Source organism: Parafrankia sp. EUN1f (genome assembly GCF_000177675.1).
Taxonomy (GTDB): Bacteria; Actinomycetota; Actinomycetes; order Frankiales; family Frankiaceae; genus Parafrankia.
In genome coordinates, this window is the sequence record NZ_ADGX01000008.1 from 1 (window position 1) to 100,707 (window position 100,707).

General features: G+C 69.7%; 80 protein-coding genes, 2 tRNA genes and 3 pseudogenes. 40 read left to right on the forward strand and 45 right to left on the reverse strand.

The window, feature by feature from the left end:
* On the forward strand, window positions 1-798 hold a 798-nt coding region (locus FREUN1FDRAFT_RS03405), incomplete at its 5' end, for a PASTA domain-containing protein (protein WP_006538542.1).
* Window positions 799-858: 60 nt separating this feature from the next.
* Here the strand turns inward: FREUN1FDRAFT_RS03405 and FREUN1FDRAFT_RS03410 are convergent.
* Both FREUN1FDRAFT_RS03410 and FREUN1FDRAFT_RS03415 read right to left on the reverse strand, forming a co-directional pair.
* A complete protein-coding gene (locus FREUN1FDRAFT_RS03410; RefSeq protein WP_006538543.1) occupies window positions 859-1,527 on the reverse strand; it encodes an aminodeoxychorismate/anthranilate synthase component II in 669 nt (222 codons plus the stop codon).
* Window positions 1,528-1,635: 108 nt separating this feature from the next.
* The gene (locus tag FREUN1FDRAFT_RS03415; protein WP_006538544.1) at window positions 1,636-2,559 is read right to left on the reverse strand and encodes a DUF881 domain-containing protein; all 924 of its coding nucleotides are present in this window, start codon (window positions 2,557-2,559) and stop codon (window positions 1,636-1,638) included.
* 333 nt (window positions 2,560-2,892) lie between these two features.
* Here FREUN1FDRAFT_RS03415 and FREUN1FDRAFT_RS03420 point away from each other — a divergent pair, with 333 nt between their 5' ends.
* Window positions 2,893-3,159: a cell division protein CrgA gene (locus FREUN1FDRAFT_RS03420; RefSeq protein WP_006538545.1), complete on the forward strand. Its 267-nt coding sequence runs from the start codon at window positions 2,893-2,895 to the stop codon at window positions 3,157-3,159.
* A 161-nt stretch (window positions 3,160-3,320) separates the two neighbouring features.
* Here the strand turns inward: FREUN1FDRAFT_RS03420 and FREUN1FDRAFT_RS03425 are convergent, their stop codons facing one another.
* Entirely contained in the window at window positions 3,321-5,243 is a 1,923-nt protein-coding gene (locus tag FREUN1FDRAFT_RS03425) for a glycoside hydrolase family 15 protein (RefSeq protein ID WP_006538546.1), read from the reverse strand.
* 201 nt (window positions 5,244-5,444) lie between these two features.
* Here FREUN1FDRAFT_RS03425 and FREUN1FDRAFT_RS03430 point away from each other — a divergent pair, with 201 nt between their 5' ends.
* Entirely contained in the window at window positions 5,445-5,891 is a 447-nt protein-coding gene (locus FREUN1FDRAFT_RS03430) for a PH domain-containing protein (RefSeq protein ID WP_006538547.1), read from the forward strand.
* Between the two features lie 47 nt (window positions 5,892-5,938).
* Here the strand turns inward: FREUN1FDRAFT_RS03430 and FREUN1FDRAFT_RS45815 are convergent, their stop codons facing one another.
* Both FREUN1FDRAFT_RS45815 and FREUN1FDRAFT_RS03440 read right to left on the reverse strand, forming a co-directional pair.
* Window positions 5,939-7,144 carry a rhomboid family intramembrane serine protease gene (locus tag FREUN1FDRAFT_RS45815; RefSeq protein ID WP_232295023.1) on the reverse strand — a complete coding sequence of 402 codons (1,206 nt, stop codon included), beginning with the start codon at window positions 7,142-7,144 and terminating at the stop codon, window positions 5,939-5,941.
* Between the two features lie 10 nt (window positions 7,145-7,154).
* Window positions 7,155-7,682 (reverse strand): peptidylprolyl isomerase, encoded by a 528-nt coding sequence (locus FREUN1FDRAFT_RS03440; RefSeq protein ID WP_006538549.1) that lies wholly within the window; start codon window positions 7,680-7,682, stop codon window positions 7,155-7,157.
* Window positions 7,683-8,030: 348 nt separating this feature from the next.
* Here FREUN1FDRAFT_RS03440 and FREUN1FDRAFT_RS03445 point away from each other — a divergent pair, with 348 nt between their 5' ends.
* On the forward strand, window positions 8,031-8,741 hold the full coding sequence (locus FREUN1FDRAFT_RS03445; RefSeq protein WP_006538550.1) for a hypothetical protein: 711 nt from the start codon (window positions 8,031-8,033) through the stop codon (window positions 8,739-8,741).
* Here the strand turns inward: FREUN1FDRAFT_RS03445 and FREUN1FDRAFT_RS03450 are convergent, their stop codons facing one another.
* Both FREUN1FDRAFT_RS03450 and FREUN1FDRAFT_RS03455 read right to left on the reverse strand, forming a co-directional pair.
* Window positions 8,742-10,499, reverse strand: a complete 1,758-nt coding sequence (locus FREUN1FDRAFT_RS03450) for an FAD-dependent oxidoreductase (protein WP_035949400.1) — start codon at window positions 10,497-10,499, stop codon at window positions 8,742-8,744.
* Window positions 10,500-10,629: 130 nt separating this feature from the next.
* Complete coding sequence (locus FREUN1FDRAFT_RS03455; protein WP_006538552.1) at window positions 10,630-12,852, reverse strand: hypothetical protein; 2,223 nt, start codon at window positions 12,850-12,852, stop codon at window positions 10,630-10,632.
* A gap of 972 nt (window positions 12,853-13,824) precedes the next feature.
* On the opposite strand from FREUN1FDRAFT_RS03455, the gene FREUN1FDRAFT_RS03460 reads away from it, so the two are divergent.
* Window positions 13,825-14,898, forward strand: a complete 1,074-nt coding sequence (locus FREUN1FDRAFT_RS03460; protein WP_006538553.1) for a universal stress protein — start codon at window positions 13,825-13,827, stop codon at window positions 14,896-14,898.
* A 13-nt stretch (window positions 14,899-14,911) separates the two neighbouring features.
* On the opposite strand, the gene FREUN1FDRAFT_RS03465 is transcribed toward FREUN1FDRAFT_RS03460, so the two are convergent.
* The 3 genes from FREUN1FDRAFT_RS03465 to FREUN1FDRAFT_RS03475 all read right to left on the reverse strand — a co-directional run bounded on the left by FREUN1FDRAFT_RS03465 (window position 14,912) and on the right by FREUN1FDRAFT_RS03475 (window position 19,216).
* Entirely contained in the window at window positions 14,912-16,633 is a 1,722-nt protein-coding gene (locus FREUN1FDRAFT_RS03465) for a C2 family cysteine protease (protein ID WP_006538554.1), read from the reverse strand.
* A gap of 115 nt (window positions 16,634-16,748) precedes the next feature.
* The gene (locus FREUN1FDRAFT_RS03470) at window positions 16,749-17,939 is read right to left on the reverse strand and encodes a phosphotransferase family protein (RefSeq protein WP_006538555.1); all 1,191 of its coding nucleotides are present in this window, start codon (window positions 17,937-17,939) and stop codon (window positions 16,749-16,751) included.
* A gap of 107 nt (window positions 17,940-18,046) precedes the next feature.
* Window positions 18,047-19,216, reverse strand: coding sequence for a phosphatase PAP2 family protein (locus FREUN1FDRAFT_RS03475; RefSeq protein ID WP_006538556.1), 1,170 nt, complete (start codon window positions 19,214-19,216; stop codon window positions 18,047-18,049).
* 790 nt (window positions 19,217-20,006) lie between these two features.
* Between FREUN1FDRAFT_RS03475 and FREUN1FDRAFT_RS03480 the strand changes: the two genes are divergently transcribed.
* The 3 genes from FREUN1FDRAFT_RS03480 to ahcY all read left to right on the forward strand — a co-directional run bounded on the left by FREUN1FDRAFT_RS03480 (window position 20,007) and on the right by ahcY (window position 24,993).
* Complete coding sequence (locus tag FREUN1FDRAFT_RS03480; RefSeq protein ID WP_006538557.1) at window positions 20,007-20,213, forward strand: DUF1918 domain-containing protein; 207 nt, start codon at window positions 20,007-20,009, stop codon at window positions 20,211-20,213.
* Between the two features lie 405 nt (window positions 20,214-20,618).
* Window positions 20,619-23,315, forward strand: a complete 2,697-nt coding sequence (locus tag FREUN1FDRAFT_RS03485) for an RND family transporter (RefSeq protein ID WP_006538558.1) — start codon at window positions 20,619-20,621, stop codon at window positions 23,313-23,315.
* A 241-nt stretch (window positions 23,316-23,556) separates the two neighbouring features.
* Complete coding sequence (ahcY, locus tag FREUN1FDRAFT_RS03490) at window positions 23,557-24,993, forward strand: adenosylhomocysteinase (RefSeq protein ID WP_006538559.1); 1,437 nt, start codon at window positions 23,557-23,559, stop codon at window positions 24,991-24,993.
* 57 nt (window positions 24,994-25,050) lie between these two features.
* On the opposite strand, the gene FREUN1FDRAFT_RS03495 is transcribed toward ahcY, so the two are convergent.
* Window positions 25,051-25,716: a hypothetical protein gene (locus FREUN1FDRAFT_RS03495; RefSeq protein WP_035949548.1), complete on the reverse strand. Its 666-nt coding sequence runs from the start codon at window positions 25,714-25,716 to the stop codon at window positions 25,051-25,053.
* Between the two features lie 355 nt (window positions 25,717-26,071).
* On the opposite strand from FREUN1FDRAFT_RS03495, the gene FREUN1FDRAFT_RS03500 reads away from it, so the two are divergent.
* Entirely contained in the window at window positions 26,072-26,866 is a 795-nt protein-coding gene (locus tag FREUN1FDRAFT_RS03500) for an N-acetylmuramoyl-L-alanine amidase (protein WP_035949407.1), read from the forward strand.
* A gap of 86 nt (window positions 26,867-26,952) precedes the next feature.
* Here the strand turns inward: FREUN1FDRAFT_RS03500 and FREUN1FDRAFT_RS03505 are convergent, their stop codons facing one another.
* From FREUN1FDRAFT_RS03505 to FREUN1FDRAFT_RS03515, 3 genes are all read right to left on the reverse strand, one after another.
* Entirely contained in the window at window positions 26,953-28,350 is a 1,398-nt protein-coding gene (locus tag FREUN1FDRAFT_RS03505; protein WP_006538562.1) for an ABC transporter permease, read from the reverse strand.
* Window positions 28,347-29,435: an ABC transporter ATP-binding protein gene (locus FREUN1FDRAFT_RS03510; RefSeq protein WP_006538563.1), complete on the reverse strand. Its 1,089-nt coding sequence runs from the start codon at window positions 29,433-29,435 to the stop codon at window positions 28,347-28,349. The genes FREUN1FDRAFT_RS03505 and FREUN1FDRAFT_RS03510 overlap by 4 nt, the downstream gene beginning before the upstream one ends.
* 413 nt (window positions 29,436-29,848) lie before the next feature.
* Complete coding sequence (locus FREUN1FDRAFT_RS03515) at window positions 29,849-30,685, reverse strand: undecaprenyl-diphosphate phosphatase (protein WP_006538564.1); 837 nt, start codon at window positions 30,683-30,685, stop codon at window positions 29,849-29,851.
* A gap of 349 nt (window positions 30,686-31,034) precedes the next feature.
* Between FREUN1FDRAFT_RS03515 and FREUN1FDRAFT_RS03520 the strand changes: the two genes are divergently transcribed.
* Entirely contained in the window at window positions 31,035-31,697 is a 663-nt protein-coding gene (locus tag FREUN1FDRAFT_RS03520; protein WP_006538565.1) for a TetR/AcrR family transcriptional regulator, read from the forward strand.
* 79 nt (window positions 31,698-31,776) lie between these two features.
* On the opposite strand, the gene FREUN1FDRAFT_RS03525 is transcribed toward FREUN1FDRAFT_RS03520, so the two are convergent.
* The 5 genes from FREUN1FDRAFT_RS03525 to FREUN1FDRAFT_RS03545 form a co-directional block, all read right to left on the reverse strand.
* Entirely contained in the window at window positions 31,777-32,766 is a 990-nt protein-coding gene (locus tag FREUN1FDRAFT_RS03525) for an NADPH:quinone oxidoreductase family protein (protein WP_006538566.1), read from the reverse strand.
* Window positions 32,767-32,871: 105 nt separating this feature from the next.
* Window positions 32,872-33,663 carry an enoyl-CoA hydratase-related protein gene (locus tag FREUN1FDRAFT_RS03530; RefSeq protein ID WP_006538567.1) on the reverse strand — a complete coding sequence of 264 codons (792 nt, stop codon included), beginning with the start codon at window positions 33,661-33,663 and terminating at the stop codon, window positions 32,872-32,874.
* Window positions 33,660-34,682 (reverse strand): phosphotransferase family protein, encoded by a 1,023-nt coding sequence (locus FREUN1FDRAFT_RS03535; protein ID WP_006538568.1) that lies wholly within the window; start codon window positions 34,680-34,682, stop codon window positions 33,660-33,662. The genes FREUN1FDRAFT_RS03530 and FREUN1FDRAFT_RS03535 overlap by 4 nt, the downstream gene beginning before the upstream one ends.
* Window positions 34,679-35,980: an acyl-CoA dehydrogenase family protein gene (locus FREUN1FDRAFT_RS03540; protein ID WP_006538569.1), complete on the reverse strand. Its 1,302-nt coding sequence runs from the start codon at window positions 35,978-35,980 to the stop codon at window positions 34,679-34,681. Before FREUN1FDRAFT_RS03540 ends, FREUN1FDRAFT_RS03535 begins: the two co-directional genes overlap by 4 nt.
* 184 nt (window positions 35,981-36,164) lie before the next feature.
* Window positions 36,165-37,427: an amidohydrolase family protein gene (locus tag FREUN1FDRAFT_RS03545; protein ID WP_006538570.1), complete on the reverse strand. Its 1,263-nt coding sequence runs from the start codon at window positions 37,425-37,427 to the stop codon at window positions 36,165-36,167.
* A gap of 436 nt (window positions 37,428-37,863) precedes the next feature.
* On the opposite strand from FREUN1FDRAFT_RS03545, the gene FREUN1FDRAFT_RS03550 reads away from it, so the two are divergent.
* Window positions 37,864-38,295 (forward strand): nitroreductase/quinone reductase family protein, encoded by a 432-nt coding sequence (locus tag FREUN1FDRAFT_RS03550; RefSeq protein ID WP_006538571.1) that lies wholly within the window; start codon window positions 37,864-37,866, stop codon window positions 38,293-38,295.
* 526 nt (window positions 38,296-38,821) lie between these two features.
* Entirely contained in the window at window positions 38,822-39,301 is a 480-nt protein-coding gene (locus FREUN1FDRAFT_RS03560; RefSeq protein WP_006538572.1) for a MarR family winged helix-turn-helix transcriptional regulator, read from the forward strand.
* Between the two features lie 158 nt (window positions 39,302-39,459).
* Here the strand turns inward: FREUN1FDRAFT_RS03560 and FREUN1FDRAFT_RS03565 are convergent, their stop codons facing one another.
* Together FREUN1FDRAFT_RS03565 and FREUN1FDRAFT_RS03570 are read right to left on the reverse strand one after the other, a co-directional pair.
* A complete protein-coding gene (locus FREUN1FDRAFT_RS03565; RefSeq protein WP_006538573.1) occupies window positions 39,460-40,692 on the reverse strand; it encodes a PP2C family protein-serine/threonine phosphatase in 1,233 nt (410 codons plus the stop codon).
* 241 nt (window positions 40,693-40,933) lie between these two features.
* Window positions 40,934-42,538 (reverse strand): Na+/H+ antiporter, encoded by a 1,605-nt coding sequence (locus tag FREUN1FDRAFT_RS03570; RefSeq protein ID WP_006538574.1) that lies wholly within the window; start codon window positions 42,536-42,538, stop codon window positions 40,934-40,936.
* Window positions 42,539-43,027: 489 nt separating this feature from the next.
* Here FREUN1FDRAFT_RS03570 and FREUN1FDRAFT_RS03580 point away from each other — a divergent pair, with 489 nt between their 5' ends.
* Entirely contained in the window at window positions 43,028-44,104 is a 1,077-nt protein-coding gene (locus FREUN1FDRAFT_RS03580) for a ferredoxin reductase (protein ID WP_006538576.1), read from the forward strand.
* A 10-nt stretch (window positions 44,105-44,114) separates the two neighbouring features.
* Window positions 44,115-45,221 (forward strand): acyl-CoA desaturase, encoded by a 1,107-nt coding sequence (locus FREUN1FDRAFT_RS03585; RefSeq protein ID WP_006538577.1) that lies wholly within the window; start codon window positions 44,115-44,117, stop codon window positions 45,219-45,221.
* A 639-nt stretch (window positions 45,222-45,860) separates the two neighbouring features.
* On the opposite strand, the gene FREUN1FDRAFT_RS03590 is transcribed toward FREUN1FDRAFT_RS03585, so the two are convergent.
* The 4 genes from FREUN1FDRAFT_RS03590 to FREUN1FDRAFT_RS03605 form a co-directional block, all read right to left on the reverse strand.
* Window positions 45,861-46,166 (reverse strand): SHOCT domain-containing protein, encoded by a 306-nt coding sequence (locus tag FREUN1FDRAFT_RS03590; protein ID WP_006538578.1) that lies wholly within the window; start codon window positions 46,164-46,166, stop codon window positions 45,861-45,863.
* A gap of 276 nt (window positions 46,167-46,442) precedes the next feature.
* Entirely contained in the window at window positions 46,443-47,420 is a 978-nt protein-coding gene (locus tag FREUN1FDRAFT_RS03595; protein ID WP_006538579.1) for a M56 family metallopeptidase, read from the reverse strand.
* Window positions 47,417-47,821: a BlaI/MecI/CopY family transcriptional regulator gene (locus FREUN1FDRAFT_RS03600; protein ID WP_006538580.1), complete on the reverse strand. Its 405-nt coding sequence runs from the start codon at window positions 47,819-47,821 to the stop codon at window positions 47,417-47,419. The genes FREUN1FDRAFT_RS03595 and FREUN1FDRAFT_RS03600 overlap by 4 nt, the downstream gene beginning before the upstream one ends.
* A gap of 142 nt (window positions 47,822-47,963) precedes the next feature.
* On the reverse strand, window positions 47,964-48,575 hold the full coding sequence (locus FREUN1FDRAFT_RS03605; protein WP_006538581.1) for a DUF305 domain-containing protein: 612 nt from the start codon (window positions 48,573-48,575) through the stop codon (window positions 47,964-47,966).
* A 1,024-nt stretch (window positions 48,576-49,599) separates the two neighbouring features.
* Here FREUN1FDRAFT_RS03605 and FREUN1FDRAFT_RS03615 point away from each other — a divergent pair.
* From FREUN1FDRAFT_RS03615 to FREUN1FDRAFT_RS40955, 8 genes are all read left to right on the forward strand, one after another.
* Window positions 49,600-50,730, forward strand: coding sequence for a sulfite exporter TauE/SafE family protein (locus FREUN1FDRAFT_RS03615; protein WP_006538583.1), 1,131 nt, complete (start codon window positions 49,600-49,602; stop codon window positions 50,728-50,730).
* Between the two features lie 41 nt (window positions 50,731-50,771).
* Window positions 50,772-50,993, forward strand: a complete 222-nt coding sequence (locus tag FREUN1FDRAFT_RS03620; RefSeq protein ID WP_006538584.1) for a heavy-metal-associated domain-containing protein — start codon at window positions 50,772-50,774, stop codon at window positions 50,991-50,993.
* Between the two features lie 161 nt (window positions 50,994-51,154).
* Window positions 51,155-51,844 carry a hypothetical protein gene (locus FREUN1FDRAFT_RS03625; protein WP_006538585.1) on the forward strand — a complete coding sequence of 230 codons (690 nt, stop codon included), beginning with the start codon at window positions 51,155-51,157 and terminating at the stop codon, window positions 51,842-51,844.
* A 245-nt stretch (window positions 51,845-52,089) separates the two neighbouring features.
* Entirely contained in the window at window positions 52,090-52,296 is a 207-nt protein-coding gene (locus tag FREUN1FDRAFT_RS03630; protein ID WP_006538586.1) for a heavy-metal-associated domain-containing protein, read from the forward strand.
* 56 nt (window positions 52,297-52,352) lie between these two features.
* Complete coding sequence (locus FREUN1FDRAFT_RS03635; protein ID WP_006538587.1) at window positions 52,353-53,306, forward strand: hypothetical protein; 954 nt, start codon at window positions 52,353-52,355, stop codon at window positions 53,304-53,306.
* A 24-nt stretch (window positions 53,307-53,330) separates the two neighbouring features.
* Window positions 53,331-55,736, forward strand: coding sequence for a cation-translocating P-type ATPase (locus FREUN1FDRAFT_RS03640; RefSeq protein ID WP_006538588.1), 2,406 nt, complete (start codon window positions 53,331-53,333; stop codon window positions 55,734-55,736).
* A 1,055-nt stretch (window positions 55,737-56,791) separates the two neighbouring features.
* The gene (locus tag FREUN1FDRAFT_RS47890) at window positions 56,792-57,268 is read left to right on the forward strand and encodes a helix-turn-helix domain-containing protein (RefSeq protein WP_157474267.1); all 477 of its coding nucleotides are present in this window, start codon (window positions 56,792-56,794) and stop codon (window positions 57,266-57,268) included.
* Window positions 57,249-57,644: a GntR family transcriptional regulator gene (locus FREUN1FDRAFT_RS40955; protein WP_157474270.1), complete on the forward strand. Its 396-nt coding sequence runs from the start codon at window positions 57,249-57,251 to the stop codon at window positions 57,642-57,644. The genes FREUN1FDRAFT_RS47890 and FREUN1FDRAFT_RS40955 overlap by 20 nt, the downstream gene beginning before the upstream one ends.
* Here the strand turns inward: FREUN1FDRAFT_RS40955 and FREUN1FDRAFT_RS03655 are convergent.
* Window positions 57,603-58,765 (reverse strand): annotated as a pseudogene (locus FREUN1FDRAFT_RS03655) (hypothetical protein). The gene FREUN1FDRAFT_RS40955 and the pseudogene FREUN1FDRAFT_RS03655 sit on opposite strands and share 42 nt — an antisense overlap.
* A gap of 404 nt (window positions 58,766-59,169) precedes the next feature.
* On the opposite strand from FREUN1FDRAFT_RS03655, the gene FREUN1FDRAFT_RS03660 reads away from it, so the two are divergent.
* From FREUN1FDRAFT_RS03660 to FREUN1FDRAFT_RS03695, 7 genes are all read left to right on the forward strand, one after another.
* Entirely contained in the window at window positions 59,170-59,811 is a 642-nt protein-coding gene (locus FREUN1FDRAFT_RS03660) for a hypothetical protein (RefSeq protein ID WP_006538591.1), read from the forward strand.
* The gene (locus FREUN1FDRAFT_RS39440) at window positions 59,808-60,182 is read left to right on the forward strand and encodes a hypothetical protein (protein ID WP_006538592.1); all 375 of its coding nucleotides are present in this window, start codon (window positions 59,808-59,810) and stop codon (window positions 60,180-60,182) included. The genes FREUN1FDRAFT_RS03660 and FREUN1FDRAFT_RS39440 overlap by 4 nt, the downstream gene beginning before the upstream one ends.
* The gene (locus FREUN1FDRAFT_RS03670) at window positions 60,179-60,487 is read left to right on the forward strand and encodes an HNH endonuclease (protein ID WP_006538593.1); all 309 of its coding nucleotides are present in this window, start codon (window positions 60,179-60,181) and stop codon (window positions 60,485-60,487) included. Before FREUN1FDRAFT_RS39440 ends, FREUN1FDRAFT_RS03670 begins: the two co-directional genes overlap by 4 nt.
* A 521-nt stretch (window positions 60,488-61,008) precedes the next feature.
* The gene (locus FREUN1FDRAFT_RS03680) at window positions 61,009-62,628 is read left to right on the forward strand and encodes a hypothetical protein (RefSeq protein WP_006538594.1); all 1,620 of its coding nucleotides are present in this window, start codon (window positions 61,009-61,011) and stop codon (window positions 62,626-62,628) included.
* A 215-nt stretch (window positions 62,629-62,843) separates the two neighbouring features.
* On the forward strand, window positions 62,844-63,296 hold the full coding sequence (locus FREUN1FDRAFT_RS42845) for a hypothetical protein (protein WP_006538595.1): 453 nt from the start codon (window positions 62,844-62,846) through the stop codon (window positions 63,294-63,296).
* Between the two features lie 773 nt (window positions 63,297-64,069).
* Window positions 64,070-64,465, forward strand: coding sequence for a helix-turn-helix domain-containing protein (locus tag FREUN1FDRAFT_RS03690; RefSeq protein ID WP_006538596.1), 396 nt, complete (start codon window positions 64,070-64,072; stop codon window positions 64,463-64,465).
* Entirely contained in the window at window positions 64,462-65,682 is a 1,221-nt protein-coding gene (locus FREUN1FDRAFT_RS03695) for a site-specific integrase (protein ID WP_006538597.1), read from the forward strand. Before FREUN1FDRAFT_RS03690 ends, FREUN1FDRAFT_RS03695 begins: the two co-directional genes overlap by 4 nt.
* 24 nt (window positions 65,683-65,706) lie before the next feature.
* Here the strand turns inward: FREUN1FDRAFT_RS03695 and FREUN1FDRAFT_RS03700 are convergent.
* From FREUN1FDRAFT_RS03700 to FREUN1FDRAFT_RS03715, 5 genes are all read right to left on the reverse strand, one after another.
* Window positions 65,707-65,779 (reverse strand) — tRNA-Ala (locus FREUN1FDRAFT_RS03700).
* A 93-nt stretch (window positions 65,780-65,872) separates the two neighbouring features.
* Entirely contained in the window at window positions 65,873-66,025 is a 153-nt protein-coding gene (locus FREUN1FDRAFT_RS43435; RefSeq protein WP_157474272.1) for a hypothetical protein, read from the reverse strand.
* Window positions 66,026-68,078: 2,053 nt separating this feature from the next.
* Window positions 68,079-68,885 carry a maleylpyruvate isomerase N-terminal domain-containing protein gene (locus FREUN1FDRAFT_RS39445; protein WP_006538599.1) on the reverse strand — a complete coding sequence of 269 codons (807 nt, stop codon included), beginning with the start codon at window positions 68,883-68,885 and terminating at the stop codon, window positions 68,079-68,081.
* A gap of 99 nt (window positions 68,886-68,984) precedes the next feature.
* A complete protein-coding gene (locus FREUN1FDRAFT_RS03710; protein WP_006538600.1) occupies window positions 68,985-69,113 on the reverse strand; it encodes a DLW-39 family protein in 129 nt (42 codons plus the stop codon).
* 276 nt (window positions 69,114-69,389) lie between these two features.
* Window positions 69,390-69,932, reverse strand: coding sequence for a YbhB/YbcL family Raf kinase inhibitor-like protein (locus tag FREUN1FDRAFT_RS03715; protein ID WP_006538601.1), 543 nt, complete (start codon window positions 69,930-69,932; stop codon window positions 69,390-69,392).
* A gap of 149 nt (window positions 69,933-70,081) precedes the next feature.
* Here FREUN1FDRAFT_RS03715 and FREUN1FDRAFT_RS03720 point away from each other — a divergent pair, with 149 nt between their 5' ends.
* Window positions 70,082-70,420: a P-II family nitrogen regulator gene (locus tag FREUN1FDRAFT_RS03720; protein WP_006538602.1), complete on the forward strand. Its 339-nt coding sequence runs from the start codon at window positions 70,082-70,084 to the stop codon at window positions 70,418-70,420.
* A 352-nt stretch (window positions 70,421-70,772) separates the two neighbouring features.
* Here FREUN1FDRAFT_RS03720 and FREUN1FDRAFT_RS03725 read toward each other — a convergent pair whose 3' ends face one another.
* On the reverse strand, window positions 70,773-71,612 hold the full coding sequence (locus FREUN1FDRAFT_RS03725; RefSeq protein ID WP_006538603.1) for a DedA family protein: 840 nt from the start codon (window positions 71,610-71,612) through the stop codon (window positions 70,773-70,775).
* A 247-nt stretch (window positions 71,613-71,859) separates the two neighbouring features.
* On the opposite strand from FREUN1FDRAFT_RS03725, the gene FREUN1FDRAFT_RS03730 reads away from it, so the two are divergent.
* Window positions 71,860-73,203, forward strand: a complete 1,344-nt coding sequence (locus FREUN1FDRAFT_RS03730; RefSeq protein ID WP_006538604.1) for a lipase family protein — start codon at window positions 71,860-71,862, stop codon at window positions 73,201-73,203.
* 87 nt (window positions 73,204-73,290) lie between these two features.
* Here FREUN1FDRAFT_RS03730 and FREUN1FDRAFT_RS03735 read toward each other — a convergent pair whose 3' ends face one another.
* Window positions 73,291-74,040 (reverse strand): TetR/AcrR family transcriptional regulator, encoded by a 750-nt coding sequence (locus FREUN1FDRAFT_RS03735; protein WP_006538605.1) that lies wholly within the window; start codon window positions 74,038-74,040, stop codon window positions 73,291-73,293.
* Between the two features lie 344 nt (window positions 74,041-74,384).
* Between FREUN1FDRAFT_RS03735 and FREUN1FDRAFT_RS03740 the strand changes: the two genes are divergently transcribed.
* The 3 genes from FREUN1FDRAFT_RS03740 to FREUN1FDRAFT_RS03750 are packed head-to-tail and all read left to right on the forward strand — an operon-like array spanning window position 74,385 to window position 77,663.
* Window positions 74,385-75,731 (forward strand): glycosyltransferase family 4 protein, encoded by a 1,347-nt coding sequence (locus FREUN1FDRAFT_RS03740; protein ID WP_006538606.1) that lies wholly within the window; start codon window positions 74,385-74,387, stop codon window positions 75,729-75,731.
* Window positions 75,725-76,513 (forward strand): class I SAM-dependent methyltransferase, encoded by a 789-nt coding sequence (locus tag FREUN1FDRAFT_RS03745; protein WP_006538607.1) that lies wholly within the window; start codon window positions 75,725-75,727, stop codon window positions 76,511-76,513. The genes FREUN1FDRAFT_RS03740 and FREUN1FDRAFT_RS03745 overlap by 7 nt, the downstream gene beginning before the upstream one ends.
* The gene (locus tag FREUN1FDRAFT_RS03750; protein ID WP_006538608.1) at window positions 76,500-77,663 is read left to right on the forward strand and encodes a hypothetical protein; all 1,164 of its coding nucleotides are present in this window, start codon (window positions 76,500-76,502) and stop codon (window positions 77,661-77,663) included. The genes FREUN1FDRAFT_RS03745 and FREUN1FDRAFT_RS03750 overlap by 14 nt, the downstream gene beginning before the upstream one ends.
* 34 nt (window positions 77,664-77,697) lie before the next feature.
* On the opposite strand, the gene FREUN1FDRAFT_RS03755 is transcribed toward FREUN1FDRAFT_RS03750, so the two are convergent.
* From FREUN1FDRAFT_RS03755 to dnaA, 11 genes and pseudogenes are all read right to left on the reverse strand, one after another.
* Window positions 77,698-78,315: a class I SAM-dependent methyltransferase gene (locus tag FREUN1FDRAFT_RS03755; RefSeq protein WP_006538609.1), complete on the reverse strand. Its 618-nt coding sequence runs from the start codon at window positions 78,313-78,315 to the stop codon at window positions 77,698-77,700.
* A gap of 333 nt (window positions 78,316-78,648) precedes the next feature.
* On the reverse strand, window positions 78,649-79,137 hold the full coding sequence (locus FREUN1FDRAFT_RS03760; RefSeq protein ID WP_232295025.1) for an NUDIX hydrolase: 489 nt from the start codon (window positions 79,135-79,137) through the stop codon (window positions 78,649-78,651).
* A 664-nt stretch (window positions 79,138-79,801) separates the two neighbouring features.
* A tRNA-Ile gene (locus FREUN1FDRAFT_RS03765) sits at window positions 79,802-79,875 on the reverse strand.
* Window positions 79,876-79,948: 73 nt separating this feature from the next.
* The gene (locus FREUN1FDRAFT_RS03770) at window positions 79,949-80,260 is read right to left on the reverse strand and encodes a DUF3566 domain-containing protein (RefSeq protein ID WP_006538611.1); all 312 of its coding nucleotides are present in this window, start codon (window positions 80,258-80,260) and stop codon (window positions 79,949-79,951) included.
* Complete coding sequence (locus FREUN1FDRAFT_RS40595; RefSeq protein WP_157474274.1) at window positions 80,257-81,603, reverse strand: hypothetical protein; 1,347 nt, start codon at window positions 81,601-81,603, stop codon at window positions 80,257-80,259. Before FREUN1FDRAFT_RS40595 ends, FREUN1FDRAFT_RS03770 begins: the two co-directional genes overlap by 4 nt.
* A 106-nt stretch (window positions 81,604-81,709) precedes the next feature.
* Window positions 81,710-84,222 (reverse strand): annotated as a pseudogene (gene gyrA, locus FREUN1FDRAFT_RS03780) (DNA gyrase subunit A).
* 229 nt (window positions 84,223-84,451) lie between these two features.
* The gene (gene gyrB, locus FREUN1FDRAFT_RS03785) at window positions 84,452-86,530 is read right to left on the reverse strand and encodes a DNA topoisomerase (ATP-hydrolyzing) subunit B (protein ID WP_006538614.1); all 2,079 of its coding nucleotides are present in this window, start codon (window positions 86,528-86,530) and stop codon (window positions 84,452-84,454) included.
* Window positions 86,531-86,853: 323 nt separating this feature from the next.
* The gene (locus FREUN1FDRAFT_RS03790) at window positions 86,854-87,423 is read right to left on the reverse strand and encodes a DciA family protein (protein WP_035949624.1); all 570 of its coding nucleotides are present in this window, start codon (window positions 87,421-87,423) and stop codon (window positions 86,854-86,856) included.
* A 184-nt stretch (window positions 87,424-87,607) separates the two neighbouring features.
* Window positions 87,608-88,909 (reverse strand): DNA replication/repair protein RecF, encoded by a 1,302-nt coding sequence (recF, locus tag FREUN1FDRAFT_RS03795; RefSeq protein ID WP_006538616.1) that lies wholly within the window; start codon window positions 88,907-88,909, stop codon window positions 87,608-87,610.
* A gap of 1 nt (window position 88,910) precedes the next feature.
* Window positions 88,911-90,071: a DNA polymerase III subunit beta gene (gene dnaN / locus FREUN1FDRAFT_RS03800; protein WP_006538617.1), complete on the reverse strand. Its 1,161-nt coding sequence runs from the start codon at window positions 90,069-90,071 to the stop codon at window positions 88,911-88,913.
* A 1,895-nt stretch (window positions 90,072-91,966) separates the two neighbouring features.
* Complete coding sequence (gene dnaA, locus FREUN1FDRAFT_RS03805) at window positions 91,967-93,514, reverse strand: chromosomal replication initiator protein DnaA (protein WP_006538618.1); 1,548 nt, start codon at window positions 93,512-93,514, stop codon at window positions 91,967-91,969.
* Window positions 93,515-94,379: 865 nt separating this feature from the next.
* Here dnaA and rpmH point away from each other — a divergent pair.
* The 6 genes from rpmH to FREUN1FDRAFT_RS03830 all read left to right on the forward strand — a co-directional run bounded on the left by rpmH (window position 94,380) and on the right by FREUN1FDRAFT_RS03830 (window position 99,975).
* Entirely contained in the window at window positions 94,380-94,517 is a 138-nt protein-coding gene (rpmH, locus tag FREUN1FDRAFT_RS03810; RefSeq protein ID WP_006538619.1) for a 50S ribosomal protein L34, read from the forward strand.
* A gap of 33 nt (window positions 94,518-94,550) precedes the next feature.
* Complete coding sequence (gene rnpA / locus FREUN1FDRAFT_RS40965) at window positions 94,551-94,916, forward strand: ribonuclease P protein component (RefSeq protein WP_083828519.1); 366 nt, start codon at window positions 94,551-94,553, stop codon at window positions 94,914-94,916.
* A complete protein-coding gene (gene yidD, locus FREUN1FDRAFT_RS03815) occupies window positions 94,913-95,446 on the forward strand; it encodes a membrane protein insertion efficiency factor YidD (RefSeq protein WP_006538620.1) in 534 nt (177 codons plus the stop codon). Before rnpA ends, yidD begins: the two co-directional genes overlap by 4 nt.
* Before the next feature lie 12 nt (window positions 95,447-95,458).
* On the forward strand, window positions 95,459-96,889 hold the full coding sequence (gene yidC / locus FREUN1FDRAFT_RS03820) for a membrane protein insertase YidC (protein WP_006538621.1): 1,431 nt from the start codon (window positions 95,459-95,461) through the stop codon (window positions 96,887-96,889).
* Between the two features lie 228 nt (window positions 96,890-97,117).
* Entirely contained in the window at window positions 97,118-97,717 is a 600-nt protein-coding gene (locus FREUN1FDRAFT_RS03825; protein ID WP_006538622.1) for a R3H domain-containing nucleic acid-binding protein, read from the forward strand.
* A 407-nt stretch (window positions 97,718-98,124) separates the two neighbouring features.
* Window positions 98,125-99,975 (forward strand): glycosyltransferase family 39 protein, encoded by a 1,851-nt coding sequence (locus FREUN1FDRAFT_RS03830; RefSeq protein ID WP_232295027.1) that lies wholly within the window; start codon window positions 98,125-98,127, stop codon window positions 99,973-99,975.
* A 257-nt stretch (window positions 99,976-100,232) separates the two neighbouring features.
* Here the strand turns inward: FREUN1FDRAFT_RS03830 and FREUN1FDRAFT_RS03835 are convergent.
* Window positions 100,233-100,707, reverse strand: a pseudogene (locus FREUN1FDRAFT_RS03835) (IS701 family transposase); the annotation flags it as partial.

Genomic DNA, 100,707 nt, shown 5'->3' on the forward strand with positions numbered 1-100,707 from the left:
TCCTCAAAGGAGATCACGATCCCGAGCGGTCTACTCGGCCAGGATTACACCACTGCGGTCAACCGTCTGAAGGCTGGCGGGTGGACGGGGCAGCCCCAGCAGAAGGCCCAGGAGAGCGACCAGGCGGCCAATACCGTCCTGGCGGTCGATCCCACCGAAGGATCGAAGATTGCCTCCGACGCCGCGGTCACCTTCACAGTCGCGGCGGCGCCGAATGAGGTACTCGTCCCCGCCAACCTGGTCGGCATGACCGAGCAGAAGGCGAGGGACGCCCTCAGCGCGCTCGGCCTCGAAGCCAGCGTCATGCCCTACTACGAGGCCGCCAAGCAGGACGTGGGCGAGGTCGAGCAATCCGAGCCGGCGGCCGGGTCCTCCGTTCCCAAGAACTCCACGGTGACGATCTCGGTGGTCAACAAGAACGTCAACGTGCCGGACGTGCGGAACCTGGACGTCCAGACGGCCACCGTGAAGCTCGAGTCGTACGGGCTCAAGGTCGAGAAGGCTCTGAGGCCGGATCCGTCCAGGCAGCCCGGCACGGTCGCCAACCAGAATCCAGTCGGCAGCGCTGCGCCCCGCGGCAGCACCGTGCAGATCATCGTCGTGGCGGCGAGCCAGCAGACGACCTCACCGACCCCGACCGGCGACTCGGGTGAGCCTGAGGAGACACCGTCTCCCGAGCACACGACTCCCCCAGCCAGCACCACGCCGCCGACGAGCACTACTCCGACGGCAACGGCGACAGCAGGGTCGGGTCTGGGGGGCTTGGGTCTGGGCGGCGGCCGGCCCGGCAGCGGCTGACGGCAGCCAACTGTCTGACCTGATCCGAGCCGGCGGCCACCGCCGCCGGCTCGGCCGTTCTCAGGCGAAGGCGGCCAGGCGCAGCGTTTCGACCTCCGCGGACAGCGCGGGGGCGAGCCGCCGGGCCGCCCCACCGTCGCCGCAGGTCTCCAGCCAGCGGGCGAGCATGAGGTGGCCGCCCTGGGTCAGCACCGACTCGGGATGGAACTGGACGCCTTCCAGCGGCAGCTCGCGGTGCCGCATGGCCATCACCACACCGCTTTCGGTGCGCGCCGTCACCTGGATCTGCGCGGGCAGGGTGTGCTCCTCCACCGCCAGCGAGTGGTAGCGCGTCGCGGTGAACGGCGAGGGCAGGTCCGCCAGCACGCCGACCTGCTCGTGATGCACCACCGAGGTCTTGCCGTGCAGCAGCTCCGGAGCCCGGTCGACCGTGGCGCCGTAGGCCACCCCGAGCGCCTGATGCCCCAGGCAGACGCCGAGGAGTGGAAGGCGACGCTCAGCACAGGCGTGCACCATCGGGATGCTGACCCCGGCCGCCTCGGGAGTCCCCGGGCCCGGGGAGAGGAGCACGCCGTCAACACCGAGCCCGTCGAGGCCGTCCAGCCCGTCGAGGGCGGCCGGGTCGATCTCGTCGTTGCGGCGCACCACGCACTCCGTCTCCAGCTGGCCCAGGTACTGGACCAGGTTGAACACGAACGAGTCGTAGTTGTCGACGACCAGGATCCGCATCGGACCTCCCACAGGCACCGCACCGCGCGAAGACACCGCACCACGCCAGCCGGCAGGTGCTGGATCCATCCTGCCGCACGCTCGGCGCGTCCAGCTCCCGCCGGCGGCTCAGGGCCCGGTCGTCAGTGATCCGCCGGTGTACGCGGGCAGCACCAGATCCGCCTCGGAGGTGACGCGGTAGCCCAGGCCGTAGGCAGCTACGTAGTCCCGGTAGAGCGCCACCCCCGGATCCGTGTCCAGCACGTTCCGCAGGGCGCCCGGATCACCGATCGCGCTGATGCGAAACGGGGGTGAGTAGACCTGGTCCTCCAGCAGGAGGGTGTTCCCCACGCAGCGCACTGCCGTCCGGGGGGTCACCCGCTGGCCCATGATGGCCATCGCCTCCGCACCGCCCGACCACAGCGCGTTCACCACGGCCTGGACGTCCTGCTGATGTACGACGAGATCGTTCGGGCCGGGGGAGGGCACTCCGGCGGGCAGCGGCCCGCCTCGGCTCTCCCGCGGCGCGTCGTCCAGCTCCACGGTCACCGCCGGCCCACGCACGGCCGTGAGTCCGACCTGCGCCGCGAGATCCGCACGCCGAAGCAGCGGGTCCACCGGCGCGGGTGGGGCGGTAACGGGGACAGGAGCAGGGACGGTGACGGAGGGCTCCGGCTGGTCCTCGACCGGCGCTGGGGACCGCGCCGGCGCCGGCTCGGACGGCGCCGACGAGGGCGCAGTCCCCAGCGCCTCCCGATCGGCCCGGACCCGTTCCGACTCCTCGTCGAGGCGACGGCGCTCCGCCGCCACGAAACCCGCGGCGCTCAGCACCCCCGTTCCCCCGGGCCGGCCACTCCGGGGCGCGCTGACCGCCTCCGCGACCACGACGGCGACCACGACGGCGACCAGCGCCGCCGCCAGGACCCGCCACCCGGCCGTGGCGCGCGCGTTCGCACCGCGCTGGCCCGCGCCGCCGCTCTCACCCGAGCTGCTGGCCTCCGCCGAGCTACTGCTCTCGTCCGCGCCGCCGCTCTCGTCCGCGCCGCCTGTCATGTCGTCCGTCGCGTTTCGGGCCTTTCTGTGTGGCGCCGCCGGGAACCGGCCGCGGCTGGCAGGACGTCGACCACCACGATTCCCCGCCGCAGGTTACGCCGCGTGCCACACCTCGCACACCGGCAGGACCACGCTGGGCATGGCGCTGGATGCTGCAGTGCCAGGGCCTGCCGGGCTCCGGCGGCGGCATCATGACATCCGGCGCAGACATGTCGGCCGTGCCCACAGCTTCCGCACGGTCACCCTGTCTACCCTGGTGACGAACTTCGGAGATGACGTCGACCAAGCGACCCGGTCGGCGCGCCGTGTGAACCTGGTCACGAGGAGCTCGCAGTGCCCGAATCCCGATCCCGGAAGCCGAAGAAGTCGACGGCGACTGCCCCCGGGGGCAGTACGCGCGCCCCCAAGCGCAAGCCGCCGTCGCCGCCCTGGTTCGGCGCCATGATTCTGGCGTTCTTCCTGATCGGGATCGCCTACCTGCTCGTCTACTACTTCTCCAACGGCGGCGTGCTGGGGATGGAGAGCCTCGGCGGCTGGAACATCCTCATCGGGTTCGGGTTCGTGGTCATCGGCCTCGCCGTGTCTACCCAGTGGCGCTGACCACCCGACGACTGCCGGCTGTGCCAACGGTGTGACTTCCACGCGTGTTGTTCGTCCACAACCGTTGTCCACAATGTGGATATCCAGAGCCTCGCGCCCTTATGCCCGATGTGCCAGCCGCTACCGGCGCCCGGACCTGCTGCGCCCGGACCTGCTGATGGTCAGCCGGCGGAGGACGGCCGTGTGTACGAATCGCCGTCCTCCGCCCTGATCACATACATGACAGCGTTGATCAACGCCAGGTGGGTGAAGGCCTGCGGGAAGTTCCCCAGGTGCCGGCCGTCGGCCGGGTCGATCTCCTCGGCGTAGAGATCCAGCGGGCTCGCCAGGCTCAGCAGCCGTTCGCAGAGCTGGCGGGCCCGGGTCACCTCGCCGATCTCCACCAGGGCCGAAACCAACCAGAACGAGCAGATGAGGAACGCGCCCTCCTCGCCTGCGACGCCGTCGTCGGTCTGGTCCGTCCGGTAGCGCAGCACCAGTCCGTCGACGGTCAGCTCGTCCGCGACGGCGAGCACGGTCGCCTTGACCCGGTCGTCCGTCGGCGGCAGGAAGCCCAGCAGGGGCATCAGCAGCACGGAGGCGTCCAGCGCGGCCGAACCGTAGTACTGGGTGAACACACCGCGGTCGTCGACGCCCTTGGCCAGCACGTCCGCGTGGATCTCAGCGGCGATCTCGCTCCAGCGCTCGGCGGTGGCGTAGTCGCCGCGCATCTGGGCGAGACGCCGTCCACGGTCCAACGCCACCCAGCACAGCATCTTGGACACGGTGAAGTGCTGCGGCTTGCCGCGGACCTCCCACATGCCCCGATCGGGCTCCTGCCAGTGCTCCGCGGCGGCCTCGACCAGCCGGACGAGCACCGGCCACAGCCGCTCCGACAGGTAGTCCCGCGAGCGGGTGTGCAGGTAGACCGAATCGAGGATGACGCCCCACACGTCGTGCTGGCGCTGCTTCGCCGCCTCGTTGCCGATCCGGACGGGCGTGGCACCGTCGTACCCGGACAGATGCCCGAGGATCTCCTCGTCGATCCGGGGCTCGCCACCCACCCGGTACATCACCTGGATGTCGTCGGCGTTCTCGGCGACGTCCGCGATGAACGAGAAGAAGTCGTTGGCCTCGGAGTCGAGGCCGAGGGTGTAGAGACCCCACAGCGCGAACGTCGAGTCCCGGATCCAGCTGTACCGGTAGTCCCAGTTCCGTTCCCCCTGCGGGGTCTCCGGCAGCGACGTCGTCGCGGCGGCGAGCAGCGCGCCGGTGGGGGCGTAGGTGAGGCCTTTGAGCGCCAGGGCGCTGCGCTGCAGGTGCTGGCGCCACGGGTGGTCCGGGAACGTCCCGCGCGAGAGCCACTGCCGCCAGAACTCGGTGGTGCGCTCGACGGCCGAGCAGGCCTGCTGGTAGCTGTCGGGAAGCATCGGGTCCTCCGCGCGCCAGGTCAGCGCGACGAAGGCGGTGTCCCCCTCCCGCAGGGTCGTCCTGGCCAGGGCCCGCCGGCCGTCGAAGCCCAGCCGCAGGTCGGTGCGCAGCCGCAGGGAGAGCAGCGAGGACGGACCGGGGTCCGAACCGGCGTGGGAGATGACCCCTGTGGAGTAGTCATTTCCTTCGTAGCACCACGACTCGGGGCTTCTGCCGTAGTCGAAGTTGGGTTCGCAGACGAGGCTCAGATCGACCTCCCCGTGCTCGCAGCGCGCCAGCCGCAGCAGGACGTGGGCGGCGTCCCAGTCGCCCGGTGTGCGGCGGTGCGTCTTGGAGCGCCGGTGGGTTCGATGCCACCGATCGACCACCAGGCAGTCCGTGACGATGAGCCAGCCGGTCGGTGTCTGCCAGGTGGTCTCCAGGACGTTGGTGCCCGGCAGGTACCGCCGCCCGGCCGGGATGAACGTCCGATCCGGACCGAAGCGGAAACCGCCGGCGGCACGGTCCAGCACGGCACCGAACATGCTCGGCGCGTCCGGTCTGGGCACGCACATCCACTCGACGTTGCCGCTCGGGGCCACCAGGCAGTTCGACTCGCAGTCCGAGAGGAACCCGTACTCGGCGATCGGTGGGAAGGGGCCGCCCCCACCTCGTCGCATCGGTATCTTCGCCACCGTTCCCCCTTCACCGGTCCGGACACCCGGAACGACCGCCGCAAAACGGCCGCAACTTTCAGTAAGGCTAAGAACGCGAATGGTAATCACGGCGTCATGCGGCGCAAGCGCACGTGCCGGGACGTCGGCAAACTGACACCGTCACCGGGCACCCTGAGCGAAGGGCACTGAGCGAAGGGCACCGGGCGAAGGGAGCGACCGATGACGCCGGCCGAGCTGTCCTGGTCCCCTCCGCTGCTGCGCTGCGCCGGGTACGCCGTGGGAGGCCTCGTGCTGCTCGTCGTGGCGGCGGTGTCCGACCTTGCCTGGCGGGTCGCGTCGCTGGACAACGCGGGGCGCCTGCTCGTCGGCCTGGTGGGCCTGGGCCTGGTGGGCCTGGCCGTGCGCGACGCGGTGGCGCGGCCGGCGCTGCGGCTGACGTCCGGCGGCCTCGACCTCGTGGACGGGCTACGCCGGCGGCACCTGCCCTGGGCGGCGATCACCGGTGTGCGCGCGGCGGCCCTGAGTCACGGCCGGCGCCTGGTGCACGTGCGCACGCTGGAGATCGAGACGCTTGACGGCCCGGTGTTCCTCAGCCGCCGCCAGCTCGGCACGGACCCCACGCCGATCGCGACCATCATCGAGGAGCACCGCGCGCGCCTCGGCTGACTTCCCCGCGCACGCGGCGAGCGTCCCGGGCGCACGCGGCGAGTGCCCTAGACCGGCAGCCCCAGCGAGGACGTCTTCACGACGGCCGCCGCGAAGAGAACACCGATGAGTGTCAGCACCGCGGCCGCCTCGGCGCCCCCGCGGCGCGCCGGCATGTAGGCGTAGATCGCGCCGACGATGGTCCCGGCCACCAGCCCACCGATGTGGCCCCAGCGGTCGATGCTGCTGAGCGAGAACGTGATCGCGAAGTTCAGCACGATCAGGATCAGAATCTGGGTGGTGTCAGCCCGCATTCGGCGGGCGATCACATAGAACGCGCCGAAGAAGCCGAAGATCGCGGTCGATGCGCCGAGCGAGCTCGTCTCCAGGCCGTTCACGACATAGCTCAGGACGTTCCCCCCGACCGCGCCGGCGAGAAACAGCCCGATCAGCCGAAGTCGCCCGACGACCGCCTCCAGCTGGTGACCCATGATGAACAGCGCGTACAGGTTCACCAGGATGTGCAGGAAGTTCCCGTGCAGGAAGGCGGCCGCGACAAACCGGTAGTACTGGTCGTAGAAGGCGATGTCGACGCCGCTGAGCAGGAAGTCCAGGCTGAACTGGTTCAGGTTGTTCCCGCTCCGGTCGAGCCCGGGCAGGCCCTGCAGGACGTAGGCGACCGCGCACAGGCCCATGAGCACCTGGGTGACCAGCCCCTGCCGGCCACGCCCGACCCGGCTCCCGAAACCCGGCCTGCTCCGGCTGCCGGGCCGAGCCGAGCCAGCACGCCCGGAGCCGCCGCCGGATTCCTCCGGGCAGTGAAAGCCGACGGCCGCCGGCCGCATGCAGTCCGGGCAGATCGGTCGCCCGCATCGCTGGCAGGAGACGTACGTCTCGCGCTCCGGATGCCGGTAGCAGTGCGGCTGCTCCAAGGAGCCGGGCTGACCAGCCTGAGCGGGCTGGTCGGGCTGGCTCCAGGAGCCAGGCTGACCAGGTTGGCCCGCGGGGCCGGGCTGGCTCCAGGGCCCGGGCTGACCGGACTCGTTCGAAGGAGTCGGCTGGCCGGGCAGAACGGCGCCCCCGGGCGTGATCGGCCCACCCCACCTCCCCGGCTGATCAGGCGCGGGAACAGCGCCGGGCGAGACCTCCCCGGAGGTTCCCGCCGTGACCGGGCCCGACTCGACACCGCCACCGCCACCGCCGGGCGGCGACGGCGTCACATCCCGCGGGCCGGCCGGGGCACGGCCGCCGTCACCCGCCGACGGTTCGGTCACGGCCGGACTCTCAGACGGACCGACGGTCGATGACGATCTCCTGGATCACGACGTCCGTCTTCGGACGGTCCTGCGCGCCCGTCTCCACCTTGCCGATCGCGTCGACGACCTCGGTGCCCCGGGTGACCTCACCGAAGATCGTGTGCTTGCGGTTCAGCCAGTCGGTGGCAGCGGTCGTGATGAAGAACTGGGAGCCGTTGGTGCCGGGCCCGGCGTTCGCCATCGCGAGCAGGTAGGGCTTGTTGAACTGCAGGTCGGGGTGGAACTCGTCCGCGAACTTGTAGCCGGGGCCGCCGCGGCCGCTGCCCAGCGGGTCCCCGCCCTGGATCATGAAGTTCGGGATCACGCGGTGGAAGATGGTCCCGCTGTACAGCGGAACACCGTTCTTCTTCTCACCGGTGTTCGGGTCGGTCCACTCCCGGCTTCCGGTGGCGAGCCCGACGAAGTTCTTGACCGTCTTCGGCGCGTGATCGGGGAACAACCTGATCTCGATGTCGCCCTGAGTCGTGCGCAGCGTCGCGTACAGCTCCTCGGCCATGGCCTGCCTTCTCTCCGTCTTCGTCTTTCATCACGTACGGCTTGTCTCGCCCGATCGTATGCCGCCCCACCGAGCCGCATCGGTCACGTGGCGTGCCAGCTCCGGGCAGGGCGGCACCATCCCGCCCGACGGGCCCGCCGGGGACAGCATCGGGCATGTGTCGCAAGCGTAGGTGACACGGCACTGTGGGCCGCCGTGGTTGTAAGAGCCGGCGCACGGGGTACGGGAGACTGCACAGATCTTGACGGAGCGCTTCAGCCGGTGGGGCTCCCACCACGCGCACGCCCTCACCTCCGATCGCGACACCCGACGACGCAGTCAGACGACGCAGTCAGCGGAAGGGAACCCATGAGCACAACACTCAAGGACAGACTGGCGCACGTGACGGACAGTGCGCCGGTGAGCGGGCTCCCGGGCGCCGCGCGCACCGTGGCCGACCGCGCCGGTGTCGCCGCGACGAAGGCCGCTTTCAAGGCAGGCAGTACAGCCGGTTCCGCGGCGCAGGCGACACGCGGTGTGGGCAGCACCCTCGCGCACCGGGTCACCGACGTCTCCGCCACCGGCGGCGCGGCGGCCAGCAAGGCGGCGGGGCTCGCGGCCGGCAAGGCCTCCGACGTCTCGGGGCGGACCTCGCGGCGCATCGAGAAGGCACGTACCAGCGCGGAGATCTCCGCGGAGCGCGCCCGGATGGCCACCGAACTGCGGCTCGAGAAGTCGCGCTCACGGCGCGCGATCCGCTCGGAGTCGAAGGCCCGCGAGCGGGCTGACCGTGCGCAGGAGCTGCTCGAGAAGCGGCTGGAGAAGGCGGAGGCACGGCTCGCGCGGGTGCACCGGCGGCGGAGGCGCGAGTTCGTCGCCGTGTTCCTGCTCGCCGGGGGTGCGGTCGCCGCTGTCGCGGCGCGCCGCTACCTTTCGTCCGCCGACGAGGCGACGATCACGGCCGAGCCCGTACCGCCGGTGCGCAGCAACATCACGGACGGGGTCGGGCCCGAGGCGACCTCCGGGCTGGAGGAGATGCCGGGTGTGGACGCGATGACCGAAGCCGGCCGCCGTTCCTGATCACCCGACGTCGTAGCGTCCTGGCGCGCTCGCCGGGACAGCCGGGCTGGCCGGTGCGACCGGGGCGATCCGCCGATATGGTGCGCCCAGCTCCGGGCGCGGGTCGGGTTCGCCCCGGTTCGGCCAGCAGGCCATGGCCCGCTCGGCCATGGCCGTGATGGTCAGGGACGGGTTGACCCCCAGGTTCGCCGGCACCGCGGCACCGTCCACCACGTGCAGGCCCGGATAACCGAACACTCGGTGGTACGGATCGACCACGCCACGCGAGGGATCGGTGGAAAGTACCGCACCGCCGAGAATGTGCGCGGTGATGGGAATGTCCGCGAGCTCGGTGATCGCGGTGCCGGGCTGGCCGCCCATCCGCTCGGCGACCAGCCGGGTGGCGCGGTTGCCCTCCGGAATCCAGGTCGGGCTCGGCTCGCCGTGCCCCGGCCGGCTGGTCAGCCATGAGATCCCGAACGGACCACGGCGCCGGCGGACCGTCAACGAGTTGTCCCGGGACTGCATGACAAGAGCGATCATGGTTCGCTCCGACCAGCGCCAGGGCAGCGTGAGCAGGAGCCGCTGGGGGCGGCGGGCCACGGTCAGCAGGAACTTCACCCAGCGGGGCATCCGCCCACCGCCGTCGGTCATGGCGGTGGACAGCAGCGCCATGAGGTTGCTGCCCCGGCCGTAGCGCACCGGCTCCACATGGGTGTGATCGTTGGGATAGAAGGACGAGGTGATCGCGACACCGCGGGCGATCCGGCTGTCCGGCCGCAGCTTGCTCGCACCCAGGATGGCCTCGGAGTTCGTCCTGGTCAGATAACCCAACCGCGCGGAGAGCGCAGGCAGTTGCCCCTCGTCCCGCATGGCCAGCAGCAGGCGTTGGGTGCCCAGGGCGCCGGCGGCGAACACCACCTGCCGGGCTCTGAAGCGGCGGACGCCGTCCCGGCGGCGACGACCGCCGCCGCCGGTGGGCACCGCCTCGATCTCGTAGCCACCTTGGCCGTCGGGACGAACGGCGCGCACGGTGGTGTCGGGCACGATCCGAGCGCCGAGACGCTCTGCCAGGTACAGGTAGTTGTAGTCCAGGGTGTTCTTGGCGCCGCGGCGGCACCCGGTCATGCACTCGCCGCACTCGACGCAGCCTGTGCGGCTGGGCCCGGCGCCGCCGAAGTAGGGATCGCGGACTGTCACTCCCGGCTCACGCCGGCCATCTCGCCCGAAGAAGACACCGACGTCAGTCAGACGGAAGGTGTCCGCGACGCCCAGATCACCCGCGACCGCCCGGAACACCTCGTCCGCCAGGGTCGTCGACGGGTTCCGGGTGGAACCGAGCATCCGCTCGGCCTGGTCGTAGTACGGCGCGAGCTCTGACCGCCAGTCAGTGACGTCGGCCCACTGTGGATCGCGGTAGAAGGCCTCCAGCGGGCGGTAGAGCGTGTTCGCGTAGACGACGGAACCGCCGCCGACAGCGGCCCCGGACAGCACCAGCACCTTGCCGAGCAGGGTGATCCGCTGGATGCCGCGGCATCCGAGCCGGGGCATCCACAGGTAGCTACGGAGGTCCCAGCTCGTCTTCGGCAGGGTCGTGGGGCTGAACCGCTGACCGGCCTCGACCACGGTGACCTGGTAGCCCTTTTCCGCGAGCCGAAGCGCGGCGACGCTGCCCCCGAAGCCGCTTCCGATCACCAGGACATCACAGTCAGCGGAACCCGCGACGCCGCCCGGCCCCTCGACGGCCGCCCCTACACGTTCGGTCCCGTCACCGCCCATGTGCCCCATCATGCCGCCGGAGTGCTGAACGTCGCTGGGAACCCGCCGAGGATGCCCGCAGCGCCTTCAGCGCCGCGGCGCCCGCAGCTGCGCGACGCCCTGGGGACCGCCGGCCTCGACAGCCATCCGCTCAGGGTTCCTGAGCGGGGTCCTCCAGCGGCTCCATCGCCGGCTCAAGATCGAGCGCCGGTTGTTCCTGCCGCTCTTCTACCTCCCACTTCTCCTGCGTCTGCTGTTGCTCCTGCTTCTCACGCTGCTCCTGTGCCTGCTGTTTTTCCAGCGCTTCCTGCGCACCGGCCTCCGCCGCGGCCACGATCGCCGCCAGATCTGGCGGCGGCGGCAACGCCTGCGGCGTCGGTAACGGAAGCGGATCCGCGGGGGCGCTGGAATTCGCCGACGTCGACGCGGGTGGGGCGCCCGAGCCCCGCGCACCCGTCCGGCGCGTGCCCGACTGGCCACCTTGGGCCGAGGGCCGCCGAGGCGGTGCGGCGGAGACGGGAGAGCCTCCGGCCGGGCCGCCGGCGGACGCCGCCGCCGGCCTGGTGGTCGCCGAGGTCGTGACCGCTCGCACCGGACCAGACGGTGAGTCCGTACCACTTCCGCTTCCGCCCGCCGCGGACGCACCTGCGGAACGTGACGCGGGCCGAGAGGCCGACTTCGGCTTCGATGGCCGGTCCGGCATGGCCCGCCAGCCGAGGCACGACTTGCAACTGCATTCGGTCACGCCCAGCGGCAGGCGGTCCATGCGCCACCGAATGTTGTCCACAACCCCGCCGTCGTTCACCCAGACACCGTTGGCGACGAAGTTCACCAGATGGGTGGCCAGCTCGACCGGCGCCCAGTTGCTCTCGCACAGCACGTCGAAGACTTTTTTGTGCAGTTCGGCGAAGTCCTCGGCCGGGCAGCGCAGCATGTTCGCGAGGATGTCGATCACCTGGCGGGTGGCCGTACGGATCTCCTCCATGGCGGGATCCGGTTCGGGCTCCGGCTCACGCTCGGCCTCGGCCTCCGCCTCGCGATCGGTCTCCGCCTCGCGATCGGTCTCCGCCTCGCGATCGGTCTCCGCCTCGCGATCGGTCTCCGCCTCGCGATCGGTCTCCGGCTCGGGGTCCGGCTCCGGCTCGGGGTCCGACCCGGGCGGCTGCCCGCCCGACTCGATCGACGACCCGAGTGCTACCGGGCCGGATACCAGCACGGCACTGCCACCGTCTTCGGCTCGCTGGGTCTCCGCCGCTCGCGGCGCGTCGGCCAACAGCGACGTCGGACCGGCGAGCGGCGGACCAGCATTGGTTTGTGGCTCGGTGTCTGCTCCCGCGCCGAACGTCACCGCGCCGACCGACGAACCGCCGGCCGTGACCGCCGGCGTCGGGTCCCCCACGACTGGCGAACCGCCGGTCGACGCCGCATACCCGGCCAGGCCGGCCGAGCCGGAGACCGCGTGCAGGTGCCCGGCCGCAGCAGGCCCGGGCTGGCTCCCCGGCGCCGGGACCACAGCGGCGCCCGCCGAGCCGAAGGGCACGTAGGCGGTCTCGCCGACAGCGGCGGCGCGCTCGTCGTAGTTGGTATCGGGCCCCGCCGCCGAACCGGTCGGAGCGGCAGCACCACGCCCCACGGTGGCGGACGACTGCATGGCCGCCGCACGCGGGTCCGTCACAGCCGCCGGCTCGAGGTTTCGCGGCTTGCGACGGACCCGGACGACCCCACGGCCAGCCGAACTGTACGTCGCACGCTTGCGACGCCGTAGCAGCGCCGGCCGCTCGGCCGGCGTGCCCGTGGGGAAGTCATCCTCCAGGGGCGGCGCAGCCTGGATCGAAGGCCGAGGCGACGCCGCAGCCTGACCCGACGGCGTGGTCGACTCCGCTCGGCCGGGATCCGCGACGCCCTCGGCCGGACCGGGCTCGCCAGCCGCGCCGAGGCCAGCACCCGAACCGGATCCGACAGCCGGACCGGCGAGGGCGATCTCCCCTGCCTGCGCGACCATGCTCGGCACGCTCAGCAGGTACCGTGCCGGCCGGCCCGCCGCAGGACGGATGATCGTCACCAGCCAGCCCTTGGCACGCAGGGCCGACAGCTGGCGCTGGGAGTGGGTGCGGCTGAAGTTGGTCATCCCGCAGAGGTCCGGAAGGCCCGGCGAGGCGATGTAGGACCCGCTGGGCGCGGGTGGACCCGCCGGGGTGGCAAGGTTGGCGACCAAGGTGGCGACGAGCCGCATCGCCGGTGTCACGCCCGAGTTGGCGTTGAGGACGGCCTTTCGCCAGGCCTCCACGTCCGCGACGGGTACTCCTCGGTCAGGAGTGCAGACCATCACCAGCGCGCCGGGAATGAGCAACTGGGTCGTGGCGTCGGAATCCACGTTTCCTCCTTCCCTCCTTCCTGGTGGCCTGTGGTCGCCTGGTGCGCGGGGCACTGACCCCGTCAACTCCCGTGCCCGCAACCGGGTGGTCACGCAGCGACGACTGCCGGTCGGCGCGTTCGATGGTCTTTGCTATCAGTCGCGGAGGGCCTCCACGGCGGCTAGATCGCGTTGTTCTGAGGTCTCACCGTTGTCCGATCGAATTTTCGAGCAATTGACCGTCGCGTGCGTATGACTCCGGGCACGCAACACCATCACCCGAGAGCGGGTCTCGTCGAATGCAGCATTGTCATCCGTAACCAGCCGGGGCTTCTCAGTCAGCCCCGGGGGGAAGAGACAACGATACGCGGACCCTCGGCCGGACCCGCACGCTACTCCGCCGCACTACGGGACACGCCGGACGCAGTCACCCCGCGCCCACACGGGGAACACAGGCTGTTCATCACCCTCACGGCCAGCCACGATCCCACCCCGCCCAATAGCCGGGCCGGCAGCCTGAGCAGGCAACTGGAAGTACACAATGAGCACACACCCGCCGGCATCCCAATGGACGCGGATGGCCAGGAAAGCTGCGCCCCGGATGACTCCCGCGCAGCACACCGGTGCGGAACGCGCAGTGCGCGCGGACACGGAGAGATCACAAAGCAGAGCGCGCACGGCCGCACACGCCCGGCGGCGGTACGCCTGATCCGAGGCGGTTTTCTCCGATAATCGCCACTCGAGAGTACACACGTAACACAACGATGAAGATCTAAATACGCAATCATCGACATACACCCGTGGTGCCACTCACCACAAAAGCGACAACCGATTGACACTCGGCCCGGCGCCTGCGCCCAAGCCGAGGCGTCACTGGCCACAGCCACCGGCCAGAGCGGCCAGAGCGCAGCATCGCCCGCAGGTTCCAGTCAGGCAGGCCGGGTAGGTCCGCCACAGGGACCGTGCCGGCATGTCATCGCGGGAGGGAGCTCCATGACCGACGACATCCGAAGCAGCCGTGGCGTCGGCGGCGTCGCCTCCACCCGTGGCAGCAGCGCTTCCAGCGGTACCGCCAAGACCGACATCGTCGTCGGGATCGACGGTTCACCGGGATCCGAGTCCGCGCTGCGGTGGGCGATCGACGAGGCCGTCCGGCGGGGCGCGCGGATCCGCGCGGTTCTCGGGTCATGCGCCGGGGAGCAGCCGCCCACGGTTCGCCGCTCTGCCGAGGCAGTCGCCGGCCCGCATGACGAGGAGGCGCTGGCCTGGGCCGCCAGCCAGATCCTGCATGAGGAACTCGACGCCGTGCCGATTCCGACGGGACTCGACATCGTCGAGGAGGTCGTCGACGCTTCGGGCACCGAGGCGCTGCTCACCTCCGGCCGGGACGCCGCGATGATCGTCGTCGGTACACGAGGCCGTGGGCTGCTTCATCGTCTCCGGATCGGTTCGGTGAGTGCCTCCGTCGCCGTGCACTCACCGGTGCCTGTCGTCGTCGCCCGCACACGCCGGCCGTCGGATGACGCCGAAGCGGGGCGCGCTGACTCCTCCGACAGCGGGCCCGCCGGACCCGCCGGCCCAGCGCCCGCCGGCCCAGCGCCCGAGACCGAGGCGGACACCGTGCACCCGGTGGTCGTCGGGGTCGACGGCTCGCCGAACTCACTCGCGGCGCTGCGTTGGGCGGCGAGCGAGGCAGCGCTGCGCGGCGCACCGCTGCATGTCGTGCACGCCTGGCTCGCGGCGATCCCGCTTCCGTTCGCCGAGAGCTCGGCCGAGATCCTGCCGGCGCTCGAGGATCAGGCTCGGCATGTACTGGACGAATCGATCGAGGCAGCCCTCGGCACCAGCGAGACCACGGACACGCGGAAGGTACGGGAGATCGACGTTCACAAGCTGCTGGTGGCGGCCTCCGCGACTCGAGCCCTGCTCGATGCGAGCCGGGACGCCGATCTGCTGGTCGTCGGGGCACGTGGCAAGGGCGGGTTCGCCGAGCTTCTCCTGGGCTCGGTCAGCCATCAGACGATGCTGCACTCGGCCGCGCCGGTCGCCATCATCCGGGACGTCTGACCTAGCCGCCGGTCTACCCGCGACCGGTCGCACCGAGCTGGAGTGTTCGAACGTCCGGGCGCAGGCTCGCCCACTGGCGCCAGACCAGCCGGTCGTCGGAGGCGGTCTGATCCCACGGGCTCCGGACGAGGACCCGCCCCGTGGGAGGGTCCGCGGCGAGGATCGCGTAGGCGTGCCCAGGGACAAGACCCGATGAGCCGGTCACACGAGCGCGGGTCGACAAGGTCACCACGTCACCTGCCGCAAGCCTGGCGGCTATGCCCTCGACCGAGGTCTGGTCGGGATCGACCCGATCCGGCTCCACTCCGGTCAGCTGTCGCATCGCGACCGCCGGATCACCGCCGTCGGTGCCCGCGTAGCTTCCGGCCAGCCGCGCGTAGGCCTTCTCGTACAGGGCGACCCACAGCTCCGGATCACCGTCGGCGTTCTCCGCACCCGCGCCGATCTCCCGCTGGGTCTCCGCCTCCTCGGGCAGGCTCCTGGTGATCGTCACCGCGATTGGGCCCGGGGTGGCGCCCGCCCCGCCCGGAAAGGTGACGGTGACCGTGCCGTTCGGGTTCTCGCGGAGATTGCGGCGCAGGAGCCCTGGATCCGCGCGGACGATGCCGATGAGAGCGGCGAGCAGGTAGCAGTCACCCACTCGGCCCTGCCGGACGTCCGACGGGGTCGCGCCCCGGACCCAGACCGGCTCGCCGGTGTGGTCGTGGAGGACGAGCCCGGCGGCGGCGCCGCGGGCCGGGCTCCCCGCCCGGTGCCAAGGCCCGTAGCCGGCACCCGGGGGCGGGTCGAGCCACGGGAACAGCTGCACGATCTCGCCGAGCATCGACGACGGCGCGACCCGAAGGATCACGTCGGCGATCGAGACAACTGCCGGTAGGAGGCTCAGCGTGCCGAGGTCGAGCCGGGCGGGCGCCAGGCCCACCGCGGTGGCCAGCACCTGGAGCGGACGCCCCCGCAACCCGCTGATCACCTGCGACGCGACGCCCGCCTCCAGCCGTGCCAGCTGCTCGGCGATGGCCCGCAGCTCACGAACACCCAGTTTCAGCGGGTTGGTGCCGATGGCCGTGACCAGCTCGGCGACGGCGGAGCTCGCTTCCTCGGCACTCGGCCGGGCCGGCGGCGCATGCGGCCGGACCAGGATGATCCCAGCCCCACCCCAGCCGGCCGACGAGGCCTCCGCAGCAGCGGAGGCGGCGAGGCGGCGGTCGATCGCCGCAGCCATGACCCCGGCCTCGGCACGTACCAGGTCGAGGCCCTGGCAGGCTCCGGCGGCTCGCCCTAGCGAGCCCATGTCGCCGACGAGACGGGCCGCCTGGCGCTCGGCGACCCGTAATCGGCGAGCCAGCTCCGCGAGCCGCTCCGGCTCGAAACAGACGGCGCCATCCTCGGCGCCGGCCGCCCCCGGGCCGCCACCCAGGCCGGCGGCCGCAGCCACACCAGTCGCGGCGACGCCGGCCACGCCGGAGGCCTGCTGCCCCATCCCAGCAGGAACGGGATCCGGGCGGGAATCCAGTGCGTCCGCCCGCTCCCGGGCCCGGCGGGCACCGATGACCAGTGCCTGCCACCAGGCATCGATACGGGCGTGGCAGCGCCGCTGCCAGGGCGACCGCCAGGTGCTGTCATTGTCGAGAGCGATCACCGGCACAAGCAGCAGAAGGCTCTCCGCTGCCGCGCGACGCAGGGCAGCGACCAGGCCGCGACGCGACGCGGCCTCTCCCTCACCGACAGCAACCACGTTCGTAACGCTAGATGGTCATCAGCCCACCGTGACGGCGCGTTCAGCGAGAGACAACACCGAGTTCCGGATCGCCTGCCCCGATCCTGGGCCGGTCCGGAGCCGCCGACGCTGATCAGAGTCCGGCGGCCGCCATCACCTGGAGGCAGCGGGTCTCCAGGTGGCAGACCATCTTCCAGTAGTCACGGAACGCCGGGTTCGTGGTCTGTCCGTGGTGGTAGCGGAAGTAGATCTGTTGCGCGATCACCGCCAGCCGGAACAGCCCGAACACCTGGTAGAAGGGCCACCGACCGATGTCGACGCCTCGGCGCGCTCCGTAGTACTCGACTATCTCGGCCCGGGTGGGCATGCCGGGGCTGTGGCTGGGCTGGCGCCGGGTGAGGCGGTAGATCTCGTCGTCGTCCGCCTGTACCCAGTAGGCGAGCGCGCCCCCGAGGTCCATCAGTGGATCGCCGATCGTCGCCATCTCCCAGTCCAGCACTCCGCTGATCCGCGGTAGGCCGTCCGCGGTCGGCTGGGACACGTCGAAAACCACGTTGTCCAGCCGGAAGTCGTTGTGAATCAGACAGGAGGCGACATCCTCCGGCGCGTACTCGGCGAGCCAGCTCATGATCGCCTCGTAGGACGGGACGTTCGGCGTACGCGCATCCCGGTAGCGACGCGTCCATCCGCGGATCTGCCGGCCCACGTAGCCGGCGCCACGCCCGAGGTCTGACAGCCCGTGGGCGGCCGGGTCGATGTCGTGCAGCTCGACCAGCAGATCCACAACCTTGAAGGCGAGCTGGCGGGTCCGGACGGGATCCAGCGTGAGCGAGCGCGGGAACTCCGATCGGGGGATGACGCCGGGCACCTTCTCCATGACGTAGAAGTCCGAGCCGATCACGGTCGGGTCATCGCAGAAGGCGACCATGCGGGGCACGTACCGGAACGCTGGCCGCAGCCGGGTCTGCACCCGGAACTCACGTGCCATGTCGTGCGCACCGGTCGCCTTCCGCCCCCGCGGCGGGCGGCGCAGAACAAAATCCCGATCCTGGTAGCGAAGCAGATAGGTGAGGTTGGAGGCGCCGCCCGAGAACTGCCGGACCTCGGGACGGCCAGCAGGCGGGACGGTCTGGACCTCCCTCGCGGCCTCATCGTCCGCCCGTGTACCGAGGCCCTCGGCAGCGGCGGCTGGCGCCGCGGCGCCGGGAGTATCTGGATCAGTCTGTTTCCGAAGGTACTGGCGCAACCAGTCGTCCACTGCGGGTATGTCGAGCGCGTCCTCGTCCCGCACCGGGCGTGACCCCGCCAGATCATCCACGACCATCGGTAGAGCCTAGTGCTCATGCTGGCGTTCGGGGAGCCCGGACGGTTCCAGGAACAATCCAGAATCCCTTGTACGACAGACGATTGTCGGGGCCGGCGGGCGAGTGGTCAGCCAGCCCGCCCGCTGGCGGGCTCCGCGCCCGGCGGCTCCACCAGGTCGAGGGACGGGCCGCCCAGGTCGCGAGACGGGCTGCCGTCCACGAGCGCTCGCTGATCGGGCAGGCCGACGGACGTCGCCTCGGTTCCACCAGGCTTGTTCCGAGCGGCCGGAACCGAAAGTGGGCTTTTCGTGGCCACCGCCGCGGCACCCCGGTCGGGCTGTCCTTCCAACGCTGCCTGGGCCCCCGCCTGCAGCTGTGCTGCCCCTGCGGGCGCCTGAGCCACGAACGGCACCTGAACCGCCACCGGGACCTGAGCGCCGGACCGTACCCCGGCCCAGGCCGTGCGGGACACGGAGCGCAGCCGGGTCTGCACTTCCGGCCTGGTCATGAGGACCGAGAGCGCGACCAGGCCACCACCGATGACGCCATCCATCCAGTAGTGGTTCGCCGTGATCACGACAACGATGACGGTCAGTACCGGATGCAGGATCATCAACCAGCGCGCCCGGGCCCGCAGGATGGTGACCGTCCCCCACGCAACGATGATCGACCAGCCGACGTGCAGGCTCGGCATCGCGGCGTACTGGTTCGCCACCTTGTCGCCGGCCGAGTAGGGCGACGGGCCGAAGACCGCGCCGGTGTCGACGAGCGACACATGCGGCAGCACCTGCGGCAGGAAACGCGGCGGCGCCAGCGGGTACAGCATGTGGATCACCAGCGCGGCACCCGTCGAGGCGAGGATGACCATCCGCACCCGCGGCCACGCGTCCCGATGCCGGAGCATGACCCACAGCAGGAACGCGATAGAGGCCGGGAAGTGCACGCCGATGTAGAAACGGTTCGCCAGCTCCAGCAGCTCCGTCGAGTGCAGCGCGAGGCGTTGGAGCGCGGATTCGTCGGGCAGGTCGATGAGCCGTTCGAAGCTCCAGACGTCCCGGGCGTTGGCCAGCGCCTGCGGCTCTCGGCCGACGGCGAGCTGGCGGCCGAGCCGGTAGACCATGAACAACGCGGCCATGAGCAGCACCTGGCCGCTGTAGAACAGCGCCAAGGACGTTGCCCGACCCAGCCGGGTGGCGTGCAGCCAGGACGTCCGCAAGGTCACCGCCAGCGGCGGAACCGCCACCGGCCCGGTCGCGGACCGTCCCTGGTCACGCGAAGGAATCGGAATGCTCACCATGAGCCCTCCCGGCGCGTCTCACGCCCTTCCGACGACATGCCCTGTTAACCCTCCCGTTCCTACCGGCCGATCGGTAAGCAGAGCAAGGATCGAATCCCTGTGACGCCCCACTCATCCCACAACACAGCCGGGTACTGACACTCCGTCACCACCCCCGGCGGATCGCCCGATCAGGGTCACCGCGGTGACTCGCCGACTTGTCGCACCGGTCGGCAGTGAAGTGACAGTGAGATAAACCAACAGCGAACAACCCTCGGCTATTTCCACCACATGGGCGCGCTTGTCCCGTCGCTCTGTCAGGCGGGCGACACCGAACGGTCACCCCCGCGCAAGGCCTGCACGGTCGCCAGCGGCTGCCAACGTGCCACTCCGCGCCTTCCCTGGCAACAGGCACACCCCGGCGCAGCCACCGCCGCCCCATCCGAAGCCGCAAGAGACGTCGCCCTCACGGCCCACACCAACCGGGCCGATCGTGGTCTATATCACATAGGTTGCCAGCAGCGGGGACGCAGGAACATCCCTCGATCAACCCATACGCCCGGCGAAGCACGCAAAATTGATGAAGCGGACCTTCACGGCATGCGTCCCTTCCGACCTGCCGGTGGCCGCGAACCGTGTTACCCCGGAACTACCGCTCCGCCCGAACGGCCCAGGGCGCCACGTCCCAGGACGCCATGACCCCGGGAGGCCGCGACCGGCGGAGCCGCCGGGCGATGGTGGCGGGACGGCTGCTCCGGGCGTGCCACCTCGATCGCTGGCATCGCGCACCGAGGCCGAAGGGAGAAACATCATGTACGCATCGGTAGGCGACCGCTTCGTCGTCCACGGCCGGACGGTCGGGGACCCCGAGCGTCACGGCGTGATCATCGAGGTCCGCGGGACCGCCGGCGGGCCGCCGTTCATGGTCCGCTGGGACGACGGCCACGAGGGCCTTTTCTTCCCTGGCGCCGACTCGAACATCGAGCTGCGGCCGGCACGTGAGCATGTGACCGTCTGAAAGCTGGCCCCGGCGCCCCACGGCCCACTTCCCCCAGCACCCGCTCGTGCCTCTGGGGCGCCGGCGGCCCGCCACGCGCAGTCCGCCACGGGCTGGACGTCCACCCGCTCCCCGGGCGGCCCGGACGTCGGTTCAGCCAGATCAATCGCCCGATCGGGGCACCGGCCCCACCACCGCCACAGGCAATTGTGCCTGCCCGGACCAAACCACCACGGTGCGCGACAGAAACGACTACCTGTTGGCACGTACGGTCTGTCCGGGTCCCAGTTCAGCTCCGGTCCGGAATGATTGCCGTACGCCAGGGGTCGGCACCTGGATGTGATGTTCGCTATACACCATGGAAACCGTCTCGGGTGTTCCCCCACGGGGGTGCACCGAGCGCAACGCTGATCCCGGAGCAACTTGATGCCAAGTTCGTCAGTGCCGTCTGACAGGTCTTCCCGACCAGGCGGCACGGCCCGTTTCTGGTTCGGCGTCGGGCGGGTGGTCGGTAGCCGTACCGGCCTGGTCGCAGCCGTCACCGCGATCGTCACGGTGGCACTCGGACTTGGCCTGACCAGGCTGGAGTTCACCACCGGTCAGGAGAACTACCTCAACGCGGACTCGCAGGTCGCGAAGGACAACGTCGCCTATCAGGACCTCTTCGGCGGTCAGGCGATGATCACACTCTTCACGACGAAGCCCGACGCCGACCTGGTTGATCTCTTCACCGCCGCCAACGTCAAGAAGTTCCGGGATCTGTCGGCCACCCTGGAGAAGGACCCTCGCATCGAGAGCGTGATCACGCCGCTCACGGCGCTCCAGTTCACCGCGAATCTCGTGACCAGCTCGGACGGTCAGATCATCAACAGCGCGGCCGGGAAGATCCTGCTGGCGGCGCAGCAGCGTGATCCCGACCCGAAGTCCCAGGCAGTTCGGCTCGCCGACTCGCTGCGGACGCTGGAGCGGGCGAACGCGATTCCCGAGGATCAGCGCACGTTCGATGATCCGGCCTGGGTCGATTTCTTGCTGCATGACAACTCCGGGGGCATCCGCAAGTCACTGCAGTCGTTCTTCCCGACGGACAAGAACGCGCAGATGATCGTGCGGCTGACCGGAAACGCCTCGATCAAGGAGGAGGGCAAGGGCGCCACCACGGTCGAGAACGCCATGAACGGGCTGACCTTCGACAACGCCGACGTCATGACCACCGGCGCGGCGGTCCTGCTCCGTGACATCAACGACTACCTGCGCGGCGGCTTCCTCACTCTGGGTGGAATTTCGCTGCTCATCATGGCCGCGCTGCTGCTGGTCGCGTTCGCCGTCCGCTGGCGGCTGCTGCCCCTGGCGGTCGTGGGCATCGGGCTGGTGTGGGCCTTCGGGCTGGCCGGCTACCTGGACATCCCGCTCTCGGTGGTCACCATCGCCGGCATGCCGGTCCTGCTCGGCGTCGGCATCGACTTCGCCGTGCAGCTACACAGCCGGGTCCAGGAGGAAGCGCAGCTCGACCGGGCCCGGGAACCCGTCGCAGCGGCGCTGGGCCACCTCATGCCGGCGCTGGCGCTGGCCACCGTCGCCGGTGTCATCGCGTTCCTCGCGCTGGAGTTCAGCGAGGTCCCGATGATCCGTGACTTCGGCGTCCTGCTCGCCATCGGACTGCCGGTCATCGTCCTCGCGACCGTGCTGCTCAGCACCGCCTCGCTCGGCTTCCGGGAGCGCCGCTCCCCCACCGCGCCGAAGGACGCCTCACGCGGCGCGCTCGGCCACACTGTCGTCTGGCTCGGATCCCTGCCCCGGCTGGCGGCGATCCCGCTCGTCGTCATCGCCGCCGGCATCTTCGCCGGTGGGCTCGTCGTCGAAGGTGACCTCAAGGTCCAGACGGACCCGGAGAAGTGGGTCAACCAGAACTCCCAGGTCGTGCACGACATCCAGTACCTCAAGGCGCAGACCGGTTCCAGCAGCGAGCTGGGCATCTTCATCCAGTCGGACGACATCTTCGACGACAGGACCGTCAAGTTCGTCCACGACCTCGCCTACCAGCAGCTCGACGAGCACCCCAAGGAGCTGCTGACGGCGTCCAGCCTGGTGACCACGGTCAGCTTCCTCATGGAGGTGCCGAACACCACCCTGCTCGCGCCGACCGGCAAAGACATCCGGCTGGCGTATGACGTCACACCGGAACCGATCAGGAAGAGCACCGTCGACATCGACGGGAAGGCACTCAACCTGATCTTCCGCACCGGGCCGGGAGCGCTGGAGGAACGCGCCGTCGTCGTGAACGACATCCGGGACACGGTCACTCCCCCGGAGGGAATCCGCGCGACACCGTCGGGTCTCGCCGTCGTCGGCACCGGGCTGCTGGAGAACTTCGAGAAGAACCGCGTGGAGCTGACCTACTTCGCGTTGATCGGCGTTTTCATCATCCTGCTGCTGCGCCACCTGAACATCGTCCGCGCGGTGGTGTCGGTGGTTCCGGTGCTGATCGCGGTGGGTCTGACGGCCATCATCTCCCGGCTCGCGGGCTTCGAGCTCAGCCCGCTCACCGCGGTCGGCGGACCACTCGTGATCGCACTCTGCACCGAGTTCACCACGCTGATCGTCATGCGGCACATCGAAGAACGACAGCGTGGGCGGGACCCGCTGGCAGCCACCGAGGAGGCGGCGGCCCGGACCGGAGTCGCCTTCATGGTCTCGGCGCTCGCCGCCGTGATCGGAATCGTGGTCCTGGCGTTCAGCTCGCTGCCGCTGCTGCGCGACTTCGGCCTCGTGGTGGCCCTCAACGTCGGGGTGGCTCTGCTCTCGGCGCTGATCGTGCTGCCGCCGCTGCTGCTGTGGGCGGACGAACGCGGCTGGGTCTACCGCGGCCCGCAGCTGGTGCCCGCCGGCACCGGCTCCGCCGCGCCGCTGCCGGCCTCCGTGGTGCCGACAGCTCCCGCACCGGCCTCCGCGGCACCCGCCTCCACGGCACGGGCGTCCGCGGCGCCTGCGGCCGTGGTGCCGGCGGCCGCCGCACCGGCCGACGACGCGGTCGGCCCCAGTGCCGACCCCGGTGCCGGGGGCACGGTCGAGCCCGCCACCGGTGACACCGCCAAGCCCACGGCTGGTGGCACGGCCGAGAGCTGAGGCATTCGAGCGCTCGAAACAGTGCGATGGCTCGCTCCGCGTGACGCGGGACAACGTGCTATCCGGTGAAGACCCGGCCCGATGTGACGCGACCGGGCCGGGTCTTCGCGGTTCCTCACGCCTATGGCACGCTCAAAGCTCACACCGCCGTCTGCCAATGACGGTCGCAGAGCCGGCCGGCAGCGGAACGTGACACCGCCACAGAGGCTCGGCAGCCATCCGAGCGCAACGAGGAGAAGGCATGACTTTCGACTTCAAGGTCGCGGATCTCGCGCTGGCCGAGTTCGGCCGCAAGGAGATCCGGCTTGCCGAGCACGAGATGCCCGGGCTGATGGCTACCCGCGCGGAGTACGCCGCCAGCCAGCCCCTGAAGGGCGCCCGGATCATGGGTTCCCTGCACATGACCATCCAGACCGCCGTGCTGATCGAGACGCTGGTCGCGCTTGGCGCCGACGTCCGCTGGGTTTCCTGCAACATCTTCTCGACCCAGGACCACGCGGCCGCCGCGATTGTCGTCGGGCCGAACGGCACCAAGGACGACCCTCAGGGCGTGCCCGTCTTCGCCTGGAAGGGCGAGACGCTCGAGGAGTACTGGTGGTGCACCGACCAGGCGCTGGCCTGGCCGGATGGCGGCGGCCCGAACATGATCCTCGACGACGGCGGTGACGCGACCCTGCTCGTCCACAAGGGCGCCGAGTTCGAGCTGGCGGGCGCCGTGCCGGCGACCGACCCCGCGGACTCCGAGGAGTACGCGATCATCCTGGAGACGCTGCGCCGCACGATCGCGGAGAAGCCGGGTCGCTGGACCGCGACCGCCGCCTCGGTCAAGGGCGTCACCGAGGAGACCACGACCGGTGTGCACCGGCTGTACGAGATGGCGAAGGCGGGCACGCTGGCCTTCCCCGCGATCAACGTGAACGACTCGGTCACCAAGTCGAAGTTCGACAACAAGTACGGCTGCCGCCACTCCGTCATCGACGGCCTGAACCGGGCGACCGACGTGCTCATCGGCGGCAAGGTCGCGGTCGTCGCCGGCTACGGCGACGTCGGCAAGGGCTGCGCGGACGCACTGCGCGGCCAGGGCGCCCGCGTCATCGTCACCGAGATCGACCCGATCTGCGCCCTGCAGGCCGCGATGGACGGCTTCCAGGTCGCCACCCTCGAGGACGTCGTCTCGATCGCCGACATCTTCGTGACGACCACCGGAAACTTCAACATCATCATGGCCAGCCACATGGCCGCGATGAAGCACCAGGCGATCGTCTCCAACATCGGCCACTTCGACAACGAGATCGACATGGCCGGCCTGGCGAAGGTCGAAGGCATCGAGAAGGTCAACATCAAGCCGCAGGTCGACGAGTGGGTGTTCCCGGACGGGCACTCGATCATCGTGCTGGCCGAGGGCCGGCTGATGAACCTCGGCTGCGCGACCGGCCACCCGAGCTTCGTGATGTCGAACAGCTTCACCAACCAGGTGATCGCGCAGATCGAGCTGTTCACCAAGACCGACCAGTACCCGGTCGGGGTCTACATCCTGCCCAAGCACCTCGACGAGAAGGTCGCCCGTCTGCACCTGGACGCACTCGGCGTCAAGCTCACGACGCTGACCAAGCAGCAGGCGGACTACATCGGCGTTCCGGTGGAGGGCCCCTACAAGGCGGACCACTACCGCTACTGATCTTCCAGGTTCCACGACGAGGGCCGTCCCCGTTCCCGGGGGGCGGCCCTCGTCGCGTCACCCCACGTCAGGCCGCACAGTGTCAGGCTTCGCCGCCTCGGGCTTCACATCGTCCGGCTTCACAGCATCAGGCTTCGCGGGGTCAGACGTAGCGGCGGACGGGGCGGCAGACGGGGCCGTGCGGTACCGGCACACCGCCGTCCAGGTGATCTTCGAGTGTCGATGTGACGGTGCGTGCACCGACCGGGCGGTGGCGGCACTGCCAGCGGCCTGCGCGTCCAGCTCCGACGTGTCCAGCTCTGAGGCAAGGGTGTACCAGCCCGCGGGCAGGTAGGCCCCGGAACGCGCCACCTCCGCGGACTCGAAGCCGGCCGGAATCTCGTCGGGTACCAGCAGTTCGCGGGCCCCGGTGCCGCAGCCCACGTCGTTGGACGCGGCGACCCCCGCGCTCGGCTGGGCCCGGCCCGAGCCCGTCTCGCACAGGATGGCGGACCGCGGCGGCCAGAAGGAGGCCGTCTGCGCGTAGTACCCGGCGGCGAGTTCCACCGGTGCGCCGGCATCCGGCTCGTCACCCGGGGCGCTCACCGTGTACTCCCGCCCGCCGGGGCATTCGGCTGCCGGCGTGCCACCCGCCTGGGCCGCCGGCTGACCGGCCACCGCGAGCGCGCCCACGACGGTCAGAACAGCGGCGAGCCCCACCCTGCCGATCCGAATTGATCGCATGACTGTCACCGAGAACACCCCTTCCTGCACAGGGAGTCAGACAAACACGTCGGACGGACGTCGACGCCCAGCTGCCGGGCAACACACGCGCTGTCGTCTTGACGACACAAGCCCCATCACACCGTCACGCGGCTCCGCCGCCGGCACGCGCCGCGGAACCGCGCGACAACCATGACAATCTCCATAAATGCCGGAAATGGGATGTCGGTGCTCACTTACCGGCGGCATCCACCCCATGACATGAATGACCCAGATGCGGCGCGCCTGGAGCGTAGCGGTAGGAATCCCTCAGCGATGCAGGCCAGGCCGGGCAGGCGCCATGCGTGCCGGCAGACATCTGTGGAACAAGAGGAAAATGGCGACCACTCTCTACCCACCTGCGACCTACCGCCCGGTCCGGAACACCTCGGGCGCCATGACGCAGCCGACCCGCGGCCTGATTCCGCACGTCCAGGTCGGCAACGGATCGTTGTTCGGATGGTTCGACAACCCGGCCAGCGAGGTGAGCGCACATCTGTGGCTGGCGAAGACGGGCGAGTTCGAACAGTACGTCCCGTTCGACCGTCGGGCCTGGGCGCAGGCCGCGGGAAACTCGTTCTGGATCAGTGTCGAGTGCGAGGGGTACGACACCGAGGACTACACGCCGATCCAGATCACCCGGCTCGGTGAGTTCTTCGCGTGGGGAATCCGCGAATTCGGCTGGCGGGCTGAGATCACCGATTCGGTGAACGGCTACGGGCTCGGCACCCACCGCATGGGTGGCGCGGCTTGGGGAGCGCATTCCTGCCCCGGGGAGATCCGGGCCAACCGCAGAGGAGACATCCTGGCGGCCGCGCTGGGCCCCGCCACGCTGGCGGACCCCCGCCAGCGCTACGCGGGCATGCCGACCCTGCGGGAGAAGTCCCGCGGGCCCGAGGTCGTCACCCTCCAGAACGCACTGAACATCATCTTTGGTCACGAGGCGACCTCCGGCGACCCTTACCGGCTCGTCCCCGACGGGGTGTACGGCCCGCTGACGACCGCGCGGGTGGCGGCCGTGCAGCGTTATGCGACGCCATGGTTCGGACGCATTCCCGACGACGGCATCTGCGGCCCCAACACCTGGCGCAAGATCGGATATGTGCTCACAGGCATGAACCGGCAGGTTTAGCGCAGGCTCTGGGGCGACGAAAATCCGCTGTTCTTCGGACGGCCTGGGACCCCGGGGGCACAGCGGACTCCGGGGACACAGGCCGCTCAGGCCCGGCGCACGGCCTCCTTGAACGCGACGCGGGCACCGGTTCGGAGGACCGCGTTGTGGTAGATCCGGCCGGTGATCCGGATGAGCAGGCCGATCAGGGCCAAGGCCAGGAGCACGGACAGGACGAGCTGCCAGAGCGGCGCCACCCCGAGCGCGATACGCATCGGCATGAGCAGCGGAGAGAACAGCGGAACCAGGGAGAGGATCTCGACCAGGCCGTTGTCGGGATCACCGGGCAGAATCGAGACCCCGACCACCCAGGGGACGATGAGCGCCAGCACGATGGGGCTGGAGATTCCGCCGAGATCCTCCTGCCTGGACACCATCGCGCCGACCGCGGCGAACGGCAGCGCGTACAGGAAGAATCCGATCACGTACCAGGCCACGGACCAGATGACGGTACCGGTCGCCTCGCTGGATGGCAGCTCGAGCGCGCCGGTGGTCAGCGCGGCGATCAGCCCACCGCCGGCGATCACGACCATCTGGATCAGCGCCACCAGGCCGATACCCAGGACCTTGCCCGCCATGAGCGTCCACGGCCGGACCGTCGACAACAGCAGCTCCACGACCCGGCTCGACTTCTCCTCAACGACGCCCTGCGAGACCGCCGGTCCGAAGAGCATCAGGCCCATGTAGATCAGGAACGCCGATGCCAGCCCCAGGAAAAGCCGTTCGTCCTGGTCATCCGGGACGGGGTCGAGCTCCGCGACGTCCAGGCCGGCGGCAGCCACGGTCTCGTTGACCCGGGCCGGATCCCCGCCGAGCACGCTGATCTCGTTGTCGAGCACCTGTTGCCGGGCCAGCACCGCGAGCACCCCACGCAGGTCTTCGCTCAGCTCCTCCTTGACCGTGACCCGCAGACCGCTCGGAGCGGCGGTCACCAGCACGTCGAGATCACCGTCGGAGACCTCGCGCAGCCCGGTGGCCTCGTCGGGCACCTCACGGGTCGCGACGTCGACACCCAGGCCACCGGCGACGGCCTCAAGCGGATCGGCGAGCACGGACTCCGCCGCGATGAAACCGACCGACTTCGCCGACTCGTGCCCACCCAGCAGGCTGATCACCACCGAAGCGCCGACCAGCAGCACGAGGAACGCGGCCGTCGTGATCACGAAGACCTTCGAACGCAGCCGGATGGCCAGCTCCCGCCCGGCGACGAGGCGCACCACCACCCAGGCGGCCAGGGGAGGGAACCCGCCAGGCTCGGCCGCCTCCGCAGCCGCCAGTCCGGACGCCTGACCGGACGCCAGTCCGGACGCCGGGGCGGCCGGCGGGGCAGCCGGCGGCCCGGTCACCCAAGCCCCGCGGTCGTCCGGCGGCCTGCCACCCTGCGTCGGGAAGCTGGGGAGTTGTCCCGTGTCTCCGTCGGACCCGCCGTCGGCTCCGGTGCTCATACCGCCGTCTCCTCATCCGCCGCCCGCACGTCGTTGCCGGAGCTCGCCAGCCCGGCAGGCGCAGTCAGCCCGGCAGGACCCGACCGCCCAGCAGGGCTCGGGACGTCACCAGGCCCGGCGGCGCCGGCCCCGGGCACCACGTGCCCCAGGGCGGGTGGCACGGCGGCGGAGCCACCGGCCACGGCGGGGACGGTGGTCACCGAGCGGAACAGCTCCGCCAGCGTCGGCCGGCGGCGACGGAACTCGCGCACCGGCCCGGCGGCCAGCGCCCGCCGCAACAGATCCTGATCATCAGCTCCCGGGGCGAGATCGACGGTCGTCCGGTCGCCCTCGGTGTGGCGGACGGTGATTCCGGGCAGGTCGAGCGCCCACCCGGTGGGCGCGCCGGGCACCTCCACCACGATCTGCTCGGTCCCGGCCCTGCGCAGCTCATCCACCGTGCCGCAGGCGACCATACGGCCCGAGGCGACGATGCCGACCCGGTCACAGAGCCGCTCGACGAGCTCCAGCTGGTGGCTGGAGAACACCACGGGGACTCCGGCCGCGCTGCGTTCGCGCAGAACCTGGCTCATCACGTCGACCGCGACCGGGTCCAGGCCGGAGAACGGCTCGTCGAGCACGAGGACCTCCGGGTCGTGGACGAGCGCCGCGGCGAGCTGAACCCGCTGCTGGTTGCCGAGGCTGAGGTTCTGGACCTCGTCGTCGCGCCGTGCCGCCACACCGAGCCGCTCCAGCCACGCCTCGGCGCTGCGTCGGGCGGCCCCGGCCGGCATCCCGTGCAGCCGGGCCAGGTAGACGATCTGGTCCCGGACCTTCATCTTGGGGTAAAGACCCCGCTCTTCCGGCATGTAGCCGATCCGGCGGCGGACGGCGAGGTCGACCGGCCGACCGGCCCAGCGGACCTCACCGGCATCGGCCGCGAGGACCCCGAGCACGATCCGCATCGTCGTCGTCTTGCCAGCGCCGTTGCTGCCGACGAAACCGAAAAGCTCCCCGGCGCGCACGTCAAAGGTCATGCCGTCGAGTGCGGTCACCTCGCCGTAGCGTTTGCGAACACCGTCGATCTCCAGACGCCTGTTCGCCATCAGCCACCTCCGGATCGCCCCCGACGCGCGGTCGATGACATCGTAACGGCAGAAAGCGATGCCACTTTGATATCGAATCGCAGCTCGACCGGTCGTGCGCCGCAGGCGCGGATGGCCGCCGAGACAGCGTGGAACCGGGCCTATCCGCTCATTCATGCATTCACTGGCCCGAGCCGGGCAGTCGTTCGTGGAATCAGCCCGTGTTTCGTTTGACCGCGGCACCAGAACCGATCGAAACGCGGGGATGCCGGCTGCCTGCCACCGCTGGGCAAGCAGTGGGCGAGCGGCGGTGCGAAGATCTGAGGATTTTCGTCGCACTGGCCACCACGGCCCTCCGGCCTTGCTCGGCGGCAGCGGCAGCCGCAGCGCCCGCAACCCCCGCCGCGGGCCGCCCTGCCGTCAGGTGGCCGAGATCAGGTGGCCGAGATGAGGCCGGTTCCCAGCAGGAAGAGCAGCACGCTGCCGAGGGCGAGCCGGTAGATGATGAAGACGCTGTAGCTGTGCCGCGCGACGAACTTGAGCAGCCAGGAGATGGCGAAATAGGCGGTCACGAAACTCACCGCCGTCGCGGTGATGGTCATGGTCCAGCCGACACCGCTCGAGATGTTGGCCGACTCGGTGACGACCTGGAGCAGCGCCGCGGCGAAAAGCGCGGGGATGGAGAGGAAGAACGACAGCCGGGTCACCGTGACGCGGTCGATCCCGCGCAGCAGACCGGCCGACATCGTCGAGCCGGAACGCGAGATCCCGGGAATCAGTGCCATGCACTGCACGACCCCGATGACCAGGGTGTCCTTCCAGGTGACGTCGTCCTCGTGGCGCTTCTGGGTGGCGACGCGGTCGGCATAGGCCATGACCCCGCTCCACCCGACCAGCGCGAGGCTGACGAACCACAGACTTCGCAGGGTCGTCTCGATCTGGTCCTTGAACAGTAGCCCGACGATCCCGATCGGGATTGACCCGACGATCACGGCCACACCGAACCGGAAGTCCGGATGGTCCCGGTACGCCGGGCGCGTCGCCCCGCGGCCCAGGGCCGCGATGATGCGCCGGAAATCGCGCCGGAGATACAGCAGCGTGGCAAAGACCGCACCAACCTGGATGATCGCGGTGAAGGCGGTGATGTCCGGGCTGTCGATCTCGTAACCGAGCGCCTTCTCCATGATCGTCAGGTGACCGGTGCTGGAGATCGGGAGAAACTCGGTCAGCCCTTCGACCGCACCGAAGAAAACCGCTTCGACGATATTCATCCAAGTCCTTCCTCGGCACCCACCTCCGACCAGCGGACGGCAGAAGTGTATGCCGGGAAAGATCAGCTATTCGCACCGGGTCCGCCACCGACCGCTTCCACGGGCTGGTCTCGGCGGACGGCCAGGCCGACGACCAGCCACGACGACCAGCAGACGCCCGCGAGCAGCGACATCAGCGCGGACAGCGACCACCACAGCCGGCAGCGCCGCGGCCTGTCGCGCGGCCTGTGCCCACCTTCCGATCCCCACCCGCCGGAGGCCCTCCGCCGGCGCGGGCGCAGAATATACTTCTGCGCGGAACAGAAGAAAATTCCGCGCCTGTTCCATCCCGCATCCAAAGGACGGCGACGTGAGCGACACTACCGGAGTGGAATGGCACGATGTGCCGACGTCGGTTCGTGCCGCGGTCGACCGGGCACTGAACCGCCATCAGCGGGATGCGTTGAGTGAGGTCGAGCAGATCCTCAACGCCGCGCTGCGGGTCGCGGTCCGTGTTTCGCCCGCCGAGCCAAAAGTCGCCGACATCGTTGCCGAGGCCGGCACGTCCAACCAGACCTTCTACCGGTACTTCGCCGGTAAGAACGAGCTGATGCACGCCGTGCTCGAGCGGGGGATCATGCTCGTGAACTCCTATCTGCGCCACCAGATGGCGAAGCATTCCGAGCCGGTCGGCCAGCTGACCGCCTGGGTCGAAGGCATGATCGCGCAGATCACCCGGCCGACCGTGGCCCAGCAGGGCACCACGGTGAACCGGCTGCTCGCCCGCGCCGGCGAGTCCGCTCCAGGGCGCGCCGCCCTGGACGGGCAGCTCGGCGACCTGCTCATCGCTCCGCTGACCGCGGCCGGCCGCCCACGGCCGGACCTCGACGCCCGGGTGATCCAGGACGCGGTGCTCGGCGCCATGCAACGCCATGTGGAGCCCGGCACGATCCCCGACGAGGACGAGCAGCGCCACCTCGTCGACTTCTGCGTCGCGGTCATCGAACGCCCACCGGCAGGCCGCGGCGAGTGATGCCCGGCCAGGGCGGTTCCACTGGCGCTGGCCCCGGCCGTTGGCGGGGCCAGCGCCGGTTAGAGCCGGTCAGCCCTGGTCAGCCCTGGCCGTTGCCTGCGATGCGGAGAACCGTTTTTCCGATCGCATGACCGTCGGCCACGTAGCGCAGAGCGGCGGCGCTCTCCTCGAAGGCGAAGGTCGCGCCGATGTGCGGACTGACCTTGCCGGCGGCGAAGAGCTCCATGAGCTCCCGCTCGTTACGCCGCAGCTCATCCGGGGCGTGGGTGCCGAGATCACGCAGCTGCATCCCGGTGACCTGGATTCCCTTGAGCAGCACCAGGTTGAGCGGAATCCGCGGAATCGTGCCCGCGGCGAAGCCAACCGTGACGAACCGGCCGCGCCACCGCAGGCAACGCAGCGCCGGCTCGGCCAGATCGCCTCCGACCGGGTCGATCACGACGTCGGCCCCGTCGGGAAGCGTCTTCTTCAGCGCCGCACGCAGGTCCGTCGAACGATGATCGATGAGGTTGGTGGCTCCGTTGGCCGCGGCGACCTCCAGCTTCCGCGCCGAGGACGCCACCGCCGTCACGGTCGCTCCCAGCGCCACGCCGAGCTGCACCGCGGCCAGCCCCACGCCACCACCGGCGCCGAGCACGACGAGCTGCTCGCCAGGCGCCAGGGCGGCCGCCGACCGGAGCATGTGGTACGAGGTGCGGTGCGCGACCCCGAAGGCGGCGGCGACGTCGTCGGAGATCCCGTCCGGGGTGCGGGTGACACCCTCGGCGCGGCCGAGGGCCACCTCGCCGAACCCGCCGACGATGCCGGAACCGAAGACGCGGTCACCGACAGCCAGGCCGGTGACCCCCTCCCCGACCGTTTCGACCACCCCGGCGAACTCACTTCCCGGCACGAACGGCGGCGGCACCTTGATCTGGTACTCGCCGGCGACCAGCAACACGTCGGAGAAGTTGACGGCTGCCGAGTGCACCCGCACGGCGACCTGGCCCGCTTCGGGAACCGGGGTCGGGAACTCCTCGACCCGGACGACATCCGGCGGGCCGTACTCACGGCAGACAGCGGCCCGCATCTCAGCGGCCCCAGCCCCGGCCCCGGCCGCGGGCGACGACGGGGGCGGAGGCGACGACGGGGGCAGCTGGGACGCAGGTGATGCAGGTGAAGGCCTCCGGCAAGGTCAGCGTCCCTTCCACTGGGGCTCACGCTTCTCGATGAACGCCATCGCGCCCTCCTTGGCGTCCTCGCTGGCGAAGACGGCCGGTGAGAGCTGCGCCATCCGCTCCTGACCACGGGCGGAATCGGCCGCGGCGGCCCGGACGATCTCCTTCGTCGCCGCGACGGCCAGCGGACCGTTGGCGGCGACGCGCCCCGCGAGCGCGAGCGCCGCCTCGAGCACCTGTGCCGGCTCGACCACCGTGTTGACGAGCCCGAGCTGCTGCGCGCGGGCCGCGTCGAACAGGTCCCCGGTGAGGGTCAGCTCGAGCGCGAGCGCCAACGGCAGCCGGCTGCCGATCGCGACGGCACCGCCACCGGCGGCCAGCAGCCCCCGCTTCACCTCGGGCAGGCCGAACTTCGCCGCGGACGAGGCCACGACCAGGTCACAGGAGAGCAGCAGCTCGAAGCCGCCACCGACCGCGGTGCCGTTCGCCGCGCCGATGAGGGGGACCGTCACCTCCCCCTTCGTCAGCCGCCCGTAGGCCTCGAGGCCCTTCTTGTCCTCCTCCGAGCCGCCCCCGTAGCTGGCGCCCTTGGTGAAGGCCTTGAGGTCCATGCCCACGCAGAACGCCCGGTCGCCGGTGGCGGTGAGGATCGCCGCCCGGATCTCGGGATCGGACTCGGCCTCGATGATCGCCAGGCCGATCGCGCTCAGGAGCGAGGGGGTCAGCGCGTTGCGCGCCTCCGGGCGGTTGAGCCGGATGACCAGGGTGGCGCCGACGCGCTCCAGCAGGATTTCGGAAGTGTCGCTCATGACCGGTAGTCTGTCGTCTCGGCCAGGTCCGCCGCCTCTTTCATCGCGCCCAGCACGACAGGCCCGAACGACTGCAGCTTGACGTCGTCACCCGCCCGCTGGAAGCCCTGCTCCAGCACGATGGCGATCTTGAACTTGGCGAGGATCAGGTAGTAGTCGAAGTCGTCGACCTGCCGGCCGGAAACCTCCGCGTAGTGCGCGAGAAGCTGCGACCTCGTCGGCATGGCGTAGAGATCCGCGTAGCCCTTGCCGGTCAGCTCGCGTGAGCTGGTGTCCTCCGGCCAGCTCTGCAGCATCCAGGCCAGGTCGAGTTTGGGGTCGCCGACCGTCCCCATCTCCCAGTCGACGATCGCGGCCAGCTTTGCCGGCGCGCCGTGCCGGAACATGACGTTCGCGAACTGGTAGTCGCCGTGCATGAGCCCGGGGACGAAGTCGATCGGCCGGTGGGTGCGCAGCCAGTTCGCGGCGACGTCGAAGCCGGGCAGCTCCCGCTTCTTGATCCGCTCCAGGAAGGCCGTCCAGCGGTCGACCTGCCGCTCGTGGAAACCGTCGGGCCGGCCGAGGTCGTGCAGGCCCCGGGCCTGCCAGTCCACCTTCGACAGCAGCGCGATGCCCTCGGCGAGCTGGTAGGACAGGCCCTTGCGGGCTTCCAGGTCGGAGGCGAACGGCTCCGGCCAGGCACCGCGGGTGTCCATCGGCGACCAGCCGTCGACGAAGCCCATCAGGTAGAAGGTGCGACCGAGAACCGCGGGGTCGTCGCACATGCCGAGTGCCTCGGTGTGCGGGACGTCCGTCCCGTCGAGGGCCTCGATGATGCGCCACTCCCGCAGGATGCCGGCGTCGCGGCTGGCGGGCGCCGTCGCCGGCGGGATCCGCAGCGCGCCGTGCAGCTCACCGCGCCGGATCTCGTAGATCTCGTTCTGGGTGCCACCGGAGACGTACCGGGCCTCGATCGGCTCGCCCTTGCCGGGCAGGCCGGTCTCGTCGAGCCAGGTCGCAAGGCGGTCGATGTCGATCACAGGTTCCCCACTTCGTGGTCCAGGAACTCGGCGTACTTCTCCTTGGCCGCGGCGAGGCGCTTCGGCAGGTGCTGCGTGGGCCAGATGTCGTCGCTGGGCTTGTAGTCCCGCAGGACCTGCTTGGCGACGGTGACCTTGTGCACCTCGGTCGGCCCGTCGGCGAGGCCCATGACGTACGAGCCCATCACCATCTGGTGGAACGGCATCTCGTTGCTGGCGCCCAGCGCGCCGTGGACCTGCAGCGAACGCGACGCGATGTCGTGCAGGACCGCCGGCATCACGACCTTCACGGCGGCGATGTCCTTGCGGACCTTGCGGTAGTCGTTGTGCTTGTCGATCGCCCACGCGGTGTGGATCACGAGCAGCCGGAACTGCTTGAGCTGGGCGTACGAGTCGGCGATGAAGCCCTGGACGAACTGCTTGTCGGCCAGCAGGCTGCCCTGGGTGCGCCGGCTCAGCGCCCGCTCGCACATCATGTCCAGCGCCTTCTGCGCCAGGCCGATCGTGCGCATGGCGTGATGGATCCGACCGCCGCCGAGGCGGGTCTGGGCGATCGCGAACGCCTGGCCCTCGCCACCGAGCAGCGCGTCGTCGGGAACCCGCACGTTCTCGTAGTGGATGAGGGCATGATGCCCCTCGCCCAGCGGCTCGCCCGGCAGCCCGACGTTGCGGACGATGTTGATGCCCGGTGTGTCCGTCGGGATCAGGAACATCGACATGCCCCGGTACGCGCCCGCGTCGGGGTTGGTGACCACCATGACGATGACGAACCGCGCCGTGCTGGCGTTCGAGGAGAAGAACTTCCAGCCGTTGATGACCCAGCCGTCACCGTCCTTCTCCGCCCGGCAGGTGAACTGGGTCGGGTCCGAACCGGCCTGCGGCTCGGTCATCGAGTAGGACGAGAAGCACTCACCGTCCAGCAGGGGCTGCAGGTACTGCTTCTTCTGCGCCTCCGTGCCGTAGTGCGCGATGATCTCGGCGTTGCCGGTGTCCGGCGCCTGGCAGCCGAAGATGAGCGGCGCCCAGCTGGAGCGGCCCAGGATCTCGTTGAGCAGCGACAGCTTCAGCTGCCCATGCCCCTGACCGCCCAGCGCGGGGCCGAGATGCGTGGCCCACAGCCCACGCTCCCTGACCTGCGCGCGCAGTGGATCAATGACCCGCCTGAGGTTCTCATCCGGCGGGACGAACTGCATGTTCGGCCAGGCGAGATCCAGCGGCTCGACCTCCTCGCGGACGAACTCGTCCGCCCAGTCGAGCTGGGCCTGGTACTCGGGCTCCGTCTCGAAATCCCACGCCATCGTCGGCACTCCTCTCGGCGGGCCTCAGAATAGCGTTCTGCCAGCACAGAACACAACTTCCATGCTCCTGGAACTAGGATCCTCGGCGGCCGTCCCGCCAGCCTGTCAGCCGGCCGGCGAGCCGGGCCCCGAACACGCGAAAGGGGCCGCCGGGTGACCGGCGACCCCTCCCGTACTCGCTGCCTCAGGCGCTCTGCGCCTGCTTCTCGGCGAAGAGGCGCGCCCACTCCTTGCGGGAGCGGATGGCGGTGTCGACGTCCGTGGCGATGGCGCGCCGGGCGCCGACGGTGGCCCGCTCACGGGGGATCTCGGCGAACGGGTCCCAGTTGAAGAACCGGCAGGCGTTCTCCCAGGTGATCTTGTTGATCTCCTCGTCGTTCGCCCCGGCCTGCTCGAGCTCGTTGAGGACGAACTCGGGTGCGTCCGGCCAGATCGAGTCGGAGTGCGGGTAGTCGCACTCCCAGGCGATGTTGTCGATGCCGATCTCGCGGCGCAGCTTCAGCGAGGTCGGGTCGGTGACGTAGCAGGCCAGCGAGTGCTCGCGGAACACCTCGCTGGGCAGCCGGCCGCCGAAGTCGCGGCGCAGCCACTTCTGGTTGGTGTAGTGCCGGTCGCAGCGGTCCAGGTAGAAGGGGATCCAGCCGATGCCGCCCTCGGAGAACGCGAACTTCAGGTTCGGGTAGTTGCGCATCGCCGGGCCCCACAGCAGGTCCTGCACCGCCAGCGACGAGATCTGGCACGCCAGGATGATCAGGTTGTCGATCGGGCCGTCGGGCGCCAGCTTCAGCGCGCCGAAACCGGTGCCGATGTGCAGGCACATCACCAGGCCGGTGTCCGACAGCGCCTCGAACACCGGCGCCCAGAACTCCAGGTTGTGGTAGCTGGGCAGGCCTTCGAGGTGCGGCAGCTCCGGCATCGTGACGGCGCGGCAGCCCTTGGCGGCGACCCGGCGGATCTCGTTCACCATCAGCTGCGGGTCCCAGGTGGGCAGCAGCGCGAGCGGGATGAACCGGCCCGGGTAGGTGCCGGCCCACTCGTCGATGTGCCAGTTGTTGTACGCCTGGATCATGGTGACGGTGGTGTCGGTCTTGTAGTGGTTGAGGTGCCCGGCCGAGAACCCCGCGAAGGTCGGGAAGCACATCGAGGCCAGGATGCCGTTGCGGTCCATGTCCCGCACCCGGTCATGGATGTCGTACACACCCGGGCGCATCTCCGCGAACCCGGCCGGGTCCTTGCCCCACTCCTCGGCGGGCCAGGAGACGACCGCGTTCAGGCCGCTGACACCGGTGACCCGGCCCTGGTAGATCCACTGGTCGACGCCCTTGTCGTTGCGAACGACATGCGGCGCCTGGTCCGCCAGCTTCGCCGGAACGTGGTTCTTGAACATGTCGGGCGGCTCGACCACGTGGTCGTCGATGCTCACCAGGATCATGTCGTCGATGTTCATGGGCCTCCTCGACCTCCCGTACGGGAGTGTGCTCCCGACCACACCATTACTTCTACGCTCTCCGCTTCTGACCGTCTCCGCACAGTCGGCCAGGAAACACGCGAAACCGGCCAGCACCAGCACAAACCCTGCGCCTCGTAGCCGCGTTGCGTCGATGCGTCATGCCAGCCCGGCGCGACGGGGAGCCGACCGATTCCCGTGCCGATCCCCGTCCGGCCGGCCGGCCAGGTCGCCATCCATCTCCAACAGTGACCCACCGTGCGCGCGGGCGCCATCGATCAGGCGCCGTAAAGGCATCGTCGAGGCGCCGTGCGCCGCGCCCACCACGTGAAGAACGTCGCACGGTGGTGGCCTGGGTCCGGGACGTAACCAGGGTGCTTTTCTCCGATGATCCCGACACCGCGTCAGGGATCGGCATCCACGCAGAGGCGGGCTGATGAGCAGGAAGATGTACAGCGCGCAGGAGATCAAGGAATTCATCGAGGAGTTCCGGGCCAACGGGGGCCGACCTGCGGGCCTCTTCGAGGGCGCCACGCTGCTGCTGCTGGACAGCGGCCCCGAGCCGGACGGGTCACCGCACGTGTGCCCGCTGAACTTCTACCCCGACAAGGGCCGCTACTACGTCTTCGCCGCCAACGACGGCGCCGACGAGGATCCCCGCTGGCTGGGCCAGCTGCGGGCCAACCCCGCCGCCACCATCGAGGTCGACGGCAAGGTCCTGCAGGTGACCGCCGTCGAGCTGCACGGCGGCGAGCGCAGCTCGATCTACGCGCGCCAGGCCGCCCGCAACCCGCAGTTCGAGCACTTCCAGAATCTGACGTCCCGGGTCATACCGGTCGTCGCGCTCGTCCCCACCAAGGGCGCCTGACCGGACGGCGGCTCCGCCCAGCTCCACGCGAGAACCAGCTCCACGCGAGAACCAGCTCCACTCCGGAACCGGCTCCACACCGAATCCGGTGCCCCGTCAGCTTCGGCGGGGCACCGCACCTGGACGCGACGTCGACAGCACATGCGTGTCGCACGACACATGCACTGTGCACAGCACCTGCTCCCTGCGCTAGTCATGCATAGTGCACATCTGCGCACAAGCATCGCGCCCATCGGTCAAGGTCACACGAACGGAGCCGGTCCCGGCGGAGAACGGCATCCGGGTGTGCCTGGCGATCTGTGCCGGCAGCGCGGCCCTGGCCGCGCTCGTGGAGCTCGCCATCCCGAGGCTGCAAGCCCCCGTCCCGGCCGCCACCCCGGCTTCCGCCCCGGCGGCGGCTCCAGTGGCTGCGCCTGCTCCGATCACCCGTTAAGCGGCGCATTGAATCGCCTGTGAAGCGGCACATTGATAGGAAGGCGGCACACCTGCGGGTGGCCTGTCTGTCAGCCGAAGGAGGAGACGGGAATTGAGTGAACGGGAGATCGCCCAGCTCGAACACGAGCTTGTGCTCCTGACGCGTCACCCATCCATGGGAGCGTTCGCCGGTGGCTGGGACCCGGGCAGCCAACAGCTGGAGCGCAGTGCATATCTCCTGATGGGCCGGCTCGAGAGCGCGGGCCCCCAGTCCATCGGGCAGCTGGCCGAGACCTTCCGGCTCAACGCCTCCACCGTGAACCGGCAGACCGCGGCCATGCTGCGCGCCGGGCTCGTCGAGCGCATCCTCGACCCCGCCGGTGGCATGGCGCGAATGTTCCGGCTCACCCCGTACGGCAGGGAGCGGCTGGACCAGCACCGCTCGTGGTCGGTACGCGGCCTGGAGCGCGTCCTCACCGACTGGGACCCCACCGAGATCAGCGAACTCGTCCGGTCGTTGAGCCGCCTCAACCGCAGCATCCAGCACCGGATCGAGAACCCGATGCCCGAGAAAGTGAACGCGGCGAGGTAAGCAGGCGGGCAGCACCGGCCACGCTCAGGCCCGGTGCGGCCGGACCACCCGGCGGCGCAGATCCTCATCCCAGCGGGGAAGGATCTACGTTCGCGCGCCAGAGGGCATTTCAGGTGCTGGAATCCACCAACCGTGGCCGGCTGCGCGCCCTCCACACCTCAGAGTGCGGGCGAGGCAAGAGAGGGATCCGCCCCGCTGGCGACCCTGCGTAGTGGCTGGCTGCCGCCGCCGCCGCCGTACCAGTCCAGACAGAAGACTGTCGCGTCGTCGGCCAGGTCGTTCTTCGTGGCCCGCAGGACCCTGCTGGTGAGATCTTGGACGAGCTCCCTTGGATGCAGGTCCCGTGTCTCAACGAGCGCGGCGGGCAGATCGACTCGTGCGGCGTTGCGTTCCATCATGCCGTCGGTGACCAACAGCAGCCGGTCTCCGGGAACGAGCAGAAAACCGTGGATGCTGTAACGCCCATCCTCGAACATGCCAAACGGAGGATCCGCCGGGAAGGAAAGCACCTGTACATGACCTTCCCGCAGCAGATAGAACGGCACATGCCCCGCGTTCACCACCGCGGCGGCACCGGAGAGCAGATCGACCTGCAGCAACAGGCCGGTGACGAACTGGTCGGAGCTGATCTGCGCGGCCATCATCGTGTTCGCACGTGTGACCTGCTCGGCGAGATCTCCACCTCGGCGACGGACGTTACGCAGGCTGCTGACCAGAAGGGTCGCCAGCAGCGCCGCGGTCAACCCATGCCCCATCGCATCGGTCAGTGACACATCCAGCCGGGAACGCTCGAAGCTGTAGTCAAAGGTGTCGCCCGCCACCGCCCCAGCGGGCTCCAGCCAGCCTGCCACTGTCACCTGGGCGCCCTCACAGGTGAACGACTCCGGTAGCAGCCGACGCTGAATCTCCGCGGCCAAGCCCAGCGGGACGGAACGCTGACCCCACTCGAACAGATCCGTATAGCGCCGACTGGTTATCACAATGTAGGCCAGCGCATGCCCGACGGTAGCCACGGCATCGATTGCATCGGCGGAGGAGCCTGCGGGCAGCCGAGCCTCCAGCACCCCGATCGCCTCACCCCGGGCCGTGACGGGAACCCATACGTGCGTACTGGACTCACAATGATCAACCTGTACCCGTTGAGTTCGCATCACCCGCCCCTCAACAGTGCCCTCCACCGGCACCCGCTCCGTCGTGTCGTCGTCCGCATGTCGACGCCTCTGGGCCAACCGTGCCAGGTAACCGCCCGCATAGTCCGCGATCAGAAAGGAGACCTCCAGCGCGCCGATCGTCCGGGCCAGCTCACCGGCCACCGCCTGCACAACATCGGCAGGAGCAGCACGCTCTACCGCTGTCAGCAGCTCCCGCAAGTCGATCGACCCGGACAGCAACACACCCCCTATGATATCCACCACCGAGGATTTTGGCCCGCCCGACCACGCCGACCCCCGGAACGGCACGCATCAACCTGGAAGTGATATCTCTGTCGCTTTCCGTATTTCGGTGCAGAAATAGACAAGAAAATCATTTCCTGTAATGGACGAGGATACTTCCACTATTTCCGTCAGTCGCACCGGTCACCAGCAGTGGTTGGTGAGCCGCCGGGCCTATTTGGTTCCGGGGCGGATTCGTTCAGGGCGGAGGAAGCGCACCTTCCTCGTGGTCGAGTTCGTTTTCGAGGTGGCGGAGGGAGATGTCGGAAAGCTGCCCGGAGTCCCGCCAGAGCTGAAGCTCGTCACGCTCGGCCTCAATCATCGCCCGTCGGACGCGGCCAAACGTGTCTGTCGGGCTCTCGGGGAGAATCTGCTCGTCGGAAGGGGCGTTCAACGCCTTCAGGCTGTCCTCGCTGCGTTGTTTCCGGTCCTCCGCGGCTCTGCTGAGCCGCTCGACGAGAACGTCGGGAATCGGCTCGTGCGCCTGCAGGGACCTGAGCGTTCGCAGGCCGGCCTCGGCCGCCGCGGCCCGGGCCCGGGCGCGCTGGCGCCGGCCCTCGTCGGCGTCGGGCCGCACTCCCAGCCGCCGTAGCAGCGGCCCGAAGGTCAGGCCCTGCCCGACGAGGGTGAGCAGGACGGTGCTGTAGGCGCAGAACAGCAGCAGGTCGCGGTGTGGGAATGCGACGGCGTCGGTGGACAGCGGCAGCGCGAACACGGCGGCGAGCGAGATCACGCCCCGCATACCGGACCAGGAAAGTGCCACGAGCTCACGGCCGGACAGGTGAGGGTGCGGAGAGAGGAATCGAAGCCGCGTCGGCAGCAGGGCGGGGAGCAGCAGCCAGAACACTCGGGTCAGGAGCACCCCGCCGATCGTCACCGCGGCGGCGGCCAGAACAGTGCCCACGGAATAGTCCGCGATGGCGGGAACGACGGCGACGAACTGCTGGCCGATGAGGAGGAATACGAATCCTTCGAGCAGGAGGTCCACCAGGCGCCAAACCGCGAGGGCGTGCAGCCGGGCAGCGCCGGAGAGCAGTTGCCGGGACTGGTGGCCCAGGACGAGCCCAGCGGTGGCGACGGCGAGGACACCGGAGGCGTGCATGGCCTCGGCCGGCAGGTAGGCAGCGAAAGGGGTCGCCAGGGAGACCGCGGTCTCGGCGACCGGCTCCTCGATCCGGCGCCGCAGCTGCCCGATGAGCCAGGCGACGGCGATCCCCCCGACGAAACCGCCAAACACAGCGGCCAGGAACCGTCCGATGACGAACGGGACGTCGAACGGGACGTCGAACGGACCGTTGACGACCGCGGCGACCGCCACCGTGTACAAGGTCAGCGCCGTCGCGTCGTTGAGCAGGCTTTCGCCCTCGATGACGGTGCGCAGCCTGTCCGGCAGGCCGACGCGTCGTCCGATGGACAGAGCCGACACGGCGTCCGGGGGCGCCAGCGCCGCGCCAAGGGCGCAGGCTGCGGCGAATGGCAGACCCGGTACCACCGCCACCAGCAGGCCGCCGACGACGAGCGTGGTAGCAACGACGAGCAGGACGGACAGCGAGATCACCGCCCGCCGATTCGCCCGGATCTCCAGCAGGCTCGCGCCCAGCGCGGCGGAGAACAGCAACGGCGGGATGACCAGCACCAGGATGATGTCGGGTTCAAGCCGCAGGTCCGGGCCGGGCAGCAGCGTGTAGACGGCGCTGGCGCCGACAAGGAGCACCGGGGCTGGGAGACCGAACCGGCGCGCGGCCAAGGCCGCCCCCACCACGAGGGCCATCGCGAGCAGGCCGAACGCTATCCCGTCGAGCATGCTTCACGTTTGATCGGACACGGATGCACACGCGGGCAGGAGACGGCGGCTCGGTCAGTAGTCAGGCTGGCGGCCCTCCAGAAGCCAGGTCTCGATGTCACTCACCCGCCACAGATCAAAATACGGCGCCGAATGAACCGGCCTGGGAAAATCCGCCCGGAGACACAGCCGCCTGGCCCGTTCCGCCGAAATAGCCAACCGGTGGGCGATGCCCGCGGTCGTCAACAGATCATTACCCACCATACCGCCATGCTACGCGAGAACTCTCCCAAGCCGTGGATGCGTCGCCCCGGGCTTCCACGGCGCCGAAGCGATCCCGGGCCACTGCGTCGGCTTCGCGGATGTCTTTCCCGGTGTCTTCCCATCAGTATGGTCGACGAGGCGGAGGTGGGGTTACCGTGTAACCTGCCAGCTGGCGGGCCCGAATATGCCCTCGCCGAAATCGGTGGCAAATTCCATCAACCGCCCGCCCGCGACACGAGGAGAGTGATGCTGGGCATCAGGGGGCTCCTCGGCGCCGTCGCGGACACCATGACATGTCCACTGAGACCGGACGACTACTGGGCGATAATTAATCCGCTATGGTCACGGCGCGAGCTGTCCGGGCGTGTCGCGAAGATTATCCCGGAGACGTCCGACACCTCGACGGTCGTTGTCCGGCCCGGGCGGGGCTGGCGAGGGGGCCTGGCGGGTCAGCACGTCAGTGTCGGCGTGAGCATCGAGTGCGTGTGGCATCGGCGGACCTTCTCACTGTCGTCTCCGCCCGGCCGCCCGGATGGCCTCATCGCCCTCACGGTGAAAGCCAGGCCGGATGGTCTGGTGTCCCGGCATATCGTGCACGGGCTTCGCCCGGGCCAGATCCTTCGGCTCGGGCACCCTTCGGGACGGTTCGTGCTGCCAGACGCGCCGCCGGCCCGCCTGCTCTTCGTGACCGCCGGCAGCGGGATCACTCCGGTGATGTCGATGCTCCGGCACCTCGCCGAGGGCGGGGCGATGCCCGACGTCTTCCTCGCGCATTCTGCGCGGAACGCGTCGGAGGTCATCTTCGGTGCGGAACTTCGCCGGATGGCGGCCCGCTTCCCAACGATGAGCCTGTATGAGCACCACACCCGCCCGACCGACGGCCGGCCCGTGGCGCGGCTGACGATGGCCGGGCTTTCCGCGATCTGCACCGACCTCCCGGAGCGGCTGGCCTGGGTGTGCGGGCCACGCGGGATGATCGACGATGCCGAGTCGTACTGGCGGGAGTCCGGCATCGGCGATCGACTGGTCACGGAGAGATTCCATCCGGTGACATTCCCCGGCGGGCAGGGAGGGCGGGTGCGCTTCGCCCGGAGCAGTCGGGAGACGACCGTGAGCGGGGATACCTCATTGCTGATCGCGGGTGAGGACGCGGGCGTCATCATGCCCAGCGGCTGCCGGATGGGTGTCTGCCACAGCTGTCTCGCTCCGCTTGTCAGGGGCCAGGTCCGCAATCTGCGCACCGGCGAGGAGCACGGCATTCCGGGCGATCTCATCCCGACCTGTGTGTCCGCTCCGGCCCGCGACGTCGACATCGATCTGTGAGGAGCGACGGATGGCAGCATCGACCCACCTCAGCGCCGGTGACATCGAGGAACTCGGCGAGGAGCTCGACCGCCTTCGCGCGGAGGTCCTCGCGAGCAGGGGAGAGGACGACGCCCGGTACATCCGACGGGTGATCGCGGCGCAACGCGGACTGGAGGCCGGCGGCCGACTGGTAATGCTCGCCTCCCTGCTTCCGCCGGCATGGCTGGCCGGTACGGCGATGCTCACCCTCGCCAAGATTCTTGAGAACATGGAGATCGGGCACAACGTCCTGCACGGGCAGTGGGACTGGATGCGCGACCCGCAGATACACTCCACCACCTGGGAATGGGATTCGGCGTCTCCCGCTGCCCAGTGGAAATATTCGCACAACTATGTTCACCATACCTACACGAACGTTCTCGGGCGAGATCGGGACCTCGGGTACAGTATGCTCAGGGTGACTCCCGAGCAGCCGTGGCACCCCATCTACCTGGCGCAGCCGCTGTACAACCTGGCGCTCGCGGTGGTCTTCGAGTGGGGAATCGCCCTCTACGATGTCGAGATCGAAAAGGCCTGGCGTCGAGAAAAGGACCTCGGCGAGACCCTGAATCACCTCGGCAGCGCTCTCATGAAGGTCTTCCGCCAGGGCAGAAAAGATTACGTCGTATTTCCGCTGCTCGCCGGACCGGCGTTTCTCCCCGTACTGCTCGGCAACCTCACCGCGAACATCTCCAGGAATATCTGGGCGCATACCATCATCTTCTGCGGCCATTTTCCCGGCGGCACCAGGACCTTCACCGAGGAGGAGATCGAAGGCGAGAGCCGAGCGGAGTGGTACCTGCGGCAGCTGCTTGGATCCGCGAACATCAACGGCCCAGCGGTGCTTCACCTCCTCAGCGGTAACCTCAGCCACCAGATCGAGCACCACCTCTTTCCCGACCTGCCCAGCAATCGGTACGCGCAGATCGCCCCTCAGGTCCGCGACCTGTGCGAGCGGTTCGGCCTCCCGTACACGACCGGCTCGCTTCCCCGGCAGACCGCGAACGTCTGGAGACGCATCCTGCGTCTGGCGCTACCCGGGGCCACTCGGCCCACGGCAGGCGAGACCTCGTCGGAGCCGGTCACCTCCACCTGAGCCGCGTGTGCCGTGTGCCGGCGCCGCCTGGCCAGAGCTCCCACGTGATGGCCGCTCTGGGGCTGAGCAGCCAGAGGGATCCGTGGAGAACTTCCTCGGCGGAGCCCCCGCGGACAAGCCTGGCCAAGGGCGCAGCTGGAAGCCTTGGCTACACATCTGGCTACACAATGCTCAACTTCACCCCCGCCAGGTCGGGCAAAGCCCGACGCTTGGGGGTCCGGGGGTCGCCCCCCGGGCAGACATCACAACCACGGCGAAGCCGGCCAGTCGCCGGCGAGCAGTCGACGAGTGGACAAAACCGTCCACAATACGAACCACTACCCGAACATCGTTGCGCCGCTCATATCGCTCGACACCTGAACATCCCAGGCCGCCTACCTGCGGCTTCGTGCCGCTGAACCCGTTATGGCGACCCGCAGCCACACTGCCAGGCGCGCGCCCACGCCAGGCCGCCGTGTCAAAACAAGGCGGAAACGGGCACGGCATCAGGTCGGGCAGGTGGGCGCGTGACCGCCCACCTGCCCTCCTGCCGGGTCACCACGTTGGACATCATCAGCGAGAGATCGACCGGGGCTGCGGCCATTGCGGCTGCGTGCTGAGCATCACGTTTCGCTGCTGCGGCCCCGGCATGCCCGGCGGTCAGTGTTTGACGAGGCGGGTGGTGTCTCGAAGGGTCGCCAACCGGGCACGGTACTCCTGTTCGTTGATCTCGCCGCGGGCGAAGCGATCAGCCAGAATCTCCTCGGGAGAGGGTGCAGCTGGCCCATGAGCCGCTCCAGACTCGCTGGGCGAGCGCGTTACAGAGGGCCTCCGTGCGTCGGAGCGGATCAGGGCTCGTACGAGCAGCACCGCCCCGGTGATGAGCACAGCCCAGAACAGCAGCATGCCGATGGACATGGCGAACCAGCCCCAACCACCAATATTGTGATAATACCAATACATCATCACACACTTACCTCCCGGAGCGGCGGGGTGACGGCCATGCAGTGGGACCCGCACCGCGCCCCCTACATTCTCAAAGCGTGCACCCGCTGCCGCCGGAGCGCAGGGGACGTTCGGCCGGGAGTGTCCGGCGAACGACTCTATTGCGTTTTCGGTGGTGACTGTGGACTAGCCGAGGACGATGCGGGGGCGAAGCCTACTGATCGGGCCGGTCGCTGATATTCCCTTCCTCATGAGACGGCCGAATTGTCGCGAACACCCGTGCCCCTTCGGAATCGTCTACTCGAGACCGACGTCAGCGAGATGACGTGACGTGGTGGCCTCAGTGCAGTGGGAGGCGAGATCTGTAGCGGCCGGCAGGGCGACGGCCGCCAGCGGTGTGGCCGCGAACGACACAGCGACCAACAGTCTGGAGAGCATGGCGAGCCGTGTGCGCCGGGGTCGTGGAGTAACGAGGCGGAGGACTCGTTCGGTGGTTGCGGTGCCAGTCGCGTTGAGCGGGCTGGTGACCGGATGCTGGGCCGAGGCGGGTACGGCAAGGCGGAGAACGGCCTGCGCGAGGGTGGCCGGGGTGGCGCGGCGCAGCGCCTTGTCGTCGGCTGCGAGCTCCACGAGCCGGCGGACCTCGCTTAGCGCGAGGGTGAAGAGCGGCATGCGCGGGAATGCGGTGGCGAGGATGGCGGGGAGAAGGACGATGACGTGGTGACGGCCGCTTAGGTGGGCTCGTTCGTGAGCGAGGACGGCTGCCAGTTCCGCGGGTGAGAGGACGTCCAGGGCGCCACGCGTCAGCACGATGTGTCCGCCGTCGCCGGGGACGCAGAACGCGCTCGGCCGCGGATGGTCGAGGACGACCACGCCGGTTCCGGCTGGCTCGCCAAGCAGACGGAGGTCGCAGCGATGTTGACGACGTTCGCGCCGCGCCGCTCGGCAGACCAGGTAGCCGGAGTGGACAGTCCGGCTCACGATCCAGCCGATGATGACAAGGCCGGCGTAGTCGCTCGATCCGGCCGGCGCACGCAGTTGTGGTGGCCAACCGCAACCTTGGAGCAGGAGGACGAAGGCGTCACCGAGGGTGTGCAGCGAAGTCACCAGGACTGCTGCGGCCAGCAACGCGACACTCAGGACGGAGGCGGCCGCGACGAGCCAGGTACCCGCGGCCAGTCGGGGTGCGTGCGAGGTCCATCCGGCCTGGCTGAGCTGGCGAGGGAGGAGGACTCCGACAACGGTGACATAGACGACCAGGAGGGCGAGGCTCACGAGGTCTCGTCCTCGACGCGTGCTGATTCGGCCGCCCGTGGGGGATGGCTTTGGTGCCAGCGCAGGGCCTCCTGGAGCGCCTCGTATTCGGCGGGGCCCATGGTGTCGACGAAGTGCAGCAGCGCCAGCCCTCTGTCGTCGGTCGTGGACAGCACGTCGCGCATCATTCTGGCGGTGTACTCGCCTCTGCTGAGCGCAGGGCGGTACTGGTAGGAGCGGCCGACGCGATCTCGGACGAGCCACCCCTTGTGGAACAGTCGGTCCATGACGGTCATGACGGTGGTGTAGGCGAGCGGCCTCGTAGACTGAAGGGCGTCTCGCACGTCGCGCACGGCGACCGGACCGCGGGCCGCCCACAACTGGTCCATGAGCTCGGCTTCGAGGGCTCCCAGCCGTTCCACCGTTCCGCCCTTCCGGTCGTCAGTTGTCGTCGTCAGGACCTTCGCGACGACCGATATTCGCGTTCGTCGTGCCGAGTGTCGCATTTGGGATCCGAGGTGCCCCGGGGCTCCCGCCCGCGCACTGGTGCCCCAGGGCCCTTGGCTATCCGATGCCGAGCAGGCGCTTCATGGTTTCGACTTCTGCGGCCTGTGTGGACTCGATCGTCCTTGCCAGGGCAACGGCGTCGGGGAACCGCCCGTCCCGCTGTTCGGTGCGTGCCATCTCGATCGCGCCCCCGTGGTGCCGGATCATCATTTCAAGGAACCTGCGGTCGAAGTCGGGACCGGACGCCCGCTGGAGGGCGGCCATGTCGTCCTCCGACATCATTCCCATGTCGCTGGTGCCGTGACCGCCACCGTGGCCCCCGGCGCCGGACATCGCGGTGGGTTGACCCCACGTCTCAAGCCAGCCGGTCATCGTTTCGATCTCCGGTGCTTGCGCGGTCCCGACCTGCTGGGCCAGCGTGAGCACCGCCGGGTCGGCGGCTCGCCCGGGTGCCAGCTCCGCCATCCTCACGGCCTGCTGGTGGTGCGGGATCATCATCTGGGCGAACATCACGTCCGCGTCGTTGTGGTCGCTGGCGCTGACATCGCCGTCGCTTCCTGCCGTCGTGGACGCAGGTGTCGCCGGGGTGCTGTCGCCCCCGCACGCCGCGAGCATGGCTGTCAGTGCCAGTGCTACGGCGGCGAGTCCAAGGTGGTGTCTTCTTCGCACGAGTCGTCCTCGGTGTCGGGGTTGCCTACGGGGCTGAGGCCGGAGCCGTCGAGCGCGCGGGCTGGCGTGCGTGACGTCCGACGCCGGTCAGCTCACAGCCGCCACACGCAGTAGACAGATAGGTCGGTCACGTGCCGAGGCGGTGGCGTTTGCGGTGGGTCGCCACGCGTCCTGGTGGAGGCGGAGGCACCGAGGGGGGTGGGCGCGGCCGCCAGGCAGTGCTGTTCGCCGTCGTGAACCGGCTCGGGCTCGTCACGGAACACCGCCGAGCAGAGCGTGCCTTGGTGGCCGTGGGGTTCGGCCCCAGGTTCGTGCGAGTGGGACCAGTGCGGGTGAACGTCGCGATCGGTTCCCTGCGCACAGGGCGGCGAAGCGAGCGCGTGCGCCTGCACGGCCAGGCCGGCGTGCATCGCCAGCAGCCCGAGCAGGACGGCTGACACGAACGTGAGTCGAGCCCAGAGCCCGCCGTGTCGTGCCGGTGCTTCGCCGCGCCTCACGTCAGCCTCTCCCGCGTCCGCCGCCCGGAGACTACTACAGCGGCTAGTTGTTGGCCGACCGCTATCTACTGGTCCCCGTAGTAGGTATTGCGGATCACTTATCCCCATCGGAGCGTTGGACGCGCCCCGTCCACGCGACGACAGGGCGGCCGTGGACCATCGAGAACGAGCATTCCGGCCACTGTCTCCGTCGCCCTGTCGACAGCCAGACAGAGCGCTGCCACCGGTCACCGCCGACCCGCTTTTCTACTACGTGCAGTAGTGGTTTAGCGTAGCCTTCGGCCACCCGCGCCGGACCGCGTGCCGATCCTGGCGCGGTCTCGGCGCTCCCTTCGACATGCAGTCGGGCAGAACCAAGGTTCCGTCCTTCCTCCGGAGACCTCTGCGAGAGACGCCGGACACGGCAGCCGGTATGCGGCCGCCAGCCTGCGACGTCGGGCGTCGGTACCAGCGCCTTCTCACGGGCCGCCCAGCTGGTGCTCGACCGGGAGTCCTTCGGTACCCATGTCCGCCGTCGCGGAGGTTCGGTGAATCTCGCAACTGTTCTCGTGACCGGCCTGTTTGAGGGCGGGGTGTCCTGTGCCGCGGTCCAGGGCGGACTGCTTGCCGGTCTGATCACCCGGCAGCGTGCCGCGGCGGCGGGATCAGCGCGGCTGCCCGGTGGCGCACCCGTCCGAGGCCGCCACTCGGCCCGTGTCCAGCGCGCGCGGCCTGCTCCAGGACCGCTGTCGCCGCAGGCGGGGAAGGGGCCGGGTTGGCGCGCGCAGCTCGGCGACGACCTCGCGTCGGTCGGTGGGTTTCTGGCCGGCAAGCTGGTCTCGCACGTCGCACTCGGGGCGCTGCTGGGAGCGGCTGGCAGCGCGGTGGAACTCTTGGTCGACGCGCGCACCTGGCTACAGATCGGCGCAGGCCTGCTGATCATGCTGTTCGGTCTCGCCCAGCTGGGCGTACCCGGATTCCGTCGCGTCGTCGTGGAACCGCCCGCGTCCTGGACGAGGATCGTCCGCAGGCGCGCCCGTTCCCAGGCCGCGTTGGCACCGGCGCTGCTCGGCCTGGCCACCGTGCTCATCCCGTGCGGCGTGACACTGTCGGTGGAGGCGCTGGCACTCGCGTCCGGGTCCGCGCTGGCGGGCGCGGCCACGATGGGTGTGTTCGTCCTCGGCACCGGCCCGCTGTTCGCCGTCCTCGGCTACGCCGCCCGCAGGACCGCGACCGCGTGGCGCGGCCGACTGGCCGTGGTCACTGGACTGGTCGTGCTGGCGATGGGGCTCTACACCCTCAACGGCGGCCTGCAGCTCGCCGGCTCGCCCCTGGCCGCCAACCGGCTCGCCGAAACCCTCGGTTTCGCCCAGCTGCCGGCGGCCGACGCGTCCGCCGCCTCGACCGCCGAGGGCCACCAGACCGTGGAAATCAACGCTCGCGCCGACTCCTACAGCCCAGGCAACGTCCAGGTGCAGGCCGGTGTCCCCACCACGCTGGTCGTGCACTCGGACAACGTGCAGGGCTGCATCCGATCGTTCGTCATCCCTGACCGCGACGTCGAGAAGATCCTGCCCTCGCAGGGCGACACGATGATCGACCTCGGCGTCCTGGAGCCCGGCCAGCTGCGCTACGCGTGCGGCATGGGCATGTACACCGGCCTCATCACCGTCGTCTGACCACGTCCACGTCGATCGCACAAGGAGAACGGAGTACCACGGTGCCCGTCACCACGCACACATTCCACATTGAAGGAATGCACTGCGGCAGCTGCTCGCTGCTCATCGACGATGCGCTGGAGGACCTGCCAGGTGTGCGCAGCGCCCGGACCGCCCTCAGACAGGCGCGCACCACGGTCGAGCTCGACCTCAGCCAGAACAGCTCGCAGGACGTGGTCAAGGCGATCGAAGAACTCGGCTACCGGGCCTCGCCGCTGCTGTGACGGACCCTGGCAGCGGACACGCGAGTTGGCAGCACTCCATCTCTCCTGACCACCGCATGAGGCAAACCGCGGACGCTCCACCGACCGCACCGCTCATCATCCGCCGGACGGGACGCCACGCGGCACGCACGACGGGTCGGAGGCGAACCGATCCACGGATCATGGCCGATGTGGGGGCAGGCAGGATCACGGCGGCGTTCGCGTCACTCGGTGCCGCCGCCACCCATGTCGCTGTCGCGCCAGGCCACTTCGGTGACTGGCCGCTGTCAGGTGTGTTCTTCTTCGCGACGGCGGTCTTCCAGGCAGGCTGGGCGCTCGCCGTGATGCGAGGGGCCGGCGGGCGGACGATGGCGGCGGGCCTGCTGGTCAACGCCGGGTCGGTCCTGTTGTGGGCTGTCAGCCGGACCTCCGGGCTGCCCGTCGGCCCCCACTCCGGCATAGCCGAACAGGTCGACAGAGTCGACCTCACCACGGTCGCGTTCGAGGTGGCGGTCTGCGTCCTCGCGCTGTGGTGCCTGTGGTCCCGGCACGCGCGCGGGTTCCGCTCCTCGTTCAGCGCGGCCGTCGTGATCGGTGCCGCTGGCGCCGGTGTTACCGGCCTCGCGATGCCCGCAGTGGAGCTCGCCGGTTCACACAGCCACGGCCACGAGACCACGGACGAGTCCGTCCCGCACTCCCACGGTCAGGACGGGGAGCATCCAGCGACCCCGACCCCGACCCCGACCCCAGGCGGCGGCGAAGGCGGGACGCCCCCCACACCACCGACAGTGGGCGAGACCGGCGAACCGGAGCGGCTTGCGCCCGCGTCGAGCCACACCCATCGCCCCGGCACCGCACCTCACGACGACTGAGTCCGGCTTCCCGCGCTTCCGCACTGGCGGGTGACGTAGGACGGCACGCTCGATCGGCCAGGGCGGGGCGATGGACGTGGGAAGGCGAGTCGACCGCGCGTTCCTTCTACCAGCAGCAGCGAAGGGCGCACCCCTTCCCCTGGATACCCCCCGGGGGTATGTTCGGTACGTCGAGTTGGCCGCCGCCAGTACGCGCGGCCCGTCGAGTACCGGCGCATCACCAGACTCCGAGAGAGGACCTCCCGATGACCACGACCACCTACACCGTCACGGGCATGACCTGCGCGCACTGCGTCGCCTCGGTCACCGAGGAAGTCGGCGAGATCGCCGGCGTCACCGACGTGGCCGTGGACCTGGGCTCCGGCGCGGTCACCGTGACCAGCGGCCAGGAGCTCGATCCGACCAGGGTGCGCACCGCGGTCGAGGAGGCCGGCTACCAGCTCGTCGGCTGAAGCCGGCGCCCCTGCGGGTCGCGGCCACGGCCAGGCCCCGCGAGAAGGGAGTGCTAATGAACACGATCGCGAGACTGTCCGCCTTCGGCACAGCGCTCGCCCTGGTCATCGGTGGTGCCTACGGCGTCGGCGCGGCGGTCGGTCCGCTGGACGCGGTCACCGCCAGCCCGGAGCACAGCTCCGACACCGGCGGCACCGGCCACGGCGGCGGGGACGGCCACGGCGGCGCCGCCGACGACGCCTCGGACCTGCCGGGCGGGTTGGCGTCGAGCCTGAGCGGCTACACCTTCACACCCACCGTGTCGACCTTGACACTGGATGACACGGACGACTTCACGTTCCGGATCACCGGGCCCGGCGGGGAAGCCGTCACCGCCTTCGACGTCGAGCACGACAGGCGGATGCACCTGATCGTGGTGCGCCGCGACGGCAGCGCGTTCCAGCACCTCCATCCGACGATGGCACCCGACGGGACCTGGTCGGTTCCCCTGCGGGTGCACGCAGCCGGTTCCTACCGGGCGTTCGCGGACTTCACCCCCACCGGCGCCACGGCCGTCACCCTGGGCGTCGACCTGACCGCCCCGGGCCTGTTCGAGCCGATAGCCCACCTGCCGGACCGCCATGCCTCGGTGGACGGCTACGAGGTGACTCTCGCCGGCGACCTGGTCGGCGCGCAGGCATCGCCGCTCACCCTGACGGTTCGCAGGGACGGGCAGCCGGTGACGGACCTGGAGCCCTACCTCGGCGCCCACGGGCACCTGGTGGCGCTGCGCGAGGGCGACCTGGCCTACCTGCACGTACATCCCGACGGTGGGGACACGTCAGCCGGCCCGGACATCCCGTTCGTCGCCGACGTGCCGACCGAAGGCCGCTACCGGCTGTTCCTCGACTTCCGGCATGACGGAGTCGTCCGCACCGCGGAGTTCACGGTGCCCACCGGACCGGCCGGGCCGGACGCCGCCACGACATCGCCCGCGGCGGGGCACGCCGACGACAGTCACGGGCACTGATCGCGAGAGGAGACACCGGCCGGCATGAGCACCACCACGCACTCCACCACCACGCACTCCACCGCCACGACGCCGCACGCCACCGACGCCCTGGTCACCGAGATCGAGCTCACGATCGGCGGGATGACCTGCGCTTCCTGCGCCAACCGGATCGAACGCAAGCTCAACAAGCTCGACGGCGTCACCGCCACCGTCAACTACGCCACCGAGAAAGCCCGGGTGAGCGCCCCCGAGGGCGTCGACCCGACCATGCTGGTCGCCCAAGTGAAGGCAGCCGGCTACACGACCGAACTACCCCGGCCTCCGGCCGCGGACCTGGAACCGGCCGCGGGTGTGGCCGAGACCGAACCCGATCCGACCCGGCCACTGCGCCACCGCCTGATCACCAGCGTCGTGCTCGCGGTTCCGGTCATCGCGATGGCGATGGTCCCAGCGCTGCAGTTCACGAACTGGCAGTGGTACTCACTCGTCCTGGCGAGCCCCGTCGTGACCTGGGCCGCCTGGCCCTTCCACCGCGCCGCCTGGACGAACCTTCGACACGGCGCCGCGACGATGGACACGCTGATCTCGATCGGTGTCGGTGCGGCGTTCGGCTGGTCCCTGTACGCCCTGCAGTTCGGCACAGCCGGGACACCGGGGATGACGCACCCCTTCGAGCTGACGATCACCCGCGGCGACGGCACCGGCGACATCTACCTGGAAGTCGCGGCCGGAGTCACCACCTTCATCCTCGCCGGACGCTACTTCGAGGCACGCGCCAGGCGACAGGCCGGCGCCGCACTGCGCGCGCTGCTCGAACTCGGCGCCAAGGACGTCGCGGTCCTGCGGGACGGCACGGAGATCCGGGTCCCGATCGGGCAGCTGGCCGTCGGCGAGCGGTTCGTCGTCCGGCCCGGCGAGCGGATCGCCACCGACGGCGTGGTCGACGAAGGCTCCTCCGCCGTCGACGCCTCGATGCTGACCGGCGAATCCGTCCCCGTGGAGGTCGCCCCAGGCGACGCCGTCACCGGAGCGACCGTGAACGCCGGCGGGCGACTGGTCGTGCGTGCCACCCGGGTCGGCGCCGACACCCAGCTGGCCCAGATGGCCAGGCTCGTCGAGGACGCCCAGAACGGCAAGGCCGCCGCGCAGCGGCTCGCCGACCGGATCTCCGGCGTGTTCGTACCTGTCGTCATCACCCTGGCCGCGGCCACCCTGGCCTTCTGGCTCGGCGCGGGGGCCGGCCCGGCCGCCGCGTTCACCGCCGCGGTCGCCGTACTGATCATCGCCTGCCCGTGCGCCCTCGGGCTGGCCACCCCGACAGCACTGCTGGTCGGAACGGGCCGGGGAGCGCAGCTCGGCATCCTCATCAAAGGCCCCGAAGTACTTGAATCCACCCGGCGCGTCGACACGATCGTGCTCGACAAGACCGGCACCGTCACCACGGGACGCATGAACCTGGTCGAGATCCACGTCGCCGCCGGTGTGGATGAGACCGAGATGCTCCGGCTCGCCGGAGCGTTGGAGAACGCGTCCGAACACCCGATCGCCGCCGCGGTCGCCCGCGGCGCCCGCGAGCGGGTCGGCGACCTGCCCGGCGTCGAGGAGTTCAGCAACCTTGAAGGACTCGGCGTCCAGGGAGTTGTCGACGGGCACGCCGTCCTCATCGGGCGGACGGCCCTTCTGGAGAAGTGGAGCCAACCGCTGCCGCCCGACCTCGCCGCAGCCAGGACCACTGCCGAGGCGGCCGGCCGCACCGCCGTCGGCGTCGCCTGGGACGGGAAGGCCCGCGCCGTCCTCGTCGTCGCGGACGTCGTGAAACCCACCTCAGCACAGGCCGTCACCCAGCTCCGCCAGCTGGGGCTCACCCCCGTGCTGCTCACCGGCGACAACACGGCCGTCGCCCGCACGGTCGCGGCAGAAGTCGGCATCGAAGCCAGCCCGGACACCCTCATCGCGGAGGTGCTGCCAGCCGACAAGGCCGACGTGATCAGGCGCCTGCAGGCCGAGGGCAAGGTCGTCGCGATGGTCGGCGACGGCGTCAACGACGCCCCCGCCCTCGCCCAGGCCGACCTCGGCCTTGCCATGGGCACCGGCACCGACGTCGCCATCGAGGCCAGCGATCTCACCCTCGTCCGCGGCGACCTGCGGGCCGCCGCCGACGCGATCCGCCTCTCCCGCCGCACCCTGGCAACCATCAAGGGCAATCTGTTCTGGGCCTTCGCCTACAACCTCGCGGCACTGCCCCTGGCAGCGGCAGGCCTGCTCAACCCGATGATCGCCGGCGCCTCCATGGCCTTCAGCTCGGTGTTCGTCGTCGCCAACAGCCTGCGACTACGCCGCTTCACCGCACACGTCGACAGCCCACCCACCACGACAGCACCCATCCCCCGACGCCGCCGGGACGGCCCAAATACATCCATCCAAGCCCCGGCCACTCCGCGCGGCTGACCACCCTCGCACTCGATCAACCAACCTGTCGACCAACGATGTAGTTGAAAGGCGCGCGACCTTCCCGCCGCGTCCGTGAACCTCCATGGCGCCGGCCGTCCGGGTGCTGTGTCTGCCCATGGCCACGGCCCTCCGCCGTCGCCGGCCGGCTCGCATGCACCATTGGTGCATCAATCCCGAGGCCCGGTGCTGCCGCCGAGGGCCGAGCAGCTCATCGCCGCCGTGGCCCCACTACGGCTCGACCCCGCGGACGCCTGGGCCGTCGCCGGCATCGTGAACGGCTACACCCTCGGCCACGCGCTCCGCATCGCCCACCCGGCCGCCGACGCCGGGCAGCAGCCCTACCCGATTGTCGACCCCGCCGTCTTCCCCCACCTCGCCCGCGCGCTCCGCGCGCGCACCCGAACGCGACGACGCCACCTTCACCACCGGCCTCGACGGCATAGCACGACGCTTCGTCCATCCAGGACGGTAGCCACTACGCTGAGTAGCAAGGCTATCGAAGGCTGCGATGGGACTCGAACCACCCAGGAGTATCTAGACCTGCGCAAACGCGGCGCCGCGATCCGACAGGCGCCCTGCCGCACCAGAAAAAAGATCAGTAGATTTGAACGATTTCGCAGGTCAGCATCTACGTGACCCTGCGTGGTGGAGACGAGGGGACTTGAACCCCTAACCCCTGCCTTGCAAACTGAGCGGATCACGTCCCTGCGGGGTCGGTCGTCGTACGACCTGCACCGAGTGCACGGGTGGAGCGTGTCATGCGTCCCGCGCCGTCCCACTCAATCGCACCCGTCTCCACGCGCCGTGTTCGCGGATTCGTTCGCGTGGCCTGGCGGCCGTCAGCCCCGTGATCACCGGCGTTGAGCGTTCCACCAGGCGTTCGGCACCGAGGCCCTGTGACCCACCGTGGCAGCCCGTTGGGTGATAGCGGCTAGCAGTTCCCCCTGCTATCGCTAGCAGGTCCGCTAGCAGCCGAATGCGCCCCTGACCAGCCATCTAGCGGCTAGCAGGCCGACAGCTCTCCTCCCATCGAACCCGCCAGGAGCCGCCTCATGCACCCTCATGCCACTCCTGCTAGCGGCGCGCCGTCGCATCACGAGCTGTCACCGTCGGCAACATCGGCCGGAACGGCGCCGTTGCCGGTTGGCGACGTCTCGCCCATCGGGGAGGATGGCCCGGTGACCGCAGGATCGCCTGACCCGGACCTCGAATGGTGGACGACGTCCGACGTCGCCGAGTACCTCGGTGTCCGCGTTGGAACGGTCAGCGCCTACCGGAAAAGTGGTCGGTTGCCAGAGCCTGACCAGACGGTTGGACGTACGCACATGTGGCGCCCTGGCCGCATCGTCGAGTGGCACGCATCCCGCACCCGCGTCGGCGTAGGCGGACGGCCTCGGAACGAGGTTGTCGCCGAGCCAGCCGGACACACGGTCGACGAAACGCCGGTCGAATCGGCTCCGGAACCCAGTGATTCCGGAACCATCATTGTCGCATCGGAAGGTGGAGCCAGTGTCAGCGGAATCAGTTGAGCGCGTCGGCTCCGCAACAATCGCCGATCATTTCCGTAAAGAAATCGAACTAGGCAATCTTTCTCCCGGTCAAAAACTACCTACAATTAGAGATATAGCGAAAGACTGGGGAGTCTCACGTCCGACCGCAGATAAGGCCATAGCGATTCTCCAGATGGAGAATCTTGTTCGGACTGCGGGGCGAGGTGGGACCACGGTATGCGGCAACGAAGATCGGGTTGATTCGGCGCTGCTAGTCGAAGTTGATGAAGATCTAGAGATCTCATCCACCGAGATTATTACGGCATCGGAGAGCGTTGCGCGTCAGCTCAACGTCGCCGCCGGGGGGTCAATTCTAGTCGTTCGTCTGCGCAGGAAGGCTCGCGACATCGCGTAGGTTATCGAGATAATCGCGCACCTCGGCATTATCGGGATTGCGTTCTTGCAGGACGGCCGAAAGCTCGCGAGAACACATGAGAAGTGACGGTATCGACTGACGGTCCCCCCGCAGCGCCCTTTGCCCGTACGCGACAGCTTGGTCTACGTCACCTTGACGTGCGGCTACGACCCCGAGCGTTATCCTGGCCTCGGCATTTCGCATCGGAGAGCGTTCGCGGCCACTAAAGTCGGTTCCGGCTTCGATTACATGGCGAGCATAGGTCTCTGCCAGGCGATCTTCGCCAAGGATGCGGTAGCAGTCCATGGCGTAGAAATCGAACTTCGCAGGGTCGACCACGAAGTGGTTTTCAATGTTGTCGGGGTATGGCAGCTGCTCAAGCATCGATCTCCCCTGATCAAGGGCGACTTCCACTTGACGCCGGTCCCCAATTCTCGCCCACGCTTTTGCCCGTTGGGCTGCGAGCTGCACCGCCACCCCCGAGTTCGGCGCCACGTGCTGCCCTGCCTCACCGGCGACAATGGTTCCACGATAATCGCCCTGTGTAAGGCAGTACCAGGCTTGCATCTCGTGTGCCCACCCAGAGATTTCCGCCTGCCCCGCCTCATTGCCGAGCGACATCGCCGCTCTTCGGGTGGCCTCGGCTCCCCGCTTGTCTCCTAGGTCGTACTCCACGCAGCCGACCAGAAGTGCTAGCCAGCCTGCTTGCATCAGCAGTTCCCGGTGCTGCGCGAGCGTCAGCCGTTGGTCTAGGAGGCCGGTAATCCGTCCGAGCCAGGCGCGCCCCTCCACCTGGAGCTGAAGCGACGGCGACGAGGCATATTCGCAACACAGTCGCTCGGTCGTGATTGCCAATGCGTCTAGCGTTCCCTGGCCAAGATCGGACATTCTCATTCGAGAGACGATCTCAAGCGTGCCCATTCCCGTGGCTGCCAAAAGATCTCCTCGGACGAAGGTGATTTCGGTGCTGGAAATAGTGCACCGGTCACTGTACCGAATGTTTTCGCGAGTAGCGGTTTGTAGAAGTCGTCTGGGACGGTTTCCCCTGCCTCCCAGCGCTTCCAGTTGCGAATCAGATTGCTGTCGCTGGTTAGCGCTGTGGCGCCCGCGTGGCCGCGCAAGGCGCGAACGGCCTCGGCTTGAGACCAGCCCCGGGCGTCTCGTTCCTCGCGGAGTCTTCGAGCCCAGGCGGGACGTTGACCGTCGGTACTCGAGTCGTTGGCCACGGGAGCCTCCCTCTCTTGAGCGTTCGCCTACGAGTGTGAGGCTTCCGCCCGAGGCCGAGTAGTGACGGTTTCGGGGGACATGGCCTGTCCCCACACTTGTCCCCACATCGTCACCGTCTTGTCACCTTACGCAGTGATCTGTCCTGTCTCACTGTGGCGACATGGCCGGTTGCGGAACGGCTTGACATACGGCCTAGGCCAAAGCAGTATGGCCTACATCGAAAGCGGACCCCGGTGCCAGCCGCCAAGCAACGCACCGGGGTCGGTGCACCGAACGCCCTGGTGAGAGGAACCGAACGATGCTTCTTGAGCGTACTTCCGCGCGTCCGGTCGGGTCGATGCCCGCTGGTGGCGGAGCCCCGAACGCGGCTCCGATCTTCGATGAGGATCTGCACGGGCCGACGTGCGGTTACCTGGCTGCGCGGGTGCCGCTGACGTACGCGCTGATGGTCGCCGCGTTGGTCGATGGCGAGACCCTGACCCGCGAGGATCTCCGCACCCCTGCGGAGGTCCGCCACGAAGTCGAGTTCCACATCGCGTTCCGTGGGATGGCCTCGGTGTTCGAGACGGCCGACCGGCTGTCCTGGGAAAGGGTGGGCACTGACGAGTGGGTGGTGTTCTGCCGCCAGGCCGTCATGGAGATGCTCGCCGCTGAGGGTGTCATCTCCGGTGTCGACCAGCTCACGGCCGACGAGCTGGCCGCCGGTCTGATGCACCTGAGCGACCGGGATGCCGAGGACCTGACGAACCCGATCGACGTCCGGTACGAACTCACCCGGATCGCCTACACCCGAGGGGTCGACGCCTTCCGCCAGGCCGCCGCCGAGCCGTTCGAGGTTGACGCCCCCGCGTTCGACACCGAGGCGCACGCCTGGCCGGGGTTCTGCCGGCAGGCCGTGGCCGGCATGCTCGCCTCCGACGCCGCGGCGGTGGCCGCGTGAGCACCGCACTTCTGATCCGTCCGTCGGCGGGAACCGCCCCGCCGCAGGTCCGGCCAGAGCAGGTGCCGGCCGCGACCGGCCCGGACATCAACCGTCTGTCGTGTGAGCGGGGGTGGTCCCGCGCGCGGCTGGTCCTCGAACTGCGCCGCGCCGCGACCGCCGGCCGCGCGACGCTTCCCGGGGACGAGAGTCTGAAGCGGATGATCCGCCAGTGGGCCAACGGGCAGCGTGGCCTGTCCCCCCTCTACGCCGATCTGCTCACCGCCGTGTTCGGGGTGCGGTTCGAGCCGTCCGCATCGCTGAACGGCTGCCCGGTGTGCGGCACAGCGCCAGGCGCCCCGGGATCGTGCACTCGGGTAGGTCACCGGTGAGCGTCGGGAATCCGTCGACGCGGCGGCATCTGTTCGCCGCGTTCGGGGGTCGGTGCGGCTACTGCCTGACCGCCGACGCTGACCACCTCGACCACCTGGTGCCGCGTGCCGCCGGGGGCACCAACAGCCGGTTCAACCTGATACCGGCGTGCACCCCGTGCGGGACGTCGAAGGGCGCGCTGTCGGTCGCGGAGTGGGTGAGCCGCCGCGCGACCGGCACCCCGACGACCGGTGCCGGCGCGCCGGCGCCCCCGGTGTACCGGGTGCCGATGAAGCCGGTGCACCACCAGCCCATCGCGGCCTGACACCGGACCGGTCGTCACACGGCGATCGGTCGAACCCCGATCCGCTGGTCGATCGTCAACCCGACTCGTACGTGTACGGCCGATCCGTACCGCTTGCCGGTGCCGACCTGCACCGATCGACCCGCCGCCGCACCGCCGAAGTCGATCCGAACCCACGTACCGGTAACACGCGCCGGCTGGCGTACCGGTACGCCCATCCCGCCACGAGAGGTGATGACGCATGCCCCGAACCAGCCTGCCCCCACCCGGGGGTCCGTCCGATCCGTCGCGTCCGACCGGGTGCGACAGGTCCCGCCCTACGTGGGCGGTACCGCACCGCACACCCGGACCGCGCACCGGCGCGGCTGCCTGCCTGGTGCGGTCGACGAGGTGCCCCCTCCCCCTTTCCGACGTGCCGCGCGGCACGTCGGAGGCCTACGGACGGAGTGCGGCGCCGCACCCCGTTCCGGCAGGTCACACACCGAACGTCGGGGGGAGGGGCATCTCATTCCCGGACCCCGTCGCAGCTGCGGCGGTGTGCGATGACCGGCCCGGACGGCACCCCGACCGAAGCGGGGTCGGTGCGTCATCTGCGCGTCGCCGCGCCGTCGCCTGGCGAGCAGGACGAACCGTTGCCCGGCATGCCCGCGACCGCCGGCCCGACCGGCGTCACCGGCGAGCAGGAGCAGGCCGACCCCGCGCCGGACGACGGCGGGTCCGGATCGCAGGCGACACGGCTGGTCGCGCTGTCTCGTGAGCGGTACCGCGTCGTCCGCGGCAGCGACGGACGCGCCTACGCCGTGGACCTGACCGGCCCGATGATCGCCCTGTCGTTGCGCGGCAAGGACGGTCTACGCACCCGCCTGGCCACCGCGTACTACGACCGGTACGACTCGACCCCCGGCGGGGGTGCGCTGTCCGACGCCCTGACCGTGCTCGAAGGCGCAGCCGCCGAGGCCGAACCGGAATCGGTCGGTCTGCGGGTCGCCGCGACCGTCGATGGTGGCGTGGTCCTGGATCTGGGCACCGTGGACGGGCGGTGTGTACAGGTCGACGCGCACGGCTGGACCGTGCTGGAACGGTCCCCAGTGCTGTTTCGCCGGACCGCGCTCACCAGCCCGTTGCCGATCCCCGCGCGGCCCGGTGACCTGGCCGCGTTGCGGGGGCTGGTGAACGTGTCCGAGGCTGGTTTCCGGCTGCTGGTCGGGTGGCTGGTCGCCGCGTTCCTGCCTGACATCCCGCACCCGATCCTGGTGCTGACCGGCGAGCAGGGCACGGCGAAGTCCACCGCGGCGCGGATCACGGTCTGTCTGCTGGACCCGTCACCGGCGCCGTTGCGGTCCGCACCCCGCGACGTGCGGCAGTGGTCGGTCACCGCGTCCGCATCGTGGGTGGTCGCACTCGACAACGTGTCCGGGGTCGCGCCGTGGTTCTCCGACACCCTGTGCAAAGCCGTGACCGGTGACGGCATGGTCGACCGGGCCCTGTACACCGACGACGACGTCACCGTGATCAGCTACCGGCGCGTGCTGGCCATGACGTCGATCGACGCCGGTGATCTGGCCGGTGATCTGGCCGAACGGATTCTTCCGCTCGAACTCACCCGGATCGACCCGAGCAGGCGCCGGACCGATGCCGAGATTTCCGCCGCCTACGACGCCGCGCGCCCCGCCGTCCTGGCCGCGCTGCTGGACCTGCTGTGCCAGGTACTGGCGGCCCTGCCGGGGGTGCGGGTAGCGGAGCTGCCCCGGATGGCGGACTTCGCCCGGGTCCTGGCCGCCCTCGACACGGTCACCGGCTGGACCACCCTGCCCGACTACACCACCGCCGCCGCCGACCTGGCCGCCACGGTCGTGGCCGCCGACCCGGTCGCTGATGCGGTCCGCCGGCACCTGGCCGACGTCCGGGTGTGGACCGGCACGGCGGACGCGCTCTACGCCCAGCTGCCGGCGCCGGACCCGAGGCCGCGCACCTGGCCGAAGTCCGCGCGCGGGATGTCCGGCGCCGTGCGCCGCGTGGCGCCGGCCCTACGCGCCCAGGGCGTCACGGTCGACTTCGCCCGGGAAGCGGGCGGCAACCGTGCGCGGCTGATCCACCTGGCCTACGACAGTTCACCGGATCGACCGTCCCGACCGTCCCAACCGTCCCTAGAGCCCCCGTGACCTGCACAAACACCCGGGACGGTTGCTCTGCCCGACCGTCCCACCCTGACGGCCAACCGTCCCACCCCCGGGACGGTTGGCCACCCCGCCGGGACGGTCGCCCATCCCAACCGTCCCACCCCCGACACCCCGCCTGACCTGCGAAAACACCCGCCGCCGGGACGGTCGGGACGGTCGGGACGGTTGTTCCCGCACTCCGTTAGAAGGACCCGCCCATGAACCCGACCGCACTGGCCGACCAGCTCACCGCCGCCGCCCGCGACGCACGCCGGCACCTCGACACCATCGCCGCCGCCGGACACGGCACCGTGCACCCGACCACCGACCCGACCGGGTGGCTGGTTGGCCAGATCCTGCGGACCGTGGCCGCACTCACCAGCCCGACCGCCCGCGCCTGCCGCCACGTCACCGCCGCACCCCGCGTTCTGCACGCCGCCGTGTGGGCGCCCGGGATCGTCGTCTGCCCCGCCTGCGTCCGCCACCTGGCACCCGCGCCCGGTGAGGACAACCGGTGCGACCGGTGCCGGCGGACCGTCGCGCAGCTCCACCCGAGCACGGTGGCACTCGGGCCGCTCCTGATCGGCTACGGGCTGTGCCGCCGGTGCCAGCACACCGCCGGACTCGCCCCGCCCGGAGAGCGGGTAGAGGGGCGCCGCCAACCCCGCTGAAACAGGGGGGGCACTGCCCCCCCTGTTTCAGCCCCGACGCTAGGCCGACGCCGCCGGCGGTAGCCCCCGAACGTCACGCACAGCGAAGGGATGCGCCAAGGGAGGCCACCCACCCGAAGGGAGTTCTCCCTTCCCGCATCCCTCCCCCTCCCTCCCTCGGCCCACCAGCACGAACACCCCCCGAGGGAGGCACCGACCCGCCTCCCTCACCCCCGCCAGGACCCCCGAAATCGGCCTTCCAGCAGCTCCCTACCTCCCTCCCTCCCTCGCCGATCACACCCCACTCCGACCACAGAGAGTCACCGCGCGGGGGTGGTTGGCCGGCAGTGAGTTAGCCCCCGGGGCGACCTCGAAACCAGCCCGCAGAGCAGGCCCCACGACCCCGGCCTCACTCACCCCCGACGGCCAACCCACCTCACTCCCGCAGACCAGCACACATCTTGATCACCTAACCGTCGGGGTTAGAAATCTAACCCGCCACCGCCGATCTAACTCCCCACGATCACCCCTGCCGACCCCGCAACGATCACACACCGTGATCGTCCGGGCGTCCGCCCGACCCCCGAGGGACACCGTCATGCCGCCCGTCACCGCCCACTGGCGCCGCGCCCGACGCCAACCACCCCGCCCGGAACCGCACCGGTGACCCGCCCGCACCTGCCCACCCCCGAGCAGGCCGACCACGACATCAACGGCACCCCCGGCGAACACCGCCAAGCAACCGCCGGGGGCACCCACCCACTCCCCACGAACCGGAAGAAGGCACACTCATCATGACCCGTCCCACCACCACCCAACCCGCCGAACGTGTGGTCTCCCGCCCGCGCCACCGCGTCATCAGGGGGCCTCTCCAGGCTCCCGCCCCCGACGCCATCGCGGTACTCCGCGCGGAGCTTCACGCCGTGTTCGAGCGCCTGGACGCCTACCTTGCGGACCAGCACCCGGCCACCCCGTCGCCGCCCAGGGAACCCACGACTGCCGACCAGCCGGACCCGTTCGAGGGCCTGCCCGCGCTGATCTCGGTCGGGAAGGCCGCGCAGATCCTCGGGCTGTCCCGCGCCACCGCGTACCGCCTGGCGGACACCGACGAGCTACCGGTCCAGCGCATGGGCGGACGGGTCTACGTCGTCACCGCCCGTCTGCGCGCCACCTTCGGCGGTGCCGCGTGAAGGGCAGCGTCTACAAGCGTCCCAACGGGTGGGAGTTCCGCCACGACATCGACCCCGACCCGCTCACCGGCAGGCGCCGGACGACCTCGCGCGGCGGATTCGCGACGAAGACGGAAGCGAACCGAGAGATGCGGAAATCGATTCTCGCGCACGAGGAGGGACGGCGGGTTGACCGGTCTCGACGCACCGTGACGGAGTTCCTCGACGAATGGATCGTGGCGGTACGCCCGTCACTGCGTCCGTCCACCTGGTCGAAGTATCGGACCTACTGCGACAGCTACATCAAGCCTGTGATCGGGAACACCGCCCTTCAGGAGCTGACCCCCGTCCGGATCAACCTCCTGTACGCCCACCTGCTTACGTCCGGCCGGCGCCACCAGCGGACGAATCAGGGTGCCGGACTTTCGCCCGGCAGCGTGGCTGTCGTACATCGGGTGCTTCACCGCGCCCTGCGGGACGCCGTCCGGTGGAACTACCTTGTTCGAAATCCGTCCGACGATGTGGAGCGGCCGAAGCTGGACCGCCGGGTGCCGACCGTGTGGACCAAGGAGCAGCTACGCACGTTCGTCGACCACGTTCGAGGTGACCGGCTGTACGCGCTGTACCTGGTGGCCATCACGACCGGCCTGCGGCGCGGCGCGCTGGTCGGTCTGCGTCGCCACGATGTCGACCTGGACGCCGGAACGCTGTCGTCCAGTCGCCCGCGGATCGTGGTGGACAACAAGGCTGTCGACGGTGAGCACAAGACCGACAGTGCGTATCGGCCCCTGGTGCTCGATCCCGTCACGGCGAAGGCCCTGCGGGTGCACGTCGACCGGTGGGAGCAGGAGCGCACCGAGTTCGGGTTCACGACCGATCTGCTGTTCTGCTGGCCGGACGGTACGGGCATCCACCCTGACACGGTGACCGACTGGTTCCAGGCGCACGCCAAGTCCGCAGGCCTGCCGGTGATCCGGTTGCACGACGTCCGGCACAGCTACGCCACGGCCGCGCTGAAGTCCGGCGTGCACCCGAAGATCGTGTCTGAGCGGTTGGGGCACGCGAGCGTGGCGTTCACACTCGCGTACTACAGCCACGTGATCCCGGGCATGGATGCCGAGGCCGCCGGGGCAATCGCAGGTCTGATCCTCGGGACCGGCGAGACGCCGGAGGACACCGACGTTCGCGGATCCGTTCGCACTGAGGCCGAAACGCCCTTGATCGACGAAGAGGAGTAGGGCAAACCGCCTGGTAGTGCTGGGTGGAGACGAGGGGACTTGAACCCCTAACCCCTGCCTTGCAAAGGCAGTGCTCTGCCAGTTGAGCTACGCCCCCGTGGGTCTGGCCGCCAGGACGCGAGATCCGGGTGACCAACGTCCCCAGACTACGGCATCGCTCACCGCTGGGACGCCCGCCGCCGAGGTTTCTTCACCCTTGACCTTCGGCAGCGGGGATCGCGGCGTGGACGGCGACCGCCGAGTTGTCCACAGCCAGTACCCCCAGCCCGCCGAGGCGACGACCCGTCCAGCAGCTCCGGCGGCCCGCCATCTGCGGCTCTCCGTAGATCAGAGTTGTGATCATCTTGGCAGTTCTGCCAGCTCAGGCCGGGTTCAACGATGCAAGGCCGACCAGAGTGCACCCCTCGTGCCGGCGTGGGTCGAGATTGTGGATAACTCGATCGCGCTCGGCGCACGCTGCCCATATATGGAGTGCGTTCAAGTTCTCGGCGCCATCCCGTGCCGAGTTACAGACACAAAGCGAGCAATGTGCCATGATTACCACAACGTGCGTTGTCGGAGAATATGTCTGGCACGCGCGGAGGCATCGGCGTCGGGTCGGCGTACGTCCGATCAGGCCGCAGCGACATCGATGGTGCTTGTGTGTCGGTAGTGACGTTGCCAGGCGGGCCTCGGTCGTGCCGCTGCTCCGCAGCGGGGGCTCGGATCGGTCCGACAACTGTGGAAAGCCCGCCGGAGCTCGGCCTCACTGTGGGTGGACGAGGCCCATGGGTGGAAATCGTCAGCTGTTTTCCGCCTATGTGGCTGGTTTCCGCGGGATCTCCGTTGCTCCGGCCAGCTGCGACGGCACGCGCCGCGGCGAACCCGGGTTGGCGGCCTGTGCGCAGCGCCGGCCGGCAGGCAGAAACGGTCCAGGCTTGTCCACACGATGCCCACCAGCGGTCATCGTTCCCGCCGTGGACTGCCGAACTGTGGACAGCGGGCCCCGCGCTCCAGCGCACGTTGACCGCAGGCCTCGCGCAGCAGGCCTCGGCCCCACCACGGATCCGCGCGCGCTGCCCCAATCCGGTGCGGAGGCTTCTCCGCGGCGGTGGGGACACATCCGATTCGCGCGACCGCTCCGGCGGGATGGTCACGTCGTCCGCATGGGTCGCACAGCCGATGCGGGACGCCCAAAGGCGCGGCTGCGGCGACCAGGTGTCTGCGGCGGTGGGTGTCCCTGCGGCCGTGCGACTTCCGCAGGGACGCCCGCCCTGCTCGCGGGGTATCTCTGCGACGACGGCCGAGCCCAGTTTGGAGTCCGCCGCCTTTTGTTAATAAGCAAACGTTCTACACTCGCGCGTTGACGACCGCGACGACAAGGAGCTGGCGCAAACCATCGTGGTCACAGATTGCTGAGGACCGTCCCGGAATTCGATGCCGTCGGCGCCAGTCCCCACCGGTGGCTACCGAGCAAAAATTTGACGGAGACCCTGGCGGGAGTCCGTCAAATTTTGTCAATCAGCAAACGTTGTAAACTAACTCCCCGGGCGGTTGGCGTGCGAATCGTCGGCCGCATTCCCTCGACGGTCACAGATACCGGTTGATGCCAAGCAAATTCATCGAACTTCTGCGACAGTCACCGTGGAGGATCGTGGTCAACTAGTACAGCCATAACCGCAGGTGGGTACCGTTGGAATTTGCGCATGAGCAAAATCATCCGACAGAAACCGGGGGTGGAATCGGCTCGCGTCACCGACCCTTTCCACGACTGGTGATCGACGACGTTTGTCGCCTAGCAAAATGAATCGACCATGACCACCGCCGATCATCGTCAGCGTCGCCATCCATAACCATCTCTGGAGTGTGCGTTATTTTGTTGCAAAGCAAAATGAATCAACGTTCGCCGGATCCGGAAATCGTTCGACGACGCAGCGATCTCCACGCAAGGTGAACGACAGATTTTTCTTTGAAGAAAAATGATTCGACAGTCACCGTAGGTGGTTTTCGCACGCGGGTTCGGATAGCCGCAAACAGGGGCAACGTCGATCTTTTACAACAAGCAAATATCGTGCACGGTCACCATCACAGGGATCCCTGCCGGCTACCGCACGATCGAGTCCCGGCTCCCACCATGCGCGGTACCTGAGCTGGGGTGAACGAGGCGCTGAGGCCCACGCAGAGGGGCTGTTGGCCGCGGGCTACCACTGTCCTGTCGAGTAAGACCGGAGGATCCCGGTCGCCGGGCCGACCAAAATCTTCAGATCTTCGCCTCGTGCACGGAGAACAGGTGACGGCGATGCGGCAGACAGACGGCGCAGGGGAGGGCGAAACGACGAGACACGGATGGACCACGGTGGGCGCAGCCACGGACGGACTGCGGGGCAGGCCTGACCGAGAGGCCGGCCGCCGGTCCCTCAGGTCCAGGCGGCCAAGGTAGGCCAGGCAGGGTCGCCCTCGGCCCGACCGGCCATCCAGTGCAGCGCGGCCCTGGCGGGGACATCGACCCGGATGATCCGGGCTCCACTCCCAGCGGTGAGCGACGGGCGATCCCCCGGCGTGAGGTGAAGCGTGATGTCCGACGGGAGCCGTTCCACCAGGCGGCGGGTGGACCAGGCCCACTCGGCCTCGACGTAGGCCGGGCTCAGGTCGCCCCAGCTCGGGCCACCGAGATCGGTGAGGCCCAGATCGACCAGGTGGATCTCGATCTCACGCCATCGCAGGAACACGAGATCCGCGAGGCTGGTGCTGCCCTGGGTGCTCGTCCGGCCGAGGCCGCCGCGCCAGGTGTCGACGTGGGTGTCGTCCCAGGCACGTTCGAGGCGCCGCACCGAATCGGCGACGTCGGAGACCAACTGCTGCGCCGGGCGGCCGGCGCCGGCTTCGATCGCGGTGTTCCGCTGCTCCAGGCCACCCGGGTACTGATCCTCGACGTACCCGTCGCGCGCTGCGTCGAGCATGTCGGTGTGGCTGTCGGCGTTTCGCGCGAGATGGGTGATCAGATGCCCGACGGTCCAGCCGGGAAGCAGTGAGGGGCGGCGTGCGGCGGCGTCGTCAACGCGGGCCAGCAGCTCCAGCAGCCGCGCGTGGGTACGTGCGCAGCCCAGCAGCCGGTCGAGTGGCACCGCGGACGGCGTGTACTCGGGAGGCTGTGGCGGCTCCGAGAGGACAACAGACGAGGACACCGGCTGCGAGTCCGAATGCGGCGCGCTGGGAGTGGCCATGGGGACAAGACTCCCCCCTCGCTCGCCGCGAGCGCCACTTCGCCACCCCGGCGGGGTGTCCGGCGGGACGAGGAAGCGACGCTCGCCGCTACGGATGGGTCAGCGGGTGCCCTGAGCGGCCGTCGCCTCGCGCCACAGGTCGATCTCGTCCTTGTTGCGGCGGCGGCGGACGGCGGTGAGGAGAGCCCCGGCACTCGCCGCCACGGCGATGAGAGTGAACTTGCGCATACCGACTCCCCTTGGTCGACTGCCACTACCCGCTCACCGTATCGCGCGTGAAACCGCTGCGCCGACGTCGAACGCTGTCGGATCACCGTCCAGACACAGGCGCAAAAAAGTCGGCGCCGACGAACGGGTCGGCGCCGACCGTGGGCGACCAGGTGACCGGCGACCGGGGTGACGTCCGCGGGAGCCCGTCCTGCGAGGACGGGCGTCCGGCCACCCCGAACGTGGTGGCCGGCAACGGCTGCCGAGGTCGCGCCCTGGGGCGGGGGCGGCTGAGGATCAGCGCTGGTAGGTCGCCCGCAGGACGCCCCGGGCCAGGGTGTGGAAGGTGAGGTTGAAGCCGACGACGGCCGGGGCCACGCTCGCGTCGATCTCGAGCTTCGGCACGTCGACGGCATGGACCACAAAGACGTAACGGTGCGGGCGGTCGCCCTCGGGGGGAGCGGCACCGCCGTAGTTCGGCGTCCCCCAGTCGCTGCGGACGTGGTACGAGCCCGCGGGAAGGCCGGACAGGTCACCGCTGGCCGCACCAGTGGCCAGTTCCGTGACGTCCGCCGGGATGTCGACGAGCACCCAGTGCCAGAAACCGCTGCCGGTGGGCGCGTCGGGGTCGAAGCAGGTGACGGCGAAGCTCTTGGTCTCTGCCGGGAAGCCACTCCAGGACAGCTGCGGCGACAGGTCCGCCCCGCCCGCGCCCCCGTACACCTGGTCCAGGCCGAGCGGGCTGCCATCCGTTATGTCGCTGCTGGTCAGGGCGAACGAGGGCAGGGCGGGCAGCAGGTCGAGCGGGTCCGGTGCGGTGTTCCGGTCCAGCAGGGACATCGGTCGGTCCTCTCGTCGAGATCGGATGGCGCCCGCATTGACGGGCATCATCCGGATTGGATGACAATCGCGAGACCGCGTTGTCATCTGTGGGCTTTACGCTTCTCCGCGATGAAACATCATTACGCCACCAGAGGTGGAGCCGGGTCTTGAAGCTCGTGACGGCGATCCTGCGCCCGCACCGCGTGGATGATGTCCGCGCCGCACTGACGACGTTCGGGGTACAAGGTATGACCCTGAGTCAGGTGACGGGCTTCGGCCTCGAGCTCTGGCGTACGCAGGCGTATCGAGGCAACGTCTTCCATGACGAATCCGTGAGCAACGTCCGGCTTGAGCTGATCGTGCCCGATGTCGACGCGCCTGATGTGGTGAACGTCATCCGGCGGGCCGCGGCGTCGGCAAGCAGTGGGGCCGGCAAGATCTGGGTCCTGCCGGTGGAGGGTCTTGTCCGGATTCGCACCGGGGAGCGAGGCCTGGACGCTCTCTGATCGCAACCCAACGTCACCCAGGGCAACCAGAATGTGTATTTTCGCACACGGAAAGTAACCACCCGATGCCCGTATTGCGCTAGTTCATCTTCTTTTCGGGGATAATTGGGCCGTGGGCGCGACGTAGGGCCGACCGGGCGGATACGGTAGCTGTGTTCCGGCGGGTGTCTCCCACTGAATCCCCCCGTATCAGTGGGTCGCCCGCCGGAACCCTTTCGTTTCCGGCACTTCGCCCCCGGCTGTCGGCTCGGGTGGCCTCCCGGCACAGCACAGCGGCCCGGCACAGCACAGTTGCGCGGGCCGATCCCGAGCGAGGCAAGCTCGCCGGCGACCACAGCCCGCGCGACGACGCTCAGCGATTCCGGGACGCCGAATGCCTGCCGCCACCTCCGCGCCGCGGGTTCCGCTCGATTCGCATCGTCTGCTCGCTCTCGCCCGGCCCCGCCGGTGTGCCCGCAAGCTGGTCGGCGTAGGTCCGACCGCCCGCGGCCGGATCGTGCGCACCACTCGCGCCCGTGCCCGCGGACTGGCCCCCGGTGCCACCGGCGGCCGCGGTGGCGGCCTTTCTGCGACGAGCCCGCAGATATTCCACGCCGATCGGCAGCACCGAGACCAGCACAAGCAGGATGAGCATCGCCTCGACGTTGTCCCTAACGAAGGCGATCTTCCCGAGGTAATAGCCGAGAACGGTGACGCCGCAGCCCCAGAGCAGCCCACCGATCACGTTGAAGGTCACGAAGGTCCGGTAGTGCATGCGGCCCACGCCGGCGATCACCGGGGTGAACGTCCGCACGATCGGAACGAACCGGGCCAGCACGATCGACCGGGGTCCGTGCTTCTCGAAGAACTCCTGCGCCTGGTCGACGTACTCCTGTTTGAACAACCGCGAGTCCTGACGCCGGAACAGTGCCGGCCCGACCTTTCGGCCGAAGAGATAGCCGACCTGGTCACCCGCGATGGCGGCGACAGCGATCAGCGCACAGGCCAGCCACAGCGGCGTGGACACCTCGTCCCGCGAGATCAGCAGACCCAGCGTGAACAGCATGGAGTCGCCGGGGAGGAAGAACCCCACCAACAGCCCGGATTCGGCGAAGACGATCAGCAGGACCATGACGAGGCCGGCCTTGGCCAGGCTGTCAGCGCTGATTGCGTCCGGCCCGAGGGCCAGGGTGTTCGACGCGAACGTGGTCACTGTCGAGGGCCTCCTGGGGATCGAACGGACCGCGCGCGGCAGCGCCGTAGGTAATTCCAGGGTCTCACGTCCACGGGGCGGCTCAGCTCCGGCCTCGGGCCGGACCGAGACCACCGGGACAGCGGGCGTACAGCAGGCCAGCGGTGGACGGGCGCCGGACAGGCCGCTGGACGGGCCGCCGGACAGCGGAAACACAGCTGACACCCAGATGGTGCCGACCCCGGCAAAGCACCCATAACCTTTCGGGGTGACGAGACCCCGGATCCGTCTCCTCTGCCTCACCCTCGGCGCCGCCGCTCTGACCACGCCACTCACGGCCTGCACCGCGCGCTCGACCTCCGCCACGGCCCTGCGTCCAACAGCGCCGACAGTGGCGTCGGCCACCGCGCCGACGAGGACGTCCAAAACGACGAATCAGCCCAGGGCAACCGGAACGGCGACGTCCGCCGCCAGCTACCAGCTGAGCGGCTACGGTCTGAAAGACCTCACCGTCAACGGCCGCGCCGGATCCGAGGACCTCGCCGACCTGCCCGCCGGGAAGCCCGGTGAGCTGGTGTCGACCGCCCCGGTGACCGCGCCGGACGGCCTGCGGGCCTGGCGGATGCTGTACCACTCCACCGGTCCTGACGGGGAGGACCGGCTCGTCACGGGTCTCGTGGTGGCCCCGGCGGCAGGCACGCCCGTTCCGCCCGGTGGCCGCCAGCTGGTCGCGTTCGGCCACGGGACCACCGGGATCAACGACAGCTGCGCCCCCTCGAGAGCGGACTCGCCGCTGTCCACCGTCGGCGGGACGCTCCAACTCGCCAGGGATGGGAACGTCCTGGCCATCACCGACTACACCGGACTCGGCGGGCCCGGTGAGCACCCGATCTACGTGGCCGACGTCGAGGGGAAAGCAGTTCTGGACGCCGCCCGGGCCGCGCGCTCCCTCACGGCCGCCCAGGTGGGCCGTGATGTCGTCCTCTGGGGGTATTCGCAGGGCGGCCAGGCGGTGCTCGCCGCCGGTGGTCTCGCCACCGCCTACGCGCCTGACCTGCCAGTACGCGGGGTCGCGGCGACCGCGCCCCTGGCCGATCTGCGGACGTCCCTGCGTGAGCTGCTGGCGACGCCGGGGGGCGTCGGCTACCTGTTGCTCGCGGTGCTGGGTGTCACCGTCGCCGATCCGGCTGTCAACCCGGCGGGCCTGCTCACCGCCACCGGCCGGAGGCTGAGCGCCTTGGCGCACAACCGATGCGCGATCGACCTTCTGCAGGCGAGCACCGGTGAGTCCGTCACCAGCGTGTTCACCAGCGATCCACTGCGCACGGAGCCGTTCGCCGGCGCCCTGGAGCGTCAGTGGCAGCAACTGGAGAAGCCGGGGCCGCCGAAGCTCGTGCTCCAGGGCGACCTGGACACCGTGATTCGCCAGCCCACCACGGACAACGTGGTCCGCGCGCTGTGCGCGGCTGGCGGCCCGGTGGAGTACCGCCGCTACCAGCTGGCCGACCACCTCACGGTCGTCAACGCGTCCATGCGGGACCTCTCCGCCTGGATCAACGCGCGCTTCGCCACCGACGACACGGCCGCGCCGGACAGTTGTTCACAGCTTTGACCGCGCCGACCCCCACGGCCGCGCGGCCGCGCGGCCGCGCGGCCGTGACCGCGGTCGTGACCGCGGTCACGGGCCAGGACGTCCACGTCACCCACCCGCGGGCAGGGTGCGAGCGGAGTCCCCGGCCGCGGCGAGGGAGTACTCGACGAGCCTGCGGTGGAAGGAGGTAACCGGCCCGGCAGCGTCCGGCCCACCTGCGGCGTTCGGGCTATCGCGGTCCGGGCCACCGGGGTCCGGGCCACCGGGGTCCGGGCCACCGGGGTCCGGGCCACCGGGTGGGATGCCGTAGCCGAAGGCCTGCCGCCCAAACGCCTGCCGGGTCAGCAGCACGCCCAGGAAGGCACTGGCGGCCAGATCGGTGTCCAGGTCCGGCCGGGTCTCGCCGCGCAGCCGGGCGTCGTGGAAAGCGTCCTGGACGGCTGCCGCGCACCGGTCCACCGACTCCCGCCGGAAGGCCGCGTACAGGTCGGGATAACGCGAGAGCTCGGCCAGACAGCGGGCGAGGATCGACATCCGCGGTTCGGTGAAGACAGCGTCGACCTGCGGCGCCAGTCTGAGCAGGTCCGCGCGCAGCGAGCCGGTCCGGGGTGGCACGAGACCGGCGGACAACGTGCCCAGGGCGGCGAGCACCAGCGCGTCGCGGGTGGGCCAGCGGGCGTAGATGCCGCGTTTCGCCACTCCCGCGCGGGCCGCGACGCTGTTGACGCTGAAGCCGCCGACGCCCTGGTCGGCCAGCTCCTCGACGGCGGCCCGCAGGACCCGATCGTCGATCGTCGCGTCCCTGGGGCGGCCCCGACGCGGCCGCGAACAGTCCTCGGCCGGATCATCGGGAGCCATCCGTCCAGGGTAGGCGTCTGACCGCAGCCCAGCGGAAACCACACAGCGTAGCCGCAGGGCGTGGGAGGTGGACCGGGTCCCGGCCGGGGGCGCGGCCTGGGTGGCCGGGCCTGCTCCAGGACGGGACTTGGCAGGTCGCGGATGGTTCGCACCCGAAGGAACCGTCTGCCCAATGTACGGACAACCACGTCGGGCCGGCCGTAGCACCAACTACGCTAAGTAGCCGGATTTGCCCGAAAGCAGCCGAAAGTATCCAGATTCCGTGAAGATCGGCGTCTAATGTCCTAGTGTTCCAGCAACGGCGCTGTCCACGGGCTCGCGGGACCCGTAGGAGGCCGCGAGCGATGGAGGGCGCACCGTTGCGGATTGCGTTGTTGTCGTACCGAAGTCTTCCTACCTGTGGTGGCCAGGGAGTGTACGTACGGCACCTCTCGCGTGAACTGGTTACGCTAGGTCACCAGGTCCACGTTGTGAGTGGGCCGCCCTATCCGGTGCTCGACCCGGGCGTGGAACTCACCGAACTGCCGAGCCTCGACCTCTACCGCGACGGAGACCCGTTCCGCTGGCCGGGGTTCCGGGAGTTCAGGTCCCTCGCGGACGTGGCCGAATTCGGCATGATGCGCACCGGGCAGTTCTCGGAGCCGCTGGCGTTCTCGATCCGGGCCTTCGAGGCGCTGCGCCCGCGGCGCGGGCAGGGCCGGCCGGACTTCGACATCGTCCACGACAACCAGACGCTGGGCTACGGCCTGCTGCCGCTGCGCCGGGCGCTGCGCCCCTACGGGATCCCGGTCGTCTCCACGATCCACCACCCGATCACCGTCGACCGCCGTCTGCACCTGGCCGCGACGACCGGGCGGCGGGCCCGGCTCGGTGTTCGTCGCTGGTACTCGTTCCTGCCCATGCAGGGACGGGTAGCCCGTGGTCTCGACGGAGTGGTGGTGCCGTCGGAGAGCTCGCGGCACGAGATCGTCGCCGACATGAACGTGCCGCTTGATCTGATGCACACCGTTCCGCTCGGCGTCGAGTCCGACGTGTTCACCCCGAGCCCGGCCGAACCCACTGGAGACCAGGGCGGCCAGGCTGCCGCCAGCACCCAGGTCCCCGGGCGGATCGTGGTGGTCACCAGCGCGGACGTCCCCCTCAAGGGCCTGATGGTGCTGCTGGAGGCGCTCGCGAAGCTACGGGTCGAGCGCCCGGCGCACCTGGTGTGCATCGGGAAGGTCCGGGAGGGCGGGGCGGCGCAGCGCCGGGTCGTCGAGCTCGGGCTCACCGAGGCGGTCACCTTCCGGTCCAATGTGCCCCAGCCCGAGATGGTCGAGCTGCTGCGCACCGCCGAGGTCGCCGTGGTGCCCTCGCTCTACGAGGGCTTCAGCCTCCCCGCGGTGGAGGAGATGGCCTGCGGGCTGCCGCTGGTCGCGACGACCGCCGGCGCGCTGCCCGAGGTGGCCGGACCGAGCGGGGAGGCCGCGCTGCTGGTGCCCCCGGGCGACGCCGACGCGCTCGCGGGCGCGATCAGGACACTGCAGGACGACCCCGAGCTGCGCGCACGGATGGGTGCTGCCGGCCGGCGCCGGGTCGAGGAGCTCTTCTCCTGGAAGGCCGCCGCGGCCGGCACCGCCGCCTGGTACGAGAAGGTGCTCCGGGAGACCAGGCCGACCGCCGGCCACAGCCAGGTATCCGCCGCATGCTGACCGTCGACTTCGACCGCTTTCCCGTCCCAGGGAAGGCCCTCGTCCTCGACCTCGGCTGCGGCGCCGGCCGGCACTCGTTCGAGGCGTTGCGCCAGGGTGCCCGGGTCATCGCCCTCGACTACTCGGCCGACGAGGTGGCCGGGGTGAACGCGATGTTCGGCGCGATGGCCGCCGAGGACCAGGTGCCCCCGGGCGGGCAGGCGGCGGCGGTGCGCGGTGACGCGCTGTCGCTGCCCTTCGCGGACGGCACCTTCGACCGGATCATCGCGGCCGAGGTGCTGGAACACCTCCCCGCGGACGCCGGCGCGATCGCCGAGCTGGCCCGCGTGCTGCGCCCCGGCGGACTCGCCGCGGTCACCGTGCCCGCGCGCTTCCCCGAGCGGATCTGCTGGGCGCTGTCGGACGATTACCACAACGTCGAGGGCGGCCACGTCCGCATATACCGCCAGGACGACCTCGTCGCGAAGCTGCGTGCGGGTGGCCTGGACCTGATCGGCCAGCACCGCGCGCACGCGCTGCACGCCCCGTACTGGTGGCTGCGGTGCCTGGTCGGTGTCCACGACGACAACCATCGGGCCACAAAGCTGTACCACCGGCTGCTGGTCTGGGACATGATGCGCCAGCCGGCGATCACCCGCCGGACGGAGCAGCTGCTCAACCCGGTCCTGGGCAAGAGCCTGGTGCTGTACCTGCGCAAACCACGACTTCAACCACCTGCCCGGACGTCCGATCGCTCGGCAGGTGATCACCTCACCGTGGGGGGCCCGCGTGCCGGCGAGTGACGCCTCGCCGACCGGACCGATCCTCGACGCCGCCCAGCTACGTGCCACCGCGGACGCCATAGCCGCCGCCCAGGAGCCCGACGGGGCCATCCCGTGGTTCCCGGGCGGGCACACCGACGCCTGGGATCATCTGGAATGCGCGATGGCGCTGTTGATCGCCGGGCGCGTCGACGCCGCGGACGCCGCCTGGGACTGGCTGTGCCGCAAGCAGCGCCCGGACGGCTCCTGGCCGGCGAAAACCGTCGGCGGTGTCATCACGGAGGACTTCGCCGACAACAACCAGTGCGCCTACGTGGCGACCGCGCTCTGGCACCGCTGGCTCGCCACCGGCGACCGGGCGTTCGTCGACCAGCTATGGCCGGTCGCCCGGGCCGCGCTCGACTTCGTCGTGGACATGCAGGCGCCCGCCGGCCAGATCTGGTGGGCCCGCGACGCCGCCGGGAACGACTACCCCGAGGCGCTGCTGACGGGATGTTCGTCCACCCTGCACAGCCTGCGCTGTGGGCTCGGGCTGGCGGCGCTCGTCGACGATCCACAACCGGGCTGGGAGCTGGCGGCGGGCCGGCTGTGGCACGCCCTGCGCCACCACCCGGAGAACTTCATCTCCCGGGATCGCTGGTCGATGGACTGGTACTACCCGGTGATCGGCGGCGCGCTGCACGGCGCGGAAGCGCGAGCCCGGCTACGCAGCCGCTGGGACGACTTCGTGGTGGACGACCTCGGCATCCGCTGTGTCGACGACGAGCCATGGGTTACCGGGGCGGAGACCTGCGAGCTGGCCATCGCGCTGCATCTCGCCGGCGAGTCCGACGAGGCCGCCCGGATGGTGCGCAACATGCAGCACCTGCGCACCGCGGACGGCGCCTACTGGACCGGCTGGCAGTTCGTGGCACGGTGCCACTGGCCGGAGGAGCAGTCGACCTGGACCGCGGCCGCGGTCATCCTCGCCGTCGACACGCTCACCGGCGGGCCCACCGAGCGGGCCTTCCGCGGCGACGGCCTGCCCGAGGCCCTGCAGGCCGCATCCGCCCCGCACGGGGCATCCGCACCGCACGCCGACCTGCCCGGACCCCGCCGGGCCCCCGAATCCCCGGAGCCCGGGTCCCAGAGCCCCCACCAGCAGCCCGCGGACGAGTCTCCGCGGGCGTGACAGGGGCCTGCTGACAGGGGCCTGCTGACGCGGCTCAGAACAGCCGGCGGAGAACCCGCAGGGATCCCGTCCGCGACATCTCGGTGAATCCGTCCCGGACGGCGCGAAGCAGCACGTGGTACGGCGCCTGGCCGCCGTCCGCCGGGTCGGGGAACACGTCGTGGATGACCAGCCGGCCGCCGGGACGCACATGGCGGGCCCAGGCCTCGTAGTCAGCCTGGGCCTGCTTCTCGGTGTGCCCGCCGTCCAGGAAAAGCAGGTCGATCGGCGTCGACCACCAGCGGCCGACCATCTCCGAGCGCCCGATGACGGGTGTGACGACGTCCTCGACGCCGGCGGCCTCCAGCGTGGAGCGCAGGGTCGGCAGCGTGTCCATCCGCCCGCTCCGCTCGTCGACGAGCGTGGTGTCGTGGTACTCCCAGCCCGCCTGGTTCTCCTCCGAGCCACGGTGGTGGTCGACGGTGACGACCACGGCGCCGACGAGCCGGGCCGCCGCGGCGAGGTAGAGGGTGGACTTGCCGCAGTAGGTGCCGATCTCGCAGATGAGCCCACCGCCGGGAAGCTCGGCGGCGGCCGCATGCAGCGCCTGTCCTTCTTCGGGTGGCATGAAGCCCTTGGCAGCCTCGGCCGCCTGCCGCAACGCCACGTCCACGTCGTCGTCTCCTCGTCCCAGGTGGGGGATCCGGGTGGGGATCCGGGGTCCGCGACCAGCGGGATGACCCGCTCGGCTCCCCGCCCCGTAGCCGATGCCGCCTGCTCGTCTTACCAGAACTGGCAAAGCGCATGCATGGGATGCGGGCCGACACTTCGCCCACCGGTTCGCGGCTCGCACCCATCCACCCGTGGCGTTCGTGTCGGCTTCCAGGCACCACTCACCACGATTGGCACCCACATACCGACCTATCCACAGGATCATCCACAGCTTTATCCACAGCCCTGTGCACAGACCCGTGGACAACCACAGGACCACAAGGCCCAGACCGCGCTAAGCCTCCCGCATCCCACCGGCGGTACCCGTACGGATTAACCCGAGGGCGATATCCACAAGGCTGAGCCGGTACAGGCCGGCGACGTCCGCCAGCGGGATCCAGGCGGCCAAATCGGTGGTGCCGCCCACCTCGGACCGCAGCTCACCGCCGACGACGTGGCCCGAGTACAGGATCCGCAGCCCGTGGAAGTCGGTGTTCCTGTCGGCCCAGAACTCGCGGATGGAATCGACGCCCAGCAAACCGGTGATCTCGACGTCGAGGCCGGTCTCCTCCTCGACCTCCCGAACGGCGCCCGCTTCCGGGGTCTCACCGTGCTCCAGCCCACCCCCTGGCAGGGTCCACCGCGCCGCGTCCGCAGCCACACTCGGACCCGTCCGAACCAGCAGCAACCGTTCATCCTGGACGCAGACCACGTAGGCGGCGATCCGCTGGTACTTCCGGGCGCCCCCACCACCCCCAGCAAGCCGCACAAGCCCTCCCAGCACCGATTCGTCCGCCCAGGCCGATTCTGTTGCCGCCAAGCCCCCACAGACCACCAAACCCCACAACCACCCGACCACCCCGCCGCCGTGGGCGGCCCCAGCGGACGCCCGAGGTGCTCAGCCCCCGCATCAGCCGAATCTCGCCCGCACGGCGCCCCCTTCGGCGATCCCGCACCGCCCCGCCGCATCGCCAACTCACCCAAGAGGGGCAAAAAGGGCACAGAGTCGCCTGGCAACCCGCAAGAAAGAAGGATTTTGGTCGTCGGAGCGACCAAAATCGTCCACTCTTGCGACCCACCAAACCGGGCCACCGGGCCACCGGGCGCTCGGAGGTCCGGCCACGTTCGTGGAGTGCGAACCTCCCCGCCCACCAACCAACGATCTTGATCGGCGCCGGTCCGCGACAGGTTCCCAACGACCAAAATCCTCAGATCGTGCCAGGCAGCAAAGGCTCCATCGCCCAAAGCCACACCGCAGGACCCGGGAGGATGCGACCAAGCAAACCCCATCAACCAGGCAACCCCGGCAACAGAACCCCCCAAATCCCCAGACCCACTGTTCTTCGGGGGGGTCCTCGTGGGGGGTCCCGGGGGGCTCGGCCCCCGACCAACATCCCGCGGGAGCCCGGGAGCCCCCACAGGGGGGCGAACACGCAAAGCCGATCGCGTGGACCTAGGTGGACTTGAACCACCGGCCTCTTCCTTATCAGGGAAGCGCTCTAACCGACTGAGCTATAGGTCCTTGGCTGTTGATGAGAGTACAGGATGGCGACAGCTGCGTGACGGCTGCCGCCATCCGAATTCTGGGAGATCTTCTACTGGTCGCTCAAGGTCACTTCGAGGCCGCCGATCATCTCGGCGCAGAGGTTGTAGAGGAGGGCGCCGAGGGTCGCGAGCGCTGTCATCAGCACCACGTTGATGGCGCCTACGAGCAGGCTGATCTGCATGGCGCGGCCGAAGGACAGCCAGTTGGACACGTCGGTGTTGGTGCCGTTGGTGAGCGTGTCGGCGGCGTCGGTGACGCTGTCGAAGACGCCGATCGAGTTGAGCACGAACCACAGCACCGCGACGGCGACCATCATGATCAGGAAGACGCACAGCGAGAACGCGAACGAGAGCTTGGTCACCGACAGCGGTTCGACCCGGGACAGGCGTAGTCGTGCGCGCCGGCCGCTGGCGGGGGGCGCCGTTCGGCTGCTTCCGCCCGGTCGCTCCGTAGTGGCTCGTAGCCGCCATGGTCGCGGCCGCCCTGCTGAGGGCTCTGGGGACCTCGGGGGCCGGCCTGGGGGCCGGGAGGGCCGAGCGGCCCCGGGCGGGACGGCATCGGGCCGTCAGGGGGGGCCAGCGGCTCGGTGGACAGCGCGCCCGGGCCGAGGCGGCCGGGGGGCGGTTGTACGCCTGGCGGCGTGCCAGGGCGGTCGTAGGGCGCGGTGCGGTCGGCGGGGGTGGGCCGGCCGGCCCCTGAACCGGCCCGTACGGGCTCGGGGGTGGGTCGGCGTTCCGCGGGCATCCGCTCGGTGACGGCGGCGCGGTCGGTCTTCTTCATGCTGTCGCCGCCGCGGTCGGTCGTGCTGCCGGTTCCGCGCCTGGGCAGGTTGGGTCGCACCAGGGAGATCGTGTCGGTGTCCCGCGGCCCGTCCAGTGCCGATGTGGGTCGGGCCGCCGGGGTCGCGACGGTGCTCTGCGCATCATGCTTTCTGGTGGTGTCGGATCTGGACCCGTCTGTTCGGGCGGTGTTCGGCCCGGCCGCCGCGGCGGGGGTACGGGTGTCGGTGCCGGTGCGGGTCTTGGCCATGGAGGGCTTGCGAGGGTCGCCGCCGGCCGGGTCAGCTGGGTCGCCGTCCCGGGTGGTGGCCGTGGCTGTGGTCTTGGATGTGCTCTTGATCGTGGTCTTGGCGGTGGTGGTCCGCGCCCCGGCGCCGCGGTCGGCGTCGCTGCCGCGGGGAGCCGGGGTGGCACGGTCGGTGCCGCCGGGCTTCCTCGCTGGCGAGGTACCGGAACCCGACGCGGATCCCGAAGTACCGGAGCCGGAACCGGAACCGGCGGACGAGCCGCCCTCCTTGGTGGGCTCTCCCGCCGCGGCGGCGCCGGAACGCGCCTCGCTCCTGGCAGCCCCCGGCGCCTTGCCCCGGTCGTTCGAGGAGCTGGAGTCGCGCCCGTTCCGCTGGAAGAAGGGACTGGACGCGCCTCCCGAGCCCGAGCCCGCCGAGCCCGCGGCTGATGCCGAGGGTCCACCACCCGCGGGGCGGCCGTCGTCGGCCCGGCTCTCGCCCCGGCCTGTCCCCGGCAGGGAGGAGCGCCTCGGCGCGTCGCTGCCGCCGTCGGCGGCGGCAGCGCTCGCGGCGTCCCCGGGCCGCCGGGTCAGGTCGGGATCGTCCAACCGGCCGGCGCCCACCGGTGACTCCTGGCGGCCCGGGGATGCGCGGTGGACGGCCGACCGGGCTGGCCGGTCACTTTGACTGTCGCTCACGGATACTCCCCGTCCACTCCTGGTCGCACGTGGGACTCGCCCGTCGGCCGTCCTGGCTGGCGCCGACGACGCGCGACGTGGCCGTCAGGCCGCCGGATCGCCGAACTCAGGTGGCCGGCCCGTCCGACCCCGCATTCTCGCCGCTGCCGTCACTGTCGTTGGCATCAGCATTGCGCGCCACACCGACGACCTGCACACCGGCCTCCAGGTCGATGAGCCGTACGCCCATGGTCTGCCGCTGTGCCCGACGGACATCCTTCGCTACGGTACGCAACACACCGCCGTTGGAGGTGATGGCGTAGAGCTGGTCGTCCGGTGCGACGACGAGCGCTCCGACCAGACCACCCCGAGTTGATACGATCTTGGCGGTCAGAACCCCCTTGCCGCCCCGCCCCTGGACGGGGTATTCCGCCAGCGGTGTCCGCTTCGCGTAGCCGCCACTGGTGGCGACCAGCAGGTCCGCGGTGGTGTCCGGCACGACGACATCCATGGAGAGCAGTTCGTCCGAGTCGTCGAACCGCATGCCGATCACACCGGACGTAGCCCGCCCCATCGGGCGGAGCTGCTCGTCGTCGGCGTGGAACCGGATCGACTGGGCGTTGCGGCTGACCAGCAGAAGGTCGTCGCCCGGGGCGACGAGGCGGGCCGAGATCAGCTCGTCGTCGTCGCGCAGGTTGATGGCGACCAGGCCGCCGGCGCGGTTGGAGTCGAAGTCGGTCAGCGCCGTCTTCTTGCACAGGCCCCGCTTGGTCGCGAGCACCAGGTAGGGGGCCGCCTCGTAGTCCTGGATCGCCATCACCTCGGCGATCCGCTCGTCCTGGCTGAACGCGAGGATGTTCGCGACGTGCTGCCCCTTGGCGCTGCGGGCCTGCTCGGGCAGCTCGTGCGCCTTCGCCCGGTAGACCCGCCCCTTGTTCGTGAAGAACAGCAGCCAGTGGTGGGTGGTGGTGACGAAGAAGTGCTCGACGATGTCGTCCTCGCGCAGCGCCGCGCCCTGCACGCCCTTGCCGCCGCGCTTCTGCGAGCGGTAGAGGTCGGTCTTGGTGCGCTTGGCATAGCCGCCACGGGTGACGGTGACGACGACGTCCTCGCGGGCGATGAGGTCCTCGACGGACATGTCGCCCTCGAACGGGACGAGGCGGGTGCGCCGCTCGTCGCCGTACTTCTCGACGACCTCCGCCAGCTCCTGACCGATGATCTCGCGCTGCCGGGCCGGCGAGGCCAGTATGGCCTCGAGCTCGGAGACCTTCGCCCGCAGCTCGGCGGCCTCGTCGATGATCCGCTGCCGCTCCAGGGCGGCCAGTCGGCGCAGCTGCATGTCGAGGATCGCGGTGGCCTGGATCTCCGAGAGGGAGAAACGCTCCATGAGCTGGCCGCGGGCGACGTCCGCCGACTCGGCGTTGCGGATGAGGGCGATGACCTCGTCCAGGTGGTCGAGCGCGATGAGCAGACCGTCGAGGACGTGCAGCCGCTCACGCGCCTTGCGCAGCTGGTAGCGCGTCCGCCGGACGATGACCTCGATCTGGTGCTCGACGTAGTACGAGATGATCTGGTCGAGCCGCAGGGTGCGGGGCACGCCGTCGACGATCGCCAGCATGTTGACACCGAAGGTGTCCTGCAGCTGGGTGTGCTTGTAGAGGTTGTTCAGCACGACCTTGGCGACGGCGTCACGCTTGAGGTCGATGACGAGCCGCTGCCCGATACGCGCGGACGTCTCGTCGCGGACGTCCGAGATACCGGTGATCTTGTTGTCACGGACCAGCTCGGCGATCTTCTCCGCGAGGTTGTCCGGGTTGACCTGGTACGGCAGCTCGGTGACGACGAGCTGGGTACGGCCCTTGTTCTCCTCGACGTTGACGACCGCGCGCATCCGGATGCTGCCGCGACCGGTGCGGTAGGCGTCCTCGATGCCGTTGCGGCCGACGATCAGGCCGTAGGTCGGGAAGTCCGGGCCCTTGACGATGCCGATCAGGGCCTCGAGCAGCTCCGCGTCGGTGGCGTCCGGGTGGTCGAGCGCCCACTGCACGCCCTTGGCGACCTCCACCAGGTTGTGCGGCGGAATGTTCGTCGCCATGCCCACCGCGATGCCGCCGGCGCCGTTGACGAGCAGGTTCGGGAACCGGCTCGGCAGGACCAGCGGCTCGGACGAACGGCCGTCGTAGTTCGGTGCGAAGTCGACCGTCTCCTGGTCGATGTCGCGCAGCATCTCCATGGCCAGCGGGGCCATCCGGGCCTCGGTATACCGCATGGCGGCCGGCGGGTCGTTGCCCGGCGAACCGAAGTTGCCGTTGCCGTCGACCAGCGGGTAACGCAGCGACCAGGACTGGGCCAGCCGGACGAGCGTGTCGTAGATCGCCGAGTCACCGTGCGGGTGGTAGTTACCCATGACGTCACCGACGACGCGGGAGCACTTGAAGTACCCCCGGTCCGGCCGGTAACCGCCGTCGTACATGGCGTACAGAACCCTGCGGTGGACGGGCTTCAGCCCGTCACGCACCTCCGGCAGGGCACGGCCGACGATGACGGACATGGCGTAGTCGAGGTACGACCGCTGCATCTCGACTTCGATGCCGATGGGTTCGATGCGGTCGCCGGGGGCGGGGGTAGGACGTCGACCACGGGGTCCTTCCAGGCAGTGGGAGCGATGAGTCGGCGGGTGCGGGCCGGGCGCCGGGCCGCGGGGGGTGGCCCGGTCCGTCCCCTGGCGTCCGCGGGCCGCTCACTCGCGGATCCGCCGGGATCAGATCGGTTTCAGCTCGGTTCCAGCTCGGTGCCGGATCGGTGCCACCAGGCCGCCGGGCGGGGTCGGCGGGCCCGGTCAGCGCCCGGACCCCACCGGCGAACTGGCCTAGATGTCCAGGAAGCGCACGTCCTTCGCGTTGCGCTGGATGAAGCTGCGGCGCGCGTCGACGTCCTCGCCCATGAGGACGGAGAACAGCTCGTCGGCGACGGCGGCGTCGTCCAGGGTCACCTGGAGCAGGATCCGCCGGTCCGGGTCCATGGTGGTGTCCCAGAGCTCGGTGGCGTTCATCTCGCCAAGACCCTTGAAGCGTTGGATCGCGTCCTTGGGCAGCTTGCGCCCGGCCTCGGTACCCCGCTCCAGCAGGCCGTCACGCTCGCGGTCGGAGTAGGCGTACTCCCAGTCCTCACGACCCCACTTGATCTTGTAGAGCGGGGGCTGCGCCAGGAAGACGTGCCCGGCTTCGACCAGCGGGCGCATGAACCGGAACAGCAGGGTGAGCAGCAGGGTGCGGATGTGCTGGCCGTCGACGTCGGCGTCCGCCATCAGCACGATCTTGTGGTAGCGCAGCTTGGCGATGTCGAAGTCGTCGTGGATGCCGGTGCCCAGCGCCTGGATGAGCGCCTGGACCTCGGTGTTCTTCAGAACCCGGTCGATACGGGCCTTCTCGACGTTCAGGATCTTGCCGCGCAGCGGCAGGATGGCCTGGAACTTCGAGTCCCGCCCACCCTTGGCCGAGCCACCGGCCGAGTCACCCTCGACGATGTAGAGCTCGCACCGCTCCGGATCGGTGTACTGGCAGTCCGAAAGCTTGCCGGGCAGGCCGGTCCCGCCGAGCAGGCCCTTGCGGCGAGTCAGATCGCGGGCCTGCCGCGCGGCGATGCGAGCCCGCTGCGCGTCCAGCGCCTTGCTGACGATGGCGCGGGCCTCGGTCCGGTTGACCTCGAACCAGTCCTTGAGCGCCGCGTAGCACATCTCCTGGACGAACTTCTTGGCCTCGGTGTTGCCGAGCTTCGTCTTCGTCTGGCCCTCGAACTGGGGCTGCGCGAGCTTCACCGAGATGATCGCGGTGAGGCCCTCCCGGATGTCGTCGCCGGAGAGCCGCTCGTCGGTGTTCTTGGAGCCGGCCTTGACCGGCTTCAGGAGGTTCTGATCCTTCGCGTAGGCGTTGACCGCGCTGGTGAGCGCCGCCCGGAACCCCTCTTCGTGGGTTCCGCCCTCGTGGGTGTTGATCGTGTTCGCGAAGGTGTAGACCGACTCGTTGTAGCCGGAGTTCCACTGCATCGCGAGCTCGGCCTCGATGCCCGTGCCCTTGGACTCCAGCGAGATCACGCTGCGGTGGACGGCGTCCTTGGTCGCGTTGAGGTGACCGACGAAGTCGACCAGGCCGTTGTCGTACTTGAAGGTGACCTCGACCGGCTCGGTCACCTCCTCCGCCGCCGCGGCCGGGGCGCTGCTCGCCTCCACGGCGGCGGTTTCGGCAGCGGGTGCCTCGGCCTCACCCGCCGCGGCCGCCGCCTCGGCCGCCTCTGCGGCCTTCGCGGCCAGCGCCGGGTTCTTGGCGGCCGCACTCCGCTCATCACGGAGGGTGATGGACAGGCCCTTGTTCAGGAAGGCCATCTCCTGCAGGCGCCGGTAAAGCGTCTCGTACTTGTACGTGGTGGTCTCGAAGATCGTCGGGTCGGCCCAGAACGAGATCGTCGTGCCGGTCTTCTTCGAGGTTCCGGTCTTCGCCAGCGGCGCCGCGGGGCGGGATGCCACATAGGGCTGGAACCAGGAGTGGCCGTCGGTCTCGACGGCCACGTCGAGCCGGGTGGAGAGGGCGTTCACGACGCTGACACCGACACCGTGCAGGCCGCCGGAGACCGCGTACGCCTGGCCGTCGAACTTTCCTCCGGCGTGCAGGGTGGTCAGCAAGAGTTCCACGGTGGGAATCTTCTTGACGGGGTGCTCGCCGACCGGAATACCTCGGCCGTTGTCGGTGACACGTACGCCGCCGTCGGCCAGCAGGGTCACGGTGATCGTGTCGCAGTAGCCGGCGAGGGCCTCGTCCACCGCGTTGTCCACAACCTCGTAGACAAGGTGGTGCAGGCCCCGCTCCCCGGTGGAACCGATGTACATGCCCGGGCGCTTGCGTACTGCGTCGAGACCCTCGAGAACCTTGATCGAACTAGCGTCGTAGGCCACGCGGTAGGTCCCCTCGCTCTGACGGAAGTATTCCTCAGTCTACCCGGCAACCCGTCGTAACGGACGCAAGGTGCCGTCTCAGCTGTGCGCTGGGCCCCGAACTCAGGTCGGCTGTGGCCCCCTACCAGCTCCACGCACCCTGAGGCCTTGCGTCCATCTGCGACCGGCCACCGAGGTCACCGCGACGGTCACCCGTGATCCGTTCGCCGACCGGAGGTCTCCTCACCGCGTCCGCGAGGCCCGGTTCGGCGGGACGTCCGGGGGTACGCGGGATACAGAGGCAGCGCGGGATTACAGAGAGAAACCAGCCGGGGTATGAGGTGTCATCCGTACGTATCCCGCGGGCCACGCCCACCGCTCGTGGACATACCGCCATGATTCCAGGAGGGCGCGGCCGGGCCCCGCACCGTGATCCGGCGGACGACGTGCGGTCCCAGCTCCTTGCGAAGGATCCCGAGAATCTGCCTGGACAGCATCCGCAGCTGGGTGGCCCAGGCCGTCGACTCGGCGACCAGTTCCAGCTCGCCGTCACGCAGCGAGACCGGCGAGCAGTGCGCGGCGATGTCCGGGCCGACGAGGACATCCCACCTGGCCAGCACCGACGCGTCTGTGGCCCGGCTCTGCCAGCCACGTTCCGCGACAAGGCGGGCGATCGACGAACCGACCACCATCGGCGTCCGCCAGTCGCGACCAGGTGCTGCGATACCCGGCAGCCGCGGGCGCGGCGGCGGATCACCAGGGCTTTCCCGCCCCCGCCGACCGGTGTCGTGCCCGCCGGAACCCGCACCGGTCTCGGCACCGTCACCGTCACCGGCACCGACGCCTCGACCCGATGACGTACCCGGGCGGCCCTGGCCACGCGCCCGGGCGTCCCGCTTCGCCCGGGCCAGCATCTCGCGAGCGAGGTCGGCGCCCCGCGCCACCGAAGCCGACGCGGTGGACGGGTCCGCGCCCGAAGCCGCGGCCGGACCCGAAGCCGTCGCCGGACCGGCGGACGGCTCTGCAGGTGACGCCGACGGCGATGACGACCGCCGTGATGACGACCGCCGTGATGACGGCCCTGCCGCACCGAACTGGTCAGCCGACACGACGTACCTCCCCGGAGCTCACCTCGAACCGCACCCCGGCCAGCTCGGCGGGGACGTCCGCCTCAACCGCCGCGGTCACCAGAACCTGCTCGGCCGGCGCGACGAGGGCGGCGAGCCGGGCCCGTCGTCGGACGTCCAGCTCGGCGAACACGTCGTCCAGCAGCAGCACAGGCTCCCGGTCGTCGGCTCGGAGCAGGTCATAGGAGGCCAGCCGCAACGCCAGGGCCAGCGACCAGGACTCGCCATGGCTCGCGTAGCCCCGGGCCGGCCGCCCCTTCACCGACAGCAGGAGGTCGTCGCGATGCGGCCCGACCAGGGTGACCCCGCGTTCGATCTCCTGGGAGCGGACCGCGGCCAGCCCGGTCAGGATGGCTTCGGCCAGCTCGGCCCGCAGATCCGAACGGCTGGGCCGGCCGCCGGGCCGCGCCGCGTCCAAGCCTTCGGCGCCTTCGGCCTGCCCGGCGCTCGGAGCCTGCCCGGCCGCCTGATCCGTCGGCGCGGACGAGACGTCGGGAGCACCTGGAGCGAGCTCGGTGCCCGAGTCGGTGTGGCCGGTAGCTGCCGTCCGGTCGGGTACCGCCCGGTAGGGGACCGTCGAGCGATAGTCGACGTCGGTGGGCGAGTCCTCGCCGGCGACCGCCGCGTAGGCGCTGCGCACCCGTGGCCTGAGCTCCTCGACCAGCGCGAGGCGGGCCGCGAGCAGCTCCGCGCCGTGGTCGGCGAGATGACCGTCCCAGACGTCGAGCGTCCTCAGATCGCCCCGGCCGCCGGATCGACGCGCCGCACCGGCGGTTCGCAGCAGCGCGGACCGCTGCTTCAGCACCCGTTCGTAGTCCGCCTGGACGGCGGCCATGCGCGGCGAGCGGGCGACAAGCAGCTCGTCGAGGAACCGACGCCGTTCGGCCGGATCGCCCTTCACCAGGGCGAGGTCCTCCGGCGCGAAGAGAACCGTGGCCAGCAGCCCGGCGACGTCGAGAGCCCGCGGTACCGGGGCCCGGTTCAACCGCACCCGGTTCGCCTTCCCCGGCACGATCTGGATCTCCACCAACGCCGCCCGGTCACCACGCACGATGCGTGACCGGACGACCGCCTGCGTGGTTCCCTCTCGCACAAGCGGAGCATCCGTCGCCACCCGGTGACTACCCAGCGTGGCGACGAATCCGATCGCTTCGATCAGATTCGTCTTTCCCTGCCCGTTCGAACCGACGAACGTCGTGACTCCCGGCTCCAGAACCAGATCGAGCCGTGGGTAGGACCGGAAGTCGGTCAGGGACAGGTGAGTGAGATGCACGTCACCCGTTGAGGCGAATTGGCATCAGCAGGTAGCGATAGTCGGGGATCTCAGTCTGGTCGTCGCCGCCCTTGCCCGTGAGGATCGCGGGCTTGTTCGCGGCCAGCGCGGGGTCCTCGTCGCTGGCGAAACCGATCCGGACGATGTCGGACTCCAGCGCGCCGAGCGCGTCCAGCAGGTATGTCGGGTTGAACGCGACCGTGAGCTCAGGCCCGTCGTAGGTCACCGGCAGCGTCTCGGACGCCTGGGCCTCGCCGCCCGTGCCCGCCTCGAGGACGAGGTGATCGGGCGTGAACGTGAGCTGCACCGGAGCGGTGCGGGGCGCCACGAGGGCCACCCGCTTCACGGCCTCGGTCAGCGGCGCGATCTCCAGCTGGGCGATCAGCGGTGAGCTGTCGGGCAGCAGCTTGCGGTAGGGCGGGAAGGTGCCCTCGAGCAGCCGGGTGGTGGTCTGGCGGGTGTTGCCCGCGAAGCCGGCCAGGGTCTCCCCCGACGGACCGGTTCCCAGCGCGATCGCCACCTCGACGCCGGTACCGGACAGCGACTTCGCGGTGTCGAGCAGGGTGCGAGCCGGCACGAGTGCGACGCCTGAGGCATCCGGCGTCGCGGGCCGCCACTTGAGCGTGCGGACGGCGAGGCGGTACCGGTCGGTCGCGGCGAGGGTGAGCGTGTCCCCATCGATCTCGAGCCGGACGCCGGTGAGGACCGGCAGCGTGTCGTCACGCCCGGCGGCGACCGCGACCTGCGCGACCGCGCTCCCGAACGCGGCGCCCTCGATGTGGCCGGTGATCTCCGGCATCGGCGGCAGGGTCGGGTAATCGTCGACGGGCAGCATCGGCAGCGCGAACCGTGCGTTGCCGCAGGCGACGACGAGCCTCGTCCCATCGACGCTGACGTCGACCGGAGCGGCCGGCAGCGAGCGGGTGATGTCCGCCAGCATCTTGCCGTTGACCAGGCCACGGCCCTCTTCGGTGACGGTGGCGTCGACCTCGCCCTGTGCGGCGACCTCGTAGTCGAAGGCGGCCACCTTCAGCGCCGGACCAGTCGCGTCGAGCAACAGGCCGGCGAGCACCTGCAGCTGGGTGGTTGCCCGGCTCGGCAGGGTTCGCGCCGTCCAGGCCACCGCATCGGTGAATTCGTCCCGTTCCACGCGGAACTTCATGGACACGTCCTCCCGTCGTTCCACGCCTGCCGTAGCCACGGCGAGCCGCGGAACCTGACATCACCGGTTGAGCCACCCAGCGCCGGCCGCCCGGATCGCGCCGCACCCGGAGACGGGTGCCGAACGACCACGGTGTCGGGCCTGAGCCCATCCAGCATCCCAGAGCCGGACCTGCGGATGACGAGCGGTCTGTGTTCCGAGGGTGGCACACCTGGCCGAGCACCGAGGACGGGTGCCGGTCAGGACGGATCCCGTCATCACGCGTCACCGCCTGCGCACTCGATCGGCGAGAGCAGCCCGGTGGCGCTGGTGGCTGGTTTCGGCGGTCGAGGGCCAGGGCAGATCCGACTTGCGGTTCGGCACCGACACGCTACCTCGTTCGCCCCGGGCACTTTCCGTGACGACCAGGTCCGCATCGAGCGCGCGCGTGCGTGCCCTGAAGTCGGGGACCACATCAAGATCGCTTCTGGGCGTTCATCCCCAGGCCCTACTGCTTCGAGCTTCTGATCTCTCCTTGAAGAAATTTGGTTCGTCGTAGTAGTAGGGGCTGTGGAAACTGTGGAAAACCGCTGTTTTCCCAGCTCAGGGCCCCTGAGCCCCTGTGCGCATCCTGGGGGTGGAGGTGTGGATGATCAAGGTACTTATCCCCAGGGCCCGATCGACTCCACAGCCGTCCCTCAGCTACACACAGTCTGTACACATGTTCATCCACTGGCTACCCACAGGTTAGGAGGCCACTGTCCCCAGGCTTCTGGCGCCCATGGACATCCCGACCGCCGCTCCCGGCCTGTGCACAGAGGTGGGAATTGCTACTTATCCACAGCCTTCTCCACAAGGTGTGGGTAAAGGCCACAGTGGTCCCTCGACCCGATCGATGCGGAGTCGGCCTGGGAAGACCACAGCGTCTGCAGGGCCGAACCCGACATCGCAGGAGAGGGACCCGTTCAGGTGCCTCTGATCGGATTCACCCGGTATAGCGAATTAACATTTCATTGGCGAGTTGTTTCCACTTGGGTAACCAGTGGATGCCTCAGGCACGGACGACGACACACGACGACACACGAGCAAGCGGCGACGGCACCCGAGCGGATGGCGACGCGGCGGGGCCATGGCGCGCCCACGTCCGCATCCCGAGCCGCAGCATCTGAGCGCCCGGCTGGCCGGCTGTCCCGGACGCCTCGGTCGCAGCGTGTGCCCAGGGCGCGCAGCGCTCGATAGCCGGTAGCAACCCGGACATCGGCCGACTGGTCGACCCGGCCGGGACGTTCGCACATGGCCTGAGCCGGCTGCATGCCGGGGCGGGCCTGGGCGGAGGGACGGGCGAAAGGGATGCCGTGCGGAAAGACATGTTGGCAAGGACATGTGCAAAGGAACGTGCGTGTCGGCCGTCATGGTGGTTCAGCCCGCGACGACCGGGGTCGTCACATTTCAAGGAACCGACCTCGTGGGTCCAGTGGGCCGTTTCCGAAAATCAATCCAGGGTGACCTAGGACTTGCGATGGTGATTTGTCCGAAGAGCAGGCGCATTGAATAGTTCGCCTGGGCGGCGAGGCACCCGCCGACCGACCCACCCCCTCGGTTTGAACGTGGGAGGTCGGAGGGTGAGAAATTCAGGATTTCGGTGGTTGAAGAGCCTTTGGCGTAGCCCGAGCCTCGGGCCACGGTTGCTGTCGAGCCGCGAGCCGGCGGTGGCGCCGAGCAAGATCTGAAGATCGTGGCTGCCAGGACGACCAAAATCCTCAGATCTTCGAGCAGGCGACATAGTGCTGCCGCCCGATCACCGATCTTGGTCGGCGCGACCTTCGTCGGCAGGCTCTGGAACGACCGAAATCTTCAGGATCCTGCCGACGGGGGCAGGAGCGGACACGGTTCCACCGCGGCCGGTGGACAGCGCATCAGGCGTGCCGAGCCTGCGCGCGGATCCGGTTGGTCAGCTCGGTGACCTGGTTGTAGATGGCGCGTCGTTCGGCCATCAGACCGCGAATCTTTCGGTCCGCGTGCATGACAGTGGTGTGGTCGCGGCCGCCGAAGTGCTGGCCGATCTTGGGCAGTGACAGGTCGGTCAGCTCCCGGCACAGGTACATCGCGATCTGCCGGGCCGTGACCAGCACCCGGCTGCGTGAAGTACCGCAGAGGTCATCCATCGAGATCCCGAAGTACGCGGCGGTGGCGTTCATGATCGCTGCCGCGGTGATCTCGGGGTTCGCCGCGTCGGGGATGAGGTCGCGCAGGACGATCTCGGCCAGCGTGCGGTCGACGTGAGACTTGTTCAGACTGGCGAAGGCCGCGACCCGGATGAGCGCGCCCTCGAGCTCGCGGATGTTCCGCTCGATGTGGGTCGCGATGTACTCGAGGACGTCCGGCGGTACCGGCAGCCGCTCGGTCGCCGCCTTCTTGGAGAGAATCGCGATGCGGGTCTCCAGGTCGGGCGGGGTGACGTCGGTGATCAGCCCCCACTCGAACCGGCTGCGCAGCCTGTCCTCCAGCGCCGCCAGCTGCTTGGGCGAGCGGTCGGAGCTGATGACGATCTGCTTCTCGGTGTCGTGCAGGACGTTGAAGGTGTGGAAGAACTCCTCCTGCGTCCGCTCCTTGTTCTCCAGGAACTGGATGTCGTCGACGAGGAGAACGTCGATATCCCGGTAACGACGCTGGAAGGCGAGCTGCCGGTCGTCGCGGATCGAGGCGATGAAGTCGTTGGTGAACTCCTCCATGCTCACATATTTGATCCTGCTCTCCGGGTAGAGCTTGACCGTGTAGTGACCGATCGCATGCAGCAGGTGAGTCTTGCCGAGTCCGGAGTCACCGTAGATGAACAGCGGGTTGTAGGCCTTCGCGGGAGCCTCCGCGACCGCGACCGCGGCGGCGTGGGGAAACCGGTTGCTGTCACCGATGACGAAGGTCTCGAACAGATAGCGCGGATTGAGCCTGGCGGGTTCGGACGGCCTCGGGGACGGATCACGGCCAAGACCCGGCGAAACCCTGCCGGGCGGGGGCCCGTCGACCCGGACACCGTCGACGCTCTCGGCACCCTCGTTCAGGGCGGTGCCGGATCCCCCGCCCATCAGGTGCTGGGTCAGGTCCGCGGTGGTGGCGGGCCGGATGAGTGGTCCGGTCATCGGCTCGGGGTCCGGTGTGTGCTCCACGGTGACCGCGACCCGGATCTCGCGTCCATAGGCTCTGGACAAGGCTGTGGACAGGAACGGCCGCAGCCGCGAGTCGAGCAGGTCCTTGGTGAACTCGTTCGGTGCGGCGAGCAGGGCCGTGTCCTGCACCAGGCCGAGCGGGCGGGTCAACCTCAGCCACGCGCGCTGCTGTGCGGACAGCGCACCGTCCGCAACGCCCGCCACAGCCTGCTCCCATACCGCCGACAGGTCGGGATCTGATGGCGGTGTGGCTCCCCGGGACGGCAGACCTGCGACGGAATCGGCGCTGAGGTCGGTCACTGCGGGGCTCCTCGTGGTTCTTCGTGGCTGTTCGGAGGGACGACACGACCGTAGGTAGCCGAAGTCGCTGGCTGACGCTGACTGGCAGTGTGACCCGTGGTGTCTCTGGTAGCCGTCCTGTGTGGGTAATCGTCGGAAGTGTCGGCAGGACGACCCCGCCGAGGTGATCGACGGGCGTGGATCCCGGCAGCGGCGCGGTCGGTTCGCTCCCAGGGCCGGCCGTGCCCGGGCCGGCGTCGCCCCTGGCGACGATGCGACGTCCACTGCCGGCGGCACACAGCATCCTCCGAGAAGAGTTCTCCACATCGTCGTCCACAACCTGTGCATGGACATGACACCGCATCGGGCTTGGCATCGCCGGCAGGGCCACAAACTGGACGACAGCCGGGAAGCCACGGAGTGCGTTGCGCCGACGAGCGGGTGGTGATGGTGCTGCCACCTACAGCCTCCGCGCGCTTCGTGGAGGGCAGGCGGTTCGCGGACGGAGGTGACGGCGGCACGGACAGAGCACCAAACGTTAACAGCCCGGTCCTTGGCGCGGGATTCGGGCCTCCCTGCGATCCCCCCGCGACTGCCCGGCGGCGACGGGACCGTGGCCTACGGTCAGGACGGACCCGGCGATGGTGGCATCGTGTGTAGGCTAGGGAGAACCACGGCGACGGTCGGCTCCCACGTACCTCGGTGACATCACGTACCTCGGTGCCATGGGGCCTGGCTTACCGGATGTTGGGTTTTGGCGAAAGGCACCCTCCGCACAGGGGGTCCGGCCGGTCGGCGACCCAGGTCCATGCCCCGTAGCCGAGGCGTCAGTCATGACCGGCAATCCACGCCGGTGTCCCGCCGTCTGTGTCTCCGGAGTCCTCACGTGAGCAAGCGCACCTTCCAGCCGAACAACCGCCGGCGGGCCCGCACCCACGGGTTCCGGCTCCGGATGCGGACCCGCGCCGGCCGCGCCATCCTGTCCGGTCGCCGCCGTAAGGGCCGCAACGAGCTCTCCGCCTGACGGCGGAACCGACGCGCCTGCCGCCGTCCAGCCATGCTCCCCCGGGGCTCGCGAGTACGTACGAAGACGGACCACGCCAACCTCGGGCGGTCCGGCCGGCGTATTCGGGCCGGGTCAATCGTTGTCCACAGCATGCACACCGATGTGGACAGTCCACCCCGGGCGGGCTTCGTCGTAGGGCGGCGTGTCGGTAACGCGGTGGTTCGTAACCGTGTCCGTCGGCGTCTTCGTGAACAGACCCGGTCCCGGCTGCCTCTGCTGCCGCCGGGAACCGCGGTTCTGGTTCGAGCGTTGCCTGAAGCGGCGACCGCGACGTCGGCAGATCTGGGCCGATCGCTCGACTCGGCCTTCGGCGCGGTTCGTTCCGGCCGGTCCCCACGATCGGCGCGCTTCGGATGAGCGTGGCCCGGTACGCGGGGATCCTGGTGGTCCTGATGGCACTCGTCGACCTCGTGCTCGCCGCGCCGATCACCGCCAGGAGATTTCCCACCCTGGCCCGGACCTCCGACGAGGCGGTCCGTGGGCCTCTCGCGTGGGCTCTCACGGCGCTGGTCCGGCTGTACCGCGCCGGCTGGTCGGCGCGGAACGCGGGCTGCTGCCGGTTTGAACCGTCCTGTAGCGCCTATGCCCTGACCGCTCTGCGGCGGCACGGTGGCGTCGTCGGTGGTTTTTGGGCTCTCCGTCGGCTGTTGCGTTGCCAGCCGCTGTCGGCTGGCGGCTACGACCCGGTGCCAGGTGTTGGGTCCGGTGGCGCTGGCAGCCCTGGCAGGGGTCCTGCGGCCCCGAGCCCGACGGGCATCGACCGGGCAACGGGCATCGACCGGGCGGATGTCGCCCGGGCCGCTGCCGGGCCCGGGCATCGCACCGCGTCCCCGCTCGGGGGGACGCGTTCCGAGATCGTCGGTTCCCGTCGCGGAACGCGGGTGTGAGGAGACAGACAGGTGTTGGATCCGCTTTACCATCTCGCGGCAAACGCGATCGTCTTCTTCCACAAGGGCTTCGGGCCGATCTTCGGCAGGGACAGCTTCTTCGCCTGGGCGCTGTCGGTCATCCTGCTCGTCATCTGCGTCCGCATTCTGATCTTCCCGCTGTTCGTCAAGCAGGTGAAGTCCCAGCGGACGATGCAGATGATGCAGCCGCGCATCAAGGAGATCAAGGAGAAGTACGGGCACGACAAGCAGCAGATGCAGCTGGAGATCATGAAGCTCCAGAAGGAGCACGGCAATCCACTGCTCGGCTGTCTGCCGATCCTTCTGCAGATCCCGCTGTTCATCTCGCTGTTCCACGTCTTCACGCACCTGGCGCCGATGAACGAGGGCCCGGGCGGCTCTCTCGTCTGGCGTCCCCGGGTCGGGCTGTCCGCCGATCAGGTCGAGCAGATCGCCACGGCGAAGCTGTGGGGCATCTCGCTGTCGAGCAAGTTCACGTCGTCACCGGACTTCCTGGACTTCCTCGGCGCCAACGGGATGCACACGAAGATCCTGGCGGTCGTGCTGATCGTCACGATGGGCGTGACGACCTTCCTGACCCAGCGCCAGATCATGAACCGTGCCGGCACCGCGGTCGACCCGCAGCAGGCGATGGTCCAGAAGATCCTGCTGTACGGTTCGCCGCTCATGCTGGCGATCTTCGGATTCCGGTTCCCGATCGCCGTCCTGCTGTACTGGCTGACCACCAACCTGTGGAGCCTCGGCCAGCAGTTCTTCGTCATCAGGAAGATGCCGCCGATCCAGCCGCTCGCCGCCGGCGGCCGGGTTCCCGGGGCACGTACGGCCACCACGGACGGCGCGACGGTTTCCCGCCCGGCGCCTGGTGCCCGGCCGGCTCCCGGCGCCCGCGCGGGAGCGAAGTCGAAGAGCCTCGGGGCCCGGGCGGCGCAGTCCACGGCGGGCACGGCGGCAAGCGGCTCGGATGCTGGCACCGACGCGCCTCGGCCGGGCAGCCGCCCGTCGAAGGCTCCCCCCGGAACCCGCTCCAGGTCCGGTGCCGCGGCCGGCAACGGCTCGGCGAAGCCCGCTGCCGCCAAGGGCGCCCAGACGAAGGCTGATTCGTCCGGTGCCGGTGGAGGCAGTGGCAAGGGGCGCCTGACGAAGGGCGGGGCGGCGGGCACCGGTGGAGCGATCTCGCCACCGACCGCGGCCGCAGCCGGCGAGACGTCGGGCGCGAAGAACGGCATCGTCGACGGCGCGGGTGAAAGCAAGTCTGGTTCGGCGTCGGCGTCGGCGGGAACCTCTCGTAACGGTGTCGCCGACTCGGATGCCGCTTCCCGGTCGTCCCAAGCCCCCGTCCCCGCCGGCGCGCGGCGGGCTCCCGGCGGATCTCGCCCCGCCAAGCGTCGCGGAAAGGGCAAGCGGCCGGGCGGGCGTCGCTGATGGGCCGGCGGTCGCCGCTAGTGCGTGCGTATCCGGTCGCGGCCGCCGCTGGGCGACCTGGCCGGATGCCGGCCCTGCGCCCACCCCTGAGCATCGTCCGGGCAGTCAGGCCGGGACGACACGGAACGTCCGAAGCGGCAGCGCCCCGCCAACGTCGCGTTGACCCCGCGGCGGTCGGACGTGCCGTACTGTCGGCATCGCCGCCCACTTTCCCCTGGAGTAACGCTGATGACCGGTTCGGCACCTGACCTCGCCGTGGAAGAACCCGAGGCCAACGAGGACAGCCCTGCGGCCGGGGCCGACGAGGCCGTGACCGACTCGGCCGCGGAGACCGGCGGGTCGGGGTCCGCGGGCGGCGGTGAGCGCCGCATCGCCGACCTGGAGCAGGAAGGCGAGATCGCCGCGGACTACATCGAGGGTCTGCTCGACATCGTCGACATGGACGGCGACCTCGACCTCGACGTCGAAGGCGGGCGTGCGGTCGTCGCCGTCGTCGGGGACGGCCTGGACAAGCTGATCGGTACCGGCGGCGAGACCCTGGAGGCTCTCCAGGAGCTGACCCGGCTCGCGGTGCTGCAGAAGACCGGTGTCCGCAGCCGGCTCATGCTCGACGTGGGCGGGCATCGCGCTCGTCGGCGGGTGGAGCTGCGCAAGGTCGCGACCTCGGCGGCACACAAGGTCCTCGATACCGGCGAGCCCCGGAAGCTGGCCGCGATGACCCCGTTCGAACGCAAGGTCGTGCACGACGTGATCGCCACGATCGACGGTGTGCACAGCGAGTCCGAGGGCGAGGAGCCCAGCCGTCGGGTCGTGGTTCTGCCCGACTGACCTCGCGTGTAGCGTCGGCTGGGCTTTCCCGGGCTCGGCCGCGTGATCCCTACGTGACGTGACGCCCCCGCGCGGACCTGAATCCGCGCGCGGGCGTGGAACGGCGGAACCTGCGGCACACGCCGGCAGGTCAGCGGATTCCCGATCCCGGCTGCGCAGCGAGGCGATCGGGAGGCGCACGGGTGGTTCCGCCACGGGCACAGGCACCGGCCATACCGCCCAAGGCGGTGAAGCCGTCGGCGCCGGCCAGTCCTCTCGCTGCCGCAACGGCTCCTCCCACGGCGTCGCCGTCGTCCGCAACGGTCGCGGCACCTCCCGCCGCTGACACCGCGGCCGAGGCCCCCTCTCAGCGCCCGCGGTTCTCGCGGTTCTCGCGGTTCTCGCGAGCCTGGCTGATCGGGTGGGTGGTGCTCCTGCTGACGGGGCCCGTGGTGCTGCTCGCCTCCTACTTGCGCCGACCGTTCTGGTACGACGAGATCTGGCGTGGTCATTTCGTCAGTGAGCCCCTGAGTTCGGTGTGGTCCGAGCTGGCGGTTGCCAACACCCCGTCCGCGCTCGGGTGGTTCGGACTCGTCCGGCTGTCCGGGGAGGTGTTCGGCTGGCACACCTGGGCGCTGCGACTGCCCGGCCTTCTCGCGCTTGCTGTGCTGGGCGTGGCGGTCGCGGTTCTCGTCCGCCGGTTCGCCGGGTCGGTGGCGGCTGCCTTCGCGGTCTGCTGGCTGTGCCTGAACGCCACCTTTCTCGACCTCGCGACCCAGCTCAAGCCGTACACAGTCGAGACCGTCGCGACCGTCGCGGTGGTGCTGCTGTGGCTGGGGCCGGTGCGGGGCGACGACACCCGTGGCCGTGGTGTCCGCAGGATGGCCGCCGGGGTGGTCGCTCTGTGCTCCGTTCCGGCGGTGTTCGTGATCCTGCCGCTCGCGGCGGTGGACGTCCTGGGCGGCGGCGGCCGAAGCCTGCTGCGCCGAGGCCAGTTGCGTCGAAGCCAACTGGGCCGGCGCCTGCGTGAGACGTTGCCGGCGGTCGTGCTGGTGACGGTGCACACCCTGGTCTTCCTCGGCCACCAGTCCGCCCAGCGCGCGGGGGACTACTGGGACACGCAGTTCCTCGCCGGACGGGATCCGTGGGAGGCCGTGTGTTTCGTCGGCGATCAGCTCTGGAGGATCCTCGCCGGCTCACCGCCGGGAATCGACCAGTTCGATCCGAGCCTCGTGCCGGGGTACCTGCACCTGCCGCACTATCTGCCGTGGCTGCTTGCTCCGCTGACCGGGGTGTTCGGTGCGGTCGGCATCGCCGCGCTGGCCCGCCGGGCGGACGGGCGGCGGGTCCTGGCCGCGCTCGTCGGAGCCGAGGTGCTCATGCTCGGCGCGAGCGCGGTGCGCTTCTGGCCGTTCGGGCCGACGAGGACGAACCAGTTCGTCGTGCCGCTGCTCCTGCTTGTCGTGGTTGTCGGCGTGGATCGCGTCGTCCGACGGGTGGTCCGATGGGTGGTCCGCGACCGGGGTGATGCCGCGCCGCGTGACCGACTGCTTTCGGCGCTGGGGGCGATGTCCGGAGCGATGGTGCTGCTGATCGTCGCGGGTGTGGCGCTGGCGGGCGGCCTGTCCGGGGACCGGCTCCTGTGGGAGCGGCGGGACCGCCTGCGCGGACTGGATCTGATGGTCGATGCGACGGTGGCCACCCGGCGTCTGGTCCGTCCAGGCGATGTCGTCGTTGTCGGTGGGCGCCTTGCCCGTCCGGGCTGGATCTACGCCATGGAGGTCAGCGATGACCTGCCGCGTCGGCCGGAGGCGCTCCCCCCGGTGCCGGCTGGGACCGCTGCCGGGGCGGAGGCACCGCGTGTCGCGCGAGCCGACACCGTGTTCGTCGTCCCAGGCCTCCTGCGTCGCGCCGAGCTCGCGACTTCCACCGCGGCTGACTCGGCGACTGCGGCCGACTCGGCCGCGGCAGCTGACTCCGTCACCGCGGTGGACAAGGCGGCTGCCACTTTGGCGGACACGGCCGTCACCGGCTCCACCACCGACTCCGATTCCGCCGGCGCGGACAACGGGGCTGATGTCGCCGCGGTTGCTCACCTCGAGCGATCGAACCGGCTCGTCGTCTTCGTTTTCGACATCGAGGAGAAGGCGATGGCCGCCGACCTGGCGGCGCTGCGGCAGGACGGCTGGTGCCCAGGCGAACAGGGGTCCTTCCGGCTCACCGGCTCGGTGACTGTCTACGAGCGGTGCGTGGCCCGAACTGCGCAGAGCGCGAAATGATTCACGGGAAACATTTCCCGTAGGACGGTCGTCCCCGGCCTGATTCCCGACACAACGGCTATCCGGAGCAGCACCTGACGCGCGTGCGCCGGTTCACCGGGGATGCTGGGTCCGTGCCTTCATGCCCGACCATTACCCGTCATCCCGGGCGCCCGGCTTCGCCTGGATGCCACTCCCCTGCCGGCCGGAGTCCGTCCGCCGTTCCCGGGAGGGAGGTCAGTTCCGGTCTCTCTAGTACTCCAGCCCGACTTTTGTGATCAGTTGAGTTGTAGGGCTTCGGCCTGGCGGTGGTAGTGGCTGATTTGTGCGCGTGCCTGGTGGCGGCGTCGCCACCGGGACCAGGCCAGCACGAAGCCGGCGGCCGGGGCGGGTCGGGGCATCGCGAGCTGGATGATGAGGTGGCGGACCTCGTTGACGGTGAGCGGGATCAGCCCGTCGGCGGGTTCGGTGTCATGGGCCCGGGCGGTGGTGACGGCGAGGAAGGCGTGGGCGAGCATCGCGAGCAGGGTCCAGCGGTGCCAGCTGGTCCAGCGGCGGACCTGGTGCTCGTCGAGGGCGGCGAGTTCCTTGGAGGACTGGAAGTCGTCCTCCACGTTCCAGCGGATCCCGGCGACGCGGACATAGGTGGCCAGCGGGACCGGGGTCGGGTGGTGGGTCCGGTAGAACGCGTACTCGCCGGTGGTGATGTTCCGGCGGATCAGGAGATGGTGCTGGCCGGGTAGGTCCTGGTCG

Bases quoted from the DNA above. Each gene is read 5' to 3' on its own strand.
- FREUN1FDRAFT_RS03570 (WP_006538574.1), bottom strand. From the start codon at position 42,538: ATGCTCGACGGGATAGCGTTCGGCCTGCTCGCGATGGCCCTCGTGGTG.
- FREUN1FDRAFT_RS03495 (WP_035949548.1), bottom strand. From the start codon at position 25,716: ATGCGATCAATTCGGATCGGCAGGGTGGGGCTCGCCGCTGTTCTGACC.
- FREUN1FDRAFT_RS03740 (WP_006538606.1), top strand. From the start codon at position 74,385: ATGGAGGGCGCACCGTTGCGGATTGCGTTGTTGTCGTACCGAAGTCTT.
- FREUN1FDRAFT_RS03715 (WP_006538601.1), bottom strand. From the start codon at position 69,932: ATGTCCCTGCTGGACCGGAACACCGCACCGGACCCGCTCGACCTGCTG.
- FREUN1FDRAFT_RS03500 (WP_035949407.1), top strand. From the start codon at position 26,072: ATGGCGACCACTCTCTACCCACCTGCGACCTACCGCCCGGTCCGGAAC.
- FREUN1FDRAFT_RS03735 (WP_006538605.1), bottom strand. From the start codon at position 74,040: ATGGCTCCCGATGATCCGGCCGAGGACTGTTCGCGGCCGCGTCGGGGC.
- FREUN1FDRAFT_RS03625 (WP_006538585.1), top strand. From the start codon at position 51,155: ATGGCCGATGTGGGGGCAGGCAGGATCACGGCGGCGTTCGCGTCACTC.
- FREUN1FDRAFT_RS03635 (WP_006538587.1), top strand. From the start codon at position 52,353: ATGAACACGATCGCGAGACTGTCCGCCTTCGGCACAGCGCTCGCCCTG.
- FREUN1FDRAFT_RS03410 (WP_006538543.1), bottom strand. From the start codon at position 1,527: ATGCGGATCCTGGTCGTCGACAACTACGACTCGTTCGTGTTCAACCTG.
- yidD (WP_006538620.1), top strand. From the start codon at position 94,913: ATGAGCGTGGCCCGGTACGCGGGGATCCTGGTGGTCCTGATGGCACTC.
- FREUN1FDRAFT_RS43435 (WP_157474272.1), bottom strand. From the start codon at position 66,025: ATGATCACAACTCTGATCTACGGAGAGCCGCAGATGGCGGGCCGCCGG.
- FREUN1FDRAFT_RS03640 (WP_006538588.1), top strand. From the start codon at position 53,331: ATGAGCACCACCACGCACTCCACCACCACGCACTCCACCGCCACGACG.
- FREUN1FDRAFT_RS03430 (WP_006538547.1), top strand. From the start codon at position 5,445: ATGACGCCGGCCGAGCTGTCCTGGTCCCCTCCGCTGCTGCGCTGCGCC.
- FREUN1FDRAFT_RS03525 (WP_006538566.1), bottom strand. From the start codon at position 32,766: ATGCGGGCCGCTGTCTGCCGTGAGTACGGCCCGCCGGATGTCGTCCGG.
- FREUN1FDRAFT_RS03580 (WP_006538576.1), top strand. From the start codon at position 43,028: ATGCTGGGCATCAGGGGGCTCCTCGGCGCCGTCGCGGACACCATGACA.
- FREUN1FDRAFT_RS03630 (WP_006538586.1), top strand. From the start codon at position 52,090: ATGACCACGACCACCTACACCGTCACGGGCATGACCTGCGCGCACTGC.
- FREUN1FDRAFT_RS03585 (WP_006538577.1), top strand. From the start codon at position 44,115: ATGGCAGCATCGACCCACCTCAGCGCCGGTGACATCGAGGAACTCGGC.
- FREUN1FDRAFT_RS03415 (WP_006538544.1), bottom strand. From the start codon at position 2,559: ATGACAGGCGGCGCGGACGAGAGCGGCGGCGCGGACGAGAGCAGTAGC.
- FREUN1FDRAFT_RS03550 (WP_006538571.1), top strand. From the start codon at position 37,864: ATGAGCAGGAAGATGTACAGCGCGCAGGAGATCAAGGAATTCATCGAG.
- FREUN1FDRAFT_RS03475 (WP_006538556.1), bottom strand. From the start codon at position 19,216: ATGGTGAGCATTCCGATTCCTTCGCGTGACCAGGGACGGTCCGCGACC.
- FREUN1FDRAFT_RS47890 (WP_157474267.1), top strand. From the start codon at position 56,792: ATGCACCCTCATGCCACTCCTGCTAGCGGCGCGCCGTCGCATCACGAG.
- FREUN1FDRAFT_RS42845 (WP_006538595.1), top strand. From the start codon at position 62,844: ATGAACCCGACCGCACTGGCCGACCAGCTCACCGCCGCCGCCCGCGAC.
- FREUN1FDRAFT_RS03530 (WP_006538567.1), bottom strand. From the start codon at position 33,663: ATGAGCGACACTTCCGAAATCCTGCTGGAGCGCGTCGGCGCCACCCTG.
- FREUN1FDRAFT_RS03445 (WP_006538550.1), top strand. From the start codon at position 8,031: ATGAGCACAACACTCAAGGACAGACTGGCGCACGTGACGGACAGTGCG.
- rnpA (WP_083828519.1), top strand. From the start codon at position 94,551: ATGCTCCCCCGGGGCTCGCGAGTACGTACGAAGACGGACCACGCCAAC.
- FREUN1FDRAFT_RS03510 (WP_006538563.1), bottom strand. From the start codon at position 29,435: ATGGCGAACAGGCGTCTGGAGATCGACGGTGTTCGCAAACGCTACGGC.
- FREUN1FDRAFT_RS03505 (WP_006538562.1), bottom strand. From the start codon at position 28,350: ATGAGCACCGGAGCCGACGGCGGGTCCGACGGAGACACGGGACAACTC.
- FREUN1FDRAFT_RS39445 (WP_006538599.1), bottom strand. From the start codon at position 68,885: ATGGCCACTCCCAGCGCGCCGCATTCGGACTCGCAGCCGGTGTCCTCG.
- FREUN1FDRAFT_RS03540 (WP_006538569.1), bottom strand. From the start codon at position 35,980: ATGGCGTGGGATTTCGAGACGGAGCCCGAGTACCAGGCCCAGCTCGAC.
- FREUN1FDRAFT_RS03690 (WP_006538596.1), top strand. From the start codon at position 64,070: ATGACCCGTCCCACCACCACCCAACCCGCCGAACGTGTGGTCTCCCGC.
- FREUN1FDRAFT_RS03680 (WP_006538594.1), top strand. From the start codon at position 61,009: ATGACCGGCCCGGACGGCACCCCGACCGAAGCGGGGTCGGTGCGTCAT.
- FREUN1FDRAFT_RS03440 (WP_006538549.1), bottom strand. From the start codon at position 7,682: ATGGCCGAGGAGCTGTACGCGACGCTGCGCACGACTCAGGGCGACATC.
- FREUN1FDRAFT_RS03450 (WP_035949400.1), bottom strand. From the start codon at position 10,499: ATGGGCGGTGACGGGACCGAACGTGTAGGGGCGGCCGTCGAGGGGCCG.
- FREUN1FDRAFT_RS03660 (WP_006538591.1), top strand. From the start codon at position 59,170: ATGCTTCTTGAGCGTACTTCCGCGCGTCCGGTCGGGTCGATGCCCGCT.
- FREUN1FDRAFT_RS03515 (WP_006538564.1), bottom strand. From the start codon at position 30,685: ATGAATATCGTCGAAGCGGTTTTCTTCGGTGCGGTCGAAGGGCTGACC.
- FREUN1FDRAFT_RS03485 (WP_006538558.1), top strand. From the start codon at position 20,619: ATGCCAAGTTCGTCAGTGCCGTCTGACAGGTCTTCCCGACCAGGCGGC.
- FREUN1FDRAFT_RS03790 (WP_035949624.1), bottom strand. From the start codon at position 87,423: ATGCTGGCCCGGGCGAAGCGGGACGCCCGGGCGCGTGGCCAGGGCCGC.
- ahcY (WP_006538559.1), top strand. From the start codon at position 23,557: ATGACTTTCGACTTCAAGGTCGCGGATCTCGCGCTGGCCGAGTTCGGC.
- FREUN1FDRAFT_RS03745 (WP_006538607.1), top strand. From the start codon at position 75,725: ATGCTGACCGTCGACTTCGACCGCTTTCCCGTCCCAGGGAAGGCCCTC.
- FREUN1FDRAFT_RS03590 (WP_006538578.1), bottom strand. From the start codon at position 46,166: ATGATGTATTGGTATTATCACAATATTGGTGGTTGGGGCTGGTTCGCC.
- FREUN1FDRAFT_RS03480 (WP_006538557.1), top strand. From the start codon at position 20,007: ATGTACGCATCGGTAGGCGACCGCTTCGTCGTCCACGGCCGGACGGTC.
- FREUN1FDRAFT_RS03710 (WP_006538600.1), bottom strand. From the start codon at position 69,113: ATGCGCAAGTTCACTCTCATCGCCGTGGCGGCGAGTGCCGGGGCTCTC.
- dnaN (WP_006538617.1), bottom strand. From the start codon at position 90,071: ATGAAGTTCCGCGTGGAACGGGACGAATTCACCGATGCGGTGGCCTGG.
- FREUN1FDRAFT_RS03825 (WP_006538622.1), top strand. From the start codon at position 97,118: ATGACCGGTTCGGCACCTGACCTCGCCGTGGAAGAACCCGAGGCCAAC.
- FREUN1FDRAFT_RS03470 (WP_006538555.1), bottom strand. From the start codon at position 17,939: ATGGTCGTGGATGATCTGGCGGGGTCACGCCCGGTGCGGGACGAGGAC.
- FREUN1FDRAFT_RS03460 (WP_006538553.1), top strand. From the start codon at position 13,825: ATGACCGACGACATCCGAAGCAGCCGTGGCGTCGGCGGCGTCGCCTCC.
- FREUN1FDRAFT_RS03545 (WP_006538570.1), bottom strand. From the start codon at position 37,427: ATGAACATCGACGACATGATCCTGGTGAGCATCGACGACCACGTGGTC.